Consider the following 87,233-nt stretch of genomic DNA (forward strand, 5'->3'; position numbering starts at 1 on the left):
CCAGAACCCAGAACCCAGAACCCAGAACCCAGAACCCAGAACCCAGAACCCAGAACCCAGAACAAAGGGGGGGCCGTGTGCAGCAGCCAGTGGTTGACGTCCGAAAACTCAACAAGAACTATCAGTCCGGCACTGAATCGGTGGCGGTACTGCAGGATGTTGAGCTGGTGCTGTTGCCGGGGCAATCCCTGGCGCTCATGGGCCCGTCAGGGTCTGGAAAAAGCACCCTGCTGAATATTCTGAGCGGGCTGGAATCCTGGAATTCAGGCACGATCAAGCTGTTTGGCAGCCCCATGTCCCAAGCCGATGAGGCCCGCTGGACCCGGATTCGCCGAACGGCCATTGCCACGGTTTTTCAGGAAGCCAACCTGATGCCAGCCCTCACTCTGGCCGAGAATCTGCGGCTGCGGGTCAGCCTTGCCGGTGGCCCTGAACCGGACCCCACCAAGTGGCTGGACCGGCTGGGGCTGACCGGGTTGTATCATCGCTATCCGGACCAGGTGTCCGGTGGGCAGCGGCAGCGCGCAGCGCTGGCCATGGCGTTTGCCATGTCGCCCCGGCTGATCCTGGCAGATGAGCCCACAGGCAGCCTCGACCGTCGCACAGCGGATCAGGTGGCTGAGGTGATGTTCAGCTTTCAGCACGAGTTCCAGTGTCCCCTCATTCTGGCAACCCACGATCCGACCCTTGCGGACGGCTGCGGCCAGCGTCTGACCCTGGGTCAGACCGGGTGAAGGGCCCCGGCTACGGCAGGCTTCTGCCCCTGGCGGTGGTGAGTCATTACCGCCGTCACCCCCTGCAAGTGACCGCCTTGCTTCTGATTCTGATTCTTGCCACCGGCCTGTTAACCGGCGTTTGGGATTTGACCCGGCAGGCGCGCCACAGCATGGAGCAGGGCGACGAGGCGATCGGCAGCCGATACCAGATCGTGCGTCAGGACTCCCAGTCGGTCACGGTTGCCGACTTCGTGAGGCTCCGGCGTGGTGGCCTTTGCGTTCTTCCCTGGCTGGAAGTGAGCCGGCCCCCGCCCGAGGGCCGCGTCATCGGGGTTGACCCCCTGTCCGTCAATTGCCTGCGGAGTGCTGACGATAACGACGACAGCCGAGTTGCCCCGGGGCTGGGCCAGGCTCCGTTCATGGACATTGGTGCCGCTGCCGCTATTGCACAAGAGGGTTATGACAGCCAGCTGCGGCTGCTGGTCAGGCACGCTGGCCTGAGCGTTCCGGAGCCCTACAGGGTGACAGCAGTGCCCGGCGGGCTGAGTACCGGCGAGCTGGCGGACAGCTTCCTGCTTAATCTCGACGCGTTATCCGTCCTGGTGCTGCTGATTACAGTTCTGCTGGTCCGAAGTGTCTATAACCTCGGGCTGGTGCAGCGTCGGGCCAGCCTGGCCCTGTTGCAGCGCTATGGTGTACCCGGGCCGGTTCTGAGCAGTCTGCTTATCGCAGAGCTGGTCCTTCTGGCCGTTATTGCGTCGGTTCCCGGCCTGTGGCTGGGGCAGTTACTGGCCCGGGTGTTTGCGAGCGGTTTTGGTCAGGTCATGGGCAACCTGTTCGACCTGCGTCTATATGGCGGTACGAGCCTTGTGAGCTCCTACCTGCTGACTCTGTTCACGCTGCTGGCGGTGCTGGCCTGGTGCGCAGCTGATGCCCTGGGGCTGGGGCGAAGGATCACTGGCTGGCTGAAGGTGGGCCCTACGGGCCCGGTATTGGCGGTAGCCATTCTCATTCCGGGACTTGCGGGCCTGGTCTGGGGTAGCAAACTGTGGCTTGTCTTTATTGCCGTCGGGCTAGTTCTTCTGGGCATCGGATTGCTGATCCCCATACTCTTGGCCCGGTTGATTGACCGCTCAGCGAGACGCAGCCGTGAGCCCCTTCAGCACTGGTCCAGGCGAGAGCTCGCGCTGATGCTTAGGCAGGTTGCATTGCCTGCGGTAGCTTTACAGTTCGCCGTGGCAGCTGTCATTGCGGTTCAGGCCCTGGTCACCACCTTTGAGTCCACCTTCACCCAGTGGCTCGAGCAGCGCCTGCAGGGAGATGTCTACATAGAGGTACCGGACAAACGGGATATCTCGCAAGTTGCGGAGTTTCTTGATTCGAGCTCCGATGTGGCCGCCTGGCATACGGTCGCCAGAGGCACAGCCCGGATCGCCGGTGACAGCGTCGATCTCTTGGTCCTGCCTGCCGACTCATCGCTACTGGACGCCTGGCAGTTCCTTGAGGCAGTCCCCCAGCCCTGGCAAGCATTGGCGATCGGCGGGGTGATGGTCAACGAGCAGCTGGCCCGGCGTAACGGTCTGGCGCTCGGGGATACCCTCACGGTCACCGTCGCGGGAGCGCCCTATTCCGCCGCCGTGGTAGCTGTCTACGCGGATTATGGGCGCCCGGTGGGAGAGGTCCTGGTACCCCGAAAGGCGCTGCCAGCTGACTTTGAACCGCGGTTCAGGAGTCTGACTGTACAACTGGCAGCGGAGCCTGCCAAGGGCCTTGCAGAGCTCAGATCCGAACTTGAAGCGCTATGGCGAACCGGCGATCTGCAGCTGCGGGATAATCAGCAGATACGACAGTTGGCGACCGGCGTTTTCGATCAGACCTTTGCGCTTACCCGGGCCATCAGCGTGCTGACCCTGGCGCTGGCCAATGCGTCTCTGCTGCTCATGGGGTGGGTGTTTTTCTCGTCACGCCGATGGTATTACCAGCTACTTCAGGTCTGGGGACTGGCCAGGGGAGAGCTGGGCAGCCGGATCAGGCGGCTGTCGACCAGCCTGACCCTGCTGGTTGGCCTGTCGGCTCTCGGCCCTGGTGTTCTGCTGACCTGGGTGCTGGTATCACGGATCAATCCGCTGGCCTTCGGGTGGTCGCTGCCGATGGCGGTCTACCCACTGTTCTGGCTGGAGATACTGGCCTTATGCCTGTTGGTTGGCCTGGCCATAGCCGCCCTGTTTCAACTTCAGAACCGCCGTCAGGCGCCTGCGCCCCTGCCGACAACCCTTGGACAGGGAGTAGAGCGATGAGCCATCGGAAGTCAAAACCAATAACCTTGATGCTGTTACTGTCCTCGGTCGTTACGTTGGGCTGTTCATCAGGGGAGGATGAGGTTTCGGGGTTTGCAGGGCTGGCGGAACAGATTGAACAGGACGCAGGCCAGGGCGCGGGCTATCTCCAGCCCGGCCCGGGGGATGCCATTGAACTGCCGGCGGATCTGGGGCCCCACCCGCAGCACCGGATAGAATGGTGGTACCTGACCGCCAACCTTACCACCGGCGCCGGCGAACCTTTGGGGCTGCAGTGGACCCAGTTCCGGCAGGCCCTCGAGCCCAGATCGCCACAGGACAATCCGCCGCCGGCCGAGCAATGGCCGCTGCAATCGGTATGGATGGCCCATGCTGCGGTATCCCATGACGGCGAGCACTACTTCCACGAAAAACTTGCCCGGGGCGATATTGGCCACGCCGGGGCAGTGGCAGAGCCGTTTCAGGTCTGGCTTGATGCCTGGCGCCTGGCTGAACGGGAAGATCCAGACGGGGATCCCCAGTGGCGGCTCCAGGTGAATGGCCCCGGGTGGGGCTACAATCTGCTGCTCCAACCGCGGCGGGCTCCAGTCTTCCACGGTGACCAGGGCTTCAGCGCCAAGTCGGCAGGTGGTGAAGGCTCCATGTATTTCAGCTACGTGGACATGGCCATTGAAGGCACTGTTACCCTGAAAGGCGAGACTCTGGCTGTTCATGGAACCGGCTGGCTGGATCGCGAGTGGAGCAGTCAGTTTCTCAAGTCCGGGCAAAAAGGCTGGGACTGGCTGGCCCTGCATCTTGATTCCGGGGCAAAGTTGATGGCCTTCCGACTGCGGGAGGAGGACGGCGGACCGTTCAAAAGCGGGACCTGGGTGCCGGCCGAGGGCGAGCCCATCAGTCTGTCGGGAGATGAGGTGATGATTGAGCCGGTTGCAACCCGATCCACATCCCGCGGCCAGGTGCCCACCCGCTGGCAGGTGAAAGTGCCCGGGCAGGATCTGGACGTGGTGGTATCGGCCGTGCCCGGGGACTACTGGAACCTGGGGGTTTTTCCCTATTGGGAAAGCCCCGTCAGGGTCTCAGGTAGCCATGAGGGCCGGGGCTACCTGGAGCTCACAGGCTATGGAGCCGATGAGTGATCGATACCTTTCTGGTGTCGGGAAACGTGGCTCGCGTATCGTGATGCCGGCAGCCCGGCCTCAGGGTGATGTCAGCTTGAGCACTTTGCCGTCGGATGAATCCGTGAGCAACCAGATGGCGCCTTCCGGTCCGTCATATACAGCCCTGATCCGGTGACCCTGGTCGGCCAGAAGGTCTTCCTCCTCCACCAACTCCAGCTCATCGTTGATCCGTAACCTGACCAGCTTCTGGAATTTCAGGGCGCCCACAAACAGATCACCCTGCCATTCCGGGAACTGCTCGCCAGTGTAGAAATCCATGCCGGAGGGCGCAATGGAAGGGTCCCAGTAGTGCAGGGGCGCAGAGATACCCGGTTTATCGGTGCGGTCGCTGATGGGTTCGCCGCCGTAGCTGATGCCGTGGGTGACTTCAGGCCAGCCGTAGTTGGTGCCACCTCGGATGATATTGATTTCATCACCGCCACGGGGACCGTGCTCATGGCTCCAGATCACGCCGGTCTCAGGGTGCCGGGTCATGCCCTGAATGTTGCGGTTACCGTAGGTGAAAAAGGTGTCGTTGATCTCGGGGTCGTCAAGCCAGGGGTTGCTGGGGGCCGGTTCGCCGTCAAGGGTGATGTGATGGACACCACCGGCGTCGTCGCCGGTGTCCTGGGCCCGCTGCATCTCGCCCCTGTCTCCCACGGTGACATACAGACTCTTGTCCTGGTCGAACGCAATACGGCCGGCAAAATGTTGGCCGGAGTCGGACCTTGGCAAAGCCTCGAAAATCACCTCGACATCCTGCAACTCGTCCTCTTCGAACCGTGCCTTGGCATACCGGGTGGTCAGGCCTTCGTCATTTCGGTGGGCATAGCTGAGGACCAGCAGGTGGTTCTCTTCAAAGTCCGGGTGAAGGACGATATCCAGCAGCCCGCCCTGGCCGGCCACTGCCATCTCGGGCAGGCCCTTGATGGGCTCGTCCACCAGCTCACCGTTTTTCTTAAGCAGGCGCAGTCTGCCCGCGCGCTCGGTGATGAGTTTGTCGCCGTCAGGCAGGAACGCCATGGCCCAGGGATGCTCGAGGCCATCTACCACTGTGGTCACTTCGAAGTCGTGGTATTGCGACTCAAGGGTTTCAGCCTGGGTTGCCACGGGCAGGGCAGCTATGAATGCTGCGGAGGCGGCTGCAAGCAGAGCCCTGGCGCGATTTTTTCTTGCGAGGATCGGGCTGACGTTCATGGCATCTCTCCCTGATTTGTTGGTTATGCTCAACCTGTTCCCAAAGGTATACCCGGATGGTAGCAGTACGGATTGCTGCTTTGTAACGCCGCCAGGTTTGAAATACCCGTGGTTCTCTATGCCATACTGCCATGACCGAACACGAAAAAAGGAGAATTTCATGTCCGATCATCATGTCTACAAGAAAGTTGAAATTGTCGGGTCGTCACGTAACAGCATTGACGACGCCATCCAGAATGCCATTGCTGAAGGTAATCAGAGCATACGCAACATGGAGTGGTTCGAGGTAACCGAAACCCGAGGCCATATTGAAAACGGTAAAGTCGGACACTTCCAGGTTACCCTGAAGATTGGGTTCCGTATCGAAAACAGCTAGGTATTCCGGTTATGACGTTGCAGCCAACGATCAAGCTGATCGGCAAAGGCTTTCCGGTCACTTTGTGAAAAGCTTGCCGGCCCTCCAGTTATCTGGCCGGCACTTCGCATCTCCTCCATGAAGTTTCGCATGGCGAGTCGCTGGCGGATGTTCTCCCGTGTGAACGCAACCCCCCTCGGATTGAAAACATCCGCACCTTTTTCTATTGCCTCGGCTGCCAGGGGTATGTCCTGGGTCACCACCAGGTCTCCCCGGGTGAGTTGATCGACAATTTCATCATCGGCCACATCAAAGCCCTGAGGCACCTGCCGGGTTTGTATAAACTGGGATGGAGGCACTCGGATTGCCTGGTTGGCCACAAAGGTGGTGGTGATCTGCCAACGCTGGGCTGCCCGACACAGTATGTCTTTTACAACCACAGGACAGGCGTCCGCATCTACCCAAATTGCCATAATCTGCTCTCTCAGATCCCGGGGTTTTGCCGGCCATAACAGCCGCTGACCGTTTCGTGGCATTGTAGCGTATAAGATATCTGTAAGGCTTCGGTGGCTAACCGGCCCTGCAGGTAAAGGACAATGTGAGCTACGAAATGCTTTCCGCGACCAGACTCAGACCATCGATAATTGCCGCTATATTCGTGGTAATGACGCTGCTGCTGGCGTCGGCGGTACACGCCAATCCCGGCGGCAAGACTGAACAAGCCTGGGCCGCGCTGGCCAGGGGTGATGCCGTGCTTATCCTCCGGCATGCCTTGGCGCCCGGGACCGGCGATCCCCCGGAGTTCACCCTCGGCGATTGCAGCACCCAGCGCAACCTGAACGAAACCGGCCGGGAGCAAGCCCGGGCCTGGCGACCCTTCCTTGCGGAAAAGGGTATTACGGACGCCAACGTATACACCAGCCAGTGGTGTCGGGCCCGGGACACAGCCAGGGAAATAGGCCTCGGTGAAGTGACCGATATGCCGTCCCTCAATTCATTCTTTCGGGGCCGCGGTAACCGTGAACAACAGACGCGGGAGACCATCCGGCAGGTCAACGGACTCGAAGCGCACTCGGCCATTATTCTGGTCTCCCATCAGGTCAACATAACTGCCTTGTCAGGGGTTTATCCTGCCTCCAACGAGGGCGTCATTCTGGCTCTGCCCCTGTCCGATTCACCTGCGGTACTTGCGCGTGTGGCGCCCCCCTGACGACTGCTGGTCTTGCACCCGCCCTTCACTCGCGCGACACTTGCCGCTTCTTTTACACCCGGAACCGGATCATGAAACGCTTTGCCAATCTCTGTATTTCCGTCTGCCTGAGTATTGTTTCACTAGGCGCCCTCCAGGGCTGGGCCCACGAGTATCGCAGCGGAGCGGTCTCGATAGAGCATCCCTGGAGCCGGGCGACACCGCCGGGTGCTGCCATGGGTGTCGCCTACATGGTATTGGAGAATACCGGTGATACTGAGGTGAAGCTTGTCTCTGCTGAAACGCCCCGCGCTGGCCGGGTTTCCATTCACCGTAGCCATAGGGTGGATGGCCTGATGAGGATGGAACACCTGCCCGATGGCCTGGCCATTCCTGCTGGGGAAAAGGTTGAGTTGCAGCCCCAGGGCTACCATCTGATGCTTGAGAAACTCAACGGTGCTTTGAAAGCCGGTGAGCGAGTGCCCGTGACGCTGAACTTTCAAGGTGCCGATCCGATTGTCATTGAGCTTGCGGTGGAAGCCCCAGGCACTGAAAAGGAAGCATCAGGGGATGCTGAGCATCATAAGGGTATGGGCCATTGATCATGCCGACCAGTGGCACTCCTGAACCCGGCTATGGATAACGACAAGACTAGCCTGGACCGGTTGGAGCACTGCACTATTTGCCGCAGTACCGGGTTGGGCTTGCTGGCCACCGTCAAGGATATTCCCTATTGGCGGTGCCACAGCTGTCTTGGGACCATTATGGACCCGGGGCACTGGCCGGACCTGACCCGGGAGAGGGCCATTTACGATCTCCACAATAACGACTGCACAGACCCGGGATACCAACAGTTTCTGAGCCGGCTTGCGAAGCCATTGGCCAGGCGTCTGGTGCCAGGTTCAGCAGGGCTTGATTTCGGTTGTGGGCCTGGCCCGGCATTGGCCGACATGATGACCGGGGCCGGGCTGGAGATGACCGTTTTTGACCCGATCTATTTCCCTGACAACGCTGCCCTCGAGTGCCAGTACAACTTTATTACCTGCACCGAGGTAGCCGAGCATCTGCATGATCCGTTCGGCACCTTTGACTGCATTGACAGGTGTCTCCTGCCCGGTGGTTGGCTCGGCCTTATGACCTGTTTCCAGACCGACGACAGCAAATTTGCCAACTGGCACTACCGCCGCGACCCGACCCATGTGGTTTTCTACCGTGAGGCGACCCTCGCCACCCTGGCTTCGAGGTTTGGTTGGCAGATGGAAGTTCCCTGCAAGGATGTGGCGCTGTTCTACAAGCCTCTTTACAAGCCACTGTCCTGAACCTCGAGCCGTCGCTCGGGCCAGTGCACAATGGCATTCCTGCTGATCATGCGCTCGCCAAGTTCCGGGAATTCCCGCTTGATGACGGCGCTGGCGAAATCGGACAGAAAGCGCGACTTAAGGGCTGCCCGGGCTTTTTGGGTGCCGGGCTCCTGATACGGGGAGGAAGATAGCAGCAGAAACCCATCATCCGGGATCCGCCCGCTCTGCATATTGGCCTTGATGATACCGGCCGCCTGGCGAATGGGATGGGAAAGGTCCGGACTGTAGGGCCCGATGATCAGTGCCACGTTGGGCACATGCAAAAAGTCGAAACCCCGCCCGATGCAGATCACCCACTCCTGATGCTCAATCTCAAGCTCCCGCTGACTGTGACCTATGTCGGCAACATGCCTTATGTTGCCTTCAATCAGAGGCAGTAAGTCACGCAGCACGGGTGCCGGCATGTCGGGATAGAGGGCCGAGAGTCGTGCAGGCAGCGATGGCGACTGTTCCGGCTTCAGTTCAGAGAGATCGAGCTTCTGCTCAGTTGCGCCATGGAAGATAAGTGCGTCCCGGTCGGTTTCGAACCCGCAGACCAGCGGATAGACGGTCTGATGGCTGGCACCGAACAGGGCAGTCATTTGCTGCTGGATACCATAGGCATGGGCGATGGCGGCGTCTTTGTTGCAGTCGAAACCGGCACATCCCCGGGACGTCGCGCCCCTGGAAAAATGGTAGGTAATGATGATCAGCACCCGGCGTCCTTCCCGCACAGCTGTCTCCACCGTATCGGCCAGCATGTCACCGAGGTAGGGCCAGCCGAGATCGAAAATTCCACCCAGGTTACGGAAGGGATAAATGACCCCCAGCGGCGTCCGGGTCACGAACGGCAGATGAATCCGGCCGTCCATGCACTTCATTGCGACAATAAGCGTGTTGTGCTCAGCCAGATATCGCTGGCGCGCCAGATGGTTTTCAGGGCTGCAGAAGCTGATGGAGTGCTTGCGGCTCAGATCCATGAGCCAGTCGATACGCTCATGGATCGGGTGGGAATGAATGCTCGTCTTCATCTGCCGGACCTCGCGCTGGGGAACCCGTGCCCCGGCCTTGCCATGCAGTAACAGGCTTGCGGCTATGCCGTGCAACACAAAAGGGCGTGACCGAAGGTTAGCACGACCCATGGGGGGCTGCGTCGCGGCCTTGGTCTAAGCCCGCCACCGCTGGGGGCGGGCCGGACGACCGTTTATCATGAGCGGGGTCGACGGTCACCTTCGAGGAAATTGACCGTAAAGACGACCTTGCCGTACTGTTCGAAAGACCAGCGCATGGTCTCGGAAAGCACCTTCATGACCTCATCGAATTCGCCGAACATCTGTGTGCTCATCCGATTGGGGTAGACTTCAAGACCGCTGTCTTCAAGTCGCTTTATGATGGCTTTAATGGGTGGCTTGAAGTCATCTGCCAGTGGGTAACAGCTCAGTTGTGCGGAAATAAACATGTGACCTCCAGGAAACAGGCCGGGTAAAGACCCGGTGTGGATGGGTTGCCGTATAGATAGAGCGACTGCCGACTACTACTGAACTCCTACAGGAACTCTATCTTTGTATCGCCTTCTCGTCACACTCATTCTAGTCAATGTGCTGATTCTGGCCTTGCAGTTACCGGACTTTCCCGACATGCACTGGGTGACCGTGGAAGCTTTCCTTGTTACCGCGCTGTTTTGCCTTATTCCGCCGGGGCCCGGGCGCCGCCTGGCCGGCTACGCGGCTGGCGCTCTTTTTGGCTTGCTTGCACTGGCCGCGATTGCGGATGCCCTGGTACGCCAGGCACTGGGGCGCTCCCTTAATCTGTACCTGGATGCCAGCCTGCTTGGGTCCGGCCATGAATTGCTGCAGTCCAACCTGGGTTATGGCCTGGCTTTACTGACAGTCGCACTGGGGGCGCTGGTCATCGTGGCGCTGGTGGTTCTGGTGGGCCGGCTTCTGGACCGATCCGGGCCCTTGCGATCCGCCACCAGGCGGCAGGCCCTGGCGCTCATGGCAGTCGGGGTTGGCCTGTCAATGCTGGCAGCTGCGGGGGTGCCTGGTATTGGCGCCCCGGCGGCCGGTTGGGTGGCCAATCAGGCGAGCCTGGCTTTGAGTACAGCAGAGGCGACCGACACCTTCCGTACGCGAATGGCAGACCCTGGCCGGAACGCAGCCAGTGGCAGCCTGGACGGACTGGCTGGTCGGGATGTGATCCTGGGCTTTGTGGAGTCCTATGGTATCTCGACTTTGACCGATGCCCGGTACCGCACCGTTATCGACAGGCGTCTGGCAACCATGGCCCAGAGCCTGGAAGCGGCAGGCCTGCATGTAGTAACGGGCCGTCTCAGCTCGCCAGTGCAGGGCGGGCAGTCCTGGCTGGCGCACGGTACATTGCTGAGCGGCCAATGGGTGAATAGCCAGCTTGATTACGAGATACTGCTGGCAAGCGACTTCCCCACGCTCATCGACGATTTCAACGCTACCGGATACAGAACCGTCGCCGTCATGCCGGCCATTACCCGAGCCTGGCCTGAAGGCCGGCTATTTGGCTACGACGAAATCTACGATGCCACCAGCATGGATTATCAGGGCCCCCCCCTGAATTGGGTAACCATGCCCGACCAATACACCTGGTCGTGGTTCCAGAGCCGGGTGCGCGAAAAGACAGATACACCGCTCTTTGCAGAGCTTGCGCTGATCTCCAGCCACGCCCCCTGGGTTCCTGTGCTGCCGGTTCTGGAGTGGGACAGGATTGGCGATGGTTCCGTGTTTGAACAATGGGCTGATGCCGGCGAGGCACCGGTCGATCTCTGGCGGGACCACGACAGGGTCCGAGACCATTACGTGCGGGCCGTGGACTATGCCCTGAACGTGGTGACCGGATACGCGACCCGATTTCTGGATGAGAGCACGCTGTTGATTGTTTTGGGAGACCACCAGCCTGCCCCGATGATCACCGGCGACGATGCGAGCCGGGATGTGCCTGTTCATCTGATCAGTGGAGATCAGGCTTTGCTGGCGTCGTTTCTGTCACCAAGGCTGGACGGCGGCCCTGATGGCCTGCCTACCTTCCGCCAGGGTACCAGGCCGGAAATGACAGGTGAGGCGTTGACCATGGCGGAGTTTCGGCCGTTTCTCCATCGCCGGTTTGGTGGCGTCAGAAAGTAGAGAGCCCGGTCGCTTCCATCAGCCGGTACTGCCAGTAAGCCAGTATTGAGGCGTCGGCATTAGCGCCGTAGGGCAGGCTCAGGGGGCGGCCGGGGTTGCCTTGCCACTGGTAGTTAAAGAATTCGGTGGCTTCCTGGATCAGAGGGTCACCAGTCCCGCCCCAAACCCTGATGTTGGCTTCCAGGTTCAGTGAATCCAGGTTTCTTCGGGTGAAGTTAGCGGACCCGAGCATAAGCTGCCATTCGTCGTCAGGGTCCTGTCTTATCATCAGCTTGCTATGGCATTGCTCACCGAACGTGTTACACCAGCGCACCTGAATGCCCGCCCGGTTCAGTTCGGCGGCCACCGGCTGATTGGGAATGCCGCTCTTGTCACGGCCAAAGGCGTTCTGGTTCAGATCCAGTAGAACCCGCACGGCGACCCCTCGCTCATGGGCCGCTACCAGTCCGTTGATGATTTCCCGGTGACTGAGGTAGAACATGGCAAGGTCGATCCGGCTGCCGGGTACCGCCGTCTGCAGCATGGCCAGGGCACCTTCAAGAATGTTTTCCTCGGTGAGGATCTGGCCTTTGACCGTGGCCTCATCCACCGCCGGGATGGTCGCCGCCGGCAGCGGTGGTGCCACCCAGGGCTTGCGGGACATCTCCAGCACCGCCTGCTCGGCCTGCAGAAGGTCGAACACCGCCGGGCCGGTAAAGCTGATGGCGACATTGCTGTGCCGGCTGCTGCCGTCGTGGGGGTTGGCAGAAGTGATCAGGCCGCGCCAGTCATTGTCCTCATCAACGATCAGGGTCTTACGATGGTTGGCCTTGAAGTTGGGCAGTGTCAGGTAACTGCGCAGTGTGACTTCACCATCTCCAAGGATATTGGGTAGCCAGCCTGAATCCGTCGAATTACCCATCCACTCGCAACACAGTCTCCAGATGGATGACCACAGCGGATTGGAGTCCCTGAGGGGACCCAGGGATGTTTCCACCGCCGGTATTCCGGCATTTCTCAGGCGGTCCAGAAAGGGCGACCTGGCGCCGCCGTAGAATGTGTTGATGGGGTCGGTTATGACAACGACCTGTATGCCAGGTACGGTTTGCTTCCGGGCAATGAGGGCCTGGGTAAGCTGTTCGGCGAGAGGGCGATAGTCATTGCCGGGAGCGCTGTCGTTGAACAAGAACATGTCCACCACAATCAGTCGTTCAGCCTGATTGACCAGTCGCAGTATTTCGTCGAAGATCTCGTGATCCAACTGCAGATTGCCATCCTGGTCGCGCCAGGTCAGGTCCTCGAACCATTGCGGGTCCTGTAGCGTCCGGGCAGGGGTTTCCCTGGCAATGCCGGGAGGCAGGGGCTTGACGCTGTGATATACGCCGATGGCTATCAGCAAACTGAGTAAGAAAGCCACGAGCCAAAGCTTGATTGTCCTAGTCATTCCGGATTCCAGGTAAACCGTGTTCTCCAAGGACCAGCAGTGTGCGGTCACTTACCCGGTGTTGCGACGCCATGTTAACAAAAGGTCGTAGGGATCTGTTAAAATTTGTGTTATGCCCAGCTTGAAGAAAACCGCGGCCGATTCTGTTATAGAGGAGGCCGCTTCGTGGCGCCCGGCGGCTGCCCCTCTCGAAGATCCTTTGTATTACCTGGAAAACTTCCGCACCGTTATCCGTTGGGTTTGCACTCACCACGGAGACCTTCTCCTGCCTGAAGAAGCACTCAGGCTCCAGGCGTTCACTGAATTGCCCCGACCTGCCCAGGGGCTCCTGGTCCGGCTGATCATGCGTAGCGGGGACCTCTTTCGCAGCGACAAGCTGGTTTATCCCGAGCTGGGCGCCGGGATCAGCGACATGCTTGAGTATCTGGTGGCTGGTTGCTGGCTTGATCCCCGGCCGTGTCTTGAGCTGGCTGACATGCAGCGGCTCTTTACCAAGGCCGAGTGGTGGCAGGCGTTTGGGCCCTTCTTCCAGGACCTGGGGCTGGCCCGTTCAGCTGCCAAGAAGCAGCTGTACCAGGCTCTTGACGGAGCCGGGCGGCCACCGGCGCCCCTGCAGAGCTGGTGGCCGGGGGCTCCCGGCACGGTGGTGGCCCTCAACTCCAGCGAGCTGATGCGACGGGTGCAGCTGATGTTTTTTGGCAACCTGCGCCAGGACTGGTCCGAATTTGTGCTGTCTGAGCTTGGGTACCAGAACTATGAGCCGGTGGCTTTCACAACCGAGTCCCGAGCCTTTGGGAGCCGGCACCAGGTAGATCTCTACCTTCACCTGCAGGCTTGCAGAGACAGGCTGGACGCCGGTGAAACGCCAGCCTCTGTCTGGACCGATGTACTACCGAAAATAGCCGACAACCCCTGGCTGGAAAGCCGTCGTGGCCGGCTTGTGTTCGAGCTGGCCAAGCTGGCTGAGCGCTCCGGTGACCGTAGGCTAGCGCTAGCCGCATACGCCGACAGCGGCCATCGTGAGGCTCGCCTGCGGCAATTACGTCTGCTGGAACGCTGGGGTCGCTATGACGAAGCCTATGCCCTCACCGCCCACGCACAGGCCGAACCGAGATGCGGGTCTGAAAGCCTCGGGCTAACAAGGCTCAGATCGCGTCTAGCCAGAAAAGTCGGGGCTCCGGTTCCGCCGTCGGCTGCCGCCATTGAGCTTCCGCTGCTCAGCCTGGAGTTGCCTGTCCCCGTCAATGGCTCGGTGGAGCGGGCGGTGCTCGAACACCTGTCAGAGGAGAATGCGCCGGTCTTCTACGTGGAAAACACGCTACTGAACGGGCTGTTTGCCCTGTTGTGCTGGCCCGCGCTCTACGCGCCCCTGCCAGGCGCATTCTTTCATCCTTTTCACGGTGCTCCGGCAGACCTGTACCGGGAGGATTTCGTGGCCCGGCGGCGGGCGCTGTTTGAGGAGTGTCTGGCTGCCTTCGATAATCAGACGTATCGGGACCGAATTCTGGCAAACTGGCAGGCCAAACACGGTATCTCCTCGCCATTTCTGGCCTGGCCCGTGCTTACCCGTGGCGTGGTTGAAATGGCCCTTGACTGCCTTCCCGCCGACCATCTCAAGGCCTACTTCCAGCGCATGCTCGAGGACCTGAAGCTGCATCGCAGCGGTTTGCCTGACCTGATCCGGTTCTGGCCCCGGCAGCGCCAGTACCAGCTGATTGAAGTGAAAGGCCCCGGAGATCGGTTGCAGGACCATCAGCGACAGTGGCTTGAATTTGCCCTCGAGCAGGGTGCGAGCGTTGCAGTTTGTCATGTTCGCTGGCGGGCCGGGACCACATGATCCGGGTGGCTGTCCGAACCCTGTGTGAGTTTGCGGCTCGGGCCGGCGATCTTGACCACCGCTACACGCCTTCGCCCACCTCCGATGAGGGCAGGGAGGGGCATGCCCGGGTTCAGGCGCGCCGTGGCCAGGGCTATGAGGCAGAGCTGATGCTATCCGGTCAGTGCCAGGGCCTTTCGCTCAAGGGCAGGGCCGACGGCTACCATCCAGTCCACAATCGGTTGGAAGAAATCAAGACCCACCGTGGTGACCTGTCGAGGCTTTCCGAGGCCCAGAAGAATCTTCATTGGGCCCAGCTTCGCTGCTACGGAGCCCTGTTGTGCCAGCAAAAGGGACTGCCATCCGTTGAGCTTGCCCTTGTCTACTACGATATCGGCCGGGACCGTGAAACAGTCACCACCGAATGTGCCACGGCAGACGACCTGCAGCAGGGACTGGTGGCTTTGTGTGATATCTATAGAGCATGGGCCGAGCAGGAGGCCGGGCACCGGACAGCCCGCGATGGCAGTCTGGCGGATCTCCGGTTTCCCTTCGCTGACTTCCGGGCCGGCCAACGCCCCCTGGCGGAAGCAGTCTATAAGGCGGTGTGCCGCAACCGGACCCTTATGCTCCAGGCCCCGACCGGTCTGGGCAAAACCCTGGGCACCCTGTTCCCCGCCTTGATGGCCATGCCCAGGCAGAGCCTGGATCGGCTGTTTTTCCTGACCGCCCGCACAACCGGACGCAAGCTCGCCCTCGACGGCCTGACTCTTCTAGCCGAGGGCCAGCAGGAGACGTTACCTCTGCGGGTCCTTGAACTGGTGGCCAAAAGTCATGCCTGTGAAAACCCGGAGCTGGCCTGCCATGGCGAATCCTGCCCGCTGGCGCGAGGTTTCTTTGACCGCCTGCCGATGGCCAGGGAAGAGGCAGTCAGAAACCAGGGCTGGCTTGACCAAGGCCGCCTCCGTGCCATTGCTCTGAACCACGGCATCTGCCCCTATTATCTGGGCCAGGAAATGGCGCGCTGGTCTGATCTGGTCATTGGCGATGTGAATCACTATTTCGATCAGTCTGCGCTTCTGCACGCCCTTACCCGGCAGAATGACTGGCATGTCACCCTCCTGATTGATGAAGCTCACAACCTGATTACCCGTGGCCGGGCCATGTACAGCATTGAGCTCCGGCAACAGCGCCTGCTTGCTGTGAAACGGCGCGCCCCGGCGCAGTTGAAAGCGCCCCTGGAGCGCGTGGCCCGGCAATGGCAAACCCTGCTTAAAGACCCTGACCTGCCGGCACCCGACGCCCCGGACACAACCACGGCCATAAACCTGACAACGGCTCCCCAGGAATTGACCGGGGCCCTTGCCGGGCTGGTTACGGCAATTACCGAGTTCCTCACCGACAACCCGGCAGACGCGGAGCTTCAGGAACTGATGTTTGAGGCCCTGGGCTACAACCGCCTTGCCGAACAGTTCGGGGATCACTCTGTCTGTGCGCTGAGCCGGCAGGGAAGGGGCAGAGCTGTGCTGTCCATTTGCAACCTGATCCCGGCGGACTTTCTGAAGCCGCGGTTCGAAAGTGCCCGGAGTGCCCTCCTGTTTTCCGCCACCCTGACGCCACCTGTGTACCACCGGGACTTGCTCGGGCTTCCAGATACCACCGGCTGGCAGGAAGTCGCGAGCCCTTTCGCCTCGCGCCAGCTCCGAGTCTCGATTCCGACGGGAATCAGCACGCGATTCCACGACCGCAGCGCCTCCCTGGAGCCGATCGGTCAGCTGCTTGTGCACCATTTCCGGGCCAGGCCCGGCAACTACCTGGCGTACTTCAGCAGCTTCGCCTATCTCAATGCGGTCCATGATGTCTTTATGCGCCTGGCTCCGGATATTGTCACCTGGCCCCAGTCCCCTGGCATGAGCCAGGATGAGCGGCAGAGGTTTATTGCCCACTTCCGGCCGGGCGGCCAGGGCATTGGCTTTGCCGTGCTCGGCGGTGTTTTCGCCGAAGGTATTGATCTGCCGGGGGATCGTCTTATTGGAGCCTTTGTGGCGACCCTGGGCCTGCCGCCTTTCAACGAACGTAACGAAACCCTGCGCCGTCGCCTGCAGGCACGGTTCGGCTCAGGCTACGAATATACTTACCTCTACCCGGGTATCGAAAAGGTCACCCAGGCCGCCGGACGGGTCATTCGGACGCCCTCGGACACGGGAGAGATTGTGTTGATAGATGACCGCTTCCGGCAGCCTGATGTTCAATCCCTGCTGCCGCAATGGTGGTTCCCTGTAGCCGATTAGCCGGGAGATGATGCAAATCGGCCTTATATTTGGTTAAGTGGGCAAACTCGGCCGCGAAAAGGGTCGCCGCCACGGATGCGAAAGAATACCGCCAAGGAGAGAAGATGAGCGCCCGACTGCACTGGATATCCGTGTTCTTGATAACCGGCACATTGGCTGGCTGCGGTGACACTGCCAAGTACCCGGTGGAGACCGGCATTGGCCCAGAGCCGATTCTGCCGCCTCCGGACACCAGCCTGATCCCCACGGTCAATGTGGCAGACGCCGTCGGATGGCCCTCGGGTCAGACCCCCGCGCCGGCGCCTGGGCTGGAGCTGACCGCTTTCGCCACAGGTCTCGACCACCCGCGCTGGCTCTATGTTTTGCCCAACGGCGACGTTCTGGTTGCCGAGTCCAACCGTCCACCCAAGGATGACAAGGGTCTGAAAGATCTTGTGGTGGGCTGGTTCATGGCTAAAGCGGGTGCTGGTGGTGAAAGCGCAAACCGGATAACCCTGCTGCGGGACACTGACGGTGACGGCATTGCCGACCGCACATCCGTTTTCCTGGACGGCCTGAACTCCCCCTTCGGTATGGCTCTGGTCGGGGATGACTTCTTTGTGGCCAACACAGACTCGGTCATGCGGTTTCCCTATGCCGAGGGGGAGGGAAGCATCACTGCCGAGGGCGAGGTGGTGACCGAACTGCCCGCCAACGATCCCAACACACACTGGACCAAAAGCCTCATAGCCAGCCCCGATGGAAGCCGTCTCTATGTCGGTGTCGGTTCCAACAGTAACGTCGGTGAGAATGGCCTGGACAGCGAGGAAGGGCGGGCCGCGATCTGGGAGATCGATATTGAAAGCGGTGATGCAAGGGTCTTCGCTAATGGCCTGAGAAACCCGGTAGGTATGGCCTGGGAGCCAACCTCTGGCGTGCTCTGGACTTCAGTCAATGAACGGGATGAGCTTGGCAGTGACCTGGTCCCTGACTACATGACCTCGGTCGAGGAGGGAGACTTCTACGGCTGGCCGTACAGCTACTATGGCCAGATTATCGATGAAAGGGTTAAGCCCCAAAGACCGGATCTGGTCAGGCAGGCGAAAAAGCCGGATTACGCGCTCGGTAACCATACCGCGTCACTGGGACTGAGTAATGCCGAGGGCAGCCAACTGCCTGAACAGTTCCGCGAAGGCATGTTTGTAGGCCAGCATGGGTCCTGGAACCGAAAACCACCGAGTGGTTACAAGGTGATCTTCGTCCCTTTTCGTGACGGAGAGCCTGATGGCAAGCCGCTGGACGTGCTCACCGGCTTTCTCAGTGAAGACGGCGAAGCCCTTGGCCGCCCGGTTGGCGTGGCCATCGACAGGTCTGGCGGCCTGCTGGTAGCCGATGACGTAGGGAATGTCATCTGGCGAGTGGCGAACTCTACAGGACCTTCCTTCACGGCGGATAAACCTGAGGAAGGCCGTCCCAATAAACTTTCTGGAGAATAAAAGGCCTCATCGCTTATGCTTGACCCAGCCAACTGGTCCCTGACCCAGAGCTTTCTGGTATTTGCAGCCTGTGCGCTTGTGATTGCCGTGCTGGGTACCTGGATCACCAAGGTGGTCGACCAGCTCGCGGACAGGACCGGCATGGGGGAAGCCGTGGCCGGGGCGGTGTTGCTGGGCGCTTCGACTTCTCTAAGTGGGGCTGTGCTTTCGGTAACCGCAGCCTGGAACGGGCATCCGGAACTTGCGGTCGGTAATGCCTTGGGCGGCATCGCGGTACAGACTCTTTTTCTGGTGGTCGCGGACATTGCCTACCGCCGGGCCAATCTGGAACATGCCGCCGCCTCGGCACCGAATCTGATGCAGAATGCCTTGCTGATAGCGCTGCTCGGCCTGATCCTGTTGGCGCCGCAGCTACCGAACGTGACCCTCTGGGGTGTCCATCCGGTGACCCCCATTATGCTCGGACTCTATATCTACGGTATCAATCTGGTCCGGGGCGCACGCTTGTACCCCATGTGGCAGCCATCGGTGACCCATGAAACCAAGGAAGATGTGCCGGAAGATATGGCAGACGTACCGTCACTTAGCCGGCTGCTGGCCAAATTTATCCTGCTGATGGCCGGCCTGGGATTTGCGGGCTGGCTTCTGGAACCCGCTGCTACCAATATCGCCGCCGGCACAGGCATCAGCCATACCGCCGTAGGTGTTCTGCTCACCGCCATCAGCACTTCCATCCCCGAACTGGTGACCTCCGTGGCAGCGGTTCGGCGCGGTGCGCTTACCATGGCTGTGGGAGGCATCATTGGTGGCAATGCCTTCGACACCCTGTTCACCGCAGCCTCAGACGTGGCGTATCGTGAGGGTTCTCTCTATCACGTGATGGAGGCGGACTCGAAACTTTGGGTGGCCCTTACCCTGCTGATGTCCGTTATTCTCATGATGGGGCTCCTGCGGCGCCAGGAACAGGGTTTTGGCGGTATCGGGTCGGAAAGCGTTGCAATTGTTGTGCTGTACTTTACCGGTGTCACGATGCTTTTTATCGGTAACTGAGCTTCTCCGGCGAGGCCTCAGCCTTCAGGCGCCGTCGTAAAGGCAGCGGCTGACCTGATCTATATCCATGTTGCCGCCGGTGATGATCAGGGCGGTGGGCAGATTCACATCGGGGCTGACCCGGTTCTCCAGAATGGCCGCCAGGCCGACACTGGCGCCCGGTTCCACAAAGAGGCGGGTCTGAGTCAGCAGCTGTCGCGTGGCGGCCCGGATGGCTCCCTCGCTTACGGTAACGATCCGGTCCACTACTTGGCGCGAGGCGGCATAGGTGAAGTTCCCCACAACGGCCGGTGCCAGGCTCGAGGCCCAGGTGGTGACCGATTTCAGGCTGGCGTCCGGGCCATGTTGCCAGGCGTTCAGCATTGTCGCGGCACCTTCGGGCTCTACCCCAATCAGCTCTATGTCCGGACGACGGGTTTTTATCGCCAGGCCCAGCCCCGAAATGAGCCCGCCGCCGCCTATAGGACACAGGATTCTCCTGATGTCAGGCTGCTGGCGTACCAGCTCCAGGCCTACCGTGCCCTGGCCCGCCATGATGCGCAGGTCGTTGTAGGGGTGCACAAGGGTCAGTCCGCCGCGGTCACGCAGCTGGTGACAATAGGCCACGGCCTCGTGGATACTGCCGTGGATAATAACTTCTGCGCCCAGTTCGCGGGCCCGCTTGACCTTCAATGGGCTCGAACCCTCGGGCATGATGACCGTCAACGGCGTCTTCGTGTGGGCGGCAGCCCAGGCCAGAGCGATGGCGTGGTTGCCAGCGGAAACGGTAACCAGCCCCGGTGCCAGCTCGTGTTCTTTTGCCGTGAGTACCCAGTTCAGTGCCCCACGGGCCTTGAAGCTGCCGGTCCTCTGGAAATTTTCGCATTTCAGCCACAATGGCCCGCCAGGGACCTCAAGATCCTGCGCCCGGAGCAATGGCGTCTCTTCCAGCTGATGCCCGATCCGATCCGCAGCCGCATGTATGACCCGCTCATCGGGCAAAACAGGTGTTGTCATGACATTCCCTCGACGTAGCCGGAGTTCCCTACTTAAATAGACCATGAGGCACGCGGCCACCGCTATCAAGTCCCGGCCTCAAACGAGTGTGAAAATCATCCGGTTCTGAGCTCTGACCTCTGGCGGTCGCATGATTTCCATGAATAATACATAACCCGAATCCAGGTAGAGACAGGGTTGCGATGGTTCGATATCGAACATTGTTGTATGGTATCGAGCTTTAGCGAAGCTTGAAGTGTCCTCAAGAGGACTGCAAAGTAGAGTGCGGTTGAGTCAGCGTATCCGACTTCTGACATTTACCCCGGAAGCCCAGTGTCCAGCACAGGGCTTGACCGGAGCTTGAGCCTGACCTTTGGGTCGGCCATTTGGAGGGCAGACACAGATGAAAATAGGGATCCCAAAAGAGATCTTCTCTGACGAGCGACGGGTAGCTGCTACGCCACCGTCAGTGCAGAAACTCATAAAGCTTGGTTATGAAGTCATTATAGAAAGTGGCGCAGGTGAGGCCGCCCATTATGACGACGAAGCCTATCGCACGGCCGGCGCTGCTATCGCGGTTGATACCCGTTCTTTATGGGAAGAGGCCGATTTCATCCTCAAGGTGCGGGCGCCCATCAAGCACCCTACGCTGGACAAGCACGAAACCGAGCTTATGAAAGAGGGCGCCTACCTGGCCAGTTATCTGTGGCCCGCCCAAAACCCTGAACTCCTGGACCAGCTTGCAGGGAAAAAGGTCACGGCCTTTGCCATAGACAGTCTGCCCCGGATCAGCCGGGCCCAGAAAATGGACGCCCTGAGTGCGATGGCCAATATTGCCGGTTATCGGGCCGTGGTCGAGGCTGCCAGTCATTTCGGCCGCTTTTTCACCGGTCAGGTCACAGCGGCAGGCAAAGTGCCACCGGCAAAGGTGATGATTATCGGGGCCGGCGTAGCAGGGCTTGCCGCCGTCGGCACCGCTAACGGCATGGGCGCTGTTGTCCGGGCCTTTGACACTCGGCTTGAGGTGCGCGAGCAGGTCGAAAGCATGGGTGCCGAATTCCTTGAGCTGGACTTTGGCGACGAGGAAGGCAGTGGCTCCGGAGGCTATGCCAAGCAGATGAGCCCCGAGTTCATCGAGGCTGAAATGGCCCTGTTCGCGGAGCAGGCCAAAGAGGTCGACATCATCATCACCACCGCCCTGATACCAGGTAAGCCGGCACCAAAGCTCATCACTGAGGCAATGGTCAAGTCCATGAAGCCGGGCAGTGTCATTGTGGACCTGGCGTCCGAGCGAGGTGGCAATTGCGAACTGACCGAGCCCGGGAAAGTGGTTTCAAGGCATGGCGTCACGCTGATTGGCTACACCGACCTGCCCAGCCGGATGGCCAAGGTAGCCAGCGACCTGTATGCCACCAACCTTGTGCACCTGATGACCGAGCTGACCCCGGAGAAAGACGGCCAGCCTGTGGTGAACATGGAAGATGACGTCATTCGCGGGCTTACCGTGGTCAAGGGCGAGGACATTACCTGGCCGCCACCGAAACCCGAGGCTCCGGTGATTCCCAAGTCGGCGCCGGGCACTGAAGAGCCTTCGCCGGCAGAGGTAAAGGCGGCACAGAGCAAGGCCGCAACCCGCAAGACAACGGGGAAAGTGGTCCTGCTACTGGTGACGGTGGCTGCACTCTATGGCATCGGAGCCTATGCCCCGGAGAGCTTCCTCAGCCACTTCACGGTGTTCGTGCTGGCGTGCTTCATAGGCTGGCAGGTGATCTGGAACGTGACGGCATCACTGCACACACCTCTGATGAGTGTAACCAATGCCATCTCAGGCATCATTGTTATCGGTGCGATCCTGCATCTCGCCCAGTCAGAGAATCTGGTCGTCGGCATCTTGGCCTTTGTTGCGGTCTTCATAGCAACCATAAACGTGGCCGGCGGTTTCAGGGTCACCCATCGCATGCTCAAAATGTTCCGCAGGTAGGAGACGCTCATGATCAGTACAGGACTAGTCAGCGTGGCCTACGTTGTGGCCAGCATCTTGTTTATTCTCAGCCTCGGTGGCCTCAGTCACCAGGAATCGGCTCGCCGGGGTAACCTTTACGGGGTGGCGGGTATACTCATTGCGATGGTGGCCACCATTGCCAATGTCGGCGCCGGTGACATGGTCACCATCCTCATCGCTGTTTTGCTGGGTGGCAGTGTCGGCATAGTTATGGCGAACAAGGTGGAAATGACCCAGATGCCACAGCTGGTGGCACTTCTGCACAGTTTTGTCGGGCTGGCAGCGGTACTGGTGGGCTTCTCGGGCTATATCGAACCCCTTCGGCCGACCTTTGGTGCCGAGCACACCATCAAACTGGTGGAAGTCTTCCTGGGTATTTTCATAGGGGCGGTAACCTTTACCGGGTCCCTGGTTGCCTGCGGCAAACTTGATGGCCGGATCGACAGCAAGGCCCTGACGCTGCCCGGCCGCCATCTGATGAATCTGGCGGCTATCATTGTGTCGGTGTTGCTGGGGGCCTGGTTCCTCAGTACCGAGAGCATGGCCCTGGGCATACTGGCTCTGGTACTGGTCACGGTAATCGCCAGTGTTCTGGGCGTACACCTCATCATGGCTATCGGCGGCGCCGACATGCCGGTGGTGGTGTCCATGCTGAACAGTTACTCAGGCTGGGCGGCGGCCTCCATCGGTTTCATGCTGGGCAACGATCTACTGATCGTCACCGGTGCCCTGGTGGGTAGCAGCGGTGCCATCCTGAGCTACATTATGTGCAAAGCCATGAACCGGTCCTTTGTCTCAGTCATTCTCGGGGGCTTTGGCCAGACCAGCAGTAGCAGCAGTGCTGTCGAAGGCGACCAGACGGTCCATGAGACGAGCATTGATGAACTCAGTGAAGAGCTGCGTAATGCGGATTCGGTCATCATCGTGCCGGGCTACGGTATGGCGGTGGCACAGGCCCAGAACGGTGTCAGCGACATGACCCGGATTCTGCGGGAGAAGGGCATCAATGTGCGCTTTGGCATTCATCCCGTTGCCGGGCGCCTGCCGGGCCACATGAACGTGCTCCTCGCTGAGGCCCATGTGCCCTACGACATCGTGCTGGAAATGGACGAGATCAACGCTGATTTCCCCAATACAGATGTGGTGCTGGTTATCGGTGCCAACGATACCGTTAACCCGGCGGCAGCGGAGGACCCTAGTAGTCCGATCGCGGGCATGCCGGTTCTGGAAGTCTGGAAAGCCCGGCAAGTGGTTATCCTCAAGCGTGGTATGGCAACCGGTTACTCCGGTGTCGAGAACCCGCTGTTCTTCAAGGATAACTCCCGCATGCTGTTTGGCGATGCCAAGGCAACCATCGACAAACTGGTGGGCGCTTTGCGCTCGTAATCTGTCCCGTTTTGCGTTGTTGGCGGCCTGTTCTTATCTGGCCGGGGAGGCTAGAGTTTGTGGCACAGCCATAAACTCTAGAATCAGAACAATAACGGGAAGCCCATGGACTCTGAAACAGATTATGTCGTTGTCGGCGGCGGCTCCGCCGGTTGTGTCATGGCCGGCAGGCTCAGTGAGGACCCGAATACCCAGGTGACTCTGCTCGAGGCTGGCGGGGGCAATGCCAGCCATTGGCTGGTGACCGCTCCCGCGGCCGTCGTACTGACCGTGCCGAAGAAGGTGAATAACTGGGGCTTCGAGACCGTGCCCCAGCCTGCCCTCAACGGCCGCCGGGGCTACCAGCCCAGAGGCAAGGTATTGGGTGGTTCCTCCGCGATTAATGCCATGGCCTATATCCGCGGCCACAGGCGGGACTATGACGAATGGGCGCGGCTCGGAAACCCGGGCTGGTCCTTTGATGAGGTTCTGCCTTACTTCAAACGCTCAGAGCATAATTACGATATTCACAACGAGTGGCACGGCCAGGATGGCCCCCTGAGCGTGACCAACCTGCGCAGTGATAACCCATTCCAGCTGCACTACCTCAAGGCTGCCCGGGAAGTCGGCTACCCCGTCAATGATGACTTCAACGGTCCGGAGCAGGAAGGCATCGGGCTCTATCAGGTCACCCAGGCCAATGGTGAACGCTGGAGCAGCTACCGGGGTTATGTGGAGCCTCACCGGACCACACGAAAGAACCTCCGGATCGAGACTGGCGCCCTTACGCTTCGTGTTTTGTTCGATGGCAAGCGCGCCGTTGGGGTGGAATACCGCCAGAAGGGTAAGACCTATACGGTGAAAGCGCGTCGGGAGGTGCTTGTCTGCGCCGGAGCGCTCCAGAGCCCCCAGATCCTTATGTTGTCGGGAGTGGGGGACAGCACGGAACTTGCCCGGCATGATATCGAGGTCATCCACCACTCGCCTGAGGTGGGCAAAAACCTGAAAGATCACCCGGATTTCATCTTCGCCTACAAGTCAAAAGACGACAGTTTGCTGGGCCTGTCCCTCAAAGGCGGGCTGCACCTATTTCGGCAGATACGCCATTACCGCAAAGTCCGCCGTGGCCTTGTGACCTCAAACTTTGCCGAGGGCGGCGGTTTTCTGAAAACCCGGCCTGAACTTGAAGCCCCCAACATTCAGCTGCATTTTGTGATTGCCCTTGTGGATGACCACGCCAGAACGCTGCACCGCGGCCATGGTTTTTCCTGCCACTTCTGTCTGCTCAGGCCAAAAAGCACGGGCAGCATCTGGCTCAAGGATGCCAACCCGGAGTCGCCGCCGGCCATAGACCCTGCTTTCTTAAGTAACCCGGAGGATCTTGAGGAGATGGTCGAGGGTTACAAGATGACGGAGCGACTCATGAAGGCGCCGGCTCTTGCCCAGTTCATCGAGAAGGATATTTTCACCGGCAATGTCAAAACCGACGATGATATACGCGACATCCTGCGACAGCGAGTGGACACCGTGTACCACCCGGTAGGCACCTGCAGGATGGGTGCGGACGAGGATGCAGTGGTGGATCCGACCCTGAGGGTCAGGGGGGTGGAAGGACTGCGGGTTATTGACGCCTCCGTAATGCCGACAATCATTGGTGGCAATACCAATGCGCCCACGATCATGATTGCCGAGAAGGCCGCCGACATGATTCGCGCTGGCGGCTGACAGTCATGCCGGCCCAGCCAAAGGGCCGGCGGGATCTCTCAGGCTTCGGCGTTGTGGTAGACGTTCTGGACGTCGTCGAGTTCGTTCAGCATGTCGAGGAATTTCTCGAACATGGCAACGTCATCCCCTTCCACCGGCGTGGTGGTCTGGGGCAGGAACTGGATTTCGTCAACGTCGAACTCCAGTTCACCAAAGGCTTCAATCAAGGCCTGCTTGGCTTTGGCGTAGTCTGTATTGGGGGCGAATACCGTAATCCTGCCGTCTTCGTTCTCAATGTCACTTACATCCACGTCTGCTTCCATGAGCGCTTCAAGGGCGGCTTCCTCATCGTCACCCTGAAAAGCGAGAATGGCGCAGTGGTCGAACATGTGGCTGACGCTGCCCGGGGTGCCGATTTTACACTTGGTCTTGGTAAAGCACTGGCGCACGTCACCAAAGGTCCGGTTTGGGTTGTCCGTGAGGCAATCAATGATGACCATGCAGTTGCCCGGGCCAAACCCCTCGTAGCGAGCGGTCGAGAAATCCTCACCGCCGCCGCCCCGGGCCTTGTCGATGGCCTTTTCAATCACATGGGCCGGCACCTGGTCTTTCTTGGCCCGGTCTATGAGGCCCCGGAGCGAAAGGTTGCCATCAGGATCGGTTCCGCCAGCCTTGGCGCATACATAGATCTCGCGCCCGTATTTGCTGTAGACCTTGGTTTTGGCGTTTGCCGTCTTGGCCATGGAGTCTTTGCGGTTCTGGTAGGCTCTGCCCATTACACTGTCTCATTGGTATCCGAAAAAGGAGCCAAATTTTACACACAATACCGGCGTCAGATCCATTTCTGTTCGTTACTATGGAGTCACTTCGCCTTTCATACAGGAAAATCTGCCAATGACAGCACATCTCTTGGGTCGGGTTATGGTCAGGGACACATCACTCTGGCAGCAATACGTGGCGGGCGTTACCGAATCACTGGCGGGGCACGGTGCAAAGGTTCTGCTCCGGGGTCACAAGTCTCTGGCGCTGGCCGGGGACGACAGCCACACGCAGGTAGTCGTTATCGAGTTTCCGGATATTGCAACGCTTCAGGGGTGGTACTACGGTGACCGCTATCAGGCGTTGGTGCCGCTGCGGGACAGGGCCGCTGACGTGGTTATCATTGCCTACGAAACATAGAGGGCTGACGAAACCGGGGAAGCACCCCAGCAGGTAATGCCGGGGGTTTTCTGGACTCATTCCGGTGGCCGGGGCTTTCGCCTTGCAGGATCACGCGCGCCTCCCAGACCTTGGGAGGCAGCGTCTGAGATAGCCCGCCCCAGGGTCCGCCTGGCTTGCGGATTGACGCCAAGGTAGAACCCCGCAGCGAAGGTGCTCGCGGTAACCAGCGGCCTGTGCTCCCTGACCGTTTTCTCTAGTTGCCCGACAAGCTTGTTCATCGCTGCAGCTTCAGCCATCAACCCGCCAATACCAGCCAGGTCCTCTGCCGGCGGCTCTTCGGCCAAGGGCTTGGGGGGCGGGGTCAGTACGGCCTTGGCGATCAGCACGATGATCAGCGCGACCACCAGCATCACAAAGCCTGTCGCTGCTGCGGCACCGGCCGGGGGCCACCAATGGGTTAGACCCAGATACAGCCCGGCAACCATGAAGCCGAACCCGACCAGAGCCACCAGCACGGACAGACACAGGAGTGTCATGGAAAACAGTGCCTGTACCACTGTTTCACGAATCATGGAAACAACCTAGCGGCGTGACTGGACAAGCAGACCGGTGATCAGACCGATTACGAAGGTAAGCAGGACGCTGCTGAACGGCTTGTCTTCGATCTGCGACTCCACTGCGTTCGTTGCCTTGCGGGCGCTGGTTTGGGCCTGGTCCATACCGGCCTTGACCTGGTCATAGCTCTGTTCGGTCCGGTTAGCAGCCATGGTTTTGAGGGTCTCGGTAATGCTGCGCATGTCGTTGCGCAATTGGGTTACTTCACTGCGAAGCTTGTCTACGTCCTGGTCCGCCATGGGGTTCTCCTTTTTGTTCAAGCTTGTAGGTGAATGGCTTGAGGCCACTCGAAATATGCCATTGGAACATCATTTGAGCCGCGGCATACCCCTTACACTATGGCCGCGCTTGAGTTTTTTCAATGCCTGTAGCGCAAAGTAGCCCTTTCAAAGGTAATAAACTGCCTGACCAGTTATAGTTTTAACCAGACCGGACCGCCAGGGTACATGGCGGCATACTCACTTTCTGCTCCAGCAGGCACGGCACATACAATCGTGGCTGCGATGGGGCGTCCAGTCAAAGGATGACCTCAGATGGTCGCGCCTGAACGCACTAATGTCGTTCTCATAGGTATGCCCGGTTCGGGCAAGAGTACAGTCGGAGTATTGCTTGCCAAACGGTCAGCCCGGGGCTTCGTGGACACTGACTTGCTGATCCAGACTGCTACTGGCCAGACTCTGCAGGAGATTGTCGACCGCAGCGGCTACCAAACGCTGCGCAAAGTTGAGGAGCGTGAGTTGCTGCAAATCGAGCTGGCACGCCATGTTATCGCCACCGGAGGCAGCGCCGTCTACAGCGACGCTGCCATGCAGCACCTGAGGCGCTCGGGGGTAATTGTTTTTCTGGATGTCAGCCTCGCTACAGTGGAAGCGCGCATCGGCGACTTCAGTCTGCGGGGCATTTCAAAGCGAGCGGACCAGAGCATCCAGGCGCTCTTCCATGAGCGCGGCCGGCTCTACCGCCAGTATGCTGACATCATCGTCTCTGCGGACACCCTTGATCAGGAGCAGACCTGCGATCACATCCTGGCGGCTATTCGCCAGAGGGCTGGATAACAAGTCATCCGGACTATTGCCCAGGCGATCACTGACCGCTTTTATCAGTTTGACTGTTATCACTCTCAATACGCTCAAGCAGGTCGTTAACAGTCCGGGCAAACTGCACCGGCGAGTCTTCCTGGAGAAAGTGACCGCCTGTCAGGGTGACATGGGGCTGGCCCTTGGCGCCGGGGATGCGTTCCTGCATGTACTTGTCGCCGCCCCGCATAATGGGGTCGCCGTTACTGAAGGTGGTTAGGAACGGTTTCTGCCAGTTTTCCAGTACTTTCCAGGCCTTGCGGTTGGGTTCGGACGCCGGGTTGTCAGGGGTTACGGGCACCAACTTGGGAAAAGCCCGGGTTCCGGCCTTGTACTTGCTGCTGGGGAAGGGCGCATCATAGGCACGACGCTCCTCGGGCCCGAGAGTGCGGAAACTGCCAGCGTTGACGATACGGGAAATGGGAAACCAGGGGCTGTACATGGCAAAGCCACGCCATAGCTGGAAGGCTTTGGGTACTGCCTGATCACCGGTGGGTAACATGCCATTACCCACGACAATGGCCCTGAACCGATCGGGATGTTCCGCTGCCAGTCGCAGGCCCAGCAATGAGCCCCAGTCCTGGCAGACGAGGGTAATGTCGGTAAGTGCCAGTTGATCCAGCAAGGACAGCAGCCAGTCAAGGTGGCTCTGGTAACTGTAGTCGTCCACCTTTACCGGTTTGTCGGATTTGCCGAAGCCGATCAGGTCCGGAGCAATTACCCGGTGGCCGGCGGCTGCGCAGATCGGAATCATGTGACGGTACAGATAGGACCAGGACGGCTCGCCGTGGAGCATCAGCACGGGCCTGGCGTTGGAGGGGCCTTCATCCACGTAATGCATGCGCATACCGTCGACCTCCAGGTAGTGAGGTTCGAACGGGTAATCGAGCAGTCGTTTAAAACGCGATTCGGGTGTTCTCAAGGTTTTCATTAAGGCTTCCCTGTCTGGTTGCAAAACTAACACTCTACCCCACTGGGGCAGACCCGGGTATCGCGCTCCCATTGTATGGTGGCATGGTCGATCCGGTAGCGGTCCTTGAGCACGCGGCTGATCTCCGCGATGACCTTGTCGTCGTCGGAGGGGTCAGGCTTGACCAGATGTGCGGTAAGCGCTACCTCCGTGGTGCTGATGCCCCATATGTGCAGGTCATGCACAGCTTCGACCCCTTCCAGGCTGACCAGAAAGGCTTCGATTTCCTTCGGCTCAATACCTTTGGGCACGGCATCGAGTGCAAGATTGAGCGAATCCCTGAGCAGGGCCCAGGTGCCCACAAAAATGACCGCTGCGATCAGCAGGCTGATCAATGGATCGAGCCATTGCACACCGCTGTACAGAATGACTATGCCCGTTATAACGACGCCCAGTGAGATACCGGCATCGGCTGCCATGTGCACGAAAGCACCGCGAATGTTCAGGTCGGACTTACGGTCGGCCATAAACAGCATCATGGTTGCGGCGTTGATGACTACCCCTATCCCTGCCACCACAATGACCGTTATCCCCGCCACTTCTGCTGGGGTATTCAGTCGGCTGATCGCCTCCCAGGCAATGGCGCCTATGGCCACCAGTAGGATCAGGGCATTGAACAAGGCCGCCAGAATGGTGGTTTTGCGTAGGCCATAGGTGCGCCAGCGGGAGGCCTGACGACTGGCAAGATAGCTCGCCCCCCAGGCCAGAAGCAGCCCCAGCACATCGCTAAGGTTGTGGCCGGCATCTGCCAGTAAGGCCAGCGAGCCGGCAAGAAGCCCATAGATGACCTCCACCACAACAAAGGCGACGTTCAGGCCAATAGCTATGGCGAAGGTACGGTTGTAATTACGGACCCCGTGGCCAGGGCTGTGATGATCATGGGCGTGAGCCATGCAGGTTCCTTGTCATCAATCCAGATTGTGTCCGGTTGGCCTGGGTGCCTGATGGGCGCGGTCCAGAAAGTCAGGCCAGTTCTGGCACCCGCCTCATGCCCTTGCGGATACCCTTCTCCAGCGCCATATGAACCAGTTTTCCGGTAAACGGCACAATGTCGTCGAAACGGATGGAGTAGTTGATGGTTGTCCGGCCCCCAGGCGCATCTGTAAAGCGGATACGGCCAAGATGGTTACGCAAAGGGCTGATGCTGGTGATGCTGTATTCGATCAGTTCGTCAGGTTCAAAGCGGATAATGGTTTCTTCCAGCCCGATGGGGCCGAGCCCTATTTTTCGTACTGAACCCAGACCGTTGGGATCTGCCTGCTGGCTGTCCTTGACGCGTTTGACTGGTGCTCCGAGGAGTTTTCCGAACCTCCGGTGGTCGGCAAACAGGGCGAAAGCCCGCGGTCGGGAAACGCTATAAGTTTCATCAATATCAATCGTGTAGCTTGCCATATCAGTACCTGATTCTCATGGTTCGAAACAGACTAGCCTGTTCCTGCAGTGAAAAAAAGACATCGCCGGTCGTTACGAAGTAATTGGCCCGACTGCCCTGTCCAGACAGCGCCCCCGTTGGACGGATGGCAGGAGGGCAGGCGGTGACAGGCGTCGGGAAAAGCAGGTAGAGTTAGCGGTTACCGTCAATATCAGGACCGCTCATGGAAGATCAGTCGTCCCATTCTCGTTTAGAACAGACCCATAACAACAACGGTTCAACCAGAGCCAGCCCGGCCGAACGCCTGTTTCAGGGTGACCTTGCCACGCCCCTGCAGGGATTGTTCATGCTGGGCATACTTTACACCCTGTATGCCGCCCACAGCATTATCCTGCCCATCGTTCTGGCAATCATGACCAGCCTTCTACTTTCGCCCCTGGTCTACCGGGGCTATCGCATGGGCATTCCCCGGGTGGCCAGCGCGCTGGTCCTGATGCTGCTGCTGATTGCCGGCCTTGCAGGGGTTGGCTGGGCGGTTGGCCAGCCGGCCCTGGATTGGGCTGAAGAGGCACCGGACAGTCTGTCGGAAATCCTGGTTGGCGACAGCGTGCTCAAGACCCAGATCGACAAACTCAACCGGTCCGCAGAGCAGATGGAAGAATCCGTTGAGGGCCTCTCGGACAACGGGGCCGAACCTCAGCCGGTTATTCTGGCAACAGAATCCTGGCGCAGCCAGGTTCTCAGTAAGCTGCGCAACGGGCTTGCCGGGCTGGCGCTGGCACTGGCTCTTACCTACTTTCTGTTGGTGGGTGGTGACCGTCTGATCCAGAATTTTGTGCGTCAGCTACCCCGCAGACGAAGGCGCAAGGCACTGCAGATTGTCCGGGGCTCCCAGGAGGAGATTGCCCGTTATCTGGCGGTCATCGGCATCAGCAATACCGTGGTGGGGGTGGTCACCGGCTTGATGGCGTGGGCGGTGGGGCTGCCGACGCCAGCCGTCTGGGGCGTTGTGGCAGGCCTGGCACGTTTTATACCCTACCTGGGGGTGATCATGACCATTGCCATACTTGCCGTGGTTTCTGCCGCCAGTCTTGATGAACTCTGGATGATCGCCATTCTTCCGGTCGGGTACCTGGTACTGACGGCTCTGGTCGGCTTCTTCATTGAGCCCTGGATTCATGGCTTTCGCATGGCCATCAACCCGGTCGTCATCTTTATCTCGATTTTCTTCTGGGGCTGGCTTTGGGGCCCGGTCGGGGTGCTGCTGGCGGTGCCGCTGATGACGGTAATCCAGGTTGTCCTCAAGCAGATACCCAAGCTGCGCCCGATCTACCGGGTGATTGCACGCTAGAGAGGGAAAAGGTGCACTGGCATAGTAGTGAACGTGGTTTAAAAAAGGTAATCGGGGGCCCCCTGACTCTGCTCGAAAAATGACCTAGGATAAAATTGTGCCGTTGCATGACGGCTCGCCTTTGGCCGGATCCTCCGGTTAAAGGTTCCTGGCACAGGAAGCAGGTAAACGAGCAGGAGGGAGCATGATTCCCACAACGATGAAAGCCGTTCAGCTCACGGGCCACGGCGGGCTGGACAAACTTGTTTACCGCGACGATGTACCGGTACCCGAGCCGGACGCGGAAGAGGTGCTGATCGAAGTCAGCGCCTGTGGTATGAACAACACCGATGTCTGGGTCCGTGAAGGCGCCTATGGCAGCGATACCGATCCCACGGCTGTATCCACCTGGCGGCGGGGCCGCTCAACCCTGGAATTCCCGCGCATTCAGGGTACGGATATCGTCGGCAAGGTCGTCGCTGTCGGGCCAGGAGTGGACCAATCCCGCATTGGCCAGCGGGTAATCGTTGATTTTAGCATCTATAACCGCCCTGAAGGTGATGACAGCCTCGCAGATATTGATTACATCGGTCACGGCCGCGACGGTGGCTATGCCGAATACACCACCGTACCTGCCGCCAACGCCTATACCGTTGATACCGAGATGACCGACGCCGAGCTGGCCACCTTTTCATGCGCCTATCTGACCGGCGAACACATGCTGGACCGGGCGCGGCTGGCAGCCGGTGAGCGGGTTCTGGTGACCGGTGCTTCCGGTGGCGTGGGGTCTGCCATACTGCAACTGGCTCGGGCCCGGGGTGCTATTCCCTACGCTGTGACCTCCGCCGGTAAAGTCCAGGCCATGAAGGACATTGGGGCAGAGGCTACGGTTACCCGGGGTGAAGGCGATCTGGTGCAGAAAACCGAAGAGGCCACCGCCGGCAAGCCCGTGGATGTGGTGGCGGACCTGGTGGCAGGCCCCATGTTTAACGACCTGCTCCGGATTCTGAAAATGGAGGGGCGCTATACCACGGCCGGAGCCATTGGCGGACCGGTGGTGGACCTTGATCTGCGTACGCTCTACCTCAAGCAACAGGAGCTGCACGGTTCCTCCCAGGGCACCCGCAGGGCATTTCGCCGGCTGCTGAAGTACATCGAGCAAGGCAAGATCCGCTCGCTGCTGGATCGCACCTACCGACTTTCCGACTTTCATACCGCCCAGACCGCATTCATGTCCAAGTCCTACGTCGGCAAACTGGTTGTTGTGCCGGACAGCAAGTGGGATGCAGTAGGAGCCCCTCATGCCAAAGATGAACGATAGCCTCGAACGCAGACAGGGGCGCGACAGGCGCCGTCGGGCCGTAGTCGGCGGCGATACGCCGCCGGGGCATCGGACTCGTTCCATCGAACTGGTGGACATGCAGTCCGGGGGTGATGTCAGCCGTATCATCACCCGGGGAGTGGGCCATTTGCCGGGCGGCACCGTTCTGGAGCAGATGCGCTATATCCAGAAGCACGGTGACGGTTTCCGTCGCTGGCTGTTGTCGGAGCCCTACGGGGACCCCTTCATGTCCATTGACCTGATTGTGCCGCCTGACAATCCCGAGGCGCAGGCGGGCTATATCATCATGGAGGCCATGGGGTACCCATTGTATTCGGGCTCCAACACCATCTGCACGGCGGCGGCCATCCTGGAAAATGGCATTGTGCCTATGGAGGAGGGCGAGCAGCAGCTCGTACTGGAATCGCCGGCAGGCCTGGCCCATGTGAAAGCCTATAATCGCAATGGCAGGGTCGAAGCCATTACCACCCAGAGCGAGCCTGCGTTCGTAGCGGCCCGCGATATGGTAGCCGATGTCCCCGGATTTGGCCGGGTGCCGTTTGATCTGGTCTGGAGTGGCGCCTACTTCGCCATGATAGATGCAACCTCGCTGGGCTTCGGGCTGGTGAACGATGAAATGAAGGCGCTGGCGTCCTTTGGCATGGCGTTCGTCGATGCTGCCCGACCGGCCGTGACCCAGGAACATCCTGAGCTTGGCCATGTAGGACCCCTGCCTTTTGCCCATTTCATGGGGCCTGTTGAAGCCGTTGATGAGCACGGGTTCCGGTCCCGGTCCGCCACCTACGTACACCCCGGGGTGATTTGCCGAAGCCCGACCGGAACCGGCACCTCAGCCCGCCTCGCCCTGATGTATGAAATGGGTATGATCAAAGAAGACCAGACACTGGAGACCATATCGCCCCGCGGCAGCTCCTTCATGGGAATGGTCCTGGGTGAAGCTATGGTTGGCTCCCACAAAGGCCTCCATACGGATATCACGGGCAGAGCCTGGACCATTGCCAGGTCTCAGGTGATGCTTGATCTCGATGATCCGCTGGTGGATATGAAAGACCTTGAAGGCGTTCTCAATTCCCATGAGATACCGCCTCAGTCTTGATCTCTGAGTGTCTGAACGGAGCTGGCCTGTACTCTGGGTCAGGCCAGCTCAACACTTGCCTCAACGCCTGGCACGAACTCTGCACTTTCCTCCAGCTTGGTGCCGGAATCATGAGCGCGCCATCGCTTTCACCATGGGCGTCGCCCGGGAGGAAGAGTCCGGGACCGGGCCGCCCTGAATGGCAAGCTCCTTCCTTTCAAGGCCTGGTAAACCTCAGAAACGTCAATCCGGCGTAGATGTCGGATTGGCCGTTCTAAAGCTTCTGCACCCCTGGTTTGTGAGCCCCAGCAAGCCGGTTACGTTTTGTCACTGACTTTTTCGTTCGAAAGAGCAACTATACTGCGGCTAATTGGCGAAAAAGTTCATATCGACTGGCCTGAACTGACACCCGGAACCGGGAATGGCTGTCCGGGGTCTGTTGGGGGACCTTTACGACGGCAGGCCTATCACGTATTTTTATCTCGGCCCAAGAGGACCCACGAATGCGCATCACCTCTGCTCTTGCTAAAACAGTTCAGCTTCTGATCCTGCTTGCCCTTGTGCCATCGGCAGCGGTCGCCAAGGAAAAACTATATCTCTTCACCGAGAATTACCCGCCCTACAACCTGTCCACCACGGGCCAGGGCTTTGCCCATGGGGTAGAAGATATTGCCGGTATCTGCAGTGACATCGTAAAGATCATGATGTCGAACGTGGACTATGACTATGTTATGAAAATGCGGGACTGGAGCCGTTCCTACGATTGGGTTCAGGGACGGGAAAACCACGCCCTGTTCTGTACCGCCCGCACAGACGAGCGTGAAAATGACTTTCAGTGGGTCGGCCCACTGGCGCCAATCAAGTGGACCCTGTTTGCCGCTCCGGGCTCAGAAATCAGGCTGTCATCCCTCGAGGAAGCGCGGCAGTACCAGATTGCCGGCTATAAAGGTGACGTCATGTCTGACTACCTCGTGGCAGAAGGCTTCAACGTCGTCATGAGCATGTCGGGTGAACAGAACCCCCGCAGACTTGCGCTTGGACAGGCCGACCTGTGGGTAACGGACGGGCTTGTCGGGCCGAAAGTCGCTCGGGAAGAGCATGATATTGAAGGCTTGGTGCCAGTTCTGGTGTTCAGGGAGACTCCGATGTACCTGGCTGTGAGTAACCAGACAGCGCCGGGAATCGTAGCGGATTTGCAGAAAGCCCTTGATAAAGCCCGTGCTTCCGGAAGGCTGGACGGTATCGAAGCGCGATATCGCTGACATTGGCGTCAGCACTGCTGGCGCATCTTTCCTGCTAGCACAACCTTTCTAGTTTCTGATCATCAGTAGCTTAGGCCCCGGCCGCGCGAGCGTCCGGGGCAATTCTCCTGTTGCCAACAATGACCAACAGTCATAATATGACCGCCAGTCACGAGTCGATGCCATCTGATGGCCATCGACCAGTCCGCTAAAAAACCGGGTTTTCTATGGGTTATCAGGATGAGGTCTTCCGTAAACGGGAGCAGACACTGTTGGCGACCGCCCTCAAGCTGTTCCAGAAGCATGGCTGGGAGCAGGTAACGGTCGCGCAGGTTGCCGATGCCGCCGGCATAGGTAAGGGTACCGTTTACAAGCACTTTGCCACCAAAGATGAGATCTACGCCAGGCTGGCGCTGGATTTCTCACAACGCTGCCTGGAGGCGTATCGCCGGCAAGGTATTGGCGACCAGGCGTTGGCGTCGATGCGCGCCGTCATCCGGCTGTCGTTCGACCTGATGCACCAGCACCCAACGGAAGTCCAGCTCAGTCTTCACTGCGAACGGCCTGAGTTCCAGGAACGCCTCGGGCCTCGTTTTCAGTCCCGGTTTGCCGAACTCGAGGTGGGTTACACCCGGCTCTTCAACGAGCTTCTGGAAGCCGCCGTGGCCCGGGGCGAGATTCCCCAGGTGCCGATCGAGTCGGTTTTCTGGGGCATTGAGGCGGGCTTTCATGGCGTCATGGCCCGGGTGGCCGCCGGCGGCTTCGGACACTGGAGCACGACACCGGATATGGCGAGGTATTTCGATCACGTTGCTGACTTCATGATTGCCGGGTTGCTTGGTGCCTCGGCCATAGGCGCAACCCTGGAACGACAGGGGCCAAATACAGAAGGAGAATCAACGTGAACCGGGGAAAAATCAAGTTCGGCTCACTGGGACTGGCTCTGCTGGTTGTCATCGTTCTGGTGGTGTGGATGGCCAGCGGCGATGTGAAGGTGGCCAGTGATGAGACGCCTGAGCGTGAAACTGTAGGTGAGGAAAAGCCGCCCAGGGTTCAGGTTCAGATACTTCAAAGCGACAGCTTTGCGCCCAGCATGATGATCCAGGGCCAGGTAGAGCCCTGGCGCAGCGCTTCCATTGACGCCCGGGTTGACGGCGCCATCGAAGAGCTGCCGGTGGCTCAGGGTGACCAGGTCGCAAAGGGCGACTCGCTTATCCGGCTGTCCGATGATGATCGCGCCGGCAACATTCTCAGGGCCCAGGCCAGGGTCCGCCAGATTGAGGCGGAACTGGCGGCAACGGATCGTCTGCGGGCCGACAACCTCGTGTCCCAGACCGAAAAACTGCGTCTTGAAAGCGAGCTGGCCGGGGCCAGGGCGGAGCTTGAGGCGGCCCAGCTGGCGTCTCGCCATCTCAGGCCCCGGGCGCCATTTGATGGCGTGGTCAACCGACGCTATGTGGAGTTGGGGGAATATGTGCAACCTGGCCAGGCCTTGCTGGAGCTTGTGCAGGTGGAACGGTTGAAGGTCACCGGCTTTGCGCCCCAGCAATCGGTAACCAATCTGGCCCCCGGGCAGGAGGTCACGCTGGAACTGCTGGACGGCAGGAGCCTGGAAGGCAGGGTCAGTTTCATTGCCAGCGCCGCCGACGAGGAGACCCGGAGCTTCCGGGTCGAAGTGGAGGTTGCCAATCCCGACAACTGGCGGGTGGCAGGCGCCAGCGCAACAATAAAGATTCATCTGCCTGAGCGACCGGCCGTATTCCTGTCTCCGGCCTATCTCAAGCTGGGGGATGACGGCCGCCTTGGGGTGCACCATGTGGATGACCAGGACCGGGTACAGTTCGCCGAGGTGGAGTTGCTCAGTGCCACAACCGAGGGCGCCTGGGTTGCCGGGCTGCCGGATGGCGTTCGTCTGATCACCCTTGGCGGCGGCTTTGTGTCGCTGGGCGCCAGGGTTGATCCTGTGCCTGAGGACAGCTGATTTATGCGCACGCTTATCTATGCGGCCATGGACCGCAGTCGCACAACCCTGCTGACCCTGCTGTTCCTGATTATCGGTGGTACGGCGGCCTTCCAGTCGATTCCGAAGGAAGCCAACCCCGACATCGCCATTCCGATGATCTATGTTTCCCTTACGCTGGAGGGCATCAGCCCTGAGGATGCCGAGCGGCTTCTGGTGCGTCCCATGGAGCAGGAGTTGCGCTCCCTCGAAGGCATCAAGGAAATGCGCGGGACAGCGTCGGAAGGTCACGCCTCGGTGATGCTGGAATTCGATGCCGGCTTTGACCCCGACAAAGCCCTGCAGGACGTTCGCGAAAAGGTCGACACCGCAAGGTCCAAGATTCCGTCTGAAGCCGACGAGCCCCGGGTGAACGAAGTCAACGTTTCGCTGTTTCCGGTCTTGTCGGTCGGGCTCTCGGGGCCACTGTCCGAGCGGGAGCTGATCACGGTAGCAAGGCGGCTCCAGGACGCCATCGAAGGCATTCCCGAGGTACTTGAAGTGCAGATCGGCGGCGACCGGGAGGACATGCTGGAAATCGTGGTCAACCCGCAGGTGCTGGAAAGTTATGGGATCGACTACGACCAGTTGGCAACCCTGGTAACCCGCAATAACCAGCTGGTGGCGGCAGGTAGCCTGGATACCGGCGCCGGTCGGATGACCATGAAGGTGCCGGGCGTCATCGAAACCATTGAGGATGTCATGGCCATGCCGATCAAGGTGAGCGGTGATTCGGTGGTGACTTTCGGGGATGTGGCCACCCTCCAGCGCGGATTCAAGGATCCCACCGGCTTTGCCCGCATCGACGGCGAACCTGCTCTGGTGCTGGAGGTATCCAAACGCACCGGCGAGAACATCATTGAAACCGTTGCCCAGGTCAAAGGGCTGATTGCCCAAGCCGAATCACAATTTCCCGACGGCCTTGAGGTCCAGTACATCATGGACCAGTCCACGGAAGTCCGGGACATACTGGCGGATCTGCTCAATAACGTTCTGACGGCGATTGTCCTGGTCATCATCGTGATCATCGCTACCATGGGTCTGCGGTCGGCGTTACTGGTCGGCCTGACCATTCCCGGCGCTTTCCTGGCTGGCATACTGCTGATCTGGGGCCTTGGTTACACCCTCAATATTGTCGTGTTGTTCAGCCTGATCCTGGTGGCAGGCATGCTGGTGGATGGCGCGATCGTGGTTTCCGAACTGGCAGACCGTAACCTGCACGATGGCCTGCCGGCCCGTAAAGCTTGGGCAGAAGCTGCCACCCGAATGGCCTGGCCGGTTATTGCCTCCACCGCGACCACGCTGGCGGTGTTCCTGCCGCTGCTGTTCTGGCCCGGCGTCGTGGGGGAGTTCATGAAATTCCTCCCGATTACAGTGATTCTCTGCCTGCTGGCGTCCCTCGCCATGGCCCTGGTTTTCCTGCCGGTGCTTGGCGGTGTCAGTGGCGGCGAAAAGGCGCGCAAGGCAGTTACTGAAGGTCGCTTCAACCAGGGCTACCGCAAGGCACTGGCCAGTCTTCTGAGCTACCCCGGACTGACCCTGCTCGGGGTGGTTGTAGTGACGGGCCTGATCTATGCCGGCTATGCCAGGTTCAATCATGGGGTTGAGTTCTTCCCCAGCGTGGAACCGGACTCGGCCCAGATATGGGTGCGGGCCCGAGGCGACCTGTCGGTCCACGAGAGAGACCGGCTGGTCCAGCGCGTGGAGTCGCGATTGCTGGGCATGCCGGAAGTGAAAGCCATGTACGTCCGCTCAATGGTGAACCCCGGCAACCAGCTGGCCCCGGACGTGGTCGGCGTTCTGCAGTTCCAGTTTGCCGACTGGCACGAGCGACGACCAGCCAGTGAGATTCTGGCGGATTTCAAAAAGCGCACCGAGGACATACCCGGTATCGTGCTTGAGTTTCGCGAGCAGGAGGAAGGCCCGGGCTCCGGCAAGCCGATCGAGATCAAGGTAAGCAGCCTGCAGAGCGCCCAGCTCGAAGATTATGTCGACAAATTACGGGACACGATGGCGCAAACGGATGGGTTTGTGGACGTGGAGGACGACCGCAGCCTGCCCGGCATCGAGTGGCGGCTTGAGGTTGACCGTGAAGCCGCCGCCCGTTATGGCACTGACGTGCTGAGTGCCGGCAGTGCGGTGCGGCTCATTACCAACGGTCTGGTGCTTGCCACCTACAGACCGGAAGATGTCCGGGATGAAGTGGACATTGCCGTGCGGGTACCGGAGATGTGGCGCGAACTCGACCAGTTCGAGCGCCAGACCATCAACACGCCCCGGGGCCAGGTGCCGCTATCGTATTTCCTCACCCTGGAACCGGCCCCGAAGACCGGAACCATACGACGGGTGGACGGCCAGCGCACCGTCACCGTGAAGTCGGATCTGGCGCCGGGAGCCCAGGTGGCCGAGCAGCTCAGGGCCCTTACCAGAGCCATGCCAGAGCCTCCGGAAGGCATAACGGTAAGGTTTGCCGGCGAGGACGAAGAGCAGCAGGAGGCCGGTGTTTTCCTGGCCAGTGCGTTTATGGTTGCCCTGGCACTTATGCTGCTGATTCTGGTAACCCAGTTCAACTCGCTCTACCAGGCACTGCTGATTCTCTCCGCCATCGTGCTTTCTACCGCAGGCGTGTTGCTGGGCCTGCTTCTTAATGGCCAGTCGTTCGGCATTGTCATGGTAGGGATGGGGATCATCGCTCTGGCGGGTATCGTTGTGAACAACAACATCGTTCTGATTGATACCTACAATCACATGCGCAGGGGCGGCATGGCGGCCTACGACGCGGCTCTGGAAACCGGCTCTCTGCGCCTGCGGCCGGTGTTGCTAACCGCTATTACCACCATTCTGGGCCTCATGCCGATGGTCATGGGAATAAACGTTGACCTGCTGACGCCCGCCCTCGGGCTGGGGGCGCCGTCGACCCAGTGGTGGACCCAGCTGTCCAGCGCCATTGCGGGTGGCCTGGCGTTCGCGACCCTGCTGACGTTGTTGCTGACCCCGGCCCTGCTGGTGCTGGGGGATAAGGTTGGCCGAAAGCTGCGACCTCAAAAAACCGGAGAAGCGCTGTGAAACTAGTATTGCAAATGATAACAGTTAACATTTAGGATCTGGATGACCATATCGCTGAAAGGCATCGACGCCACGGACATAACCGTGCGGTCATTGCCAGGGAGAGCACATGTCATCTGCATCAGACCCGCAGGCTTCGGAGGCATACGAAGGCCTGAAACTGGCTGCCACAGCGCTGGGCGTGGTATTGATCCCGGTTGTGGTTGGCCTGCTTGCCAGCCTGTAGTCCTGGCGACTGGCGGGATTATTGAGTCTTTTCTCGCAAGGGTCGCTCAGAGTTCGGCACTGACCGTGTTCGGTGTACTGAAGAAGGTTGCGATCAACTCGTCCAGCGGAATGGGCCGGCTGTATTTGTAGCCCTGAAGGTAATCACAGCCCCTGGCATTCAGCCATTCCTCGTGGCCCGCATTTTCCACCCCTTCTGCTACCACCGACAGCCCCAGACCCCGGGCAAGCCCCAGGATGGACAGGGTAATGGCGCAGTCATCTTCATCATGGGGCAGGTCATGGATGAACGAACGGTCAATCTTCAGCTTGGAGAAGGGCAGGTGCTTGAGCCGTGACAAAGAGGAATACCCGGTGCCAAAGTCATCAATGGCCAACTCGGAGCCGCCGGCCACCAACTGGTCCAGAACGGTTTTCAATGCTCTTGAATCCCCCTGAATTGAATCCTCGGTCACCTCAAAATGCAGCTCTGACTGGGCAATGCCGTATTCGGCGCAGAGGTTGCTGACAAGGCTCGGCAGGACCGGGTCCAGTACCTGCTCTGAGGCCAGGTTGATGGTCATGACCGGCAGGCATATATCCCGCGCGGCCGCCATACTCCGGTCCCTGCACACCCTTCTCAGTACGCATTGGCCCAGCCCGAACATCAGGCCGGCGCTGCGTGCAACGTCGAGGAACTCCAGCGGCGATAGCCAGCCCTGCTCCGGGTGTTGCCATCTGACCAGTGCCTCAAGGCTGACAATATCCCCGGTCTTGGCGTCCAGTATGGGCTGGTAAAATACATCCAGGCCGTCTTTCTGAATGGTTGTCCTGAGCTGCCGTTCCAGGGCGAAGCGGGAGCGGGCGTTAGCATGGATGGAGGTATCGAATTCACAGGCCTGGGCCCGGCCCTGGTGCTTGGCGTGATACATGGCTGCTTCGGCACTGCGCAGCAGGGAATCGGCGCTATCGCCGTCGCCAGGGAAATGACAGATGCCCAGGCTCGCACTGACGCTCAGGGATTGGCCGCCGATGGTAATGGGCTGGCTGATGTCGGCAATGATTCTCTGGATAACAGTATCCAGCATCGTTCGGGAACTGTAGTTACGCAGGACCAGAGCGAACTCATCGCCACCGATCCGTGCCAGCTGGTCCTTGCCGGGAATGGACAGAGCCCGGAGACGATTGCCGGTTTCGGCAATAACCTGATCGCCAATCTGCGGGCCCATGCCATCATTGATCACTTTGAGCCGGTCAAGGTCGATCCAGACCACGGCAAAACTGCCATTCTCGCGCCGGGCAATCTTGCTCAGAAGGTAGTCAATGCGTGTCCGCAGGGATTGCAGGTTGGCCAGTCCCGTCAGGGAGTCGAAGTGGGTAATGTAATCCAGTTTCTGCTTCGATCTCAGCCATGCCTCATGGGTGTTGATCAGGCTTACGGTGTCGGAAATAGCGGTGATGAACGACAGCTCAGGCAGGGTCCAGACGCGCCGGTGCTTGGCCTCCAGGCAGACCACCCCACTGAGCGTGCCACCATCAAACACCGGGGCATCCAGCATTGACTGGACGCCAAGGGGCTTCAGGTAGTGTTCTGAAAAGGAGCTGGTGCGGGCATCGGTCTGGGCATCGCATGCCTCGATTACCCGGGCTGCCTTGATAGCCCTGAAGTAATCCGGGTGGTCGTTTTCGTTCAACTGGAACCTGGGCCAGGTGGTGGAGCTGGCTGTTTGCTCAAGCTCATGCATCATTTCACAGGAAAGCACAGTGCCATCGGTACTGAGCTGCCAGACGCTGACCCGTTCGATATCCAGCAGGGTGGCACACATCCGTGTCAGAGCGGCCAGTTTCTTGTCGCGGCGATCACGCATGAACGCCTGGCTGTGACTCAGGCGCATCAGGGCTTCATGAAAATCAATGAAGGTCTGGTTATCAGGCATGACCGAAATAATCCTCCATAGGTATGGATTAATAATGGCAACGGGAAACCTGTCTGTCCAACGGGTCCCATGGCCGGCAAGCATTGTCCGGCGGACCCAGTCATCGGGAGTCGTTGTCGGCCGCGGGCGCCAGCATAATCTCTTGCTCTTCGCTTATATGTAGCAATTTGTGTCTTGTGCAGCTTTCGCCCCTAAGATCGATTTTGCACTACTGCATACAAGTACGGATGACGAATACAGGAATTGGCGGTAATCTCAGCTCAGCAGGTTCGCACCCGCGTCCTCAACACTGGCTACTCACGTGCTCACCAGCTGTTCGTCCTGGATCCTGATCCTCCGCCAGTCGCTGACCCGCTGCACCAGCCCCCTTTTGGTTTTTTTCAGCCTGCTCACGGTCCTGGCAAGCTGGCAAGGCTACCCTCAAACCACCGTTCTCCAGGGTTTTGATAACTCCGGCAGCATCACAGGCGCCGAGCCCCTCGTCAGCCGAACTCCTGGCCGGGTTGTATATAGCCCCGGTTCCGCCGCGGCGGAAGCTGACGGAATGGATGATGGGCTGGGAAGCCCCCGTGGCCATGTTAGTGCGTGGAGCCGGGCCTCTACCCCATCAGTAGCGGCCTGTGGCTTCAACGCTTCCGATACCCCCCGTTTCGCCCATCAATCCCGGGCGCCGCCCGCCTTTGTCCTGGTCTAGGTCTGCTTTTGAGCGGCGGGTTCCGGCCCGCCTGTGACCGTGTAACGGCGTCCTGCGTCTGATGCAGGGGCCCACAAGGACAAGTGATGAGAAATCTACGAGTTAAGGCGCTGGCTTACGGCGCCATCATTCTTATGGGCCTGGCAGCTGCTCTGCCAAGCCTCATGCCTGGCTTTGCTGCAAAGCACTTTCCCCAGGCCTATGCTGACCACCGGGTGACCCTTGGGCTCGACCTGCGGGGTGGCTCGCACCTTCTGCTAGAGGCGGACATCAAAACCCTCGCTCGGGAACAGCACCTGAAGCTTGCTGAGGATCTGGTTCGCCAACTGCGCTCCGAAGGCGTGTCGACTTCACGGGTCAGGGAAGCTGATGGTCGGCTGCAGATCGAAGTGAGAAGCCCCCAGCGCATGGAGGAGGCTCGCAGCATGGCCCGGGAACTGCGGAATGAGCAGAGTCCGCCCTGGTTCGAGGTAACGGTCAACGGCAATACCCTTGAGCTGGAAACCACGAGCGCTTTCACCAAGGCCCTCACCAACGATGCCCTGGAACGCAGCCTGGAAGTGGTGCGCCGAAGGTTGGATGAGACCGGTGTGGTGGAACCCCTGATCTCCCGGCAGGGCAACCAGGGCATCCTGGTGCAGCTTCCGGGTATGGAAAACCCGGGCCATGTAAAGGAGCTGCTAGGCCGTACCGCCAGGCTGACCTTCCATCTGGTATTGAATGAGAGCAGCTCAGAAGCAGGCCTCCGGGTACCCGGAGCTGATGACGGACAGATCTACCGGGTCGCCAAAACACCTCTGCTGGATGGTGGCGACCTCACGGACGCCACCCTGGGCTTTGACCCGGATTCCGGTGAGGCGGTGGTCAATTTCCGGCTCAACAACTCCGGTGCCGAGCGCTTCGCTTCGGTAACCCGGGATAATGTCGGGGTGCCGTTTGCCGTGGTTCTCGATGGCGAGGTGGTCACCGCTCCGGTGATACGGAGCCCGATTCTCGGCGGCGCCGGCCAGATCAGTGGCGGCTTCTCGGTAGCCGAGGCCCAGGATCTGTCTCTGCTGCTCAGGGCCGGCGCCTTGCCGGCCCCCCTGAGTGTGGTGGAAGAGCGCACCGTGGGCCCCGACCTTGGCAGCGATGCCATACAGATGGGTGTGACCACAGGCCTGGTGGGCGCCGCACTGGTGCTCGCCTTCATGGTTTTTGCCTACGGCCGCTGGGGGATGATCGCCAACGTCGCACTCATGGTGAACGCAGGACTGGTTGTGGGCGTGCTGGCGAGTCTTGGCGCAACCCTGACCTTGCCTGGCATGGCCGGTCTTATCCTGAGCATCGGCATGGCGGTGGACGCCAACATCCTCATCAACGAGCGCATCCGAGAGGAGGTGCGACGGGGTGTCAGCGCCCGTTACGCACTGCATACCGGCTTCCAGCGAGCCTTCAGCACCATCCTCGATTCTAACGTCACCACCCTGATCGCGGTCAGCCTGCTGTTCCTGTTCGGCACCGGCCCGGTGCGCGGGTTTGCCGTTGCCATCGCAGTCGGTCTGGTAGTGTCGATGTTCACCTCGATTTCCGTCACACGCCTGCTGATGGAATGGCGGGTCTCGGCGCTTGGCAAGCGTCAGCTTATGCCGGAGAGCCGGTGGCTCAGGTGGCTCACGCCCGCCAAACCGATCCGGTTCATGAATGTGCGCGGCCGCGGCCTGATCCTGTCACTGATTCTGTCAGCGGTCGCCATCGGCCTCCTGGTCCAGCCCGGCGTCAAACAGGGGATCGACTTCCAGGGTGGTATTCTCATGGAGGTCAGGGCAGATTCGTCGCTGTCCCTGGATACGGTCCGCAGTAGTCTTGAGGCCGGCACCATTGAAGATGTTTCGGTCAAACCGATTGGTGAAGACGGCAGCTTCCTTCTGAGACTGTCATCGGAGGCCGGTGCCGGTCAGGACGCGGGAAAGGTGGAGGAAATCCGCTCGGTCATCAGTGCAATTGCCCCCGAGGCAGACTTCCCGAGAGTGGAGGTAGTAGGGCCGAGCGTCAGCAGCCAGTTTATCGACATCAGTATTCTTGCGGTTCTGCTGGCCGGCCTGGGCATGTTTGTCTACCTCTGGTTCAGGTTTGAGCGCCACTTTGCCGTGGGTGCCATGCTGACCCTGGCGCTGGACCTGACCAAAACCCTGGGCTTTTTCGTGCTCGCCGGCGTTGAATTCAACCTGACCGCCGTGGCCGCGCTGCTGGCACTGATCGGCTACTCCATCAACGATAAAGTGGTGGTTTTCGATCGCATACGGGAAAACCTGAAGCGGACCCCCGACATGGCCCTGGAAGACCTGATAAACGAGAGCCTGAACTCGACACTGACGCGCACGCTGTTCACCTCAGTAACCACCTTTCTGGCGATATTGCCCATGGGCATTGCTGGCGGTGAGGCGGTCGCCAGCTTCGCGTTGCCCATGCTGTTCGGCATTGTGGTTGGCACCAGTTCCTCCATGTACATCGCGGCGCCGGTGGTCATGATGCTGGGCAGACGGGCCATGGAACGCAAAGCGACGGCACAAAATGAACTGGAGCTGAGCGGGGATGCCGGCCTGTTCCTGCGGGAGGACCGGCCCTGAGTCCTGGGCTCAGGGTATGGCGCTAGCTACCTGGCAATAACGGGTTCGCAGCAGTTCAGGGCGAGAGGCTGTGCCAGGGCGCAGCCTCTTCCAGTTCGTAGGCCAGTTCCAGTAACAGCCTCTCCTGACCGTGGCCGGCCATGAATTGAACGCCCAATGGCAGGTTATGTCGGTCAAATCCCATGGGCAGAGAAATGGCAGGGGCACCGGTGGCATTGGCCAGGGGGGTGAAGCTGACATAACGGGTCAGGCGCTCGAACAGGGTGTCGAAGGGTAGGGTGGGGTTCAGATAACCCAGCTTTGGGGTGGTATGACCCAGAACAGGGGTCAGGACCACGTCAACACCGGTCATGGCCCTGGCGTAATCCTGGCTACTGCGTCGCAGTCGCCAGAGGGCTGCGGGTAGCCTGTGAAGTTTCTTGCGGAACATGCGGTCAAGGCCATGGGTCAACGGGTCGACCCTGCGGCGGTCGAAACCCGGGTCGATGGCACGTTTGCCCATGGTCTTCACGGCAAAGGCCAGCATGCCCCAATAAAGTGCGAAGTCATCCGGGAAACTTCTGGCCACCGGAACTGCCATGGGGAAAACGCTGTGACCCATGGACTCAAGCAGATGGGCGGTGGCTGTTACTGCCGCGCGGGTATCCTCATCGGTCGGGTTGCCGGTGATGGAGTCTTCGACCAGGCCGATTCTCAGGCGGGCCCTGGCCGGTGCCCGAACGTCACCTATCGGGGGCAGGTCGGGGTTATGGTAGCTTTGCTCGGCTCCCAGGAAGAAGCGGGCCGTGTCCCGAACCGAGCGGGTCAGTACCCCTTCGCCAATGATCCTGACCGGTAGCGACCGGGCAGCTTCACTGTCCACCAGACGACCGCGGCTGGGTTTAAGGCCCACAAGGCCGCAGCAGGCGGCGGGTATCCGGATCGAGCCACCGCCATCGTTGGCATGGGCAATGGGAACCACGCCAGCGGCCACCAGAGCCGCGGATCCGCCCGATGACGCGCCGGCAGAATAATCAGTATGCCAGGGGTTGGCCGTTGCCGGTCCGTGCACAGGTTCAGTTGAGGCGTTGAAACCGAATTCCGGCAGGGTGCTTTTGCCAAGACACACAAAACCCTGGGCCAGGTATTGTTTGACGAAAAACCCATCGTCGGGCTGGGTTGCTGAAGGTACGGCCAGCGACCCGTGCCGCGTCGGCAGGCCAGCGACGTGACTGTTGTCTTTCACCAGGGTGGGTACGCCCGCAAACATACCGGTCTGTCTGGTCGGGCCCTTCGCCAACGCCTGTTCAAAATTGTCCGTTGCGATGCCGTGCAGTGCCGGTTCCACCTGCCGGGCGCGCACGACAGCCGCTTCTGTGACTTCACGGATGCCAAGTTTGCCCCGTTTGATGAGATCCGCCAGAGCAGTGGCGTCGTGATTAGCCAGGGCATCGTTCTGGAAGGCGTTAACAGCGGGAGCAGAGCGTTTAGGTGGCATCGGTCGTCCATTGGTGAGGTGTCTCGGGGCACTTTACCTCAGTTGCCTGCCGGTCGGAATGTCAGATCGGGAAGGCTGATCCGGGGTCTTGCAGAGCAAAAACGGTGAGGTGAAATTGCCTCTACTCGGTATCTACCTATACGCAGGTTCCGCAATTTTAATTAGGTTGCGATGATGTCTGACCACCCAAGTTATCAACTGGAGCCGGCGAAAGTCCGTTCCCAGTTCCTGCGTCTTTTGCCCATCTCCCTGTTCGTCGTGGCGTTTGGTGCTGCCTTTGGCTTGGCTGCGGTCCAGAAAGGGCTTGCGCCGCTGGAGGCGACCCTGATGAGCGTGGTGGTGTTCGCCGGGGCCTCCCAGTTTGCCACCCTGGAGATGTGGGGTAACGAAGTTGCCCTGTTGCCCCTGATGGCGGTTGTGTTTGCCATCAACTCCCGGCACCTCCTGATGGGGGCCTCGCTCTTCCCGATGTTACGGGAACTGCCGCCATTTAAGCGCTACGGCATCCTTGTGGTTCTGACCGATGCCAACTGGGCCATAGCGGCGCAGGACTACCAGAATGGCAGGCGCAATCTGGAGGTGATCCTCGGTGGTGGCCTGGTGCTCTGGTTTGCCTGGCTCGTTGGTACCCTGCTTGGGGTGTATTTCGGTGGGCTACTACAGGAACCCAGGAGCCTGGGGCTGGACATGGTGCTGGGCTGTTTCCTGCTCGCCATGGCCCTGGGTGGCAGGAAAACGCCCCGGGTGCTGGTGGCCTGGGTGGTGTCAGGAGGCGCCGCCATGGCCGCCTATTGGTGGCTCCCGGCCCATACCCATGTGGTGGTCGGCGCCCTGGCAGGCGGCATAGTTGGTTTCTTCTGGCTGGAGCCAAAACCCCATGGCCATTGAAACCACGACCACTGGCATTCTGCTGATCATCGCCATCATGGCGCTGGTGACCCTGGCCACGCGCTTTGGCGGCACCTTCCTGATGTCGTTCGTGACCATCAGTCCCAGGGTCGAGGGCTTCATCAATGCCATGGCCAGTTCGGTGCTTATTGCCATCCTGACTCCCATGGCCTTCGATGGCGATATTGGTGCCCGAGCGGCCCTCGGTACCACCGCGCTGGTGATGCTGGCGACTCGCAAACCCCTGCCGGCCATTGCCGCCGGCATTCTCGCCGCCGCCCTTTCCCGCTACCTTTTCTGACCGGGTCTTGTGGAAGACTGGTGGGGCCTGAAGGACGTTCCGGCCGATCAGGCGGCGTTCTTGCGAGCCGTTTTGATCACATCGTAGGCGTTACTGATTTCCCGGGTTTTGGCTTCTGCCATCTCTCGCATGCTCTCAGGCAGGCCCCGGCCGGCAAGTTTGTCGGGGTGATTTTCGCTCATCAGTTTGCGATAGGTCTTCTTGAGCTCTGTATCGCTGGCATCAGGCGGAACGCCGAGAATCTTGTAGGCATCGGCAAGTTCTGACCCGGTTGCCTGACGTGCGCCACCTGCAGAGCCTGCACCCCCCGCATGGGCACCTCGGAGCATGGCCTCAAGCTGGTCCACCTGGCTTTCAGGCAGACCAAGCCCCCGGGCTACCCTCACCAGCATGTCGTGCTCTGCCGGGTGGACCTGGCCGTCCGCCGCAACAGCGGATACCTGCACCTGGAGAAACATCTGCAACAGGGCCGGCTGGCCCCGGCTGACTTTCAGGAATTTGGCAAGTTCAGCATCAAGGTCGAAATCATCGGACTTGCCGCGGCCAAAGGCTGCCTTGGCGATTTCCCGTTGCTGGCCAGACAGGCGGAATCGGTCGAAGAAGGCTTCTGCCACCCGGATCTCATTCTCGCTCACGACCCCATCGGCTTTACACAGGGCGCCCATGACCGCAAACACCGACTCCAGGAAACCCGACTGGATGTTTTGCAGCCCCTGTCGTACACGGCTCTTGAGTACCTTCAGGGCAACCACGGCGAGGAAAGCGCCCACCAGAAAGCCCGGAATGCGGCCGAACTGGAACCCGATCAAACCGCCGATAATGACTGCTAACAACATGTTGTCTTCCTGCGTAGTGGACCCTTTCGGCTGGCATCATAACGTTTTTGGCAAAACCTTGCCCACTACACCAGCCGGTACTTGTATCAGTGCGTTCGTGCAACCGCTCTGCCCGGTTCCAGACCAGCCATGGCCGGCAGCACGTCAGGCCAAGGGACCAGGCGCCCTTTCAGGTGGCGGGGGAAAGGTCAAACCGTTCGATTACCTCATAGAGGGAACCGGCGGGCCCGGGGTTACTTCGGAACAGGCTGGCACAGGCCACCTCAAAGACAGGCGACCGGTAGTCTTCATGCCGTGCAAGAAAACTCTTCACAGTCCCAGGCGATAGCTCAGGGCTGTTACGGCTAAAGCGGGCAAGGGTGACGTGGGGCTGGTAAGGGCGTGTATCTGGCGCCAGGCCAAGGGCGCTCAGTCTATGTTCAACTTCCTTTTGCAACCCGATCAGTGAAGCCGCCGGTTTGGCGCCAAGCCAGAGGGCCCTGGGTTTATGCACCGGTCCAAAGTAGCCCAAGCCCTGCAACGATAGGCTGAAGGCCGCTGTTTCCAGAGCGTTCATGTAGCTGTTGATTTGCTCGGTCAGCTCTGCGTCGGCATTACCGATAAAGCAGAGGGTCAGGTGGAGCTGTTGTGCGGATTGCCAGCGGGCACCGGGAATCTCCTCCCGCAGGGCCAACAACTGCTGTAGGATTATCCGCGGCAATTCAAGCCCGATGAATAGACGCTGCATGGGTGCTCCCTGCTGATGCTGGCGGCATGAAAGTGGCTATATAAAGTGCCGGTGCAAAGCGACCGACCTTAACGTGGGGCCATTTGCTTTAAATAACGTATAACAAACCTCGGCTGCAATGGCTTTCAGTTCCAGCCGGGCAAATAACGAAAACAGCTGGAGAAGTGAGCATGATCGGATATGTAACGCTCGGTGTAAGCGATATGGCGAAGGCCAAAGCGTTTTATAGTGAGTTGCTGTCTGGCCTGGGGGCCAAGGTTCTGCTGGATATGGAGCGGATTACATTTATCGGCAAAAACATGGGTTCGCCCATGCTGGCCATTTGCATCCCTTTCGACAAACAGCCCAATCATCCCGGCAATGGCAATATGGTCGCCCTTAACCCAGGCTCAAAAGAAGCGGTTGACTCGCTTTACCACAAGGCCCTGGAATTGGGTGCCACCTGCGATGGTGAGCCTGGCCAGCGGATTCCCAACCAGTTCTACGGTGCCTACATAAGGGATCAGGACGGCAACAAGGTGGCTTTCTTCCACTTCGGCTAAGCCCGGGTCAGCTACAGAAAGGGGGAAACTGGTAGAATCGCCGGCACCGCAACTCGGCTTCGCAGTGGGGAAGCTGGGCGGTGTAGCTTGCGGCTTTGGCAGCGACCCGGCGGGCCACCTTCTGTACGCTGGGTTTGTTTCGAAAGGAGCCGCGCAGGTAACCCGTACGGCCTTCGTGGTAGGCCAGGTACAGGTGGTGGGCGTTGGTGGGAGCTATGTCGAGACCTTCCAGGCTCTTGTGGTTATACCAGCCGATAAAATCGAGAGCGTGCTGCATCTGGGTGCGCTGGGCGTAGAGCCCGCCGGCCTCCTTCATATAGTCGGCCCAGGCCGGGTCCAGCGCCTGGGCGTAGCCGTAGGCTGTCGATGGCCGAGCCCAGGGGATCAGGCCAAAGAGCCGGGTGCGGGGCGGCCGGACATGGCTGCGGAACGATGACTCGTAGTGAACAAAGGCCATCTGTATCGGAATGGGTATGCCCCAGCGCTGCTCGGAGGCGCGGGCATAGTCGTACCAGTCCGGGTGGTCGCTGAAAATTTCACAGATGTCGTTCTGGTTCTGTGGTGGCGCTGGCACCAGTATCTCAAAACCACCGATCAGCCATGCCAGGAGCATGATAAAAACCACAGGAAGCACCCGATGCCTAAGCCGGTTTTTCAGCACCAGTCTGTCCATCAGACGGCCCAGGCTGTGGCGAGCCCGGTTACCAGTGACAGGGCAATGGGCACAACCAGTCGGGCAGCAAGCTGCCGGGTACCTATGCCAGCGGCAATGCCGACCTTGACCAGGTTATTGACCGAGGCCGCGATGACGATCCCGATAATCGCAGTCTGGGCAGTTATGTCCGTTTGTGACATGCGGGTCAGGGACAGGGTGATGGCATCGACATCGGCAATGCCGGAGGTGGCGGCCAACATGTAGATGCCGACATTGCCCAGCCAGTCCCGAAGCAGTTCACCGAACAGGAAGATCATGGTCAGAAGCACCCCGAACACAAGGGCCGATTTAAGGTCCAGGGGGTTCTGTTTCAGCTCTGGCTGTTTGAACTCAATGTGCTTGCGGTCCCGGCGCCAAAGGAGCATCGCTGGCAGGTAAAGGGTCAGCGCCATGACCAGCACTGGCGCCCACAGGGTCGCAATCAGGTTGGGATTGATTAGTGCGCAATAGACCAGTATGCGTGGGAAGATCGTACCGGCGGCAAGCAGTATGCCGGATCCCAGAATCGGGCTGAGCTCCGGCGCGGCCCTGGACTGGCGGGCAAAATGCAGGGTCAGGGCGGTTGACGAGGTTATGCCGGCAAACAGGCTGGTGAACAACAGGCCTTTTTCAGTGCCGCCCACCTTGATGGCGAAATAACCCACGAACGAAACCGAGGCGATCAGAACCACCAGCCACCAGATTTCATAAGGGTTGAGCGCGCCACCTGGCCCCATGTCCTGGTCCGGTAGAATCGGCAGCATCACCACCGAGATCAGCAGCAGTTTGAGCCCCGCATCCAGTTCATGGGCCTCAAGCCGGTTCATCAGCCCGTGTATTTCCTGCTTGTTATCCAGAATGATGGCGGTGACCACAGCCGCCGTGGTGGCGACCATAAGGCTCGTGGACACGGCAATAGCGCCAAAACAGAAGGTGAGCAGCAACCCAATGATGCCGGTGATGCTGTAGTCCTGCACATTGCTGGTCCGCGCCCGGTACGCAATCAGGCATACGCCGATAAGCCCTATGAACATGGCCGGGAAAGCCCAATTGGTCATATCCCGGGTAAGCAGGGCTGAGATCCCCCCCAGCAGCCCGACCAGGGCATGGGTGCGAATGCCTGCGATACGCTCACCGGGCTTCTTGTGTCGGGCGCCCCAGCCCCGTTCGAGGCCAATGAGCGCGCCCAGTAACAGGGCCACGGTCAACCCGACCACATCAGGATTGTTCTCGATCAGAGCACTGGTGACGTCATCCATTGTTGTTTTGCGGGTCCTCTGTTGTTTCCGGTTTGTCCTGTCAGTCTATGAACACCGTCCCGGCTAATCCAGCACTGCCACGGATTTGACCTGAACCCAGACCTTCCGACCCGGTGCCAGTTCAAGACGGTCTACCGAGCGACGGGTCAGGCGGGCCAGCAATGGTCGCGGGTTCAAATCCAGCCGGACCAGCGCATTGGACGGATGACCCCCGGGAGCGATCTCCTTCACCGTTGCCGGCAGCAGGTTCAGTATGCTTTGGTCGTCATGCCTTGATGAGGCGAGGCTGACATCCCGGGCCAGAACACGAAGCCTTACCGTTGTACCCTCGGGCAGGCCGTTATCCCTTACCCAGAGTCCGCCACCTTCGAATTCAGCACGGCACAGGTGCCACTTGCTTTCCCGGTAACCGATGATGGCATCCAGTATCACCCCCGGGTCGTCATTATCACGGTTGGCCAGGTCCATGCGGGCGGTCACATCGGTGAGGTTACCGACCGCCGTTACTTCGCCCCGGTTCATCATCACCACGTGGTCGGCAATCCGGGCCAGTTCGTCAGGCGAGTGGGTAACATAAAGCACCGGAATCGCCAGTTCACCGTGAAGACGCTCCAGGTAGGGCAGAATGTCGCGCCGGCTGGCATGATCAAGGGCCGACAGGGGTTCGTCCATCAGCAGCAGCCTGGGGCTGGTTAGCAGGGCCCGGGCGATGGCTACGCGCTGGCGCTCGCCTCCGGAGAGCCTGTGGGGCCGGCGTGTGAGCATATGTTCGATGCCGAGCCACTCGGTCGCCTGGGCCATGGTCACCAGGCGCTCTGGTTTCGCTACCCGGCTGAAGCCGTAGTCCAGGTTCTGCTGCACGGTCAGATGGGGAAACAGGCTGGTTTCCTGGAACACATAGGCCAGGGGTCGGTGGTGAACCGGCCTGTGTTCATTGCCTCGCAGCCAGACATCGCCATTAATGATGACTTCGCCCTCTGCAGCGTCCAGGCCTGCAACACAGCGCAGCAGAGTGGTCTTGCCACAGCCTGAAGGGCCAAACACGGCCGTAACACCCTGCCCGGGCAGGGCCAGGTCCACATCCAGAGTGAAGCCGGGGAGCGACTTTCTGATTTTTATGGCCAGGCCGGATTCCTGGTCAGCCTGGGTCATAAAGCTCTCCGGTTGTTGAGGCGGCCATTGATCAGGTACAGGCTGACCAGCACCACAAAGGAAAAGCCCAGCATGCCTGCGGCCAGGGCATGGGCCTTATCGTATTCCAGGGTTTCCACATGGTCATAGATGGCGACGGAAATCACCCGCGTCTCGCCGGGAATGTTGCCGCCGATCATTAGTACGACCCCGAACTCGCCAATGGTATGGGCAAAGGACAGCACCGCAGCGGTCAGGAAGCCGGAGCGCGCAAGGGGTACAGCGATGGTAAAGAAACTGTCCCACGCCGATGCCCGCAGGGTCGCGGCAACCTCTAGCATACGGCTGCTGACCGCTTCAAAGGCGTTCTGGAGGGGTTGCACGGTGAATGGCAGAGACGACAGAACCGAGGCAAATACCAGGCCCTCAAAGGTGAAGGGTAGGGTGCCCAGCCCCAGCGAAGTGGTCAGTTCGCCGAGGGGCCCATCCGGCCCCAGCAGTACCAGCAGGTAGAAACCCAGCACCGTGGGCGGAAGCACCAGGGGCAGGGCTACAATGGCGGCGATGGGCTGGCGTAGCCAGTGCCGGCTGCGGGCCAGCCACCAGGCAATGGGGGTGCCAACCACCATGAGAATCAGGGTTGTGACGGTCGCCAGCTTGAGTGTCAGCCAGACCGCTTGCCATTCGGTATCCATCGATGCTGTGTTTCCATAACGTCAGGGCGTCGTTACTGTGCCATAACCGTGCTGTTCAATCAGCTCAAGCGCCTCGGGTTGTTGCAGGAATTCAAGCCAGTCCCGGGCGGCTTCGTTGTCCTGGCCCCGCATCAGCAATACCGCCTGTTGGTAGATCGGCTCATAGTAGTGCTCGGGAACGGGCCAGTAGCTGCCGTTCTGCGTGTCTTCGTCGCTCAGTTGGGCGAGGGCAACCAGGCCTGCATCGGTGTTGCGGGTAGCGGCAAACTGGAACGCCTGGGCGATGGATTCACCCCGAACCAGACGCTTTTGCACCTGGTCGATAATGCCAAGCTGTTCAAGCAGGTCCCGGGCCGCGCGGCCGTAGGGTGCCGTTTTCGGGTTGGCGATGGCCAGCCGACGGAAGTCCTGCTGCATCAGCCAAGCCTCACCCTCTTCGAAGCGGCCTGCAACCGGGCTCCACAATACCAGTTTGCCCTCGGCATAGGTGAAGCGCGAACCAGGCAGGGCATGACCCTCGGCCTCTGCCCGGGCGGGGCGCTCCTCATCGGCGGCGAGAAATGCATCGAAGGGCGCGCCATGGGCTATCTGAGCGTAGAGCTTGCCGGTGGAGCCAAAACTGAAGGTTATGGTATGGCCTGTCTGTGCTTCGAAGCGCTGGGCCAGGGCTTCCGCGGTTGCAGAAAAGTTGGAGGCTACCGCTACCAGCGCCTCGGCTGCCCGGGCCGGGGCGGCTTGCAGGGCAACGACCAGGAGCATGACCATGAGCCAGGGCTGGGTTCCGGTCAGGGCTGTCACCTGGGAGGCCTCCTGATGGCGTTGGTAAATAGGGTTTGCTCCTCACGAGAGCGTGTTCCCCGAGAACGCTTATTCCTCGAGAATATAGGCGGTTTTCTCGAGGCTGCTTTCATCTTCATCCACAAAGCGGAACAGGTTCCAGCCGATCCTGACCAGGTCATGACTGTTCAGGCGCTGGCGGTCCTGTATCCGCACGTCATTGATAAAGGTGCCATTGGTGCTATCCCGGTCGTTTATGTAGTAATCCACCGTATCGTTAAGATAGGAGTTGACCACTGCCTCGATCAGGGCATGACGGCTGCTGACCGACAGCTCGTCAATGCAGATATCGTTGTCCGGATGACGTCCGACCCGTGTTTGAGGGCCGGTGAGTTCAAAGGTATGAACCACCACATTGTCTACCAGTTGGGAAAGTGCCGCCATAGGTATCTCCTGTGAGACAGTAATGCGAGAGGAAGGGACTCAGCCCTGGACCAGAACGATGGACACATTGTCCGCCGCCTGATTATCAAGGCTCTGTTCAAGTAAGTTCCGGGCCCTGGCTTCCAGTGAACCGGGGCTGTCATTCAAAAGATCACGCCATTCACTGTCTGGCACAGCGTCGGTAAGGCCATCGGAGCACAGCAGCAGACAGTCGCCCGGAGCCAGCTCGAAATAACCGAAGCTGGCGGTGACGTCGGACGACGAGCCCAGGGCCCGGGTCAGCACATTGCGGAACGGCACCCGGGGTGCTTCCGCTGCGGTGATGCTGCCATCGTCCACCATGTTCTGGACCACGGTGTCGTCACGGGTCTTGAGCTCGACAGGTCCACTGCCCGGAACCCGATAACAGCGCGAATCCCCCAGGTGAGCCACATGCACCCGGTGACCCAGTACCCAGGCCAGCACAACCGTGGTGCCCATTTTGCTCAACGAGCTGTCCCGGTTCTGGGCGCGGGCTATGCTGTCGCTCGCCCTGTCGATGGCCTGCTGGATCAGCTCTTCCACCGAGACGGCGTCCAGCGCTGAATTCACCAGGGCAGGTTCAAGCACTTCCAGCAGGGCATCCACTGCAAGCTGGCTGGCTATCCCGCCACCCTCATAGCCGCCCATGCCATCGGCTACAATCGCCAGGGCGGCTTCACCATCATCGCTTACACGGCAGGCGATAGCGTCCTGGTTGGTGGCCCGCTTGGTGCCGGTATCGGTCACCCCGGTTGCTGACAGAGCCATTATGAAGCCTCCTTGCTGGTGTGACGGGCGGCGGCCCGACGCAACGCCTGGGCCATCTCGCCGGCGCTGGCAAACCGCTTGCCGGGCTCCCGCTGAATGGCCTTGTTGATAATCCGCACCGCAGCGTCGGGAACGTCCGGCTGGAACTCCCGCACACTGCGTGGCCGCTTGTTCAGTACCTGGTAGGTCAGGTTTGCCAGGGAATCGCCCTGGAACGGCGTCTGCCCTGATAACAGACGGTAAAGGGTGACGCCCAGGCTGTAAATGTCCGAGGCCCCGGTAACCTTCTGGCCCTTGAGCTGCTCCGGTGACATATACAACGGGCTGCCCATGATGCTGCCGGTTCGGGTGGCGGAGTCGTCGGTGATTCTGGCGATGCCGAAATCGGTAATCTTCATGTCGCCGGACTTCGGGTTAAAGATGATATTGCCGGGCTTGATGTCCCGGTGAACGATCTTCTGGCTGTGGGCATAGTCCAGCGCTTCCGCGACCCGGGCCATCAGGTCCAGCACAACCGGCAAAGGCAGCAGGCCTTTCGGTTTACTGAATGCGCTGAGGGGTTTGCCACTGGCGTAGTCCATGGCGATAAACGCCAGGTCGGCCTCCTCGCCCACGTCATACACCGTCACAATGTCAGGGTGATTCAGGCGCCCGGCCGCTTCGGCCTCCCGGAAAAAGCGGGCCTTGAGGTCGGCAAGCTCCGCGCCTTCGAACTGGCTGTAGCTGAAGGTCTTGATGGCCACGGTACGGGCGATGCGGGGGTCTTTGCCCAGGTAAACCACACCCATGGCGCCGCGGCCCAGTTCCCGCTCGACCTGATAGCGCCCGAGGGTCGGCTTGCTGACTTTCTGGTCCGGCATCACCAGGGTGCGGGTAGCCTCAAGGGAGACCGTACCGCTGTCGGAATAATGGGTAGTGACCTGTTCGACGCTCGCCAGGCGTTCCTTCACATCGCGGAAGTTTCTGGAGCTGGCAATTATCTGGTGGTAGGTACGGGCGGCCGCTTCGTAGTTGCGCTTGCGCTCAAGGGCGATGGCAATGTCGTATTGTAGGTCGAGGATGTCATCGTCCGCAGGGCACTGGGCCAGAGCCGCCAGGGCGCCGTCTGACTCACCTTTTTGCAGCAGCAAGCGCGCCAGCTGATAGCGGGCGTCCAGCACATTGTTCTCAAGCGCCTGGATCTGACGGTAAGGCCGCAGCCAGAACAGCATGATGACAAAGCCCGCCCCAAGGAAGGTGATCACCGGCCCCAGCGGCAGCCAGGTCTGGCGATACAACAGCAGCACCGACTGGCCAATAAACATGGCAGCGATCAGTAGAACAGTAACCAGGCTTGCCATGGGTGTGGTCATGGCCGGCACAAGCGCTACAAGAAAAAGCGCGCTGAGCCCCAGGCAGGCTATCAGGGCGTGCAGTGCCCAGGAGGGCACCTGTATGGCTTTGGCTGACAGCAGGGCAGAGAACTGCTCAGCAGTCAGCCCTGAACTTGAGGCCGATGCCGAGGTGACCAGGTCGTAGAGGGAGCGGTCAAGCTGCCCGAGGCCAGACAAATCCGGCCCCACAGGCAGGATGGCAAGACCAACCACCAGGGCGAAGGCCACAACCAGCGAGCGCAGGCTGAACAGGCGTGACAGCAGATAGAAAATAGCCCTTACTCCACAACAGGATACATAGCCGGATGCCGCTCAGTGTAGGAAGACCCGGAGCAAGCGGCACAGGATGTTTTGTGGCTTTTTGTAAGGACTTGTACGCCTCGGTTATTTACCCGGCGGAGCGTCGTTTCCTGAGCTCCTGTATGGCGATCACGGTAAGGGTAATGACAGTCAGCGGCAGCACAAAGTAAAGCATTGCGACGCCAAAGCCTTCCAGGGAGTCGTGGTGGGAAGCCGCCATGATCAGGTAAAGGGTGTAAGCCCCATAGTAGGCCAGCAGTACCACACCCTCCGCCCGGCTGATGATGCCGCCGGTAAAGAAAATGGGCAGGCAGGCCAGGGCGACCGCGATCATGACCGGCATGTCGAAACCGAGCACAGCCGGGCTGACGGCAATACCGCCAGGGGCGATGATGCTGGCGATGCCCAGTACGCCCATCAGGTTGAAGATATTGCTGCCCACCACGTTACCCACGGCTATGTCCCGCTCGCCCCGAAGGGCAGCAATCAGGGAGGTAACCACTTCTGGAAGGGATGTGCCGGCCGCAACGATGGTCAGCCCGACCACCAGTTCGCTGACTCCCAGGTGCTTGGCAAAGGCCACCGCACTGTCCACCAGCCAGCCGGACCCAACAACCAGCAGCACCAGGCCGCCAGCAATGAAAGCCAGGTTCTTGGCCAGGCTGTTCTTACTGTCGGGAATGGCATCCGGCACGCCATCGGCCCGGTTCTGGGCAGCGGTTTCCTGGCCCTGGCGCCGGCTCTGCATGATCAGGAAAGTAACGTAGGTTACCAGGCCCAACACCAGGATCAGACCGTCGATCCAGCCCAGAGCGCCGTCCAGCGACAGCAGCAGGACCAGTACCGAGAGCCCGATCATCAGCGGCACGTCAACGCGCACCAACTGCTGCGAAACAATCAGTGGCACAATCAGCGCTGCCATGCCCAGGATGAACAGAACGTTGAAGATGTTGCTGCCAATGACGTTACCCAGGGCGATACCGGCCTGACCTGACAGCGAGGATTCGATGCTGACAGCCAGCTCCGGAGAGCTGGTGCCAAAGGCGACCACAGTAAGGCCAACCACCAGGGGTGCAATACCAAAGGCGCTCGCCAGACGAGACGCGCCCCGAACCAGAACTTCCGCGCCTACAATCAGGAAAACCAGCCCGATCACGAACAGGAGGATGGCCATAGAACTATTCCCTCAGTGCCTTTTGGGCATCAAAATGTTGCCCGGCCCCTGGGGGCTTCCTAGCGAAGAATGACCAGGGGTTTCTGTGCTGTCTGGAGCATGGTAGTGGTCGTACTTCCCACCAGGAACTGCCGGATTCTGGAGTGCCCGTAGGCCCCCATGACAAGCACGTCAATATCATGCTCTTCCTGGTATTCATGCAAGGCTTTTTCGACGTCGCCGGCGCGAATGGCGAGGGTAACGTCGATGCCCAGGCCGTTCAGCATTTTCTCAGCCCGTTTCAGTTGCTCCCAGCGATCGCTGGTGTCCGGGCCAATCATCACCAGGTGCAGGGGCATGTCCCGGAAAACTGGCGTGCCGGCCAGTAACTCGATGCCTTTGAAAGCGGTGGCACTGCCATCGAACGCCAGCATGGCGCTCTTCGGCGCCGCGTAGTCGTCCGGTACCAGCAGAATGGGACGATTAACGCTGCGGATGACGGTTTCCAGCTGGCTGCCAATATGAACCTCCCGCTCGGAGCTGCTTTCGCCATGCAGGCCCATGACCAGAAGCCGGGTCTGACTTTCCAGTGCCAGCAGGGATTCGGTCAGGTCACCGTGGCGCTGGCGTTTGACGATGTCCGTAACGCCGGCCTGGCGGACCCTCTGTTCAGCCTCGTCAAGCATGTGATGGCCGTGCTCGAGAGCCAGCTTGCTGCGCTTCTGGTCCAGTTCCGCCAGCTCTTCAAGCAGCTTCTCACGGCTGCCAAGGCCGATGTTGCCGGTGAGGTTGGGGTCCGCCGGATAGCGCTCCTCGTCCAGCACGTGCAGGAGCAACAGCGGTGTTTCCATGCGGTGACTTGCCCACGCCGCATAGTCGCAAATAGCTGAGGAGGCTTGCGAGCCATCAATACAGGCTACTACTCGTAACATCTCAACCTCGCTTTCGGTGTCTTGTTGTTTATGGGTCCGATCGAAAGTGTCTTTTCCTACGTGTGATCCAGTCATATCAGTGGCCCATCAGCTGGTCAACGGCGTCGGGTTTATCATGGACGCCGAACCTGTCCACGATAGTCGCACTGGCTTTGTTCAGGCCAATCACTTCAACCTCGGAGCCTTCCCGGCGGAACTTGATCACCGCCTTGTCCAGGGCGCCGACGGCCGTTATGTCCCAGAAATGGGCGCGACTGAGGTCAATGACGACATTGTCGACAGCTTCCTTGAAGTCGAAGGAGGCCGTGAACTTCTCCGAGGAGCTGAAGAACACCTGGCCGACCACGTTGTAGGTGCGAGTGTCGGTGTTTTCATCGTATTCGGACGTGACCAGCATGAAGTGTCCAACCTTGTTGGCAAAAAACAGGGCCGCAAGCAGAACACCGGCCAATACACCGTAAGCGAGGTTGTGGGTGGCGACCACCACCACGACAGTGACCACCATCACGATATTAGTCGACATCGGGTGCTGCTTCAGGTTTTTGATCGAACCCCAGCTGAAGGTACCGATGGCAACCATGATCATCACTGCCACCAGGGCGGCCATGGGAATCTGCACCAGCCAGTTGTCCAGTACCAGTACCATGAGAATCAGAAACACGCCTGCAGCCAGGGTGGACAGACGCGTCCGGCCCCCGGACTTGATGTTGATGATGGACTGGCCAATCATCGCACAGCCGGCCATACCCCCAAGCAGGCCGGAGCCAATGTTGGCGATGCCCTGACCGCGGCATTCCCTGTTACGGTCGCTGGGGGTGTCGGTGAGGTCGTCAACAATGGTCGCCGTCATCATGGACTCGAGAAGACCCACCACTGCCAGGCCGACAGCGTATGGCAGGATGATCATCAGGGTGTCCAGGTTCAACGGCACGTCGGGCCAGAGGAAAATAGGCAGCGTGTCGGGCAGTTGGCCCATGTCACCCACGGTGCGTATATCGATGTTGTAGAACATGGCGACCGCCGTCAGCACTACGATGCAGACCAGCGGCGAAGGCAGGATACGGCCAACCACCGGCAGGTAAGGGAAGAGGTAGATGATGCCGAGGCCGGCTGCTGTCATGGCGTACACATGCCAGGTCACGTTGGTCAGTTCGGGCAGCTGCGCCATGAAAATGAGAATGGCCAGGGCGTTAACAAAGCCGGTCACCACCGAGCGGGAGACGAACCGCATGAGGCCGCCCAGCTTCAGGTAGCCGGCAGCAATCTGCAGGACGCCGGTCAGCAGCGTTGCCGCCAGCAGGTATTCCAGCCCATGTTCTTTTACCAGGGTGACCATGAGCAGCGCCATGGCCCCGGTGGCCGCCGAGATCATGCCTGGCCGTCCGCCGACAAACGCGATCACCACGCAGATACAGAACGAGGCGTAAAGCCCGACCTTCGGGTCGACTCCTGCGATGATGGAAAACGCGATGGCCTCCGGTATCAGTGCCAAGGCCACCACTATGCCCGCCAGGAGGTCGCCACGTATGTTGGATAACCAGTTCGTTTTTAAAGCATTAATCATGTGCACGAGTCCGTGAAGAATTAGAGATCGGTTTGATTATTAAACGGTGTCGCTTTACCAGGGAGATCCTGGCTATAGGACGGCCCAGCGCCGGTCACTTGCTCAGGTTACCTGTACAAGGCGTGCTGTCTGGATCGGCCGGAGGCGCGCGATGCGGAGCGCAAGGGAGCCCGGAGAGGGAACGCTAGGGTGGAGTCAACTGGTTGCTGCTGCTCATGAGGTTACGGGCTCAGTCAGGGTTTCAGAAAGTCGCTGAAATCAGGGCGGCGAAGTCTACCAGAACCGCGGAAGGAACGTAACCACCGGTTAGTTCGGGCGAGGGTGTTCCGGGGCTGGGCGGGTAGGGCGGAGCCCCTGCACAGGTTGGAAGGCGGTGGTCTTAGCCATAGGGGTAAAGGCAAAAGCCGTTTTGATATAGTAGCCTGACTGTAAGAACAAGGACTGGTCCCGGCCAGACAACGCAAGGAGAGAACGATGGACAGAAAAATCAAGGTTGGCGCGCCCCTGGTAATACTCCACGGGGATGAAATGGCGCAGGTGGCGTTCGAGCAGATCCTGGACAGGTTTGTACTCTCCCGCCTGGACATCCAGCTCAAGGAGATTGACCTGTCTGCGGAAAATCGCCTGCTGACTAACGGCCAGGCGGTGACCGACGCGATCGAAGCCTTGCGGGAGCACGGGGTGGGCGTCAAGAACGCCGGCATGACCGTCAATCGGCAGCAGCTGGATGAACTGCTCCAGAAACATCCGGATGTGAACAGCAGGAAACTGGATCCACTGGCGATCAAATCCCCCAACGGTGCCATACGTAAGGGCATCGGCGGCAACATTACCCGGGAAGACATCGAGTTCCGTAACCTGAACATCCGCCGGCCGGAGTGGATCGGCCGCGACATCGAAGTGGACACCATGGACCGGGGCGGCATCAAGAACAGTTTTAACCAGCTGTCCACCGCCACGGGCGTCGTCAAACTGATGTTCGTGGGTAGCAGTGGCGATCCCGAGGAGTTGCACCGGCGCGAGATCAGGAAAGACGACCCCCTGTTGCTGGCAACCAATGACATCGACGATGTCAAAGTCTGGGCCCATAACTTCTTCCAACGCGCGATTAATGAGAAGCGGGACATCTACCTGGGCCTGAAGGACACCGTGATCCCCGGCTACGACGGCGCCATGCGGGCGATCATCGAGGATATCTACAAGGCTGAGTACCAGGCGACCGTCGAAGACATGGGTCTTCAGTTCCACTATGAGCTGATTGATGCCCAGGCCGCGCGTATTGTTTCCAACCCGCCGGAAAGGGCGCTCTGGGGTGTGCCGGACAACACCACCGGCCGCAAACTGTTCAAGCTGATTAACCAGCTCAAGGAATACGGCATTCCCAACCGTGCCGCCCATGTGTCCATTTCAAGGATGAGCGCCGGGGGAGGGGACCAGTACGGCAGCTTCAACATGGCCGCGGACGAAGACGGCATCCTGAAGGTAATTGTCGACGGCGTTGAAAAGCACGCCCGCCACGTGAAGCAGGGCGACCCCATCTTGCTGATGTCCAATGATCGTACCGCGATCAAGGACTGGGTCAGCCAGGTGTTCCGGGACGCCTCCCGCAAGGACAAAGAGGTCTACTTTGGCCTCAAGCGGGAATACATGGAATACGACGAGGTCTTCAGCAACGTGATCACCGAAGTGCGCCGGGAACTGGCCCAGAATCACACGCCGCCGCCGTCATTCATGATCATGCGCCCGTCCAGCCAGCTGAAAAAGATGATTACCGACCCACCCCGGAACGCGCTTTACCCGTCCCAGAATCTGGACGGCGACATCTTTTCCGATATTTCCGCCGCCCTGGGTGGAAGCCTGGCCACCGCCAGCTCCATTATCGAAAGCAACGCCGGCATCATGCTGTTCGAGGCACCCCACGGCACCGCCCACGACCTCTACCAGAAATACCTGGAGAGCAATGGCAAGGAGGCCCACTTCAACCCGTCCGCCCTGGTGTTTGCCCTGGCCAATGCACTGGAAACCCTCGGGGAGCGTGAAGAGAACGTGCCCCTGGCTGACTATGCGGCCGCGCTCAAGGAAGCGCTAAAAAGTACCGTCGGCGACGGTATTGTGACGGCTGACCTCAAGGGCAAGACCACCAGCCCTGACACCGAACAGATGGTGGATATGTATGGCTTCCTGGATGCCATGGCAGAACGCCTGCCGTCGTGAAGCTGCCGGGTTTTGTCCGGGAGAACCCGGCCCTGGCCGCCTTTGCGTTTCTGGCAACGGCGACGTCCGGGTTCGGGCAGACATTCTTTTTCTCGGTTTTTGGCAGCGGCATACGAGCCACCTTCGATCTGGCCAACAGTAGTTATGGCCTGACCTATGGCCTGGCGACGCTGGTATCCGCCGGGGTCCTGCTGAAACTGGGCCCTCTGGCTGATCGCTGGTCGCTGACCGCCATCACCACTCTCGCGGTCGGCCTGCTTGCCACCGGGTGCCTGCTGATCGGCCTCGCGCCCCACTGGACACTGCTGATTCCGGGCTTCCTTCTCGCCCGCCTGGGCGGCCAGGCTATGCTGTCCCACCTGGGCATGACCGTGGCCGGACGCTACTTCGTCCATAGCCGGGGCAAGATCATGGCCCTGACAGCGGCGGGGTTTCCGGTGGCCGAGGCCATACTGCCGGCCACAGCGGGGTTGATACTGGTGTGGGGCGGCTGGCGACTGCCCTGGTTTATCGCCGTGGCCGTGTTGCTCTTCGCGGCCTTGCCCGCCTTGTTCCTACTGGCCCGCAATGCTGCCCACCCATTGCAGATGAAGACACCTGCCGGCTCAGCTCCCATTACCGGCCATACCCGGGCCCAGGTGCTGCGGGACCGGGGTTTCTACCGGTTGCTCCCCGCCGCACTCGCGGTGCCGTTTACGGTGACAGCGCTGCTGTTTCACCAGGCCGCCATTGCGGATCTTCGGGACTGGCCCCCCGAAAGGGTTGCCCTGGCCTTTACCGGCTTTGCTGCTGGCCATTTGCTGAGCCTGCTTTTCGCCGGCTCCCTGGTGGACAGGTTAGGGGCCCAGCGAGCCCTTGCCCTGGGGCTGACGCCAATATTCAGTGGCCTGCTGGTCCTAGCCTTCACCGACCAGTCCTGGACACCTTACCTCTACCTGGCACTGACCGGTGTAAGCCTGGGCTGCACAGGCGCGGCCGCCGGCGCCATCTGGCCCGAGCGCTATGGGATCAAGCATATCGGGGCCATACGCTCCGTGGCCCAGGCAGCCATGGTCCTGTCCACGGCCCTCTCACCGGTTTTCATCGGCGCCATGCTTGACGCGGGTGCCTCGCCCTGGCTCATTGCCAGTAGCCTGGCGGTGCTGGTTGGCTTCAGTGCTTTATTGGTGACTACTGTTCGAACACCGAGGTCAGCGGCGTAACAGGTGGATTACAGGCATATCAGGCACTATGCTCAGGTATCGTTAACGGGCTTGCGGAGGCAGATATGGACCAGACCGAGAGTGAACAATTCAGGGCCCAGCTTCTGGCGCTCAAGCAGGACATTCTGGACACCAGTTCCATCAGGGACGAAATCTCAGCTACTGTGAGCCTGGACCAGTCCTGTACCGGTCGACTGTCCCGCATGGATGCCCTGCAGACCCAGGCCATCGCCGTGGCCGGTAAAACCCGGGCGGATAAACAGCTGCGGCTCATCGAAGCGGCCATTGTTCGTATAGATCATGATGACTTCGGGTTTTGCATGGAGTGTGGGGAACCTATTAACCCGCGGCGTTTGGAGATCGACCCTACCTCCCTTTACTGCATCACCTGTGCGCAGTAGTCAGGCCGGACTCGCCGCCGGTGTCAGTATTCCCGCGCCAGCGCCCAATCGCAGAATTTCTCCAACGGCATCGGCCTGGCAAACAGGTAGCCCTGCAGCCGGTGGCAGGCCAGCTGGCTGAGAAGCTCCCGGGTGTTATTGTCTTCCACACCTTCGGCAACGGTTTCGAGGTTTAGCGCACGTGCCAATGTCAGGGTATTCTGGACGATGCCCAGGTCATTCTGGCTGGAACACATCTGGCTTATGAAGCAGCCATCGATCTTCAGCTCGTGGATGGGCAGGCGGCTCAGGTAGGCCAGGGAGGAGTAGCCTGTGCCGAAATCGTCCAGGGCAACCTTGCAGCCGCTGCTGGCGATCTGCTGCAGTGACCCGGTTACGGCTTCCATGTTGTGCATCATGGCGGTCTCCGTCACTTCGAAAATCACCCGATTTGTTGGAATGGCGCTTTCCCTGAGTCCCGCCAGTGCAAAGGCCACGAAGTGGCTGCTGGTGAGATTCTGAACCGACAGGTTGATGCTGCAGGTAATGGGCAGCTGCCTTTCCTGCAGAATCCGCATGGTTTTCCAGGCCTGGGTCACGATGTAGCGCGACAAAAGATCCATTAAGCCGGCATTTTCCGCAATTTCGATCACTTCTCCGGTGGGTACGGTGCCAAAACGTGGACTGTGCCAGCGCAACAGTATCTCAGCGCCCACCAGCTCCTGGCCGGTCGTGTTCATCTGCGGTTGCAGGTAAAGCTCCAGCTCCCCGGCCAGAATGGCTGGCGGCAGGGCCGTCACCAGATCCAGGCGGCGCCGTGCGAAGTCGGAGATCCCGTTGTTATAGACCTGCACGGGAATCTTGCTAGATTCGCTGCGATCCCGTGCCGCCGAGGCATGCTGGTAGAGGATTTCGCTGCTCTGGCCGTGCTCCGGGGCAATAGCGACGCCGCAGTGCAGATTCATGAACACCGGCAGCCTGACGGCCTGAACCGCGATTTCATGGTTCCCCACTGCCTGTTCGATGGAGGGCTGCAAGTCTCCCTCCAATTGCCTGAGATCCATCAGGAAGGCCACCGAACCGAATTCAGGAATGGCAAGGTAGGCGGCCTGCCTGTTTTCAAGGCAGACCACCCCGTCAATACGGGCCAGGGTGCGGTTGATCTTGGCAACCAGCTCACAGAACATTTCTTCTGCCAGCCTGTGGCCCATACTGGATGCGATCTCCTTGACCTGAGGGTAGTGGACCAGTGTCAGCGCAATCTGCCTGTTTCGGCTCAACATTGCCTGTAATTGCTGGTTGAGCAGGAAGACATTGGGCATCCCGGTGATTGAATCGTGCATGGCCTTGTCAAGGGACTGCATTTCCAGAGCCCGGACCTGGCGCTCGGCCATCTGTTGTTTCCGCAGTGCCGCCAGCTTGCGTGACCGCTCGTCCTTGATGCGATGGGCCAGGGCGAAGGAAAGCAGCAGCACCTCAGCGACCGAGCCAACCTGCATGGCATGGGTGGTGACGAGATTAACCGGCAGAAAATCGAAGACACTCAGCAGGTACAGGGAAGCCCCCAGGGCAAAGGTCGCCCAGGCCAGCACGAAAAAACGGGCAATGACCACGCCCGCCCTCAGACTTGCCAATCCCACGGCGATGAGCAGGAAAATCACCAGGGTACCAAGCAGACCGGCGAGCTGGGCGCCGTTTATGGGGTCCACCCAGGTGTAGGCGATCAGCACCCCGGTCAGCCCGGCCGCGATTTTCATGCTGCGGTCCCAACGGGGCGAAATGTCCTGCCACTTGAGGAAGCTGCGTGCGAACAGCAAGGCAAAAAGAGACGCAAAGGCGGTGCTGACGGGCAGGGCGTACCGGGGCAGCAGCGGCTGCCCGGTCCAGATCCAGGCACCTCCTACCCCGGAGATGCAGAGCACCAGCAGGCTGATCGAGCCTATGTACAGCACGTAATAGCCGTAGGCCAGATCCCGGATGGACAGGAACAGGAACAGGTTGTAGATCACCAGGGCACACATCACCCCGAAAAAGGCGCCCCAATAGAGGCTCTGCTTAGAAAACTGGATCAGCAGGTGGTCCTCTCGCCAGAGCTCGACCGGCACCTGCAGAGAGGTCGCCGATTTTGCCTTCAGGTACACATCCACCTGGCCGTTCAGGTCACGGGGTAATGGCAGCGCCACCTGGTAGCTGTGAGCCTGTTCCCGTCGATCATCGACCTCCTGGCGACTGGTGTGGTAGATCGCCGGCGTTTGCCCGTCACGCAGCAGGTAGAGGTCCACCTCTTCCAGCAGGGGGTAGGGAATCACCACATACCACTGACGGGTCATGGGTTCGGGGATGTTCAGGGAGGTCCTGAGCCACACCGGCTGGCCGGTGAACCCCAGATTCAGAACGCTGTCGTCATGCTTTTCCTGCCACTGTTGCCGTTGCAGTGCCTGTTCAAGGGAGCGGTCAGCGGCCAGAAAGTACTCGAGATGACTGTTTAGAACGTACTGCCCGGTGTTGCCCTGAACCGTCAGTTCTTGAGCGCTGACGGTAAAGGCCCACAAGAGGCATACCACCAGTAAGCCTGCCGCCCGGTTCTTGCGTTTCATCATGGTGGATCCGTGTTCAACCTATTCGTTCAGGGGACTGATCAGGCGACCGGTAAAGCCAAGAAACTCGGCCTCCTGGCAAAAATCGGCAAAGGTGCCTTCCACCACATCTGGCTGGCGCAGCAGGACCAGGGCCTCGACCAGGCATCCCGGGATATCCCGATTGTTCCAGGCCGGCAGGCGTGGCCACATCATGAACTCCTCGTGGGAAAGCACCACCTTTTCCACCGCAATTTCCCTTGCCTGCAGGCGTTCCCGGGCTGCCATGCTTATGCAGGGGTGGGTGTCATCCGCGATCAGGGCCCCTGGGCTTATATATTGCTGGAGGTCGAGAACGGCATCGCCATGGGTAGTCAAACCAATGAAGAGCAGTTCCTCCGCTAGGTGGGACAGTTTGGAGGTCTGCAGAACCGTGCCCTTGCCGGTGTCCAGTTCAGTGTCCTCTTCATAGCGCGGATCAAACCCGATCACCTTGTCAAACAGACCTGTAAGATCGCGACACACGGCATTGCCGATGCGCCCGGCGCCTCCGAGGACCACAATGCTGGTCTGCTGGCTGTACTGGGGGCGCTCACGCATTTGCCTCGCCACGTCCCAGATCATGTATCGGGTGCCCAGGCTCCCCTCCACCAGCGGGTCAGTAATCTCGATGCCTGCTTTCATAACAAAGTTTGGCAGCCGCCCGACCAGCGCGATCCGCTTTGCATCAGGATAGTCCCGCCGTAACTGGTCTATGTAATGCCGGACCTTTTCGGAATCTTCCTCCAGCTCATCTTCCATGTATTGCGATGCCACCAACAGCCCGCGCATATCCGCGTTGCGAATGAATCCAAGCACCAGATTGGACGGCATGCGCTCTGCCATCCATGGCGTGAAATAAGACCCGGCCTGTTGCCTGTTGCCGTAAACCGCAAACACGAAATGCGGCCTGGCGAGGGCATGAATAGGGGAGCGCAGAAAGGTATTGGCCGACAGAATCGCAAAACGCCGGCTGTTCCGCCAGAGCGCGCGTTTACCGCTGGCAACCAGGCGCTGCCAGGACGGGGCAATGTCATAGAGCTCATTCAGTTCGTCGTCGGAAAAGCGTTTGCGGTAAAACTGCAAACCAATGTGGGACTTCCCGGTATAGGCCACTGTGGCCTCTACCGACAAATCGGCATTGTCGGGAAAATCTACGTCAATGACCTCGCCCGGGCGGAGGTACAAGTGCTCCGGCCTTTTCAGGCGTAGCCCGCTAGACGAGATATCCAATGTTCTGGCTTGAATGGCGTGATTGGCATACTTCAGAACGACCGGGACCCTGATCCCGGACCGCAAATGCCGTCGATACTCCCCATGCAGGGTTCTCATGGCTGGCCCTCGACGTCTTTTAAAGGTGAGGATCACCTTTAAATCCAAGTCTGGACCAAACTGCTGAAAGCCGCCATGTTTCCTTGACCCTGGCACAGCTGAAAAGGCTTTTCTGCCCGCCGGTTATCGCCCATGAACGGCCCATAATGCCGGCGCTAGGTGATGGTCCTAATGGGAGCCTCATGGTTGCAGGCGCGGCTCGAAGCCACATACTGTGCGCCAGTCTGGAAAAACACTCGTACTCTGATTTGTCCGTCAGCTTGCTGAATTAATAATGATTAACCTGTATTGATCACTGCCGGGTCGGCAGACTTGTCCGGCGAAACCTGTTCAGCCAGCTCTGTTTGGCCAGACCGTTCCACCCCATCCGTAAGCAAAAAGGTGCCTCAGTGTCCACCAGCGTCCAAATGAGTGATATTCACCTGGCCTACCCAACCGAGTCAGGTACCGTGTCAGTACTCAACAATGCCTCGCTCAAGGTCCCGCCGGGAGAGACACTGGCCATTACAGGCCCCTCTGGCAGCGGCAAAACCTCGCTGCTTCTGCTGCTCTCCGGCCTCGAACGGCCGGTCAGGGGCGAGATCTTGGTTGGCAGCCAGCGACTTGGCGAAATGGATTCCAATACCCTGGCCGACTGGCGTAGCCAGCATCTTGGCATCATCTTTCAGTCGTTCCATCTGCTGCCTGGCCTGACCGCGTTGGGTAACGTCAGCCTGCCGCTGGAAATTGCCGGGCAGGGCAACGCCCGCGAACAGGCCCTCGCCATGCTCGACGCTGTAGGCCTGAGCCATCGGCTGCAGCATTACCCGGGTCAGCTCTCCGGTGGCGAGCAACAGCGAGTGGCCATTGCTAGGGCCCTGGTGCACCAGCCGAGCCTTGTGCTGGGGGATGAACCCACCGGCAACCTGGACCAGGAAACCGGTGAAAAAGTGCTTTCGCTGCTGTTCGATCTCCACAGGCAGAGCAAGTCCACCCTGGTACTGGTGACGCATGACGAGCGAGTCGCCGAGCGCTGCCAGCACCGTGTCAGGATGGAAGGCGGGCGCCTGTATGAAATCTGAAACCGCCGCCAGACCGCTGTGGATGCTGAAATTTGCAGTCACCGACCTGCGCTCCCGCCTCTCGGCCCTCAAGGTCTTTCTTGCCTGCCTCATTCTTGGGGTCACCCTGGTGGCTGCCACCGCCAGCCTCTACCGGGTCATTGAGCAGAGCCTGCTGGCCGACACCCGGGCCCTTTTGGGGGGCGACGTCCAACTGGACGCCAACGAGCCTTTGCCAGACGAGGTGCTACAGTGGATAGGTCGCACCGGCCGCGTCTCACTGGTGCGGGAATTCGACACCATGGTCAGCGGCAGTGACGGAGGCGGGTTTTTCAGGGCTGAGATACTGATTCCGGATGCCGCCTACCCACTCTACGGCGAGTTGCAACTGACCCCGGACCAGCCACGTACCGAACTCACCGCGCAGAAGGACGGTCTCTGGGGCGCCATCGTTGACCCCATGCTGGCGGAACGCCTGGACCAGTCCATCGGTGATCGGATCGAGATCGGCGCGGCGACTTTCCGTATCAGCGGGCTGATCGAAGCCCAGCCGGACCGCAACCTCAGGGCCAACTGGCGCGGCCTGCCGATCATGATTTCCGAGCAGGCGCTGGAGGCAACCAACCTGATAAGGCCGGGCAGCCGCGTCGACTACGAATACCGGCTCCAGACCGACCAGGATCTCAACGTCTGGCTGGAAGAGTTCGAACAGGCCTTCCCGGACACTAACTGGGACACCACCACCTTTGCGGAGCGCAGCGAGCGGCTGTCTGAGCGGCTTGACCAGATTGCCACGGCACTGATCCTCATCGCCTTCACCACCCTGTTCATTGGCGGCCTGGGCGTGGCCAGCAGCATCCATGCCTATCTGGACGAGAAGCTGGGCACCATCGCCACCCTCCAGACCCTGGGCCTGCGGCGCCGCCCTCTCGTGGCCATTTACCTGTTACAGATCGGCATCCTGGGCAGCCTGGCCGGCCTCATTGGCGGCGCCATCGGGCTGGGGCTTTCCGCCCTGGCCATCATTCTGGCCGGCGATGCCTTTGCGGCGTCCGGAGCGGGCGGAGCTGACAGAAGTGGGGCAGCCCTGTGGTTCGTGCCGTTGCTCCTGAGCTGGCTGTTTGCGGTATTGACGGCCTATGTCTTTGCCTTGCCGGCGCTGGCAAGAGCCCTTGCGGCCTCACCGGCCGGGCTGTTCCGAGGCCAGGTTCAGGCCGCCCGCCACGAGCCCCGCAGCTGGCGGATAGCCAGCTACCTGCTACTTGCGGTCTACATCAGCGCCGTGCTTTTCTGGTTGCCGTCGCCGCCCCTTGGCTTTGCGTTCCTGCTGGCCGTGGTCCTGCTCTGGGGTTTGCTGGAAGGTCTGATCAAGGCTCTGCGCCGTGGCGCCAAGGCCCTGGAGCAAGGCGGCTTCGCTGACCGAAACTTTGCCCGCAGGCTGGCGCTCGCCAATCTCCACAGGCCGGATTCGCCGCTACGGGCAACCCTGCTTTCCCTGGGCACAGCGCTAACTCTGGTGGTGGCCTGTACCCTGATCGTCGCCACCCTTCTGCGTGCGCTGGAAACCACCATCCCCGCGGAATCACCCGCCCTGATTCTATACGAGGTATTCCCGGACCAGATGGCTACCCTTGAATCCGGCCTGGAATCCCTCGACCCCGCCAGCAGGGCAGAGCTTCTGCCCCTGGTTCGGGCACGGCTGGCTGGAATCAACGGGACACCGATCGCAGACGCGCTCGCGGACGACTCCAGGGCCAGACGTGAGGCCATGGGCGATGAGTACAAGCTCACCTACCTGTCAGGTAACCCGGAAGGCCTGGAGCTGGTGGCAGGGGAGTGGTGGCAGGCACCCGCACCGGAAGGCGAGCCCGCCTTCATGGCCATGGAGGACCGCGAGGCTAACCAGTTGGGCCTGAGTGTCGGTGACCAGGTTGAGTTTACCGCCCAGGACCAGCCCGTAACCGCCGAGATCCGCGCCATCTACCGCCAGAAAGGCTTGCAGACCCGGTTCTGGTTCGAAGGCATTCTTCAGGACGGCGCTCTGGACGACCTGATCAGCCTGTACGTGGGCGCGGTCTACCAGAGCGATGAGGCGGCAAAGGCGTCCCAGCAGTGGCTGGCCCGAAACATCCCCAACGTGATCCCCCTGCGCACCGCAGACTGGCTGGAGACCGCCGGTGACCTGCTCAACAAGGCCGCCGCCGGCCTGGCAGCGGTTGCCAGTGTCAGCCTTCTGGCAAGCCTGCTGGTGTTGTCGAGTGTGGTGAGCGTCAGCCGCAGGCGGCAGCTCTACGAGGCCAACCTGCTGCACTGCCTGGGCGCCCGGCACCAGGCCATCCGCCTGTCCATGCTGCTGGAAACCGGCTTGCTGACCTTGCTCGCTACCGTATTCGCCACTGCACTCGGGGCGCTGATCGCCCTGCCAGTGGCAAATCTGGCGCTGAAACTGCCGGCCGGAGACCTGTGGTGGCTGGGCATGCTGGTGGCGGGCGCGGTCAGTGCCCTGGCCCTGCTGGGTGGACTACTGCCAACACTGAGGGCCATGCGGCTTAATCCGGCGCTACTTTTGCGGGATGGATGAGGTCCTTCTTTGCTGGCTGTAACACGCTGATGTACGGAGCGCCGTTCATGAGACGACTCTTTTTGTCGGCGGTGGCGGACTCCCAGGCCGGGAACGATTACTACGGCTGGTTACGTGGTGCGCGGTGCAAACATGATGATCGCCATACCCACCAGCGCTACGGCCGAGCCAACCAGATCCCAGGCGGTTGGCCGGATGCCATCGACGGCCCAAAGCCATACGATCGCTGAAAAGATATAGACGCCCCCATAAGCCGCGTAGACCCTCCCGGCAGCGGTAGGGTGAAGCGACAGCAACCAGGCAAAGGCGGCAAGACTCAGCGCACCCGGCACCAGAAGCCAGATGGATTTGCCCTCGCGAAGCCAGAGGTAAGGCAGGTAACAACCTACGATCTCTGCCAATGCAGTGACCAGGAAAAGACCGACGGTTTTCAGCTCAGGCAATGACTTGGCCTCTTGGCAGTGAAAGGTAACGCTTGCGGCAGCGCCAACCACGAAAATCAGACCTGACCAGATCGTCTAGCGCATGGCCTTCGGTTAGGCATCCGGTTTCTCAAGCCCTAGCCGTCGATGCCAATCCGCAAGAGACTCTTTCGGGTACTCCTCAAATTTCTGGTCCTTTGGACCGACGTGAGGTTCAACCCAATTGGGCTTGGAACCCAACATCATATGCACGTGCTCTGGAGGTGCCGGCAGTTCAGTATCTATCGCCGAGGCAAATGGGAGTACGAGATCTGGCCATCGCGGATCCCATAGCCACAGAGCGCTTCCACACTTTTTGCAGAAATGTCTCTGTCCGGGGCTCTCTTCCTTTTTTCCGGTCTCGGGATCTTCGATTCTTGCCCGGAAAACACTGATATGGTCTTTCCCATCAATCTTTAGCGTCCCGTAGTCGCCCCCCAGATTGATCGCATACCCACCACCGCCGGCAGTCTTCCGGCAGATCGAGCAGTAACAGCGATTGAATGGATAAGGATGAGGAGACTTAACCGAGAAACCCACGCTACCGCAGTGACATGAACCTTTGAGCAACATTGTTATTCTCCGTGTTGAGTGTATGCCTGGCCTGCCAGTGACTCAGAGTCTTGCAATCGTGGTGCAGGTAGCTGAAAGACCCTGCGTCTACGCCCTCTGCATGACGCCTTCTACGCGCGGCGCGTCTGACTCAGGAGGCTACCACGCTGAACACGGCGCTGGCTCTCGCTATGCGCGTGGAACCCACGTGGAAATAGCAGTTGGCGAAAGCTGCACTCCGCCCCACCTTCTGTACGTCTGTGTGAACTTCAAGCCAGTCTCCCTTTTCTGCCTTGCCCACATAATCAATCGTCTGGCTGGTTGTAACCATCGGCGTCGGCGGTTCGGTTGAGAATGCCGCGCTGTAGCCCATGGCAATATCGGCAAGTGTGCCCAGAACACCCCCGTGGACCAAGCCCCGAGCGTTGCAATGCTTCTCTTCTGCAAAAAGCCCAATAACCAGACCGGAGGAATCGACTTTCTGATAGATGGGACCGAGCAATTCAGTGAGCGGGCTTGTCCGAGACAATGGTCCGAATCCTTCGGGAACAGGGCTCATGCTTGCTTCCTTTTTGTCCTAACGCTTGGCTTTGCGGCATACCGGAACGCAGGTGCTGCCGATAACGGTCTCTGGTTAGGGGTAGGTAAACGATCGTTGGCGGGTTACTCTCCGGGCGTTAACGTGTAAAGTCGTCGACTTCATCGTATACCGTCACTGAAATACGCTCGCCGATCTCCCGCATGCCGAGCATCTCCGACGGGTTCTCTGCCACCCAGAAGGCCTTCCAGCTTTCTACCGAATCCCACTTCGCTACTGTCAGAACTTCAGTTCTATCTTCTGCACTACGGAGCATGAAGCTTCCCAATGCCCCTGGCACAGTCTCGTGTATCTTGTTCGTAGTACGAGTCCAGACCTCTTTGAAGTTCGCAAAGCTCTCTTCCTTTACTTTCCAACAGTAGACGACTCGAATCACTTTGCCTCCTTTTCACGTAACGACCTGGCTGACGCGCCGGTTTGGGGTAGCAGCACGGCGGAAAATCGGTCGGTGTACAGGCGATGTTTCTCGCTCAGCTTCGGTATCACTACTGATTTAACGCCGCGCAGCGAGTCCGGTGATCGGCGGGACAAGTGCTGCGTTTTGTTAGCGCTGTAGCTACACATTTACCTGAAAGCCAAGATCAACGTCACACGCTGCCTGACCTCCTCTGATACCCCAGTTTTCCGCTGTAACTTCTCTGAGCATGATCTTTACATGGTCCTTAGGAATACCAAATTGAACCAGGTTATCTACTATACTCGTGTACAGCAGCCTCTTAGCTTCCAAAGATCTTCCTGCGAAGCAGTCGATGCTGATGTGGGTATAGAATTCTGGCTTTTGCCTATCTGGGGGGCACTCAAACCTATTCGGTTCATGTACTAGCAAGCGGACGTTCCTATCCCCCGGAAGAATTTGGAATGCATCCCGCAATGCGGCATGCACTGTTTCCATGATTGCAGATTCAACTTCAGCAGAATATTGCTGCCTGGTTTCTATGAGTACACTCGGCACGGAACCCTCCTTAGCCGCTAACGCCAAGGGTAATAGGCGCGAACGGAGCGAAGCGTAGTTGGCGTCCCGTTGACCTCCTTGTTAACCCCTGAGTTCGAGGTCTTCCCGAATAACCTCTGGATAGCGAAACGCAATCTCGATAAGCGCCTTTGCTGGCCCCGAAGGTTTACGTCGCCCCTGCTCCCACTCCTGCATGCGAGGGGAGGGTTCACGCCGAAAAGCCCTTTTTCTCGTATAGCGCGTGAAACTGGGACAGACTTATTTGTTGGAACGCAATGGTAACTTTGACGCAGCGAAGCGGAGACAAAGGCATCCGATTGACGCGCCTGGTTAGCTGTTCCCAAGCATGTATGCACGAAGCTGCTGCTCCTCTCGCATAACATAGAGGACGAGAACCCGCTGCTCATCCTCACGATAAAAAATGCGACACGGTGGGACCACTACCTCCCTGTATACCGAATTAGGGAGCTCCGGAGGAATCCGTCCGGATTGGGGGAAATCTTCCAAACGCTCGGTCTTATCGAAAACTTCCTGGACCAGATGACGTGCGGCAGCAGGATTATCCAGACCAATGTACTCAGCGATGGCATCCAGTTCTTGAAGGGCGGGCTCTGTCCAGGTTACTTCAGCCATTTACTCATTTTCTCCCTGGCCTCATTTTGGCTGTACGTTCTTCCCTCAAGTACAGCACGCTCTCCCCGGGAGAGTCCTTCAAGCAGCTCAAGTCGGCGCTGCATAAACTCGTAATCCTGCACATCGACAAGGTAAGCCGATGGCCGACCATGCTCCGTGATCAGTATCGGCTCTTTAGATAAGTGCAGATCTGCCAGAATCTTTGTGGCCTGGCGCTTGAGGTTCGTAACAAGCTCAACTTTCATGGGCTCACCCTAAATCAGACTAATAGTGACACTATAGTATCACTGCTCGGGAGAGGCAATCTCAGCTGACGTTGCCAACACGCGCGGCTAGGGAATGAGGGCGAAGCGGTAATGCTGTAGCCGTCCCCTAAAAACTGGGACAGACTTATTTTGAAGCAACAACTTGGCATTGTTCAGGTAAAAAATAGATCTGCCCCGGTTTTCAGCTTACACGCCCTGGCAGCTATGTCGTTGCTCCAAAATTCCGACCTGATGAAGTAGCTGAAATCGAAAACATCATCTATTTGTTTAATGCTGCAAAACCCGATGAATTCATCAGATCAGCCTCGGCGATGGCGAACCGGGTCGGGTTAGCGAGCGCACTCTCAAATCACGAACCCGCCTCATCTTCTGTCAGAGTACGACGAGGACCAAGAAATCTCATTACCTCAGGATCTCGAAGCATTGCCATGACAGCCGCTTTATCTTGCCGATAAAGATCCCTCAGTTTCACCAAAATCATAAGGCTGCCTTCACCATGTAAAGGCAGCAATAAACGGCTCCTGACAAGGGCGTCCGGTGAGCCGCAGGCCGGAATTTGTGCCTTGTTAGAAACTTACAAAGCAACGTCATGGTGATGGACGGTTTCCTCGTAGTGCGACATAAGTGCCTTTACTTGCTCCGGGACTACTGCCTGCTCAAAGTTTGGACCGGCAAAGTTTTTTACCGCTTCAAGCGATTCAAACCAGAATATAGTTGTGAATTCGGCATCAGAAAACTGGGACAGATTTATTTGTTGGATGTATCCGTCCACTCCCTGGGTAACTTTTGGGAGAACAGTATTCTCGAAAAGCTCTTCGTAGAACGAGGCATTTTCATGAGTGGTCCATCCTTTCCAAATTCGAGCAATCACCTCGATCTCTCCCTGATTTCTAACGCAGAAGGCAGCGGCGCGCGTTAGCGCGTCCGCTGGCCTGACTTCTTAGCAGAGATGTCCTTGAGGCCGCCGGAGACATACTTGTGTAGGACACTGGAAACCAGGGACTGGTAAGGAAGTCCCTCTTCCAGTGCCCGACGTTGAAGTGCCTCCAGGTCGCGACTGGAGATGCTTATATTTATCCGCTTGTCTTTCTTGAACGTTTCTTCCGCTGCCTTCGTCAGGTACTCCCGACGATCGGCATCCAGATCTGACTCGAACTCTCCGGATTCGTAAGCCTCCAACAGCTCTTGCTCTTCAGGATCTAATTTGGTCTTGGCCATACTACCCCCCTAGAAATGTCTTGGTGGCCTTGCGACTGGGGATGACCGTTTTGAGAAAGATCTCTCCATCATTCTCGACGTACGGCACCAGCCAGGCATATTCGTCAATCCGAACCACAAGTAGGCGTTGATTCGGACACTTGTCCCTGTTGGGGTGAGGTCCATCATCAAGTAAACCACCAGACTGAAGAGCAAACAGGACATCTTCGAAGGAAACTCCGCGCTCGCTCATCAACTGCTGGTTCTTTTCAGCATTCCAGTTAATTTGCTTCATGAGGCGAGTCTAGCAGAGTGTGTGCCTATTGGCATCTTGCTAGCGCCAGCCAGCATGCGCGGCCAGGGAATGGAGGCGAAGCCGCAATCGCCATGTAGTGGGCGTCGCCGTGACTGGCCTTGTATGGATAATTTCTGCCGTGCTTGGGTAAATTGAGGCCCACCCCCAGTCGCCGCTGGGGGCCTTCATGCAGCAGCTCGATGTTGGCAGGCTCCTCATTTGAGAGACCGGTAAGAAGTGCGTAGCGCTGCACGACTATCAAGCGATAACTCTTACAGTCATCGGGGCCTCGAGCCCGTATAGCAAGGCAGAGTCAGCTTATTATGAACCCCACAGAAATCCAAACCTCAGTTAATATCGGTGTCGATGTCGGTAAAGCCAACCTAGATATCGCTCTCCATCCTTCCGGACAGTTTTATTACAAACCCGCACATTTCAGCTGGCATTAAACCATCAAATCACAACATCTTCTTGAGCTGCCCATACTCGCCGGCGGTTCGAAGCACCAGGGTGATGTCACTGTCGTTCCGGTTGCGGAAGAACCAGCCATGGTTGCCGGTAAACGCGGCGACAAGTTCGCCTTCGTCCTCAGGCACGCCACGGCCTTTTTCATAGGAGATCGACTGGCCGCTGCCGTCGCCGTGGGTATCAAAATTGATGGGGCCTCCTTCAGATTCCCAGGAAAAACGGGCGACCGCGCCTTCTTCCATGGTGAGCTTGTACTCGGTGCCTTCTCCTGGCGTGAGCACGATGCGCACTTCATCGTTCCACTGCGATTCCGCCGGTGCCGGTTCTTTTGCCGGTTGTTCCTCAACGGTTGCGACCTCAGGTTCCGGGGCTGCTTCCGCGACAGGCTCAGTAGCAGCGGGTTCTGCTGCTTCAGGTGCCTGCTGCTTAACCGGGGAGGGCGCAGCTACCACCTGGGCTGCCTCGTCTGCGGCGGCTTCTTCGGCAAGCTGTTCCTTGATCTCGCCCATTTCTGTGAGCCCCAGTATTCGGCCCACGCCAGTCGGGTCGAGGGCATATTCAGCGGGCATGACCACGGTAACCAGCAGAACCAGGGCCACGATGGCTGCAAGGACGGTGGATCGGATCAGCTTCGCGGTGCTGGGCAATTCTGCATGGCTTGGACTATCGGTGTTGTACATAGTGAATCTCCAGAATCAGGCGACGAAGTAACCGGTTAGCTGGTAACCGAAGAGCAGGAAGCCTGCACTCATCATGGTGACGTTAGCGGTGTAGGCGTGGCGATAGAAGCTGCCTGTTTTACGCCAGAAACTGATGGCAATCAGGATCATGGCCAGGGCGATCAGCTGTCCGATTTCCACTCCGACGTTGAAGGCGAGAAGGTTGGGTATCAGCCCATCCGGCGAAATGTCGTATTCGATGATTTTGGTGGACAGGCCAAAGCCGTGGAACAACCCGAATATGAGCGTCGCGGCCTTGGTATTGGGCTGGAATCCGAACCAGCGCTGGTAGGCGCCGACGTTGTCGAGGGCCTTGTATACGATAGAGAGCCCGATAATCGCATCAATGAGGTAGCTGTTGATGCCGACGTTGAAGTACACACCCAGCAGCATCGTGGTGGAATGCCCCAGCGCAAACAGGGTCACATAGATCGCGATGTGCTTCATTTTATAGAGGAAGAAGATTACCCCCAGCAGGAACAGCAGGTGGTCATAACCGGTGACCATGTGCTTGGCGCCGAGGTAGATGAACGCAATAAGGTTTGCGCCGGTAATTTCCTGGATGTATCCCTTGTCACCCTGGGCGACCGCGTGGGCCAGAAGATCTGTACTCAGGCCCATCAGGCAGAGTGTCAGGAGTAGCCAGAAGAGACGACGGCTACCGTCCGCCAAGGGCGAACTTCGGCAACCGTCAAGCAAGCTTGACAACATAAAGGCTCCAAAATTGAATTTGTTTTCATGGACCGCGTCAGCGGCCGGAATCAGCTAGGGAGGCGTGCTTTGGGGGGGCGTTCAAGGCGGAAACTTAAACCCCGGGGAGAGTCACCGGCAAAGGGAACGGGTTGCCGGAGCGCAGTGTAGCTCTGGGTAATAAGCGGAACCGCCAGCTGGTCGAGGGTCTCGTGGGTATGATTGCCGGCGTCGTGATGAAGGGCAGCGTCTGGCTCTTCATCAAAATCATGGCTATGCCCGTGCCCATGGTGACCATCGTAATGGTCGTTGAGTTCCGGCCAGGAATCGCTTCCCAGCCCGGCCACGCCATGAGATAAAGCCTCCCCAGCCACCGATAGGGACACGGTTGCCAGTGCGAACAGCATGATGAGCGCGGGCAGCAGTCTCTTTTGATGAAGGGCAAAAATCATCAGTCTCAGTGCGCCGATCCGGTGGTTTTAAACAGGGGATAACTTCTACAGCGGCAACGATAACATCCCGCCGGGGTGGCAGGCATTAAACCCAGTAAATGATCAGGTTTACCAAACGCACTCGTGTATGGTCAAAAACCCATGGAAACGCTGTGGTGCGCCAGGTCTGACGCCTTCTCATATAGAGCTGCGTAAACAGTGCTTTCTCTGGTAAAGGTGAGTAAAACCAGGCTGCCTGGATTTCCTTCGGCTTGATCCAACTCGAGCAAAGTATCGATTCTTCAGACTGTTCAATTAACGAAGCCAGTAATGCTAGATGATCCCCGTGCTTCGAATTCAAATGGCGTTGCTTGACCGCAGGGGAGTCCATGTGGCCGATAATAAGCGTCGGTCCGACAGGGGCGTCCGGTGGAGGCCGCAGGCCGGAACGAACTTAATTGATGTGTTAAGTGGCTGGACATTCACCACCCCAAGTATCAGTTGGCACACTGGCTAGTTCGCTGGAAGCCGGGAATGCTTTCTTGAATGTGAAACTCTCTGCGGTTGGGCCATGCTCTCGCAAAATGCTCAGCTTTTGCGCCGCCTCTTCGATTGACGGAATGTGATCGGCAGGCACCCACCAAAGCACCGTATATGCCTCTCCCATTTTCTGAAACCACTCTTTCTTGCGGCGCATTATCTCAACGTGGGCAGACCGGTAAACGTAATTATGTAAAGCCTCGACCGAATCCCAGAGGGAAAGATTCACGATTTTATCGGAGCCGAAATAGTCAATGCCGGTAGCATCACCATCTTCGGTTTGTAGCCGCCAGACAAAACCGGGGGAGTTATCTGCCAGCGCATTGATTCGATCGAGATTCGCGACAAAATCCGAAAGCTGCGGCGAATCTATCGGTGCCAATAGCGTGGCAATGTTGAGTTGCGCAATATGATACTTGCTCACAGTTTCCTCCGTGAAAACACTTAACGCCCGGTCCCCTTAGCGCGGATTCAATCGACGGGCGCCCCGGGAATGTTTTTCAGAAGCTCGGCATTTGTGGGGTACTTCTCAAGCAGCTCAACCAGTTTTTTTGTACCCTCTAGCGGTTTGAGACCGCTAAGCGCCCGGCGCAACGCTCTTATTTTGTCTAAATCTTTTGGATCTAACAGCAGCTCTTCACGGCGTGTACTGCTTTTCGAAATATCCAGCGCGGGGAAGATTCGCTGATTCGCAACGTCTCTTGATAAAACCAGCTCCATGTTCCCCGTGCCCTTAAATTCCTCAAATATAACCTGGTCCATACGGCTGCCGGTATCAACCAAAACGGTTGCCAAAATGGTAAGCGAGCCGCCATTCTCAAGGTTTCGTGCAGCGCCAAACAGCCTCCGCGGGATCTCCATCGCTCGAGCATCAATCCCGCCAGTCATAGTACGACCGCTGCTCTTTCGCTCCGCATTATGCACACGCGAAAGCCTCGTGAGAGAATCAATCACAATCATGACGTTGTGACCCTCGCCAGCTTGTTGGCGGGCGATATCAAGAAGCTCATCGGCAACGCGAACGTGATGAGCATAGCTTTCATCCGAAGAAGAAGCGTGTACCTCAGCCGGGACGCTGCGCTTAAAATCAGTGACCTCTTCGGGCCGCTCATCTACCAATAACGCGTAAAGTTTAATCTCGGGATACGCCTTCCCCACCGCTTGGCAAATATCTTTTAAAATCGTCGATTTTCCAGACCCCGGCGGTGCAACTATCAAACCTCGCTGCCCCATTCCGATCGGCGTGATCAAATCCATCGCACGCACCGTGAGTTTTTCTGAACCTGACTCCAAGCGAATCCCCGGCGTTGGATTGATAACCACACCGTTTAAAAAACGTTTTTGTGAATCAGCCTCACCCTCAACCATAGCTTCGGCTTCCTCAGCCACTGGTTTAGCGTCTTTATTGCGTTTCCGGGTTAAACCTAATGTCTTTCTCGTCATGGTTGTTGGATAGCTCTTGTTTGATAGATATTTTTCGAAATGAATGCGAAAAACCCGGACAGAACTATTTTCGGCTGCTTTGCAGGCCATAAATAAATTTGTCCCGGCTTCTCGATGCGACAAGCCCTAACGCCAAGCACAGGGGCGCCACGCCAGTGGCGTCCGGCGGCCGCGTACTGATGCGGCTTGTTAAATAAGATAAAATCAGATTCTCCACAAAAGGAGAGTAGTTATTATAAAACCGAACATTAATATAAATTTATGAAAATATCTCAAAACAGTCTTGGGTTTTGAGCCATCATTGGGCACTTTAGAGCTCCCCCCACTCCAGACAAAAATAAACTCTTCACCAAATTTTTTCCTTATTTCGGCTAGACATTTTTGTCTTTCTTTGATCGATTCAGAGAAACCTTTTATGAGCCAGATTCCAATAACCATCACGATAAAGGCCAAGAGATTTAAGAAAGCAATCTCTATAGTAGATATGTCTCCAATCAATTTTTTTGATGAGACTATAGAGGCATAAATTACAGCCCCATAGTTCGTGATAGCCCATTGCTGGGCTTTAAATTCAGCAATTCTCGAACCGGTGAAATCATAAAGCATGATTAATTCTTGATTTTTCTCGCTCATAACTCCTCTTTAGTTGAAACAAAGTAGATTTAACGTTCGAACCCACGGGCAAGTTTGTAGCCGCGGAACGGCGGAGAAATGGTCCCGTGCAGTGGCTGGTTATGTGTCTGTTTCACCGAGGCCTGAGTCAATGCCGATCAAAGCATCAATACCTTCCTCCCTGATGGTGGCCTGTACTTCTTCCAAGGCTGCGCGGTCTGTATCGAATTCGTCGTCCCATACCGTGGAAGTTCCAAACTCATCCACCACTTCTAAAAGCCAGCCACCTTTGTCGCCACGGTAAATTTCCACTTCGACGGTTTTGCCGTCAGCGGTCAGTTTCTGGCAGAGGGGGCTCATCTTGAGTTCAAAATCATCTTCCATTACCGACCTCCAAGCTGGAATTTCTGTACACATAACGCCGCCATAAACGGCTGCCGAAGCAACGCGTAGACAGCCCGGTGGAGGCCGCGCTTTTTGCGGCCGTAACGAATTTGATGGCTTGGTTAGGGCATGTCATGCAGCGCCCCACGGAACTTCTTGAATACGAACAGAATTAAGATCGTGCTAATAAGACAGATCACCCCCAGAGTTACTGAGATGTGGAAAAGCATAAGCACGATAGAGATACAGAAAACCAGCATTGTGAGTTGCGTCAAGAGTTGGACCCATCTCACTGACAATGCCTCGTCCACTTCTACCGCAGACCGTTGCTCTTCAAGAAACATCACATGCACAAGTGTGAAGACGGTGAAAATCGGGAAACAAATACCAAAGCCCATGGCTGAGAAGAATAATGGAATAGAAGAGTCAATCGGCTGGCCTGTGCCCAGAATGGTCAGAAAAAAAGCGAGACAAACTCCTGCGAAGCCACCGTAGAGCCACTTGAGCTGTTCCGTCTTATATGTGCCCACGGATAAACTCCTTTCCCCTGACGCCCGCCATCACCGGTGACAAAACCGCAGCGCAGCGGAGGGTTTGGCATCCGGTGCATGGCCTGGTTAGCTATCGATCTTCATGCAAGCGACCTTCGACATACTTGTGGAGGATGCTGGCAACAAGTGTTTGGTATGGAATACCCTCGGCCAGAGCTTTCTTCTGAAGACCACGAAGATCCTTGGAAGAAAGCCTGATATTGATACGGGCATCCTTCTTAAACATCGCCTCAGCATACTGTTGATGCCGTGCTTTCCTATCCTCACTATCTGGCGACCGCTGCAGCTCTCCCGCATCAAATGCATCCAGAATTTCCTGCTCTTCTTTATCCCGCCTACTCATTTTGGACCTCCCAAATAGGTTTTGGTTGCTTTCCTGCTCGGGATGATCGTTTTCAGAAAAACTTCATCCTCTGACTCCACAAAGGGCACCAAATACGCATACCCCTCTATCTCAATCACATGAATTTGTTGCCCTGGATATCGCTCCTGACTCGGATGCTCGAACGTATCCAGTATGCCTCCAACCGAGATATGCAAAACCACATCCTCGAAAGAGACGCTCCTTTCTGCTTGGAGAAGCTTATTCTTCTCTGGGTTCCATGTGATCGGTTTCATGGGTTAAAGAATAGCACATTGTGTGCTTTTTGTACTCAATAGCTAACGCCCGCCATCACCGGTGACAAAACCAGAGCGGAGGTTTTGGCATCCGGTGCATGGCCTGGTTACACCTCACTTTGGTCAGTGAAGCTGACTAAAAACTTCCGGGTGTTGCTCAGCAATGCGCAGAAGCGCAAGCGCAGGACCCTGCGGTTCGCGCCGACCCTGTTCCCAATCCTGAAGGGTTCGCACACTCACGCCCATAAGGCCGGCAAATGCTGACTGCGACATGTGCAATTTCAGCCTGATCTCTTTGGGCGGTGAAGGTTCTGAAAGCTCATGCGTTCGTAGAGCCAATTTACCCTTCTTGAACTGCTTGATTTCATTGATACCGTCAAGAATCTCTGCCCCAAGGTTCCTGTCACCCATTTTTGATTGCCTCCGCTATCTGCTTGAGCGTATGGCCAGGAATGCTGGCGCGCTCTGATTTACTGTACAGCGTGAGCATCCATATCTCGTGGTCAGACTTCTTCCAGTAATAAATTGCTCTGATGCCACCGCTCTTTCCAGAACCCGCTGGTGCCCATCGAACCTTACGAACGCCACCTGAGCCTTTGATTAGATCCCCGGCATCCGGCTTCTGCAAAAGGTAGGTTTGAAGCCCACGATATTCCTCATCCGTGAGGTAGTTCGGCAATAGCTTGGTGAACGTTGAGGTTTCGATGAATAGCATTGCCAAAATATACGGCGCTGCCGTACCAGCGTCAAGGCCAGATCAGTGACGCGTATTGTTATGCACTGTTAAATATCCCGCCGTTGCCCAATACACAGCAGTGCCGTTGGTTCCATGTTTGAGGGTAATCTCAATGCTTCCTTGACCCTTGCATCATCAAAGCCGGCCACCAGAACACAACCAACCCCAAGAGCCGTACTCTGGAGATGAACATTCTGTGCTAAAGCTCCAGTTTCCATATATACATAGCTAGCACCGCGCTCTCCCTGGGGTGGCTGAGATTCAAAGTGCCTAACCGCATCCCCGAGTTTCGCTGAAACCCCGATGACGATAGCCGCCTCTTTCAACCACGGTTGATCGCCAATTCCTAGCTCGTGCATTGCCTCTTTCGGAACACGGTCACCAACTTGCTTCAACGAATGGCTACCAGCCTTATACTCATAGTTACCGGGCTCAAGCGCCGATACACGCTGTACCACAATTTGTAGATGCAGTGGGTATAAGCCACCCGCCGATGGAGTTGCTCTTTTTTGGCCTGGCCCTGTTACTCCTTGGGCCGCCCAAAGCAATTGGGACAAAACACCTATAGGTAGCGGCGCCTTCGTGTACTGCCTCACGCTGCGCCGACTCTCAATACAGCCAACCAATGACTCAGAGCCTTGCAATTCCGGTGCAGGTAGCTCGAAGACCATGCATTTACTCCCTATGCATAACGTAGAGCTTTGCGGCAATTTTGTAGCCGCGAAGCGGTGGAGAAATTGTCCGGCAAAAGCGACTGGTTAGGTAACAACTCGTAATATTGCATTCGTGAGCTCCGGCACAATCACAGACTCTGCGACGGAAAGATAAATCAGCAAGCTCAGAAGCTTAACGAAACTGCCAGCCACACCTCGTGCCTTTTGAGTAAAGTAAAGCAAAAGCGCGGGCAGGCCAACGATACTTGAAGCGAGAAATATAATGGCGAATTTCAGGTTTACGAATGCAGAGCTCCCCGCAAAAAGTATGCAACCGCCCATAACCCAATAGACAAAATAATCTTTCTGTTCGAGCGGAAAAGGAATCTTCATGGTTGCTGTCTTCTGCTTGTTACCTAACGTAGAGCTTTGCCACAATTTTGTAGCCGCGAAGCGGTGGAGAAATTTTCCGGCAAAAGCGACTTGTTAGGAGCTTTTGATAGATGCATTTAAAAGCTCCACTAGCTTGATCCTGTCCTCGGGTAAAAGCATTTTTACCGGAATCCTTGAGGAGCTGAAACGACCAAAACCCTTAAGGATTAAGCCCTGATTTATATCGTTTTCTATAGATTTAACTTCAGTGAATTGCACTGTTTTGTCTTTGTTGAAAGGAGATTTTATTGTGATATTAGAATCGGTCAAAATAAGAATCGGATTGACCTTTATTTTCCTACCGCTATTTATTAAACATAAGCCAGGAACTAGAGAAAATAACACCACAGACACTATGGCTGTCGTGCTTGTCCCCAACTTAATTAATCCATAGAAAGGGAAGACAATAACTAAGAAAAGCCCAAAGACCACCAGCGTCTTTGAAGAACTAGGTGCTGCCCAGAACTCTTGCTTAATTGGCACTGCAGATACTCCTAACGCCAGCCATCACCGGTGACAGAACCGCAGCGAAGCGGAGGTTATGGCATCCGGTGCATG

Annotated in this window: 86 protein-coding genes; 33 read left to right on the top strand and 53 right to left on the bottom strand. The window is 58.6% G+C overall.

Translation table 11 applies throughout. From position 1 onward, the window contains the following. The 3 genes from G7W63_RS12415 to G7W63_RS12425 all read left to right on the top strand — a co-directional run. Positions 1-734, top strand: a 734-nt coding sequence (locus G7W63_RS12415) for an ABC transporter ATP-binding protein (protein WP_341273684.1), incomplete at its 5' end; no start/stop codon positions are given. After that, positions 731-3,013, top strand: a complete 2,283-nt coding sequence (locus G7W63_RS12420; RefSeq protein WP_166258414.1) for an FtsX-like permease family protein — start codon at positions 731-733, stop codon at positions 3,011-3,013. The genes G7W63_RS12415 and G7W63_RS12420, both read left to right, overlap by 4 nt. Further along, on the top strand, positions 3,010-4,149 hold the full coding sequence (locus tag G7W63_RS12425) for a lipocalin-like domain-containing protein (protein ID WP_207308948.1): 1,140 nt from the start codon (positions 3,010-3,012) through the stop codon (positions 4,147-4,149). The genes G7W63_RS12420 and G7W63_RS12425 overlap by 4 nt, the downstream gene beginning before the upstream one ends. A gap of 60 nt (positions 4,150-4,209) precedes the next feature. Here the strand turns inward: G7W63_RS12425 and G7W63_RS12430 are convergent, their stop codons facing one another. Further along, positions 4,210-5,367 (bottom strand): PQQ-dependent sugar dehydrogenase, encoded by a 1,158-nt coding sequence (locus G7W63_RS12430; RefSeq protein ID WP_166258417.1) that lies wholly within the window; start codon positions 5,365-5,367, stop codon positions 4,210-4,212. 160 nt (positions 5,368-5,527) lie between these two features. On the opposite strand from G7W63_RS12430, the gene G7W63_RS12435 reads away from it, so the two are divergent. Next, positions 5,528-5,743 carry a dodecin gene (locus G7W63_RS12435; RefSeq protein ID WP_166258420.1) on the top strand — a complete coding sequence of 72 codons (216 nt, stop codon included), beginning with the start codon at positions 5,528-5,530 and terminating at the stop codon, positions 5,741-5,743. On the opposite strand, the gene G7W63_RS12440 is transcribed toward G7W63_RS12435, so the two are convergent. After that, positions 5,740-6,195, bottom strand: coding sequence for a YaiI/YqxD family protein (locus G7W63_RS12440; protein ID WP_166258422.1), 456 nt, complete (start codon positions 6,193-6,195; stop codon positions 5,740-5,742). The two genes, G7W63_RS12435 and G7W63_RS12440, sit on opposite strands and share 4 nt — an antisense overlap. Positions 6,196-6,320: 125 nt before the next feature. On the opposite strand from G7W63_RS12440, the gene G7W63_RS12445 reads away from it, so the two are divergent. From G7W63_RS12445 to G7W63_RS12455, 3 genes are all read left to right on the top strand, one after another. Continuing rightward, positions 6,321-6,932, top strand: coding sequence for a histidine phosphatase family protein (locus G7W63_RS12445; RefSeq protein WP_341273685.1), 612 nt, complete (start codon positions 6,321-6,323; stop codon positions 6,930-6,932). A 71-nt stretch (positions 6,933-7,003) separates the two neighbouring features. After that, a complete protein-coding gene (locus tag G7W63_RS12450; protein WP_166258425.1) occupies positions 7,004-7,513 on the top strand; it encodes a copper chaperone PCu(A)C in 510 nt (169 codons plus the stop codon). Positions 7,514-7,546: 33 nt separating this feature from the next. After that, positions 7,547-8,230, top strand: a complete 684-nt coding sequence (locus tag G7W63_RS12455; RefSeq protein ID WP_166258428.1) for a class I SAM-dependent methyltransferase — start codon at positions 7,547-7,549, stop codon at positions 8,228-8,230. Here G7W63_RS12455 and G7W63_RS12460 read toward each other — a convergent pair. Continuing rightward, positions 8,212-9,393: a carboxysome shell carbonic anhydrase gene (locus tag G7W63_RS12460; protein WP_242634411.1), complete on the bottom strand. Its 1,182-nt coding sequence runs from the start codon at positions 9,391-9,393 to the stop codon at positions 8,212-8,214. The two genes, G7W63_RS12455 and G7W63_RS12460, sit on opposite strands and share 19 nt — an antisense overlap. A gap of 65 nt (positions 9,394-9,458) precedes the next feature. Continuing rightward, complete coding sequence (locus tag G7W63_RS12465) at positions 9,459-9,710, bottom strand: YkoF family thiamine/hydroxymethylpyrimidine-binding protein (RefSeq protein ID WP_166258430.1); 252 nt, start codon at positions 9,708-9,710, stop codon at positions 9,459-9,461. Between the two features lie 103 nt (positions 9,711-9,813). On the opposite strand from G7W63_RS12465, the gene G7W63_RS12470 reads away from it, so the two are divergent. Next, on the top strand, positions 9,814-11,406 hold the full coding sequence (locus G7W63_RS12470) for a sulfatase-like hydrolase/transferase (RefSeq protein ID WP_166258433.1): 1,593 nt from the start codon (positions 9,814-9,816) through the stop codon (positions 11,404-11,406). Here the strand turns inward: G7W63_RS12470 and G7W63_RS12475 are convergent. Then, positions 11,396-12,829, bottom strand: a complete 1,434-nt coding sequence (locus tag G7W63_RS12475; protein ID WP_166258436.1) for a phospholipase D-like domain-containing protein — start codon at positions 12,827-12,829, stop codon at positions 11,396-11,398. The two genes, G7W63_RS12470 and G7W63_RS12475, sit on opposite strands and share 11 nt — an antisense overlap. Positions 12,830-12,941: 112 nt before the next feature. Between G7W63_RS12475 and G7W63_RS12480 the strand changes: the two genes are divergently transcribed. The 4 genes from G7W63_RS12480 to G7W63_RS12495 all read left to right on the top strand — a co-directional run bounded on the left by G7W63_RS12480 (position 12,942) and on the right by G7W63_RS12495 (position 19,461). Next, a complete protein-coding gene (locus tag G7W63_RS12480; RefSeq protein WP_166258439.1) occupies positions 12,942-14,666 on the top strand; it encodes a VRR-NUC domain-containing protein in 1,725 nt (574 codons plus the stop codon). Beyond that, positions 14,663-16,936, top strand: a complete 2,274-nt coding sequence (locus tag G7W63_RS12485; protein WP_242634417.1) for an ATP-dependent DNA helicase — start codon at positions 14,663-14,665, stop codon at positions 16,934-16,936. Before G7W63_RS12480 ends, G7W63_RS12485 begins: the two co-directional genes overlap by 4 nt. 104 nt (positions 16,937-17,040) lie before the next feature. After that, a complete protein-coding gene (locus G7W63_RS12490; protein WP_166258442.1) occupies positions 17,041-18,411 on the top strand; it encodes a PQQ-dependent sugar dehydrogenase in 1,371 nt (456 codons plus the stop codon). A 15-nt stretch (positions 18,412-18,426) separates the two neighbouring features. Then, a complete protein-coding gene (locus G7W63_RS12495) occupies positions 18,427-19,461 on the top strand; it encodes a sodium:calcium antiporter (protein ID WP_166258445.1) in 1,035 nt (344 codons plus the stop codon). A 24-nt stretch (positions 19,462-19,485) separates the two neighbouring features. Here the strand turns inward: G7W63_RS12495 and G7W63_RS12500 are convergent, their stop codons facing one another. Continuing rightward, on the bottom strand, positions 19,486-20,457 hold the full coding sequence (locus tag G7W63_RS12500; RefSeq protein WP_166258448.1) for a threonine/serine dehydratase family protein: 972 nt from the start codon (positions 20,455-20,457) through the stop codon (positions 19,486-19,488). A 382-nt stretch (positions 20,458-20,839) separates the two neighbouring features. On the opposite strand from G7W63_RS12500, the gene G7W63_RS12505 reads away from it, so the two are divergent. The 3 genes from G7W63_RS12505 (at position 20,840) to G7W63_RS12515 (ending at position 25,528) form a co-directional block, all read left to right on the top strand. Then, a complete protein-coding gene (locus G7W63_RS12505; RefSeq protein ID WP_166258451.1) occupies positions 20,840-22,417 on the top strand; it encodes a Re/Si-specific NAD(P)(+) transhydrogenase subunit alpha in 1,578 nt (525 codons plus the stop codon). A gap of 12 nt (positions 22,418-22,429) precedes the next feature. Then, positions 22,430-23,824 carry a Re/Si-specific NAD(P)(+) transhydrogenase subunit beta gene (gene pntB, locus G7W63_RS12510; RefSeq protein ID WP_166258633.1) on the top strand — a complete coding sequence of 465 codons (1,395 nt, stop codon included), beginning with the start codon at positions 22,430-22,432 and terminating at the stop codon, positions 23,822-23,824. 105 nt (positions 23,825-23,929) lie between these two features. Continuing rightward, positions 23,930-25,528 (top strand): GMC family oxidoreductase, encoded by a 1,599-nt coding sequence (locus G7W63_RS12515; RefSeq protein WP_166258454.1) that lies wholly within the window; start codon positions 23,930-23,932, stop codon positions 25,526-25,528. A gap of 38 nt (positions 25,529-25,566) precedes the next feature. Here G7W63_RS12515 and G7W63_RS12520 read toward each other — a convergent pair whose 3' ends face one another. Beyond that, positions 25,567-26,283 carry a YebC/PmpR family DNA-binding transcriptional regulator gene (locus G7W63_RS12520; RefSeq protein WP_166258457.1) on the bottom strand — a complete coding sequence of 239 codons (717 nt, stop codon included), beginning with the start codon at positions 26,281-26,283 and terminating at the stop codon, positions 25,567-25,569. A 118-nt stretch (positions 26,284-26,401) separates the two neighbouring features. On the opposite strand from G7W63_RS12520, the gene G7W63_RS12525 reads away from it, so the two are divergent. After that, positions 26,402-26,686 carry a DUF1330 domain-containing protein gene (locus G7W63_RS12525; RefSeq protein ID WP_166258460.1) on the top strand — a complete coding sequence of 95 codons (285 nt, stop codon included), beginning with the start codon at positions 26,402-26,404 and terminating at the stop codon, positions 26,684-26,686. Between the two features lie 56 nt (positions 26,687-26,742). Here G7W63_RS12525 and G7W63_RS12530 read toward each other — a convergent pair whose 3' ends face one another. Together G7W63_RS12530 and G7W63_RS12535 are read right to left on the bottom strand one after the other, a co-directional pair. Beyond that, positions 26,743-27,240: a phage holin family protein gene (locus G7W63_RS12530; RefSeq protein WP_166258463.1), complete on the bottom strand. Its 498-nt coding sequence runs from the start codon at positions 27,238-27,240 to the stop codon at positions 26,743-26,745. Between the two features lie 9 nt (positions 27,241-27,249). Next, a complete protein-coding gene (locus G7W63_RS12535) occupies positions 27,250-27,522 on the bottom strand; it encodes a hypothetical protein (RefSeq protein ID WP_166258466.1) in 273 nt (90 codons plus the stop codon). A gap of 294 nt (positions 27,523-27,816) precedes the next feature. Between G7W63_RS12535 and G7W63_RS12540 the strand changes: the two genes are divergently transcribed. Further along, a complete protein-coding gene (locus G7W63_RS12540; RefSeq protein ID WP_166258469.1) occupies positions 27,817-28,338 on the top strand; it encodes a shikimate kinase in 522 nt (173 codons plus the stop codon). Positions 28,339-28,366: 28 nt separating this feature from the next. Here the strand turns inward: G7W63_RS12540 and G7W63_RS12545 are convergent, their stop codons facing one another. The 3 genes from G7W63_RS12545 to G7W63_RS12555 all read right to left on the bottom strand — a co-directional run bounded on the left by G7W63_RS12545 (position 28,367) and on the right by G7W63_RS12555 (position 30,721). After that, on the bottom strand, positions 28,367-29,290 hold the full coding sequence (locus G7W63_RS12545; RefSeq protein WP_166258472.1) for a haloalkane dehalogenase: 924 nt from the start codon (positions 29,288-29,290) through the stop codon (positions 28,367-28,369). Positions 29,291-29,316: 26 nt separating this feature from the next. Beyond that, positions 29,317-30,222: a cation diffusion facilitator family transporter gene (locus tag G7W63_RS12550; RefSeq protein ID WP_166258475.1), complete on the bottom strand. Its 906-nt coding sequence runs from the start codon at positions 30,220-30,222 to the stop codon at positions 29,317-29,319. 70 nt (positions 30,223-30,292) lie between these two features. Continuing rightward, entirely contained in the window at positions 30,293-30,721 is a 429-nt protein-coding gene (locus tag G7W63_RS12555; RefSeq protein WP_166258478.1) for an SRPBCC family protein, read from the bottom strand. Between the two features lie 203 nt (positions 30,722-30,924). Here G7W63_RS12555 and G7W63_RS12560 point away from each other — a divergent pair, with 203 nt between their 5' ends. The 7 genes from G7W63_RS12560 (at position 30,925) to G7W63_RS12590 (ending at position 40,754) form a co-directional block, all read left to right on the top strand. After that, entirely contained in the window at positions 30,925-32,052 is a 1,128-nt protein-coding gene (locus tag G7W63_RS12560; protein ID WP_166258481.1) for an AI-2E family transporter, read from the top strand. Positions 32,053-32,236: 184 nt separating this feature from the next. Further along, complete coding sequence (locus G7W63_RS12565) at positions 32,237-33,352, top strand: alcohol dehydrogenase family protein (protein ID WP_166258484.1); 1,116 nt, start codon at positions 32,237-32,239, stop codon at positions 33,350-33,352. Then, a complete protein-coding gene (locus G7W63_RS12570; RefSeq protein ID WP_242634412.1) occupies positions 33,333-34,469 on the top strand; it encodes a proline racemase family protein in 1,137 nt (378 codons plus the stop codon). The genes G7W63_RS12565 and G7W63_RS12570 overlap by 20 nt, the downstream gene beginning before the upstream one ends. 482 nt (positions 34,470-34,951) lie before the next feature. Further along, complete coding sequence (locus tag G7W63_RS12575) at positions 34,952-35,710, top strand: substrate-binding periplasmic protein (protein WP_166258488.1); 759 nt, start codon at positions 34,952-34,954, stop codon at positions 35,708-35,710. Between the two features lie 206 nt (positions 35,711-35,916). Continuing rightward, positions 35,917-36,594: a TetR/AcrR family transcriptional regulator gene (locus tag G7W63_RS12580; RefSeq protein ID WP_166258491.1), complete on the top strand. Its 678-nt coding sequence runs from the start codon at positions 35,917-35,919 to the stop codon at positions 36,592-36,594. Then, complete coding sequence (locus tag G7W63_RS12585) at positions 36,591-37,670, top strand: efflux RND transporter periplasmic adaptor subunit (protein ID WP_242634413.1); 1,080 nt, start codon at positions 36,591-36,593, stop codon at positions 37,668-37,670. The genes G7W63_RS12580 and G7W63_RS12585 overlap by 4 nt, the downstream gene beginning before the upstream one ends. Before the next feature lie 3 nt (positions 37,671-37,673). Next, positions 37,674-40,754 (top strand): efflux RND transporter permease subunit, encoded by a 3,081-nt coding sequence (locus tag G7W63_RS12590; RefSeq protein WP_166258493.1) that lies wholly within the window; start codon positions 37,674-37,676, stop codon positions 40,752-40,754. 272 nt (positions 40,755-41,026) lie between these two features. Here G7W63_RS12590 and G7W63_RS12595 read toward each other — a convergent pair whose 3' ends face one another. Beyond that, the gene (locus G7W63_RS12595; protein ID WP_166258496.1) at positions 41,027-42,895 is read right to left on the bottom strand and encodes a putative bifunctional diguanylate cyclase/phosphodiesterase; all 1,869 of its coding nucleotides are present in this window, start codon (positions 42,893-42,895) and stop codon (positions 41,027-41,029) included. A gap of 780 nt (positions 42,896-43,675) precedes the next feature. On the opposite strand from G7W63_RS12595, the gene secD reads away from it, so the two are divergent. Then, positions 43,676-46,198, top strand: a complete 2,523-nt coding sequence (gene secD, locus G7W63_RS12600; protein ID WP_166258499.1) for a protein translocase subunit SecD — start codon at positions 43,676-43,678, stop codon at positions 46,196-46,198. A 55-nt stretch (positions 46,199-46,253) separates the two neighbouring features. Here the strand turns inward: secD and G7W63_RS12605 are convergent, their stop codons facing one another. Further along, positions 46,254-47,675: an amidase gene (locus tag G7W63_RS12605; protein WP_166258502.1), complete on the bottom strand. Its 1,422-nt coding sequence runs from the start codon at positions 47,673-47,675 to the stop codon at positions 46,254-46,256. A 171-nt stretch (positions 47,676-47,846) separates the two neighbouring features. Here G7W63_RS12605 and G7W63_RS12610 point away from each other — a divergent pair, with 171 nt between their 5' ends. Together G7W63_RS12610 and G7W63_RS12615 are read left to right on the top strand one after the other, a co-directional pair. Beyond that, on the top strand, positions 47,847-48,563 hold the full coding sequence (locus G7W63_RS12610) for an AzlC family ABC transporter permease (RefSeq protein WP_166258505.1): 717 nt from the start codon (positions 47,847-47,849) through the stop codon (positions 48,561-48,563). Beyond that, positions 48,553-48,864, top strand: a complete 312-nt coding sequence (locus tag G7W63_RS12615; RefSeq protein ID WP_166258509.1) for an AzlD family protein — start codon at positions 48,553-48,555, stop codon at positions 48,862-48,864. Before G7W63_RS12610 ends, G7W63_RS12615 begins: the two co-directional genes overlap by 11 nt. Positions 48,865-48,911: 47 nt before the next feature. Here G7W63_RS12615 and djlA read toward each other — a convergent pair whose 3' ends face one another. Next, positions 48,912-49,700 (bottom strand): co-chaperone DjlA, encoded by a 789-nt coding sequence (gene djlA, locus G7W63_RS12620; protein WP_166258512.1) that lies wholly within the window; start codon positions 49,698-49,700, stop codon positions 48,912-48,914. Between the two features lie 169 nt (positions 49,701-49,869). Next, the gene (thpR, locus tag G7W63_RS12625) at positions 49,870-50,427 is read right to left on the bottom strand and encodes an RNA 2',3'-cyclic phosphodiesterase (RefSeq protein WP_166258515.1); all 558 of its coding nucleotides are present in this window, start codon (positions 50,425-50,427) and stop codon (positions 49,870-49,872) included. Between the two features lie 170 nt (positions 50,428-50,597). On the opposite strand from thpR, the gene G7W63_RS12630 reads away from it, so the two are divergent. Further along, complete coding sequence (locus G7W63_RS12630; RefSeq protein ID WP_166258518.1) at positions 50,598-50,969, top strand: VOC family protein; 372 nt, start codon at positions 50,598-50,600, stop codon at positions 50,967-50,969. A 7-nt stretch (positions 50,970-50,976) separates the two neighbouring features. Here G7W63_RS12630 and G7W63_RS12635 read toward each other — a convergent pair whose 3' ends face one another. The 11 genes from G7W63_RS12635 to G7W63_RS12685 form a co-directional block, all read right to left on the bottom strand. Beyond that, the gene (locus G7W63_RS12635) at positions 50,977-51,642 is read right to left on the bottom strand and encodes a transglycosylase SLT domain-containing protein (protein WP_207308949.1); all 666 of its coding nucleotides are present in this window, start codon (positions 51,640-51,642) and stop codon (positions 50,977-50,979) included. Next, positions 51,642-52,922, bottom strand: coding sequence for an MgtC/SapB family protein (locus G7W63_RS12640; RefSeq protein WP_166258521.1), 1,281 nt, complete (start codon positions 52,920-52,922; stop codon positions 51,642-51,644). The genes G7W63_RS12635 and G7W63_RS12640 overlap by 1 nt, the downstream gene beginning before the upstream one ends. 63 nt (positions 52,923-52,985) lie before the next feature. After that, positions 52,986-54,074 carry a molybdenum ABC transporter ATP-binding protein gene (modC, locus tag G7W63_RS12645; RefSeq protein WP_166258524.1) on the bottom strand — a complete coding sequence of 363 codons (1,089 nt, stop codon included), beginning with the start codon at positions 54,072-54,074 and terminating at the stop codon, positions 52,986-52,988. Continuing rightward, the gene (gene modB, locus G7W63_RS12650; protein WP_166258527.1) at positions 54,071-54,748 is read right to left on the bottom strand and encodes a molybdate ABC transporter permease subunit; all 678 of its coding nucleotides are present in this window, start codon (positions 54,746-54,748) and stop codon (positions 54,071-54,073) included. Before modB ends, modC begins: the two co-directional genes overlap by 4 nt. A gap of 21 nt (positions 54,749-54,769) precedes the next feature. Next, positions 54,770-55,546, bottom strand: coding sequence for a molybdate ABC transporter substrate-binding protein (modA, locus tag G7W63_RS12655; RefSeq protein ID WP_242634414.1), 777 nt, complete (start codon positions 55,544-55,546; stop codon positions 54,770-54,772). A 69-nt stretch (positions 55,547-55,615) separates the two neighbouring features. Further along, on the bottom strand, positions 55,616-55,969 hold the full coding sequence (locus G7W63_RS12660) for an FHA domain-containing protein (protein ID WP_166258530.1): 354 nt from the start codon (positions 55,967-55,969) through the stop codon (positions 55,616-55,618). A 39-nt stretch (positions 55,970-56,008) separates the two neighbouring features. Then, positions 56,009-56,758 carry a PP2C family protein-serine/threonine phosphatase gene (locus G7W63_RS12665; RefSeq protein WP_166258533.1) on the bottom strand — a complete coding sequence of 250 codons (750 nt, stop codon included), beginning with the start codon at positions 56,756-56,758 and terminating at the stop codon, positions 56,009-56,011. Beyond that, a complete protein-coding gene (locus G7W63_RS12670) occupies positions 56,758-58,359 on the bottom strand; it encodes a serine/threonine-protein kinase (RefSeq protein WP_242634415.1) in 1,602 nt (533 codons plus the stop codon). Before G7W63_RS12670 ends, G7W63_RS12665 begins: the two co-directional genes overlap by 1 nt. Positions 58,360-58,519: 160 nt before the next feature. Then, positions 58,520-59,605 (bottom strand): calcium/sodium antiporter, encoded by a 1,086-nt coding sequence (locus G7W63_RS12675; RefSeq protein WP_166258536.1) that lies wholly within the window; start codon positions 59,603-59,605, stop codon positions 58,520-58,522. A 59-nt stretch (positions 59,606-59,664) separates the two neighbouring features. Beyond that, positions 59,665-60,516: a universal stress protein gene (locus G7W63_RS12680; RefSeq protein WP_166258651.1), complete on the bottom strand. Its 852-nt coding sequence runs from the start codon at positions 60,514-60,516 to the stop codon at positions 59,665-59,667. Positions 60,517-60,592: 76 nt separating this feature from the next. After that, positions 60,593-62,080, bottom strand: a complete 1,488-nt coding sequence (locus G7W63_RS12685) for a SulP family inorganic anion transporter (RefSeq protein WP_166258539.1) — start codon at positions 62,078-62,080, stop codon at positions 60,593-60,595. A gap of 474 nt (positions 62,081-62,554) precedes the next feature. Between G7W63_RS12685 and G7W63_RS12690 the strand changes: the two genes are divergently transcribed. The 3 genes from G7W63_RS12690 (at position 62,555) to G7W63_RS12700 (ending at position 65,897) form a co-directional block, all read left to right on the top strand. Then, positions 62,555-64,294 carry an isocitrate/isopropylmalate family dehydrogenase gene (locus G7W63_RS12690; protein WP_166258541.1) on the top strand — a complete coding sequence of 580 codons (1,740 nt, stop codon included), beginning with the start codon at positions 62,555-62,557 and terminating at the stop codon, positions 64,292-64,294. Further along, positions 64,291-65,496, top strand: a complete 1,206-nt coding sequence (locus G7W63_RS12695) for an MFS transporter (RefSeq protein ID WP_207308950.1) — start codon at positions 64,291-64,293, stop codon at positions 65,494-65,496. Before G7W63_RS12690 ends, G7W63_RS12695 begins: the two co-directional genes overlap by 4 nt. Before the next feature lie 65 nt (positions 65,497-65,561). Then, entirely contained in the window at positions 65,562-65,897 is a 336-nt protein-coding gene (locus G7W63_RS12700) for a TraR/DksA family transcriptional regulator (protein WP_166258544.1), read from the top strand. A gap of 23 nt (positions 65,898-65,920) precedes the next feature. On the opposite strand, the gene G7W63_RS12705 is transcribed toward G7W63_RS12700, so the two are convergent. Together G7W63_RS12705 and G7W63_RS12710 are read right to left on the bottom strand one after the other, a co-directional pair. Beyond that, positions 65,921-68,476, bottom strand: coding sequence for an EAL domain-containing protein (locus tag G7W63_RS12705; RefSeq protein ID WP_166258547.1), 2,556 nt, complete (start codon positions 68,474-68,476; stop codon positions 65,921-65,923). 18 nt (positions 68,477-68,494) lie between these two features. Next, positions 68,495-69,823 (bottom strand): PilZ domain-containing protein, encoded by a 1,329-nt coding sequence (locus G7W63_RS12710; RefSeq protein WP_166258550.1) that lies wholly within the window; start codon positions 69,821-69,823, stop codon positions 68,495-68,497. A gap of 407 nt (positions 69,824-70,230) precedes the next feature. Here G7W63_RS12710 and G7W63_RS12715 point away from each other — a divergent pair, with 407 nt between their 5' ends. Next, entirely contained in the window at positions 70,231-70,884 is a 654-nt protein-coding gene (locus G7W63_RS12715) for an ABC transporter ATP-binding protein (RefSeq protein ID WP_166258658.1), read from the top strand. After that, a complete protein-coding gene (locus G7W63_RS12720) occupies positions 70,874-73,444 on the top strand; it encodes an ABC transporter permease (RefSeq protein WP_166258552.1) in 2,571 nt (856 codons plus the stop codon). The genes G7W63_RS12715 and G7W63_RS12720 overlap by 11 nt, the downstream gene beginning before the upstream one ends. A gap of 110 nt (positions 73,445-73,554) precedes the next feature. On the opposite strand, the gene G7W63_RS12725 is transcribed toward G7W63_RS12720, so the two are convergent. The 24 genes from G7W63_RS12725 to G7W63_RS12840 all read right to left on the bottom strand — a co-directional run bounded on the left by G7W63_RS12725 (position 73,555) and on the right by G7W63_RS12840 (position 87,158). After that, positions 73,555-73,887, bottom strand: coding sequence for a YnfA family protein (locus G7W63_RS12725; RefSeq protein WP_166258555.1), 333 nt, complete (start codon positions 73,885-73,887; stop codon positions 73,555-73,557). 93 nt (positions 73,888-73,980) lie between these two features. Beyond that, positions 73,981-74,478, bottom strand: a complete 498-nt coding sequence (locus tag G7W63_RS12730; RefSeq protein WP_166258558.1) for a GFA family protein — start codon at positions 74,476-74,478, stop codon at positions 73,981-73,983. A gap of 130 nt (positions 74,479-74,608) precedes the next feature. After that, complete coding sequence (locus tag G7W63_RS12735) at positions 74,609-75,016, bottom strand: PaaI family thioesterase (protein WP_166258561.1); 408 nt, start codon at positions 75,014-75,016, stop codon at positions 74,609-74,611. Between the two features lie 118 nt (positions 75,017-75,134). Next, on the bottom strand, positions 75,135-75,431 hold the full coding sequence (locus tag G7W63_RS12740) for an antibiotic biosynthesis monooxygenase family protein (protein ID WP_166258564.1): 297 nt from the start codon (positions 75,429-75,431) through the stop codon (positions 75,135-75,137). 180 nt (positions 75,432-75,611) lie between these two features. Then, complete coding sequence (locus tag G7W63_RS12745) at positions 75,612-76,007, bottom strand: tautomerase family protein (protein WP_166258567.1); 396 nt, start codon at positions 76,005-76,007, stop codon at positions 75,612-75,614. A gap of 330 nt (positions 76,008-76,337) precedes the next feature. Further along, complete coding sequence (locus tag G7W63_RS12750) at positions 76,338-76,640, bottom strand: type II toxin-antitoxin system RelE/ParE family toxin (RefSeq protein ID WP_166258570.1); 303 nt, start codon at positions 76,638-76,640, stop codon at positions 76,338-76,340. Further along, the gene (locus tag G7W63_RS12755) at positions 76,628-76,885 is read right to left on the bottom strand and encodes a type II toxin-antitoxin system Phd/YefM family antitoxin (protein WP_166258573.1); all 258 of its coding nucleotides are present in this window, start codon (positions 76,883-76,885) and stop codon (positions 76,628-76,630) included. Before G7W63_RS12755 ends, G7W63_RS12750 begins: the two co-directional genes overlap by 13 nt. 595 nt (positions 76,886-77,480) lie before the next feature. Continuing rightward, entirely contained in the window at positions 77,481-77,777 is a 297-nt protein-coding gene (locus tag G7W63_RS12760) for an antibiotic biosynthesis monooxygenase (RefSeq protein WP_166258575.1), read from the bottom strand. Positions 77,778-77,821: 44 nt separating this feature from the next. Then, positions 77,822-78,124 (bottom strand): CopG family antitoxin, encoded by a 303-nt coding sequence (locus G7W63_RS12765; protein WP_166258578.1) that lies wholly within the window; start codon positions 78,122-78,124, stop codon positions 77,822-77,824. A 1-nt stretch (position 78,125) separates the two neighbouring features. Further along, on the bottom strand, positions 78,126-78,398 hold the full coding sequence (locus tag G7W63_RS12770; RefSeq protein ID WP_166258581.1) for a BrnT family toxin: 273 nt from the start codon (positions 78,396-78,398) through the stop codon (positions 78,126-78,128). A gap of 458 nt (positions 78,399-78,856) precedes the next feature. Then, positions 78,857-79,546, bottom strand: coding sequence for a hypothetical protein (locus G7W63_RS12775; RefSeq protein WP_166258584.1), 690 nt, complete (start codon positions 79,544-79,546; stop codon positions 78,857-78,859). Positions 79,547-79,561: 15 nt separating this feature from the next. Continuing rightward, the gene (locus G7W63_RS12780) at positions 79,562-80,296 is read right to left on the bottom strand and encodes a HupE/UreJ family protein (protein ID WP_166258587.1); all 735 of its coding nucleotides are present in this window, start codon (positions 80,294-80,296) and stop codon (positions 79,562-79,564) included. Between the two features lie 50 nt (positions 80,297-80,346). Then, positions 80,347-80,727, bottom strand: a complete 381-nt coding sequence (locus tag G7W63_RS12785) for a hypothetical protein (protein WP_166258590.1) — start codon at positions 80,725-80,727, stop codon at positions 80,347-80,349. A gap of 445 nt (positions 80,728-81,172) precedes the next feature. Then, positions 81,173-81,670 carry a DUF3291 domain-containing protein gene (locus G7W63_RS12790; RefSeq protein ID WP_166258594.1) on the bottom strand — a complete coding sequence of 166 codons (498 nt, stop codon included), beginning with the start codon at positions 81,668-81,670 and terminating at the stop codon, positions 81,173-81,175. Positions 81,671-81,717: 47 nt separating this feature from the next. After that, a complete protein-coding gene (gene rho, locus G7W63_RS12795; RefSeq protein WP_242634416.1) occupies positions 81,718-82,779 on the bottom strand; it encodes a transcription termination factor Rho in 1,062 nt (353 codons plus the stop codon). 114 nt (positions 82,780-82,893) lie between these two features. Further along, complete coding sequence (locus G7W63_RS12800; RefSeq protein WP_166258597.1) at positions 82,894-83,322, bottom strand: hypothetical protein; 429 nt, start codon at positions 83,320-83,322, stop codon at positions 82,894-82,896. A 99-nt stretch (positions 83,323-83,421) separates the two neighbouring features. Further along, positions 83,422-83,685 (bottom strand): hypothetical protein, encoded by a 264-nt coding sequence (locus G7W63_RS12805; RefSeq protein WP_166258600.1) that lies wholly within the window; start codon positions 83,683-83,685, stop codon positions 83,422-83,424. Positions 83,686-83,807: 122 nt separating this feature from the next. Further along, entirely contained in the window at positions 83,808-84,215 is a 408-nt protein-coding gene (locus tag G7W63_RS12810; protein WP_166258603.1) for a hypothetical protein, read from the bottom strand. Between the two features lie 91 nt (positions 84,216-84,306). Beyond that, positions 84,307-84,579, bottom strand: coding sequence for an antitoxin (locus G7W63_RS12815; protein WP_166258606.1), 273 nt, complete (start codon positions 84,577-84,579; stop codon positions 84,307-84,309). A gap of 398 nt (positions 84,580-84,977) precedes the next feature. Next, entirely contained in the window at positions 84,978-85,265 is a 288-nt protein-coding gene (locus tag G7W63_RS12820) for a helix-turn-helix domain-containing protein (protein ID WP_166258609.1), read from the bottom strand. Next, positions 85,258-85,569, bottom strand: a complete 312-nt coding sequence (locus G7W63_RS12825; RefSeq protein ID WP_012137896.1) for a type II toxin-antitoxin system RelE/ParE family toxin — start codon at positions 85,567-85,569, stop codon at positions 85,258-85,260. Before G7W63_RS12825 ends, G7W63_RS12820 begins: the two co-directional genes overlap by 8 nt. A gap of 68 nt (positions 85,570-85,637) precedes the next feature. Further along, entirely contained in the window at positions 85,638-86,261 is a 624-nt protein-coding gene (locus tag G7W63_RS12830; RefSeq protein ID WP_166258612.1) for a SagB/ThcOx family dehydrogenase, read from the bottom strand. 87 nt (positions 86,262-86,348) lie between these two features. Continuing rightward, positions 86,349-86,636 carry a hypothetical protein gene (locus G7W63_RS12835; RefSeq protein WP_166258615.1) on the bottom strand — a complete coding sequence of 96 codons (288 nt, stop codon included), beginning with the start codon at positions 86,634-86,636 and terminating at the stop codon, positions 86,349-86,351. A 93-nt stretch (positions 86,637-86,729) separates the two neighbouring features. Next, positions 86,730-87,158, bottom strand: a complete 429-nt coding sequence (locus G7W63_RS12840; RefSeq protein WP_166258618.1) for a hypothetical protein — start codon at positions 87,156-87,158, stop codon at positions 86,730-86,732. Between the last annotated feature and the right edge of the window lie 75 nt (positions 87,159-87,233).

This window comes from Marinobacter salicampi (assembly GCF_011074795.1).
GTDB classification, from domain to species: domain Bacteria; phylum Pseudomonadota; class Gammaproteobacteria; order Pseudomonadales; family Oleiphilaceae; genus Marinobacter; species Marinobacter salicampi.

What these genes read in the sequence shown, in the direction of transcription:
- G7W63_RS12425 (WP_207308948.1), top strand. Translation starts at nt 3,010, where the DNA reads ATGAGCCATCGGAAGTCAAAACCAATAACCTTGATGCTGTTACTGTCC.
- G7W63_RS12430 (WP_166258417.1), bottom strand. Translation starts at nt 5,367, where the DNA reads ATGAACGTCAGCCCGATCCTCGCAAGAAAAAATCGCGCCAGGGCTCTG.
- G7W63_RS12435 (WP_166258420.1), top strand. Translation starts at nt 5,528, where the DNA reads ATGTCCGATCATCATGTCTACAAGAAAGTTGAAATTGTCGGGTCGTCA.
- G7W63_RS12440 (WP_166258422.1), bottom strand. Translation starts at nt 6,195, where the DNA reads ATGGCAATTTGGGTAGATGCGGACGCCTGTCCTGTGGTTGTAAAAGAC.
- G7W63_RS12450 (WP_166258425.1), top strand. Translation starts at nt 7,004, where the DNA reads ATGAAACGCTTTGCCAATCTCTGTATTTCCGTCTGCCTGAGTATTGTT.
- G7W63_RS12455 (WP_166258428.1), top strand. Translation starts at nt 7,547, where the DNA reads ATGGATAACGACAAGACTAGCCTGGACCGGTTGGAGCACTGCACTATT.
- G7W63_RS12460 (WP_242634411.1), bottom strand. Translation starts at nt 9,393, where the DNA reads ATGGGTCGTGCTAACCTTCGGTCACGCCCTTTTGTGTTGCACGGCATA.
- G7W63_RS12465 (WP_166258430.1), bottom strand. Translation starts at nt 9,710, where the DNA reads ATGTTTATTTCCGCACAACTGAGCTGTTACCCACTGGCAGATGACTTC.
- G7W63_RS12475 (WP_166258436.1), bottom strand. Translation starts at nt 12,829, where the DNA reads ATGACTAGGACAATCAAGCTTTGGCTCGTGGCTTTCTTACTCAGTTTG.
- G7W63_RS12480 (WP_166258439.1), top strand. Translation starts at nt 12,942, where the DNA reads ATGCCCAGCTTGAAGAAAACCGCGGCCGATTCTGTTATAGAGGAGGCC.
- G7W63_RS12485 (WP_242634417.1), top strand. Translation starts at nt 14,663, where the DNA reads ATGATCCGGGTGGCTGTCCGAACCCTGTGTGAGTTTGCGGCTCGGGCC.
- G7W63_RS12490 (WP_166258442.1), top strand. Translation starts at nt 17,041, where the DNA reads ATGAGCGCCCGACTGCACTGGATATCCGTGTTCTTGATAACCGGCACA.
- G7W63_RS12495 (WP_166258445.1), top strand. Translation starts at nt 18,427, where the DNA reads ATGCTTGACCCAGCCAACTGGTCCCTGACCCAGAGCTTTCTGGTATTT.
- G7W63_RS12500 (WP_166258448.1), bottom strand. Translation starts at nt 20,457, where the DNA reads ATGACAACACCTGTTTTGCCCGATGAGCGGGTCATACATGCGGCTGCG.
- G7W63_RS12505 (WP_166258451.1), top strand. Translation starts at nt 20,840, where the DNA reads ATGAAAATAGGGATCCCAAAAGAGATCTTCTCTGACGAGCGACGGGTA.
- G7W63_RS12515 (WP_166258454.1), top strand. Translation starts at nt 23,930, where the DNA reads ATGGACTCTGAAACAGATTATGTCGTTGTCGGCGGCGGCTCCGCCGGT.
- G7W63_RS12520 (WP_166258457.1), bottom strand. Translation starts at nt 26,283, where the DNA reads ATGGGCAGAGCCTACCAGAACCGCAAAGACTCCATGGCCAAGACGGCA.
- G7W63_RS12525 (WP_166258460.1), top strand. Translation starts at nt 26,402, where the DNA reads ATGACAGCACATCTCTTGGGTCGGGTTATGGTCAGGGACACATCACTC.
- G7W63_RS12530 (WP_166258463.1), bottom strand. Translation starts at nt 27,240, where the DNA reads ATGATTCGTGAAACAGTGGTACAGGCACTGTTTTCCATGACACTCCTG.
- G7W63_RS12535 (WP_166258466.1), bottom strand. Translation starts at nt 27,522, where the DNA reads ATGGCGGACCAGGACGTAGACAAGCTTCGCAGTGAAGTAACCCAATTG.
- G7W63_RS12540 (WP_166258469.1), top strand. Translation starts at nt 27,817, where the DNA reads ATGGTCGCGCCTGAACGCACTAATGTCGTTCTCATAGGTATGCCCGGT.
- G7W63_RS12545 (WP_166258472.1), bottom strand. Translation starts at nt 29,290, where the DNA reads ATGAAAACCTTGAGAACACCCGAATCGCGTTTTAAACGACTGCTCGAT.
- G7W63_RS12550 (WP_166258475.1), bottom strand. Translation starts at nt 30,222, where the DNA reads ATGGCTCACGCCCATGATCATCACAGCCCTGGCCACGGGGTCCGTAAT.
- G7W63_RS12555 (WP_166258478.1), bottom strand. Translation starts at nt 30,721, where the DNA reads ATGGCAAGCTACACGATTGATATTGATGAAACTTATAGCGTTTCCCGA.
- G7W63_RS12560 (WP_166258481.1), top strand. Translation starts at nt 30,925, where the DNA reads ATGGAAGATCAGTCGTCCCATTCTCGTTTAGAACAGACCCATAACAAC.
- G7W63_RS12565 (WP_166258484.1), top strand. Translation starts at nt 32,237, where the DNA reads ATGATTCCCACAACGATGAAAGCCGTTCAGCTCACGGGCCACGGCGGG.
- G7W63_RS12570 (WP_242634412.1), top strand. Translation starts at nt 33,333, where the DNA reads ATGCCAAAGATGAACGATAGCCTCGAACGCAGACAGGGGCGCGACAGG.
- G7W63_RS12575 (WP_166258488.1), top strand. Translation starts at nt 34,952, where the DNA reads ATGCGCATCACCTCTGCTCTTGCTAAAACAGTTCAGCTTCTGATCCTG.
- G7W63_RS12580 (WP_166258491.1), top strand. Translation starts at nt 35,917, where the DNA reads ATGGGTTATCAGGATGAGGTCTTCCGTAAACGGGAGCAGACACTGTTG.
- G7W63_RS12590 (WP_166258493.1), top strand. Translation starts at nt 37,674, where the DNA reads ATGCGCACGCTTATCTATGCGGCCATGGACCGCAGTCGCACAACCCTG.
- G7W63_RS12595 (WP_166258496.1), bottom strand. Translation starts at nt 42,895, where the DNA reads ATGCCTGATAACCAGACCTTCATTGATTTTCATGAAGCCCTGATGCGC.
- secD (WP_166258499.1), top strand. Translation starts at nt 43,676, where the DNA reads ATGAGAAATCTACGAGTTAAGGCGCTGGCTTACGGCGCCATCATTCTT.
- G7W63_RS12605 (WP_166258502.1), bottom strand. Translation starts at nt 47,675, where the DNA reads ATGCCACCTAAACGCTCTGCTCCCGCTGTTAACGCCTTCCAGAACGAT.
- G7W63_RS12610 (WP_166258505.1), top strand. Translation starts at nt 47,847, where the DNA reads ATGATGTCTGACCACCCAAGTTATCAACTGGAGCCGGCGAAAGTCCGT.
- G7W63_RS12615 (WP_166258509.1), top strand. Translation starts at nt 48,553, where the DNA reads ATGGCCATTGAAACCACGACCACTGGCATTCTGCTGATCATCGCCATC.
- djlA (WP_166258512.1), bottom strand. Translation starts at nt 49,700, where the DNA reads ATGTTGTTAGCAGTCATTATCGGCGGTTTGATCGGGTTCCAGTTCGGC.
- thpR (WP_166258515.1), bottom strand. Translation starts at nt 50,427, where the DNA reads ATGCAGCGTCTATTCATCGGGCTTGAATTGCCGCGGATAATCCTACAG.
- G7W63_RS12630 (WP_166258518.1), top strand. Translation starts at nt 50,598, where the DNA reads ATGATCGGATATGTAACGCTCGGTGTAAGCGATATGGCGAAGGCCAAA.
- G7W63_RS12635 (WP_207308949.1), bottom strand. Translation starts at nt 51,642, where the DNA reads ATGGACAGACTGGTGCTGAAAAACCGGCTTAGGCATCGGGTGCTTCCT.
- G7W63_RS12640 (WP_166258521.1), bottom strand. Translation starts at nt 52,922, where the DNA reads ATGGATGACGTCACCAGTGCTCTGATCGAGAACAATCCTGATGTGGTC.
- modC (WP_166258524.1), bottom strand. Translation starts at nt 54,074, where the DNA reads ATGACCCAGGCTGACCAGGAATCCGGCCTGGCCATAAAAATCAGAAAG.
- modB (WP_166258527.1), bottom strand. Translation starts at nt 54,748, where the DNA reads ATGGATACCGAATGGCAAGCGGTCTGGCTGACACTCAAGCTGGCGACC.
- G7W63_RS12660 (WP_166258530.1), bottom strand. Translation starts at nt 55,969, where the DNA reads ATGGCGGCACTTTCCCAACTGGTAGACAATGTGGTGGTTCATACCTTT.
- G7W63_RS12665 (WP_166258533.1), bottom strand. Translation starts at nt 56,758, where the DNA reads ATGGCTCTGTCAGCAACCGGGGTGACCGATACCGGCACCAAGCGGGCC.
- G7W63_RS12675 (WP_166258536.1), bottom strand. Translation starts at nt 59,605, where the DNA reads ATGGCCATCCTCCTGTTCGTGATCGGGCTGGTTTTCCTGATTGTAGGC.
- G7W63_RS12680 (WP_166258651.1), bottom strand. Translation starts at nt 60,516, where the DNA reads ATGTTACGAGTAGTAGCCTGTATTGATGGCTCGCAAGCCTCCTCAGCT.
- G7W63_RS12685 (WP_166258539.1), bottom strand. Translation starts at nt 62,080, where the DNA reads ATGATTAATGCTTTAAAAACGAACTGGTTATCCAACATACGTGGCGAC.
- G7W63_RS12690 (WP_166258541.1), top strand. Translation starts at nt 62,555, where the DNA reads ATGGACAGAAAAATCAAGGTTGGCGCGCCCCTGGTAATACTCCACGGG.
- G7W63_RS12700 (WP_166258544.1), top strand. Translation starts at nt 65,562, where the DNA reads ATGGACCAGACCGAGAGTGAACAATTCAGGGCCCAGCTTCTGGCGCTC.
- G7W63_RS12705 (WP_166258547.1), bottom strand. Translation starts at nt 68,476, where the DNA reads ATGATGAAACGCAAGAACCGGGCGGCAGGCTTACTGGTGGTATGCCTC.
- G7W63_RS12710 (WP_166258550.1), bottom strand. Translation starts at nt 69,823, where the DNA reads ATGAGAACCCTGCATGGGGAGTATCGACGGCATTTGCGGTCCGGGATC.
- G7W63_RS12715 (WP_166258658.1), top strand. Translation starts at nt 70,231, where the DNA reads ATGAGTGATATTCACCTGGCCTACCCAACCGAGTCAGGTACCGTGTCA.
- G7W63_RS12720 (WP_166258552.1), top strand. Translation starts at nt 70,874, where the DNA reads ATGAAATCTGAAACCGCCGCCAGACCGCTGTGGATGCTGAAATTTGCA.
- G7W63_RS12730 (WP_166258558.1), bottom strand. Translation starts at nt 74,478, where the DNA reads ATGTTGCTCAAAGGTTCATGTCACTGCGGTAGCGTGGGTTTCTCGGTT.
- G7W63_RS12735 (WP_166258561.1), bottom strand. Translation starts at nt 75,016, where the DNA reads ATGAGCCCTGTTCCCGAAGGATTCGGACCATTGTCTCGGACAAGCCCG.
- G7W63_RS12750 (WP_166258570.1), bottom strand. Translation starts at nt 76,640, where the DNA reads ATGGCTGAAGTAACCTGGACAGAGCCCGCCCTTCAAGAACTGGATGCC.
- G7W63_RS12755 (WP_166258573.1), bottom strand. Translation starts at nt 76,885, where the DNA reads ATGAAAGTTGAGCTTGTTACGAACCTCAAGCGCCAGGCCACAAAGATT.
- G7W63_RS12765 (WP_166258578.1), bottom strand. Translation starts at nt 78,124, where the DNA reads ATGGCCAAGACCAAATTAGATCCTGAAGAGCAAGAGCTGTTGGAGGCT.
- G7W63_RS12770 (WP_166258581.1), bottom strand. Translation starts at nt 78,398, where the DNA reads ATGAAGCAAATTAACTGGAATGCTGAAAAGAACCAGCAGTTGATGAGC.
- G7W63_RS12775 (WP_166258584.1), bottom strand. Translation starts at nt 79,546, where the DNA reads ATGTACAACACCGATAGTCCAAGCCATGCAGAATTGCCCAGCACCGCG.
- G7W63_RS12780 (WP_166258587.1), bottom strand. Translation starts at nt 80,296, where the DNA reads ATGTTGTCAAGCTTGCTTGACGGTTGCCGAAGTTCGCCCTTGGCGGAC.
- G7W63_RS12785 (WP_166258590.1), bottom strand. Translation starts at nt 80,727, where the DNA reads ATGATTTTTGCCCTTCATCAAAAGAGACTGCTGCCCGCGCTCATCATG.
- rho (WP_242634416.1), bottom strand. Translation starts at nt 82,779, where the DNA reads ATGGCCTGCAAAGCAGCCGAAAATAGTTCTGTCCGGGTTTTTCGCATT.
- G7W63_RS12800 (WP_166258597.1), bottom strand. Translation starts at nt 83,322, where the DNA reads ATGAGCGAGAAAAATCAAGAATTAATCATGCTTTATGATTTCACCGGT.
- G7W63_RS12805 (WP_166258600.1), bottom strand. Translation starts at nt 83,685, where the DNA reads ATGGAAGATGATTTTGAACTCAAGATGAGCCCCCTCTGCCAGAAACTG.
- G7W63_RS12815 (WP_166258606.1), bottom strand. Translation starts at nt 84,579, where the DNA reads ATGAGTAGGCGGGATAAAGAAGAGCAGGAAATTCTGGATGCATTTGAT.
- G7W63_RS12820 (WP_166258609.1), bottom strand. Translation starts at nt 85,265, where the DNA reads ATGGGTGACAGGAACCTTGGGGCAGAGATTCTTGACGGTATCAATGAA.
- G7W63_RS12825 (WP_012137896.1), bottom strand. Translation starts at nt 85,569, where the DNA reads ATGCTATTCATCGAAACCTCAACGTTCACCAAGCTATTGCCGAACTAC.
- G7W63_RS12830 (WP_166258612.1), bottom strand. Translation starts at nt 86,261, where the DNA reads ATGGTCTTCGAGCTACCTGCACCGGAATTGCAAGGCTCTGAGTCATTG.
- G7W63_RS12835 (WP_166258615.1), bottom strand. Translation starts at nt 86,636, where the DNA reads ATGAAGATTCCTTTTCCGCTCGAACAGAAAGATTATTTTGTCTATTGG.